111 protein-coding genes, 1 tRNA gene and 2 pseudogenes (2 of these 114 running past the window's edge) are annotated in these 110375 nt (G+C 63.4%); 43 read left to right on the forward strand and 71 right to left on the reverse strand.

Annotated elements, in window-relative coordinates; translation table 11 throughout:
• A protein-coding gene (locus NRG23_RS00710; RefSeq protein ID WP_028682451.1) for a fimbrial protein crosses the window boundary here: on the reverse strand, positions 1-550 show its 5' portion. The gene continues 380 nt to the left of window position 1, outside the view; the window shows 550 of its 930 coding nt (coding positions 1-550); it begins with the start codon at positions 548-550; its stop codon lies beyond the left edge, outside the window.
• Positions 551-752: 202 nt separating this feature from the next.
• The gene (locus NRG23_RS00715) at positions 753-1475 is read right to left on the reverse strand and encodes a molecular chaperone (protein WP_257373504.1); all 723 of its coding nucleotides are present in this window, start codon (positions 1473-1475) and stop codon (positions 753-755) included.
• A gap of 525 nt (positions 1476-2000) precedes the next feature.
• On the opposite strand from NRG23_RS00715, the gene NRG23_RS00720 reads away from it, so the two are divergent.
• Together NRG23_RS00720 and NRG23_RS00725 are read left to right on the forward strand one after the other, a co-directional pair.
• Positions 2001-2717, forward strand: coding sequence for a molecular chaperone (locus NRG23_RS00720; protein ID WP_009049418.1), 717 nt, complete (start codon positions 2001-2003; stop codon positions 2715-2717).
• Positions 2718-2728: 11 nt separating this feature from the next.
• A complete protein-coding gene (locus tag NRG23_RS00725; RefSeq protein WP_198286569.1) occupies positions 2729-3712 on the forward strand; it encodes a fimbrial protein in 984 nt (327 codons plus the stop codon).
• Positions 3713-4050: 338 nt separating this feature from the next.
• Here the strand turns inward: NRG23_RS00725 and NRG23_RS00730 are convergent.
• The 3 genes from NRG23_RS00730 to NRG23_RS00740 all read right to left on the reverse strand — a co-directional run bounded on the left by NRG23_RS00730 (position 4051) and on the right by NRG23_RS00740 (position 6775).
• Positions 4051-5273 (reverse strand): IS3 family transposase gene (locus NRG23_RS00730; RefSeq protein WP_257373505.1). Its coding sequence is split into 2 segments (ribosomal slippage): positions 4051-4928 and positions 4928-5273, totalling 1224 coding nucleotides; the frame shifts between segments, so codons are not numbered across the junction.
• Between the two features lie 470 nt (positions 5274-5743).
• Entirely contained in the window at positions 5744-6034 is a 291-nt protein-coding gene (locus NRG23_RS00735) for a hypothetical protein (protein WP_016703893.1), read from the reverse strand.
• A 591-nt stretch (positions 6035-6625) separates the two neighbouring features.
• Positions 6626-6775: a hypothetical protein gene (locus NRG23_RS00740; protein WP_164486763.1), complete on the reverse strand. Its 150-nt coding sequence runs from the start codon at positions 6773-6775 to the stop codon at positions 6626-6628.
• 775 nt (positions 6776-7550) lie between these two features.
• Between NRG23_RS00740 and NRG23_RS00745 the strand changes: the two genes are divergently transcribed.
• From NRG23_RS00745 to NRG23_RS00755, 3 genes are all read left to right on the forward strand, one after another.
• Positions 7551-7637, forward strand: a tRNA-Leu gene (locus NRG23_RS00745).
• Positions 7638-7846: 209 nt separating this feature from the next.
• Complete coding sequence (locus NRG23_RS00750; protein ID WP_009049373.1) at positions 7847-8083, forward strand: YceK/YidQ family lipoprotein; 237 nt, start codon at positions 7847-7849, stop codon at positions 8081-8083.
• A gap of 193 nt (positions 8084-8276) precedes the next feature.
• Positions 8277-8426, forward strand: coding sequence for a hypothetical protein (locus NRG23_RS00755; RefSeq protein ID WP_007921689.1), 150 nt, complete (start codon positions 8277-8279; stop codon positions 8424-8426).
• Between the two features lie 315 nt (positions 8427-8741).
• Here NRG23_RS00755 and NRG23_RS00760 read toward each other — a convergent pair whose 3' ends face one another.
• Positions 8742-9134, reverse strand: coding sequence for a hypothetical protein (locus NRG23_RS00760; protein ID WP_016703111.1), 393 nt, complete (start codon positions 9132-9134; stop codon positions 8742-8744).
• A gap of 348 nt (positions 9135-9482) precedes the next feature.
• Here NRG23_RS00760 and NRG23_RS00765 point away from each other — a divergent pair, with 348 nt between their 5' ends.
• Complete coding sequence (locus NRG23_RS00765; RefSeq protein ID WP_223815592.1) at positions 9483-9680, forward strand: hypothetical protein; 198 nt, start codon at positions 9483-9485, stop codon at positions 9678-9680.
• A 69-nt stretch (positions 9681-9749) separates the two neighbouring features.
• Positions 9750-10136, forward strand: a complete 387-nt coding sequence (locus NRG23_RS00770) for a DUF5329 domain-containing protein (RefSeq protein WP_038632885.1) — start codon at positions 9750-9752, stop codon at positions 10134-10136.
• A gap of 103 nt (positions 10137-10239) precedes the next feature.
• Here the strand turns inward: NRG23_RS00770 and NRG23_RS00775 are convergent, their stop codons facing one another.
• Together NRG23_RS00775 and NRG23_RS00780 are read right to left on the reverse strand one after the other, a co-directional pair.
• Complete coding sequence (locus NRG23_RS00775) at positions 10240-10668, reverse strand: N-acetyltransferase (RefSeq protein ID WP_135006673.1); 429 nt, start codon at positions 10666-10668, stop codon at positions 10240-10242.
• A 170-nt stretch (positions 10669-10838) separates the two neighbouring features.
• Complete coding sequence (locus tag NRG23_RS00780; protein WP_009049368.1) at positions 10839-11168, reverse strand: hypothetical protein; 330 nt, start codon at positions 11166-11168, stop codon at positions 10839-10841.
• Between the two features lie 586 nt (positions 11169-11754).
• Between NRG23_RS00780 and NRG23_RS32735 the strand changes: the two genes are divergently transcribed.
• Together NRG23_RS32735 and NRG23_RS00785 are read left to right on the forward strand one after the other, a co-directional pair.
• Positions 11755-11895, forward strand: a complete 141-nt coding sequence (locus NRG23_RS32735; RefSeq protein WP_371920950.1) for a hypothetical protein — start codon at positions 11755-11757, stop codon at positions 11893-11895.
• Positions 11896-12042: 147 nt separating this feature from the next.
• Positions 12043-12450 (forward strand): hypothetical protein, encoded by a 408-nt coding sequence (locus tag NRG23_RS00785; protein ID WP_103331775.1) that lies wholly within the window; start codon positions 12043-12045, stop codon positions 12448-12450.
• A 471-nt stretch (positions 12451-12921) separates the two neighbouring features.
• On the opposite strand, the gene NRG23_RS00790 is transcribed toward NRG23_RS00785, so the two are convergent.
• A complete protein-coding gene (locus NRG23_RS00790) occupies positions 12922-13395 on the reverse strand; it encodes a hypothetical protein (RefSeq protein ID WP_080577950.1) in 474 nt (157 codons plus the stop codon).
• Positions 13396-13510: 115 nt separating this feature from the next.
• Between NRG23_RS00790 and NRG23_RS00795 the strand changes: the two genes are divergently transcribed.
• Together NRG23_RS00795 and NRG23_RS00800 are read left to right on the forward strand one after the other, a co-directional pair.
• Positions 13511-13942 (forward strand): anti-virulence regulator CigR family protein, encoded by a 432-nt coding sequence (locus NRG23_RS00795; protein ID WP_009049364.1) that lies wholly within the window; start codon positions 13511-13513, stop codon positions 13940-13942.
• A gap of 424 nt (positions 13943-14366) precedes the next feature.
• Positions 14367-14879 (forward strand): fimbrial protein, encoded by a 513-nt coding sequence (locus tag NRG23_RS00800; protein ID WP_028682521.1) that lies wholly within the window; start codon positions 14367-14369, stop codon positions 14877-14879.
• Positions 14880-15203: 324 nt separating this feature from the next.
• Here the strand turns inward: NRG23_RS00800 and NRG23_RS00805 are convergent, their stop codons facing one another.
• Both NRG23_RS00805 and osmE read right to left on the reverse strand, forming a co-directional pair.
• Entirely contained in the window at positions 15204-16409 is a 1206-nt protein-coding gene (locus tag NRG23_RS00805) for an ISL3 family transposase (RefSeq protein ID WP_257371463.1), read from the reverse strand.
• Positions 16410-16643: 234 nt separating this feature from the next.
• Positions 16644-17003, reverse strand: coding sequence for an osmotically-inducible lipoprotein OsmE (gene osmE, locus NRG23_RS00810; protein WP_124355115.1), 360 nt, complete (start codon positions 17001-17003; stop codon positions 16644-16646).
• A gap of 406 nt (positions 17004-17409) precedes the next feature.
• On the opposite strand from osmE, the gene NRG23_RS00815 reads away from it, so the two are divergent.
• Positions 17410-17613 carry a DUF6021 family protein gene (locus NRG23_RS00815; protein ID WP_009049361.1) on the forward strand — a complete coding sequence of 68 codons (204 nt, stop codon included), beginning with the start codon at positions 17410-17412 and terminating at the stop codon, positions 17611-17613.
• A 114-nt stretch (positions 17614-17727) separates the two neighbouring features.
• The gene (locus NRG23_RS00820; RefSeq protein WP_016704205.1) at positions 17728-17928 is read left to right on the forward strand and encodes a hypothetical protein; all 201 of its coding nucleotides are present in this window, start codon (positions 17728-17730) and stop codon (positions 17926-17928) included.
• A gap of 63 nt (positions 17929-17991) precedes the next feature.
• Here the strand turns inward: NRG23_RS00820 and NRG23_RS00825 are convergent, their stop codons facing one another.
• Complete coding sequence (locus NRG23_RS00825; RefSeq protein WP_009049359.1) at positions 17992-18318, reverse strand: isochorismate lyase; 327 nt, start codon at positions 18316-18318, stop codon at positions 17992-17994.
• Positions 18319-18528: 210 nt separating this feature from the next.
• Here NRG23_RS00825 and NRG23_RS00830 point away from each other — a divergent pair, with 210 nt between their 5' ends.
• Positions 18529-18849, forward strand: coding sequence for a YbjQ family protein (locus tag NRG23_RS00830; protein WP_009049358.1), 321 nt, complete (start codon positions 18529-18531; stop codon positions 18847-18849).
• 244 nt (positions 18850-19093) lie between these two features.
• Here NRG23_RS00830 and NRG23_RS00835 read toward each other — a convergent pair whose 3' ends face one another.
• The 6 genes from NRG23_RS00835 to NRG23_RS00860 form a co-directional block, all read right to left on the reverse strand.
• Positions 19094-19303, reverse strand: a complete 210-nt coding sequence (locus NRG23_RS00835) for a hypothetical protein (RefSeq protein WP_009049357.1) — start codon at positions 19301-19303, stop codon at positions 19094-19096.
• A 70-nt stretch (positions 19304-19373) separates the two neighbouring features.
• Positions 19374-21014: an ABC-F family ATP-binding cassette domain-containing protein gene (locus NRG23_RS00840; RefSeq protein ID WP_257373506.1), complete on the reverse strand. Its 1641-nt coding sequence runs from the start codon at positions 21012-21014 to the stop codon at positions 19374-19376.
• A 255-nt stretch (positions 21015-21269) separates the two neighbouring features.
• Positions 21270-22358: a molybdenum ABC transporter ATP-binding protein gene (gene modC, locus NRG23_RS00845; RefSeq protein ID WP_257373507.1), complete on the reverse strand. Its 1089-nt coding sequence runs from the start codon at positions 22356-22358 to the stop codon at positions 21270-21272.
• A gap of 3 nt (positions 22359-22361) precedes the next feature.
• A complete protein-coding gene (gene modB, locus NRG23_RS00850) occupies positions 22362-23042 on the reverse strand; it encodes a molybdate ABC transporter permease subunit (protein WP_009049354.1) in 681 nt (226 codons plus the stop codon).
• Positions 23043-23810, reverse strand: coding sequence for a molybdate ABC transporter substrate-binding protein (gene modA, locus NRG23_RS00855; protein ID WP_028682525.1), 768 nt, complete (start codon positions 23808-23810; stop codon positions 23043-23045).
• A gap of 173 nt (positions 23811-23983) precedes the next feature.
• Positions 23984-25048 carry a nitronate monooxygenase family protein gene (locus NRG23_RS00860; RefSeq protein WP_257373508.1) on the reverse strand — a complete coding sequence of 355 codons (1065 nt, stop codon included), beginning with the start codon at positions 25046-25048 and terminating at the stop codon, positions 23984-23986.
• 319 nt (positions 25049-25367) lie between these two features.
• Between NRG23_RS00860 and NRG23_RS00865 the strand changes: the two genes are divergently transcribed.
• Complete coding sequence (locus NRG23_RS00865; RefSeq protein ID WP_257373509.1) at positions 25368-26351, forward strand: MDR family oxidoreductase; 984 nt, start codon at positions 25368-25370, stop codon at positions 26349-26351.
• A 49-nt stretch (positions 26352-26400) separates the two neighbouring features.
• Positions 26401-26889, forward strand: a complete 489-nt coding sequence (locus tag NRG23_RS00870) for a GyrI-like domain-containing protein (RefSeq protein WP_257373510.1) — start codon at positions 26401-26403, stop codon at positions 26887-26889.
• Here the strand turns inward: NRG23_RS00870 and ada are convergent.
• From ada to NRG23_RS00895, 5 genes are all read right to left on the reverse strand, one after another.
• On the reverse strand, positions 26853-27926 hold the full coding sequence (gene ada / locus NRG23_RS00875; RefSeq protein WP_028682528.1) for a bifunctional DNA-binding transcriptional regulator/O6-methylguanine-DNA methyltransferase Ada: 1074 nt from the start codon (positions 27924-27926) through the stop codon (positions 26853-26855). The genes NRG23_RS00870 and ada overlap by 37 nt on opposite strands.
• 87 nt (positions 27927-28013) lie before the next feature.
• Positions 28014-28688, reverse strand: coding sequence for a DNA oxidative demethylase AlkB (alkB, locus tag NRG23_RS00880; RefSeq protein ID WP_038632859.1), 675 nt, complete (start codon positions 28686-28688; stop codon positions 28014-28016).
• Positions 28678-29394: a 2OG-Fe(II) oxygenase gene (locus tag NRG23_RS00885; RefSeq protein ID WP_257373511.1), complete on the reverse strand. Its 717-nt coding sequence runs from the start codon at positions 29392-29394 to the stop codon at positions 28678-28680. The genes alkB and NRG23_RS00885 overlap by 11 nt, the downstream gene beginning before the upstream one ends.
• 102 nt (positions 29395-29496) lie before the next feature.
• Positions 29497-29667 (reverse strand): hypothetical protein, encoded by a 171-nt coding sequence (locus NRG23_RS00890; RefSeq protein WP_007921734.1) that lies wholly within the window; start codon positions 29665-29667, stop codon positions 29497-29499.
• A gap of 34 nt (positions 29668-29701) precedes the next feature.
• Positions 29702-30004, reverse strand: coding sequence for a DUF1883 domain-containing protein (locus NRG23_RS00895; protein WP_007921735.1), 303 nt, complete (start codon positions 30002-30004; stop codon positions 29702-29704).
• A 176-nt stretch (positions 30005-30180) separates the two neighbouring features.
• Here NRG23_RS00895 and NRG23_RS00900 point away from each other — a divergent pair, with 176 nt between their 5' ends.
• The 4 genes from NRG23_RS00900 to NRG23_RS00915 all read left to right on the forward strand — a co-directional run bounded on the left by NRG23_RS00900 (position 30181) and on the right by NRG23_RS00915 (position 32606).
• Complete coding sequence (locus NRG23_RS00900; RefSeq protein ID WP_009049346.1) at positions 30181-30531, forward strand: hypothetical protein; 351 nt, start codon at positions 30181-30183, stop codon at positions 30529-30531.
• A gap of 184 nt (positions 30532-30715) precedes the next feature.
• On the forward strand, positions 30716-31387 hold the full coding sequence (locus NRG23_RS00905; RefSeq protein WP_038636667.1) for a cytochrome c: 672 nt from the start codon (positions 30716-30718) through the stop codon (positions 31385-31387).
• Positions 31384-32307 (forward strand): c-type cytochrome, encoded by a 924-nt coding sequence (locus NRG23_RS00910; RefSeq protein ID WP_009049344.1) that lies wholly within the window; start codon positions 31384-31386, stop codon positions 32305-32307. Before NRG23_RS00905 ends, NRG23_RS00910 begins: the two co-directional genes overlap by 4 nt.
• 68 nt (positions 32308-32375) lie before the next feature.
• Positions 32376-32606, forward strand: a complete 231-nt coding sequence (locus NRG23_RS00915; protein WP_007921740.1) for a hypothetical protein — start codon at positions 32376-32378, stop codon at positions 32604-32606.
• Between the two features lie 12 nt (positions 32607-32618).
• Here NRG23_RS00915 and NRG23_RS00920 read toward each other — a convergent pair whose 3' ends face one another.
• Together NRG23_RS00920 and NRG23_RS00925 are read right to left on the reverse strand one after the other, a co-directional pair.
• A complete protein-coding gene (locus tag NRG23_RS00920; RefSeq protein ID WP_007921741.1) occupies positions 32619-32900 on the reverse strand; it encodes a hypothetical protein in 282 nt (93 codons plus the stop codon).
• A gap of 155 nt (positions 32901-33055) precedes the next feature.
• Positions 33056-33244 (reverse strand): hypothetical protein, encoded by a 189-nt coding sequence (locus tag NRG23_RS00925; RefSeq protein WP_007921742.1) that lies wholly within the window; start codon positions 33242-33244, stop codon positions 33056-33058.
• Positions 33245-33537: 293 nt separating this feature from the next.
• Between NRG23_RS00925 and galU the strand changes: the two genes are divergently transcribed.
• Both galU and gorA read left to right on the forward strand, forming a co-directional pair.
• On the forward strand, positions 33538-34377 hold the full coding sequence (gene galU, locus NRG23_RS00930) for a UTP--glucose-1-phosphate uridylyltransferase GalU (protein ID WP_009049342.1): 840 nt from the start codon (positions 33538-33540) through the stop codon (positions 34375-34377).
• Positions 34378-34508: 131 nt separating this feature from the next.
• Complete coding sequence (gene gorA / locus NRG23_RS00935) at positions 34509-35867, forward strand: glutathione-disulfide reductase (RefSeq protein ID WP_041983421.1); 1359 nt, start codon at positions 34509-34511, stop codon at positions 35865-35867.
• Here gorA and NRG23_RS00940 read toward each other — a convergent pair.
• The gene (locus tag NRG23_RS00940) at positions 35864-36898 is read right to left on the reverse strand and encodes a DNA-binding protein (protein ID WP_198918996.1); all 1035 of its coding nucleotides are present in this window, start codon (positions 36896-36898) and stop codon (positions 35864-35866) included. The genes gorA and NRG23_RS00940 overlap by 4 nt on opposite strands.
• Before the next feature lie 179 nt (positions 36899-37077).
• On the opposite strand from NRG23_RS00940, the gene NRG23_RS00945 reads away from it, so the two are divergent.
• The 3 genes from NRG23_RS00945 to ahpF all read left to right on the forward strand — a co-directional run bounded on the left by NRG23_RS00945 (position 37078) and on the right by ahpF (position 40420).
• On the forward strand, positions 37078-38016 hold the full coding sequence (locus NRG23_RS00945; RefSeq protein WP_053269223.1) for a site-specific integrase: 939 nt from the start codon (positions 37078-37080) through the stop codon (positions 38014-38016).
• 151 nt (positions 38017-38167) lie between these two features.
• Positions 38168-38731: an alkyl hydroperoxide reductase subunit C gene (gene ahpC, locus NRG23_RS00950; RefSeq protein ID WP_007921754.1), complete on the forward strand. Its 564-nt coding sequence runs from the start codon at positions 38168-38170 to the stop codon at positions 38729-38731.
• Positions 38732-38854: 123 nt separating this feature from the next.
• Entirely contained in the window at positions 38855-40420 is a 1566-nt protein-coding gene (gene ahpF, locus NRG23_RS00955) for an alkyl hydroperoxide reductase subunit F (RefSeq protein ID WP_009049338.1), read from the forward strand.
• 156 nt (positions 40421-40576) lie between these two features.
• On the opposite strand, the gene gloA is transcribed toward ahpF, so the two are convergent.
• The gene (gene gloA, locus NRG23_RS00960; protein ID WP_110176483.1) at positions 40577-41098 is read right to left on the reverse strand and encodes a lactoylglutathione lyase; all 522 of its coding nucleotides are present in this window, start codon (positions 41096-41098) and stop codon (positions 40577-40579) included.
• A 200-nt stretch (positions 41099-41298) separates the two neighbouring features.
• On the opposite strand from gloA, the gene NRG23_RS00965 reads away from it, so the two are divergent.
• On the forward strand, positions 41299-41826 hold the full coding sequence (locus NRG23_RS00965; protein ID WP_009049336.1) for a DUF4946 domain-containing protein: 528 nt from the start codon (positions 41299-41301) through the stop codon (positions 41824-41826).
• A 223-nt stretch (positions 41827-42049) separates the two neighbouring features.
• Here the strand turns inward: NRG23_RS00965 and NRG23_RS00970 are convergent, their stop codons facing one another.
• The 3 genes from NRG23_RS00970 to NRG23_RS00980 form a co-directional block, all read right to left on the reverse strand.
• The gene (locus NRG23_RS00970; RefSeq protein WP_009049335.1) at positions 42050-42415 is read right to left on the reverse strand and encodes a histone-like nucleoid-structuring protein, MvaT/MvaU family; all 366 of its coding nucleotides are present in this window, start codon (positions 42413-42415) and stop codon (positions 42050-42052) included.
• A gap of 245 nt (positions 42416-42660) precedes the next feature.
• Positions 42661-44199, reverse strand: coding sequence for an EAL domain-containing protein (locus tag NRG23_RS00975; protein ID WP_028682537.1), 1539 nt, complete (start codon positions 44197-44199; stop codon positions 42661-42663).
• 108 nt (positions 44200-44307) lie between these two features.
• Positions 44308-45183: a LysR family transcriptional regulator gene (locus tag NRG23_RS00980; RefSeq protein ID WP_038632838.1), complete on the reverse strand. Its 876-nt coding sequence runs from the start codon at positions 45181-45183 to the stop codon at positions 44308-44310.
• 79 nt (positions 45184-45262) lie between these two features.
• Here NRG23_RS00980 and NRG23_RS00985 point away from each other — a divergent pair, with 79 nt between their 5' ends.
• From NRG23_RS00985 to hpaR, 3 genes are all read left to right on the forward strand, one after another.
• The gene (locus NRG23_RS00985; protein ID WP_257373512.1) at positions 45263-46210 is read left to right on the forward strand and encodes a DMT family transporter; all 948 of its coding nucleotides are present in this window, start codon (positions 45263-45265) and stop codon (positions 46208-46210) included.
• 252 nt (positions 46211-46462) lie between these two features.
• Positions 46463-47539 (forward strand): 4-hydroxyphenylpyruvate dioxygenase, encoded by a 1077-nt coding sequence (gene hppD / locus NRG23_RS00990; protein ID WP_016702457.1) that lies wholly within the window; start codon positions 46463-46465, stop codon positions 47537-47539.
• Between the two features lie 144 nt (positions 47540-47683).
• The gene (hpaR, locus tag NRG23_RS00995; protein WP_007921772.1) at positions 47684-48106 is read left to right on the forward strand and encodes a homoprotocatechuate degradation operon regulator HpaR; all 423 of its coding nucleotides are present in this window, start codon (positions 47684-47686) and stop codon (positions 48104-48106) included.
• Positions 48107-48253: 147 nt separating this feature from the next.
• On the opposite strand, the gene rarD is transcribed toward hpaR, so the two are convergent.
• The 3 genes from rarD to NRG23_RS01010 all read right to left on the reverse strand — a co-directional run bounded on the left by rarD (position 48254) and on the right by NRG23_RS01010 (position 51331).
• On the reverse strand, positions 48254-49135 hold the full coding sequence (gene rarD / locus NRG23_RS01000; RefSeq protein ID WP_009049329.1) for an EamA family transporter RarD: 882 nt from the start codon (positions 49133-49135) through the stop codon (positions 48254-48256).
• 185 nt (positions 49136-49320) lie between these two features.
• Positions 49321-50328, reverse strand: coding sequence for an aldo/keto reductase (locus tag NRG23_RS01005; protein ID WP_009049328.1), 1008 nt, complete (start codon positions 50326-50328; stop codon positions 49321-49323).
• Between the two features lie 103 nt (positions 50329-50431).
• Positions 50432-51331, reverse strand: coding sequence for a LysR family transcriptional regulator (locus tag NRG23_RS01010; protein WP_257373513.1), 900 nt, complete (start codon positions 51329-51331; stop codon positions 50432-50434).
• 161 nt (positions 51332-51492) lie between these two features.
• On the opposite strand from NRG23_RS01010, the gene NRG23_RS01015 reads away from it, so the two are divergent.
• Positions 51493-51903 (forward strand): hypothetical protein, encoded by a 411-nt coding sequence (locus NRG23_RS01015; RefSeq protein ID WP_257373514.1) that lies wholly within the window; start codon positions 51493-51495, stop codon positions 51901-51903.
• Between the two features lie 258 nt (positions 51904-52161).
• Here NRG23_RS01015 and NRG23_RS01020 read toward each other — a convergent pair whose 3' ends face one another.
• Both NRG23_RS01020 and NRG23_RS01025 read right to left on the reverse strand, forming a co-directional pair.
• Complete coding sequence (locus tag NRG23_RS01020) at positions 52162-54063, reverse strand: acyl-CoA synthetase (protein ID WP_038632834.1); 1902 nt, start codon at positions 54061-54063, stop codon at positions 52162-52164.
• A gap of 202 nt (positions 54064-54265) precedes the next feature.
• On the reverse strand, positions 54266-55576 hold the full coding sequence (locus NRG23_RS01025; protein ID WP_009049324.1) for an MFS transporter: 1311 nt from the start codon (positions 55574-55576) through the stop codon (positions 54266-54268).
• 181 nt (positions 55577-55757) lie between these two features.
• Between NRG23_RS01025 and NRG23_RS01030 the strand changes: the two genes are divergently transcribed.
• Positions 55758-56903 carry a sugar diacid recognition domain-containing protein gene (locus NRG23_RS01030; RefSeq protein WP_257373515.1) on the forward strand — a complete coding sequence of 382 codons (1146 nt, stop codon included), beginning with the start codon at positions 55758-55760 and terminating at the stop codon, positions 56901-56903.
• Positions 56904-57156: 253 nt separating this feature from the next.
• A complete protein-coding gene (locus NRG23_RS01035) occupies positions 57157-58299 on the forward strand; it encodes a glycerate kinase (protein ID WP_257373516.1) in 1143 nt (380 codons plus the stop codon).
• Positions 58300-58451: 152 nt separating this feature from the next.
• Here the strand turns inward: NRG23_RS01035 and hpaI are convergent, their stop codons facing one another.
• From hpaI to NRG23_RS01075, 8 genes are all read right to left on the reverse strand, one after another.
• Positions 58452-59252, reverse strand: coding sequence for a 4-hydroxy-2-oxoheptanedioate aldolase (gene hpaI, locus NRG23_RS01040; protein WP_009049321.1), 801 nt, complete (start codon positions 59250-59252; stop codon positions 58452-58454).
• 11 nt (positions 59253-59263) lie between these two features.
• Positions 59264-60067 (reverse strand): 2-oxo-hept-4-ene-1,7-dioate hydratase, encoded by an 804-nt coding sequence (gene hpaH, locus NRG23_RS01045; RefSeq protein ID WP_257373517.1) that lies wholly within the window; start codon positions 60065-60067, stop codon positions 59264-59266.
• Positions 60068-60069: 2 nt separating this feature from the next.
• On the reverse strand, positions 60070-61377 hold the full coding sequence (locus NRG23_RS01050) for an MFS transporter (RefSeq protein WP_038632825.1): 1308 nt from the start codon (positions 61375-61377) through the stop codon (positions 60070-60072).
• Positions 61378-61545: 168 nt separating this feature from the next.
• On the reverse strand, positions 61546-61935 hold the full coding sequence (locus tag NRG23_RS01055; RefSeq protein WP_009049318.1) for a 5-carboxymethyl-2-hydroxymuconate Delta-isomerase: 390 nt from the start codon (positions 61933-61935) through the stop codon (positions 61546-61548).
• A 90-nt stretch (positions 61936-62025) separates the two neighbouring features.
• Positions 62026-62883, reverse strand: a complete 858-nt coding sequence (gene hpaD / locus NRG23_RS01060) for a 3,4-dihydroxyphenylacetate 2,3-dioxygenase (RefSeq protein WP_257373518.1) — start codon at positions 62881-62883, stop codon at positions 62026-62028.
• Positions 62884-63038: 155 nt separating this feature from the next.
• Positions 63039-64499, reverse strand: a complete 1461-nt coding sequence (gene hpaE / locus NRG23_RS01065) for a 5-carboxymethyl-2-hydroxymuconate semialdehyde dehydrogenase (protein ID WP_009049316.1) — start codon at positions 64497-64499, stop codon at positions 63039-63041.
• A complete protein-coding gene (locus NRG23_RS01070; RefSeq protein WP_016702470.1) occupies positions 64500-65300 on the reverse strand; it encodes a fumarylacetoacetate hydrolase family protein in 801 nt (266 codons plus the stop codon). It lies immediately after the preceding gene.
• Positions 65301-65309: 9 nt separating this feature from the next.
• Positions 65310-65993 (reverse strand): fumarylacetoacetate hydrolase family protein, encoded by a 684-nt coding sequence (locus tag NRG23_RS01075; RefSeq protein ID WP_257373519.1) that lies wholly within the window; start codon positions 65991-65993, stop codon positions 65310-65312.
• Positions 65994-66217: 224 nt separating this feature from the next.
• Between NRG23_RS01075 and hpaA the strand changes: the two genes are divergently transcribed.
• Both hpaA and NRG23_RS01085 read left to right on the forward strand, forming a co-directional pair.
• Positions 66218-67129, forward strand: coding sequence for a 4-hydroxyphenylacetate catabolism regulatory protein HpaA (hpaA, locus tag NRG23_RS01080; protein ID WP_038632821.1), 912 nt, complete (start codon positions 66218-66220; stop codon positions 67127-67129).
• Between the two features lie 71 nt (positions 67130-67200).
• A complete protein-coding gene (locus NRG23_RS01085; protein WP_257373520.1) occupies positions 67201-68295 on the forward strand; it encodes a DUF1176 domain-containing protein in 1095 nt (364 codons plus the stop codon).
• A gap of 6 nt (positions 68296-68301) precedes the next feature.
• Here NRG23_RS01085 and NRG23_RS01090 read toward each other — a convergent pair whose 3' ends face one another.
• From NRG23_RS01090 to NRG23_RS01115, 6 genes are all read right to left on the reverse strand, one after another.
• Complete coding sequence (locus NRG23_RS01090) at positions 68302-69276, reverse strand: bifunctional helix-turn-helix transcriptional regulator/GNAT family N-acetyltransferase (protein ID WP_103331546.1); 975 nt, start codon at positions 69274-69276, stop codon at positions 68302-68304.
• 239 nt (positions 69277-69515) lie between these two features.
• Positions 69516-71195, reverse strand: coding sequence for a GMC family oxidoreductase (locus NRG23_RS01095; protein WP_257373521.1), 1680 nt, complete (start codon positions 71193-71195; stop codon positions 69516-69518).
• 32 nt (positions 71196-71227) lie between these two features.
• The gene (locus NRG23_RS01100) at positions 71228-72529 is read right to left on the reverse strand and encodes a carbohydrate porin (RefSeq protein ID WP_028682550.1); all 1302 of its coding nucleotides are present in this window, start codon (positions 72527-72529) and stop codon (positions 71228-71230) included.
• A gap of 168 nt (positions 72530-72697) precedes the next feature.
• The gene (locus NRG23_RS01105) at positions 72698-73762 is read right to left on the reverse strand and encodes a 2,3-butanediol dehydrogenase (RefSeq protein WP_257373522.1); all 1065 of its coding nucleotides are present in this window, start codon (positions 73760-73762) and stop codon (positions 72698-72700) included.
• A complete protein-coding gene (locus NRG23_RS01110) occupies positions 73759-75024 on the reverse strand; it encodes an MFS transporter (RefSeq protein ID WP_257373523.1) in 1266 nt (421 codons plus the stop codon). The genes NRG23_RS01105 and NRG23_RS01110 overlap by 4 nt, the downstream gene beginning before the upstream one ends.
• A 39-nt stretch (positions 75025-75063) precedes the next feature.
• On the reverse strand, positions 75064-75597 hold the full coding sequence (locus NRG23_RS01115) for a 2,4'-dihydroxyacetophenone dioxygenase family protein (RefSeq protein WP_009049306.1): 534 nt from the start codon (positions 75595-75597) through the stop codon (positions 75064-75066).
• Between the two features lie 285 nt (positions 75598-75882).
• Between NRG23_RS01115 and NRG23_RS01120 the strand changes: the two genes are divergently transcribed.
• A complete protein-coding gene (locus NRG23_RS01120) occupies positions 75883-76860 on the forward strand; it encodes an AraC family transcriptional regulator (RefSeq protein ID WP_257373524.1) in 978 nt (325 codons plus the stop codon).
• A 113-nt stretch (positions 76861-76973) separates the two neighbouring features.
• Here the strand turns inward: NRG23_RS01120 and NRG23_RS01125 are convergent, their stop codons facing one another.
• The 6 genes from NRG23_RS01125 to hpaB all read right to left on the reverse strand — a co-directional run bounded on the left by NRG23_RS01125 (position 76974) and on the right by hpaB (position 83940).
• Positions 76974-78080: a class II histone deacetylase gene (locus tag NRG23_RS01125; RefSeq protein ID WP_257373525.1), complete on the reverse strand. Its 1107-nt coding sequence runs from the start codon at positions 78078-78080 to the stop codon at positions 76974-76976.
• Positions 78081-78219: 139 nt separating this feature from the next.
• The gene (locus tag NRG23_RS01130) at positions 78220-79380 is read right to left on the reverse strand and encodes an MFS transporter (protein WP_257375116.1); all 1161 of its coding nucleotides are present in this window, start codon (positions 79378-79380) and stop codon (positions 78220-78222) included.
• A gap of 39 nt (positions 79381-79419) precedes the next feature.
• Positions 79420-80295 (reverse strand): transporter, encoded by an 876-nt coding sequence (locus NRG23_RS01135; RefSeq protein ID WP_038632800.1) that lies wholly within the window; start codon positions 80293-80295, stop codon positions 79420-79422.
• 136 nt (positions 80296-80431) lie between these two features.
• The gene (locus NRG23_RS01140) at positions 80432-81409 is read right to left on the reverse strand and encodes a helix-turn-helix transcriptional regulator (protein ID WP_016704137.1); all 978 of its coding nucleotides are present in this window, start codon (positions 81407-81409) and stop codon (positions 80432-80434) included.
• A 289-nt stretch (positions 81410-81698) separates the two neighbouring features.
• The gene (hpaC, locus tag NRG23_RS01145) at positions 81699-82211 is read right to left on the reverse strand and encodes a 4-hydroxyphenylacetate 3-monooxygenase, reductase component (RefSeq protein ID WP_009049300.1); all 513 of its coding nucleotides are present in this window, start codon (positions 82209-82211) and stop codon (positions 81699-81701) included.
• Positions 82212-82377: 166 nt separating this feature from the next.
• Positions 82378-83940 (reverse strand): 4-hydroxyphenylacetate 3-monooxygenase, oxygenase component, encoded by a 1563-nt coding sequence (gene hpaB / locus NRG23_RS01150; RefSeq protein WP_009049299.1) that lies wholly within the window; start codon positions 83938-83940, stop codon positions 82378-82380.
• Between the two features lie 392 nt (positions 83941-84332).
• Between hpaB and NRG23_RS32740 the strand changes: the two are divergent.
• The 3 genes and pseudogenes from NRG23_RS32740 to NRG23_RS01160 all read left to right on the forward strand — a co-directional run.
• Positions 84333-85037: pseudogene (locus NRG23_RS32740) on the forward strand (MCP four helix bundle domain-containing protein); the annotation flags it as partial.
• Positions 85038-85343: 306 nt separating this feature from the next.
• Positions 85344-85943: pseudogene (locus NRG23_RS32745) on the forward strand (methyl-accepting chemotaxis protein); the annotation flags it as partial.
• A 37-nt stretch (positions 85944-85980) separates the two neighbouring features.
• Positions 85981-87177, forward strand: a complete 1197-nt coding sequence (locus NRG23_RS01160; protein ID WP_028682555.1) for a pyridoxal phosphate-dependent aminotransferase — start codon at positions 85981-85983, stop codon at positions 87175-87177.
• A gap of 153 nt (positions 87178-87330) precedes the next feature.
• On the opposite strand, the gene NRG23_RS01165 is transcribed toward NRG23_RS01160, so the two are convergent.
• The 12 genes from NRG23_RS01165 to NRG23_RS01220 form a co-directional block, all read right to left on the reverse strand.
• Positions 87331-88323 (reverse strand): D-glycerate dehydrogenase, encoded by a 993-nt coding sequence (locus NRG23_RS01165; protein ID WP_041983458.1) that lies wholly within the window; start codon positions 88321-88323, stop codon positions 87331-87333.
• 19 nt (positions 88324-88342) lie between these two features.
• On the reverse strand, positions 88343-89638 hold the full coding sequence (locus tag NRG23_RS01170) for an MFS transporter (protein ID WP_135006651.1): 1296 nt from the start codon (positions 89636-89638) through the stop codon (positions 88343-88345).
• 70 nt (positions 89639-89708) lie between these two features.
• Positions 89709-90725: a sugar kinase gene (locus NRG23_RS01175; protein ID WP_257373526.1), complete on the reverse strand. Its 1017-nt coding sequence runs from the start codon at positions 90723-90725 to the stop codon at positions 89709-89711.
• Positions 90718-91500 (reverse strand): sugar phosphate isomerase/epimerase, encoded by a 783-nt coding sequence (locus tag NRG23_RS01180; protein WP_029526986.1) that lies wholly within the window; start codon positions 91498-91500, stop codon positions 90718-90720. The genes NRG23_RS01175 and NRG23_RS01180 overlap by 8 nt, the downstream gene beginning before the upstream one ends.
• A gap of 290 nt (positions 91501-91790) precedes the next feature.
• Positions 91791-92819 (reverse strand): LacI family DNA-binding transcriptional regulator, encoded by a 1029-nt coding sequence (locus tag NRG23_RS01185; RefSeq protein ID WP_110176972.1) that lies wholly within the window; start codon positions 92817-92819, stop codon positions 91791-91793.
• Between the two features lie 319 nt (positions 92820-93138).
• Positions 93139-94065: an alpha/beta hydrolase gene (locus tag NRG23_RS01190; RefSeq protein WP_257373527.1), complete on the reverse strand. Its 927-nt coding sequence runs from the start codon at positions 94063-94065 to the stop codon at positions 93139-93141.
• 116 nt (positions 94066-94181) lie between these two features.
• Complete coding sequence (locus NRG23_RS01195; protein ID WP_257373528.1) at positions 94182-95126, reverse strand: choline ABC transporter substrate-binding protein; 945 nt, start codon at positions 95124-95126, stop codon at positions 94182-94184.
• 132 nt (positions 95127-95258) lie between these two features.
• Positions 95259-95873 carry a LysE family translocator gene (locus NRG23_RS01200; RefSeq protein WP_110176345.1) on the reverse strand — a complete coding sequence of 205 codons (615 nt, stop codon included), beginning with the start codon at positions 95871-95873 and terminating at the stop codon, positions 95259-95261.
• Positions 95874-95925: 52 nt separating this feature from the next.
• On the reverse strand, positions 95926-96765 hold the full coding sequence (locus NRG23_RS01205; RefSeq protein WP_009049288.1) for an AraC family transcriptional regulator: 840 nt from the start codon (positions 96763-96765) through the stop codon (positions 95926-95928).
• Between the two features lie 75 nt (positions 96766-96840).
• On the reverse strand, positions 96841-97482 hold the full coding sequence (locus tag NRG23_RS01210; RefSeq protein ID WP_101282619.1) for a DUF1345 domain-containing protein: 642 nt from the start codon (positions 97480-97482) through the stop codon (positions 96841-96843).
• Positions 97483-97645: 163 nt separating this feature from the next.
• Positions 97646-100774, reverse strand: coding sequence for an efflux RND transporter permease subunit (locus NRG23_RS01215; RefSeq protein ID WP_096374464.1), 3129 nt, complete (start codon positions 100772-100774; stop codon positions 97646-97648).
• A gap of 12 nt (positions 100775-100786) precedes the next feature.
• A complete protein-coding gene (locus NRG23_RS01220; protein ID WP_009049285.1) occupies positions 100787-101944 on the reverse strand; it encodes an efflux RND transporter periplasmic adaptor subunit in 1158 nt (385 codons plus the stop codon).
• Between the two features lie 216 nt (positions 101945-102160).
• Between NRG23_RS01220 and NRG23_RS01225 the strand changes: the two genes are divergently transcribed.
• Positions 102161-102862, forward strand: a complete 702-nt coding sequence (locus tag NRG23_RS01225) for a response regulator transcription factor (protein ID WP_007926528.1) — start codon at positions 102161-102163, stop codon at positions 102860-102862.
• Between the two features lie 4 nt (positions 102863-102866).
• Positions 102867-104168, forward strand: a complete 1302-nt coding sequence (locus tag NRG23_RS01230) for an ATP-binding protein (RefSeq protein WP_016704152.1) — start codon at positions 102867-102869, stop codon at positions 104166-104168.
• A gap of 62 nt (positions 104169-104230) precedes the next feature.
• Here the strand turns inward: NRG23_RS01230 and pncA are convergent, their stop codons facing one another.
• On the reverse strand, positions 104231-104893 hold the full coding sequence (gene pncA, locus NRG23_RS01235) for a bifunctional nicotinamidase/pyrazinamidase (protein WP_016704153.1): 663 nt from the start codon (positions 104891-104893) through the stop codon (positions 104231-104233).
• A gap of 103 nt (positions 104894-104996) precedes the next feature.
• Positions 104997-105233: a hypothetical protein gene (locus NRG23_RS01240; protein WP_009049282.1), complete on the reverse strand. Its 237-nt coding sequence runs from the start codon at positions 105231-105233 to the stop codon at positions 104997-104999.
• A 145-nt stretch (positions 105234-105378) separates the two neighbouring features.
• On the opposite strand from NRG23_RS01240, the gene NRG23_RS01245 reads away from it, so the two are divergent.
• The 3 genes from NRG23_RS01245 to nudC all read left to right on the forward strand — a co-directional run bounded on the left by NRG23_RS01245 (position 105379) and on the right by nudC (position 108080).
• On the forward strand, positions 105379-106161 hold the full coding sequence (locus NRG23_RS01245; protein WP_257373529.1) for a class I SAM-dependent methyltransferase: 783 nt from the start codon (positions 105379-105381) through the stop codon (positions 106159-106161).
• Positions 106162-106430: 269 nt separating this feature from the next.
• Positions 106431-107243 (forward strand): crotonase/enoyl-CoA hydratase family protein, encoded by an 813-nt coding sequence (locus NRG23_RS01250; RefSeq protein WP_016704155.1) that lies wholly within the window; start codon positions 106431-106433, stop codon positions 107241-107243.
• A 6-nt stretch (positions 107244-107249) separates the two neighbouring features.
• A complete protein-coding gene (gene nudC, locus NRG23_RS01255) occupies positions 107250-108080 on the forward strand; it encodes an NAD(+) diphosphatase (protein ID WP_009049279.1) in 831 nt (276 codons plus the stop codon).
• 75 nt (positions 108081-108155) lie between these two features.
• Here nudC and NRG23_RS01260 read toward each other — a convergent pair whose 3' ends face one another.
• Together NRG23_RS01260 and NRG23_RS01265 are read right to left on the reverse strand one after the other, a co-directional pair.
• Complete coding sequence (locus NRG23_RS01260) at positions 108156-108935, reverse strand: TSUP family transporter (protein ID WP_009044159.1); 780 nt, start codon at positions 108933-108935, stop codon at positions 108156-108158.
• A gap of 226 nt (positions 108936-109161) precedes the next feature.
• A protein-coding gene (locus NRG23_RS01265) for an acyl-CoA dehydrogenase family protein (RefSeq protein WP_257373530.1) crosses the window boundary here: on the reverse strand, positions 109162-110375 show its 3' portion. 25 nt of this gene lie beyond the right edge of the window; only the last 1214 of its 1239 coding nucleotides appear in the window; the start codon falls outside the window, past its right edge; its stop codon occupies positions 109162-109164.

Below are 110375 nucleotides of genomic sequence, written 5' to 3' on the forward strand. Positions count from 1 at the left end.
GCTTTACCGTCTGGCTCGGCACCGAGCAGGTACCGTCGATTGGGGTGATAGTGCCCTTCAGATAGATTCGAAGAGAGTAGCTGCTCTCTACTGTATCGAGCTCGTAGTAGTACGGTGAGACCTGGGCGCTTCCTGCAAGGGAACCGCCTAGATTTACTCGACCATCGCCGAGTAGCTGTACTTCGATTGGCCGGTTGGTCTCGAGCGATAACGCTTGAGTTCCGAAGGCTCTTCCATTGATCAACAAACGAGTCGATATGCCTGAGACGTTCGTGGTGATTACTGGTGAAGTTGAGGCTCCGCCCTCGCCATTTGGGTAGATGCGAAGATACTTGATTGTGCACTTCGATTGGCGGCATACCTGCATCGGATAGATGTAGTGCCGAGCCAGTATGGTTCCGCTGGCCGTGTTCTTCGGGATCGACAGTTCCATCCCAAATGCATCCTCAGCGCTCGCGGACGGTGACACGGCGAGGGCCATGAATGCTATTGCCCAGAGTTGCGGCGAGATGAATAGGGCGCTGATCTTTTTTTTTGCTGTGGTCTTCATTGCCTGTTTCTCTCTGATCGACCTTGAATATGGTTCGTGGGTGAGTCGCTCTCGAGCTCCCTTGGCTCCATTCGTTCGGAAATGATTCTTTTGTAGGCTGCAGATCGTTAGCGAAGTGTGTACGTCACTAATAAGTGATATTCAGCCGGTAACTAGATGTGGGGTTAAGCAACAAACAAAGCGTCCTGGTCTTTAACTAGGCTCAGCTGGAAATGTTGCTTGAGTGCTGTACCGCTAATCCATCGTCGTTGATGCTTTCGAACTCGATCTTTGTTGCTCCGGCTGGAGCCAGAGAAGAAGCTCCCTCGATCGCGAATGACTGGCTTGAATAGGGGGGCAGCATTGCCGCGGGAATCGGATAGTTGTTCGAACCGCTCTTGAGGTTCACCGTGCCGAAAGAGATGTGAAACGCTGAGTCATTCCTCACTTCCAGGCCCGGCTTGCCATCCTTGGGCACCATGCGCCACTTCAACCTGGATGGGGCCTGGCCAACGTCGCCTGGCAAGTCGGCGGGCCGGTAGAACAACTTGATGCGCTGGCGCACGGCAATCTGCAGGATGTTTTCATCCTGCGACTTCTGGGGGACTTCCTGCACGCTCAACCAGAACACCGACTCCCTGTCCGCCGGAAGCCCCGCGCCCTGATACAGAACACGCAACTGCTGGCGGGCGTTCCCGTTCAGGCGTTTCAGGGGAGGGGTAAGGGCAAAGGGGACGTCCTGATCGGTGCTAGCACTGAAGGGCTCGATCCAGGACTGGACCATGAAGGGGGTCGATTCATCGTTCAGCATTAGAACGGAAGCTTCCTTCTTCGGCGCAACCAGTACCACTCGGTTTATACCCAATGAGATGCCAGCATGGGAGGGCATGGCAAACAACGACAGAAATCCGGCAAGCGCCGCACTTACGGCAAGGTGCTTTTTCATGAAGTTTCTCGAGAAAACTGAAAGAGACATCAAGGCGCCTCTTCTTCGTGGAGTGTTCAGAAAACCGTGCGACTGCTTGTGGGGCTTTTGCCGCATGTCCTGACTAAGTGCCCGGGCATACTAGTGGCGTTGGATTTCTCCAGGTATCAGGCGATTCTTAAAGTGCTTCCGGCCCCACTCCAGGAAATGCAGGGATAGAAGTGCACAACCGGGGGCGAGTTTGCCGGAGCGTGCTACTGGCTAAGGCTGTCAACAGAGCATTATTGAAAGTATTCCTATCTCACGGTTTTTATCCTAAATACCACTCGCGAGTTTCTGCGGTCGCTTAGCTCTAGGATCGGGAAAGTATGCAGAGATCACTTGTGTATATCTATTTCGGAATCAGAATTGTCCTATAGAAATGACTCCAGGTTCAGGTAGGATGGGCTGCCTATTTTCAGATTGGTGCCTGAGGTATATGTGAGTGATGGAGTAAGCTCCAACTCCATTGGTCCAGTCTTCTGTTGGCAAGGAAGTTGAGTTTCAGTGATTAAAATCTCAGGTGTGATATTTATTATTGCTCTGCTAAACCCTGTTTTGGCAGTGGCCCAAATTTCCCTTGTTGGGAAAAATAGAATCATCTTTGAAAACGAGGGCAACGGTAATAGAACAAGACTGGATATCTCGAATCAACGCGTGCGATCTAGCCTGGCCAGTATCACCATTGATTGGGGAGGGGATCGAGACGAAGATGTCCCTCTAGCGATCTCCTCCCCGTTGGTGCGTATTCCCGCCGAGCAGCAGAAGTCGATAGAACTGTTCTACCAAGGCCAGGGGTTACCGAAAGACCGGGAGTCGTATTTTCTTCTGAGCATATTGGACGTACCGATTACGCCGCAGGAGGAAAGTGCACTGCAGATAGCAATGCGTCATAGGTACAAACTTTTCTTTCGTCCTAAGCTGGATATGACTCCTGATCAGGCAGCCGCCTTATTGACTTGGCAACGATTGCCAGTACAAGGCGAGATTGAGGCCAACAATCCCTCTCCTTATTACCTGACAATCACCCATCTGACACGGCAGGGTAAACAGGGCCGTAGCTGTGGAGAAGTCATTGCTCATACGATGCTTGAGCCTTTTTCGAAAAAAGTACTGGCGAGCAATAGCTGTTTCGATTCGGTGCAAGGGCTGCAATACAATATTGTTACCGACAGCGGCCGTGAAGTGAAACAGCAGATAAATCTTGAATTAAAAGGTGAATAATGAGGCTGGTTTTGTCGATTCTGCTATTGGGAGTCCTTTCATTCTCTCAAAATAGTTATGCGGTAAAATGTCTGAAAGATGGCAGTGTTGCCACTGACAGCATCAACATAAATACCTCCATTGCGGTTCCGAATGATGCCCCTAAAGGAAAGGTTCTGTGGCGGTCACCCAGTTTCTCCATGAACCTGATCTGCTATCAGGATTCGAACTGGGCATTGGCAGATGAAGAGATATATTTTTATTTGAGCCCTACCGATCAGAGCATGACCCAGCTAGGGCCGGATCTTGAATTCGGAGTAAGATTGAACGGTACGGATATGACCTGTAGCCAACTCGCAAAATGTCGTAAGTTGATAGGGAAAACTGCACCCTGCATCGGTCCAACCTGCACGTCATTTGAAAACAAGTTTGACCTTTCCTACGATTTTTTCATTATCAAGAAGTCAAGTGCTTCGGAAAGTGCGGGTAAAGATGGACCTCTCAGCGGGCTCTCCCAGTACGATGCATTCCAGATTGATGGCGAGAAAGGCATCAATGTTAACCCAAGCAGAAACTTTCGAATGAAAGTAATCGGCTTGGACCGAATCCGGTTTGTCGGTTGCCTCGCTCACCTGAACGTATCTCCCGAGACCGTGAGTTTCGGCAAGTTGAGTTCGGCTAACGCTCGCTCAGGTACGGTTGTCAGCGAAAAACCTTTCACCGTGCTCATCACCAAATCTTGCAATAGTGTCTATGGCGTATCCGCCATCCTGAAACCGGTGGGAGGCTCCGTGCAAAATGACACCCTGATTCCACCTCAGAATGCCTCGGTAGGCATCCGTTTACTGAGGCAGGACCGCACGGTTTTACCATTCAACGAGGACTTCGAACTGGCGGAATCGAGCGGTGACATGGTCATTTCCAAGCAGTTCACCGCCCAACTGAAATGGATGACCGACAAAGCTATCCTGGGGGCATTTAGGGCTGGCGCTACTCTGGATATTTACTATAAGTGATTGTTTTTCGTCTTAACAATTGATTGCAAATCCGCCTACGCTGATTTGATCCCGACCTCGGTCTCCAAACTGAGAAAACCGTAGATCAATGATCTACGGTTTTTATTGACTGGAAGAACGCATCCTCAAGCCGTTCAGCTTTCTTCAGAATTGTCTTCGAGACATGCGCGGCCGCTGTGGATAGAGTGGTGCCGCTTGCCCGGCCAGGTGTGTTTACGATGGATTGCTGAACGGCCAACAACTGGTCAGGGTGGGCACCCATTCAGATAGAAGTTGCCGCAGGTGTTGTGTTCTCGGTCTGTGGACTTGCCCCTATCAAACCGGACACCGGCACCCCGTTAAGTTGATGCCTCAGCCAGGCGCCTGAACTCCCGAGGTGAGCGGTAGTTCAGTGCGCTGTGCGGATGTTCCTCGTTGTAATGCTCGAAGGCGATGGCCAGGTTACGCAGGGCCGTCGCTCGATCGGGCTTGGGCATGTGACGGATGTAGTCACGCTTCATAGTCTTCACGAAGCTCTCCGCCATGCCGTTGCTCTGCGGGCTGCACACCGGAGTTGTCAGGGGCAGCAGGCCGATCTGCCGGGCAAAGCCCCGGGTCTGTCCAGCGGTATAGGCCGAGCCGTTATCGCTCAGCCATTGCACCGGCGATGTCGGTAGCTGGTCACCAAAGCGTTGCTCGATAGCTTCCAGCATCACATCTCGAACATCGTCGCCACTGTAGCCATTTGGGCTGGCCACCCAACTGATGGCCTCACGGTCGCAGCAATCCAGAGCGAAGGTTACACGCAGTTTTTCGCCGTCCTCGCAGCGAAACTCGAAGCCATCCGAACACCAGCGGGTGTTGCTCGTGTCCACCGCGACGCGACCTTCATGACGCCGCGCCACCCCCGGCTGCTTGCGCCGGCGCTCCAGCAACAGGTCGTGGTCTCGCATGACGCGGTATACCCGCTTCACGTTGATCGGTGGCTGGGCCTGCTGCTCATGCTGTCGACGCAAAAGGCCCCAGACCCGGCGATAGCCATAGCTGGGCAATGCGCCGACGGCCTGCTTGATCCGCTCGACCAGGGCCGCATCGTTGAGCGTCCGGCGACGACGCGGCTGCGCCCCCGGAGTGGGCTGTTTGAGCCGAGCCGTCAATTGCGAGCGCGCCACACCGAGACACTCACTGACCGCTTTCACTGGTCGTCCCCCGGCAACAAGGGTGAGTGCGCAATCCATTTTCGCGAGCGGGCGATCTCCACCGCTTCCTTGAGGATTTCAGCCTCCATGGTCTTCTTGCCCAGCATCCGTTGCAGTTCGCGGATCTGCTTGAGGGCATCGGCCAGCTCGGAAGCAGGCACCACCGCTTCACCGGCACTGACTGCCGAAAGGCTGCCGTCCTGGTAGAGCTTGCGCCAGTGGAACAGTTGGTTGGGATTGATGCCGTTGCGCCGGGCCACCACCGAGACGCTTTGCCCAGGCTCCAGGCTCTGGCGCACCATGGTTAATTTCTCCTCGACGCTCCAACGGCGACGCCGCTCCTGGCCGAGCACTTCGATGCTTTTGTCTTTGCTGGTAGTCATAAACACAGTCGTTTGCCTATCCCTTATGGTAAGGGGGAAACGGTGTCCTGTGTTTCAAGGGGCTCGTTCACCTGTTATCTCCAGCAAAATGCGCAATCCCTTATCCGTCTTCCCGTGATGAGTAGGTCCAACCCGTCGCACCAAGGTACCTACTGTCTCCGGCGTCAGTGGCGTGATTCATAGGGCTGCACGCACCTGGCGTGTCCGGCCGGATGTTCAACGAACTATCAGAATTACTGACGATGGTGATCAAGGACTGATTGCTTTGTTGCGTACCAGGCGTTATCGCAAAGAAGTTTCTAGAGGCAAGTAGTGAAGTGCTTTTGTCTAGGTGTATTGAGACATAAGAACTCAACTAAATATGAGGGCGTCTGGTGGTCGCTAGTCGGATGAGTGGTTTACTTTTTTACGGGAATGGCCAGCATCTTGTACGATACTGGCCATTTTATATATGCGCTTACTGCTAGGTATTACGCATTTGCCACTTTTTTCTTCCCGGCCGCAGCGACTGGGTTAAGAGTTCGGCCGTGATCCTTTACGAGGTTGTCTTCGATGACAATTGCACTGTTGCAGGAGACGTAGTATTCAGTTGTTTGGGATTTATCCTGTATGGCCATCAAGTAACCCCTTGGGTCACTACGTTTCCAGGTGTCACCGCTGCCTTGCTCTAATGGGTAGTAAGCGTCACTGCCGTCTTTCTCCCATGTGCTGATTGCCACGTTAACTACTGCGCTTGCTCCGTTTGTGACTGTGATGCTCATGTTCATATTCCTTTTTGATTGTGCATTCCATGAGTTGGCTCCCTATTCAAAATCAAATTGCAGACTTGCCACTGCTACGAGAAAACAGTAGTTAGGTTAACTCATTGAAGATGTCGTGGAGTATTGATGGCAAAGGCGATTGATATCGGTGTCAAGAGTTGTGTCAGTTTCTTGAGCTGATATGTTTCGTTTCCTCCTTCGATCATAGATAGGAATACAGTCAAGCCTGTAAACAGGTAAAAGCAAGGTACCTCCACCTTTATGAAGTGACGGTTCCGACGAGTGGTAGAGTTAGTGTCAGAGTCAATTGTTTTTGCTGTTTTATCAATGTTCGCTCATGTGGGTTCTGCATCGAGATTTTCAATCTGGGGTAAAGGTGCTCCAACGGCGCGAAGGTCTGGCTATCGAACCTGACAGATGACATGCGCTTGCTCGCCGAGGCGGCGGTCACTCGTTGCGCTTGGGCACATCTTCCAGCTGTGTTTTAAAGCGCTAAGGTCATGCGGCTGGTCCGTCTTGCCCTGGCCAACGGTTCCTGCCGCATGTGCGAGTCAATGGAGTCCCATCCACCGCCTCGCTATCGCTGCCTGTTCAAGAGACTGGCTTGGTGGTTAAGGAAAGTGCCGCTCTCTGTTCGCCGAGTTGGATAAGCAGCATCGCCAGCCCCGCCTCGAATGCTTCTGTCGATACGCTGGCCCGTCCGATCACCAGGCAGCCTTCCAGCACGACCAGGGTGCTCAAGGCACAACCGCTTCGTCATGGCCCCCTTGACCAAGTCGTTCTCGCCTGGTGGCGTCGCCACGGCACAGGTGGCGGCCTACTATCGTCCAGGCTTCTTCAAGCCGTTCAGGTTTCTTCAGAATTGTCTTCGAGACATGCGCGACCGCTCTGGATAGAGTGGTCGCGCTTGCCCGGCCAGGTGTGTTTACGATGGAATGCTGAACGGCCAACAGCTGGTCAGGGTGGGCGCCAATTTATCAGGCATTACGCCTGGTGATCTTGTGGCACCTTTGAATAATCTCTCGTTGAAAAGTCCGGAAGAGCGATGCGGCTCTGTCTCTTTATTGTCCTTGCGTTTAGCTGATCGCGCCTTCGCAGTTTGGCCTTTGGCCTGCCTCTTCGACTTCGCTGGCCCATGGGGTTAGTGGCGTCACGATCCCTACACTGGCTGGGCAAATCTGTCTTCGCCTGTTCGCCCAGCTACAAGCCTTTTAAAATCAGATGGTTACGCCGTTTTTGCTGTGGTAACCTATTGAAATATCTGGTTTTATCAGTGGAATGCGGCGCCATCTGCACCGGTTCGGTTCTGGCAGTTGCTCCCACTTATAAAAATAGCGCTGTAGATCGATGATTTACGGAGCCTTTTTGTTTTTGGCCGTACTCGACATCCAGTCTTGAATTTGACGCCAACGAACTTGCTTCAAGGGTAGGGGATGTATATATTTCACCCCCTTGCCGCAAGGCGCTGAAACGGCTCAAGCAATTCAAGCCTTTCAGATTGCAACACCGCGCTACCGCCCGAATGGCGAAACTGGTAGACGCATGGGACTTAAAATCCCCCGCTCGTAAGGGCGTGCCGGTTCGATTCCGGCTTCGGGCACCATCTATCTCAAGGGTTTGCTGGCGAAAGCTGATGCAAACCCTTGTTCGTTTCCGGTTCGCACATTCAAATCCGCTCTGCGATTTACGCGGTTGAGAGGCTGCCTTTCTGCTGGCGGAGGTATTTCTCTTTCATCACCACTGGGAAGTGGTGACGGGCGTATTGCAGAGACGTCTACGCCGCTCCGCAGATGGATGTAATAAGGACATTACGTGTTTCGGAAAGTGATTCTGTTACTGCTGATCAGTTGCTTGAGCGGCTGCGCCGCGGTGGCGATGCGCATGGACTACGACCACCCTTGCCCCTACAAGGGCGTGCGCCTGGACTGGTGGTTGGTAGGCACCTCCCATGGAAAGCTGATTCCCTTTTTACTGATCGACGCGCCGTTTTCCCTGGTGGTCGATACGGTGTTCTTCCCCTTCGAGTATCAATACAACTGCAACTTCTGATCTGGCTTGGCGTTCATTCGCAGAGGGGGGGGTAAGCCCTGTGCAACTCGCCCGCGGCCTTGGGTGATGCGTATTCGCCATTAGCACACCAGCCCTAATCGTCTGCTACCGAGGCCAGGCTTATAGTGCGCACGACCATCCTCGTCGGGGTGGCTCTTACAAGAAAGTGCCGATACGAAAAAGGAGATTCACCATGTCATTCAAGAAAATCGTCTACGCCTCCGCCGTGGTCCTGGCCCTCACCGCCTCGAACGCCCATGCATTCGCCAGAGACTGTAACGACTCGCTGTGGAAGTTCAGCGGTATCGAAGCACTGACCTGCATCTTCTCGGGCCAATGGTGATTTGCCGTTTCCTGGGTTGAAGCTGTCCCAACGACAAGGCTGACTGTGAATGGCTAATCCGGTCAGCCTTGTTGCTTTTCCATTCGGGCGCAAATCGCGCTGCTCTCAATCCCCCATCCAGGCTGCGTCGATAGTTGCCGGCTGCGGAGAAGGCTGAACGAGAGGGGGCTGCTGGCGGGTAAAACGCAGCAATCTGCAAGGCATTCTGGATGCTTGATCTTCGATATGACGGTCAATGAGTACCGGGTGAACAGGGGGACACCACAGTGCTACGTTCACCCCGTCACGGCCTGCAACATCCCGCGATGTCGGGCGTCAAGTCTCGGTTTTATCGCGTTTTTCAGGTGAGTTTTTTCTGTTGAAGCGCGCCGAGATGTCTTGGTAGGTCTCGTTATCGGTTGCAGCAAGCAGTGTCTGACCATCCTTCAAGGTGGCCAGAAATGTCACCTCGGTATTGTGGCCCGCCAGAAGATAGCCGGCGACGGCACCCACAGGCCCCAGAAACATCGCGCCAACCATTCCCAGGCCTATGGCGCTCTTAATGTTCTTGTTCGAGTCGGTATTTTCGACGATCAGGTCCTTGAACTCGGAGACGAGAAAACTTTTCCCTATCAGCGGTTTATTGGCGGTTTTGAGCGTGATGGTTCCGCGCAGATACTCCGCGTCACCCTGGGGGAAGTCACCGGCCAGCACTATGATCTTTGCCATCTGGAAAGGCCCCAGGCGATCATTTTTAGGGGGCCATTGCGCGCCTTAAGGGATAGGGCGTCAACGCTGCGACGACGACTGGCGGCACCATTGGTCTATGACGGGGCAGAAGCGCTGCCGGGCCTGGGCATGGGCAGGCATGCGTGGCAAAGAAGGGCTGAGGCGGCAACGCTCAAGGCTGCGCTCGACGCGGCATTCGAGGCCCGGAGGCGCCAGGTATCGACAAAGCGGGGAGTGGATGCATGTGTCCAAGTGCTGGCTGGGCGAGTTTGGATCAGTGCGCAACAGCGGATACACTTGCCGCCAAGCCTCTGGTGGGCTGGACGGATGAACCAAGGAAGCGTTTCAGTGATTATTATTCAAAACCCGGCACCCAAACTGTCTTATGCAGAACTTGCCAAGATGATTGAGCAGAAGAGGGCGGTAGAGCAGGTCAATCTGCTTGACGCCAAATTGAATCCAGCCTTCCTGGCCAGACTTGAGGCCGCTATAGAAAGCGCGGATGCGCAACAGGGCGTTCAGCCGGCTTTCCCTATCGAAGTCTGACCGACCTGGCGCCGGGTAATGCTCGGCCAGATCCGACAACAGTGCTCAGTTTCAAGACAAGGACGAATGATGCGAATTTTTACCGGTGAACGGGCTCGATGGTTGATGGCGGCGGGTATCGCCGTCTTGGCAATGGCGACTAACGCGCAGGCGCAAACGACGCCTCAGGCAGCCCAGGAGATAAAGGGCTTGTTGGACTTTGTCGAGCACAGCCAATGCCAGTTCGTGCGTAATGGCACCGAGTATCCAGCCCCCCAAGCACGGCAGCACCTGGAGAAAAAACTGAATTACCTCGAGGGCAAGAACATGGTGAGCAGCGCGGAGGACTTTATCGATCTCGCCGCCACTAAAAGCAGCATGAGTGGCAAGGTTTATGAAGTGCGTTGCGCTGCTGGATCGCAACCGGCAAGCAGCTGGTTAAAGGCAGAGTTGCAGAGGCAACGCCAGCCTCATTGATTCAGTTTTTGGCCAGGCAAAGCCCAGCTCGTACGCTGGGCTTTTTGGTTTTTGGAGGGCAGTAAAAGGCCAGGGCTGGATATACCGTGACGGGCTACATGGATCAGAGCGGGGCGCTGCTCATAAGGTATTCCTGCTGCCCCGTATGTTCATCCGTCTGCTCGTGGGTCACGACAAAGCCTTGTGCCAGGTAAAAGCCGCAGCTGGCCGTATTGTCCTTGTATACCGCCAGGCTCAACACGGGGCGCTGTGCCCTGGCATGGGCGAGCAGTTGCTTGCCAATCCCCTTGGCCTGGAATTCAGGTGCAACAAAGAGGGCGGCCAGCTGCTCGTCGTGCAGTGAATAGAAACCCCGCACTTTGGATTGTCGCTCGAAGACATAGGTCTCTGACGCCGGGAGGTACAGGTTGCGCATGTTGTCGACTTGCGACTGCCAGAATGAGGCATCGATAAAATCGTGGGCTTTCAGCGAAGCCTGCAGCCAGATGTCCAGCACGGCATCCATATCTTGCTGTTCAAATCTTCTGATCATTTCTCTTCCGCTTCTCCTGACAACGGGTTGCAGGCTAGAAGCAGACGCTGGCCAGTTCAAGAGCCAACCTATTGAACGAAGCAGGAGTGCGGCGGGGGAGGCGACCGACTGATCGAGGATCAGGCGGTCGCAGTCGGATTTCAAGGCTCCACTGATTCAGTACGGATCAGTCAGGAGATGTGTGGGATTTCGTCGATATACGCGATTCGCTCACCGTTGTGGAAGATTTCAACCGCGCTGTAGAGCACGGAGTTTGGCGGCAGCACCCGGGTGAACCTGACTTGCGTGCAGGTGATTACCTGAATCCATTGCCCTGGCCTTTGGTACAGGTGCAGATCCAGCATAAGTATTGCCGGGTTGATACCCTGCGGGACTCGTACCGTCAGATAGGCCTTGACCCCTGGGTTGGAGACTTCAACGTCTCCGACTACATGAAGTTCGTCCGGTTTGGGTGGCATGGTGTCCAGCCAGGCATGCCAGTTCGTGCAGTTCGTGATCATTTTTCCGTTCCTTGAGAAATGAAGCCCGAAGCTTGAGGTACTGCGGTTTCGCATGGCGCTTCGTGTGCCATCGAATCGAATGCCTGGCCCGATCCTCTCCATTCACCTGTGCGGACCCGTGCGACCAGATATCTCATGTCTAAGGTGTAGATGAGGAACGGGGGGCAGCTCTCAGGCCTGGACGAATGGCATTGGCAGACGTCGCTCGAGCATCGAAAAAGCCCAATCATCCTTTGGCCTTTGTCGTTTTACCCTCCTTGTAAAACAACCCTTTAGCCCGCACAGGTTGCTGGCTGCACGGCTAAGGGATGTGCCGGACGAACGGGCTGTAAGTCGGCGCGCCAGGCCGCAAGCTCTGGCCATCGATAAAGTCCTGCTCCTGGTTGAACGGGATCGACGGCCACTGTGCCCAGCGGGTGAGCCTGGCCTGGTAATCGAGGGTTCGCTGCTCCAGGTATTTTGCTGTTTCCGTTCTGCCTCAGGAGCCAGCCCGCCACGCACGCCGTGGATGAGGTAGGGCTCCAGCACATCGAAGCCGATCGAGCGACTGGACTTCGCCGAGAAGCCCGCCCATGTCGAGTATCGGCTGACGGCGGTAGCCTGCTCTTTGGTCGACACCCTGGCCGCGCTGGATCGTTGGGCCGAGCACAACTTCCCGCAACTGGTCGCTGCCCGGGCGCTTTACGATGCCCGGCTACTGAGGCAATCGGCAGGCAGCGGAGAGTAGAACGCGCAGTTGCAGCGTGATTCCCTCCTGGCTTTTGGCAGATATCGGGCCTGACCTTTATGGGGTTGCGTGTCCTTATATGCCGCTGAAGTGCTGGCCTCGTTCTTACCGAACGTTGCCGCGACCCTCACAACAAGGAGGCTCCAGGTGATTGCAAAGCTGCTCGTGACGATCGGGATAATCTTCTACGCCGTTGTGGTACCGGTGCTGGAGATCAATCAGACCCATGTTTTCAACCCGGCCTGGGAGCCGCACGCACGGTTGCATGAGGTCTGGCAGTTGTTCACCAATACGGCGATCGGTGCATTCAGCCTGTGGCTGGTGTGGTTGAAGAGCAACCTGCGCCTGTCCAGCCTCCTGACCCTGTTCGTCACGGGCGGCTTCTTGGCGGCTTACTGGCTTCGGCAGTCTTACGGTGGGTCGATGGTGCTCACCGATGGCTCTGAGAAGCTGATCCTGGGCGTTAACCTCGGACTGTTTGCCTACACCCTGGCGATCCTGTTGGCGGCGATCGCGGTTGCGATCGACCGGCGCCAACCCAGGGCGCGACTCTGAGCCAGAGCGGTTTTGTAGAAGCAAGAAAGCAGAAGCCCGGACATGCCCGGGCTTCGTTGGATGGGTGCCTGTTCAGCGTGAGTAGGGCTTGCCTTCACGCCGCGTATTTTCGACCGACAACCTGCGCCTACGCCTTTGCACCCAGCTACAGAGGGCGTGCACAGGATGAATGAACATCGCCAGCACACACAGCAGCAGGACAATGAAGATGGACATCAGACCGAGACCTTCATGGGAAAACATCGTGGGTTACTCCTGTAGTTCACTTTGTCGGTCCCAGAAGGGTAGGCACTCAGATGCTTTGCTTCATGAAGGTTACTTAAAGATAATTTCATCCATGCGCGAGTCGTGAGGGCAAAGAAGGGCGGGGCAGATACTAAAAAGCCCGGCGCTGGGCCGGGCTTTCATGCGGGCAATGCTGACCAACCGGCAGTGTTGAAACCGACTCAGCTGGAGAGCATGAGGCTGGGTCTATCGATCATTCTTGCTCGAGGAGACGCTGGCTTTGCCCAGGCCTTTCGAGTTGTGGTCACCGGGCGTGGTGTCCGAGATCGCGGTGGCTTTTGACAGCCCGCGGGTGTCTTTGGAGTGAGCCACGCCGGAAGTGGTCGAACCATGGCCGTTGCTGTCATTACGAATGCTGCCGTAATGATTGCCATTTTCTCCGAGATTGCGAACCGACTTGCCGGCCGGATCGCTTTTCAGGCCGCCGCTATGGCCCTTGCTGCTGACCCCTCCGGAGTGGCCGCCTGCCTGGCCACCGTGACCACCACCATTGCCGCCACTATTGCCACCGCCATGACCCCCGCCGTTACCACCGCCATTTCCGCCACCATGGCCACCACCGTCCTTTGCATAGGCGGACGTCACAGGGAGCAGAGGCGCCGCTGCCAGCATCAGTACGCAGGTCAGGGCCGTCACGAGATTTTTTTTCTTTAAAAGCATGATCGCTTCCATAGATAAGGAGAGGTTTGCATGAACTAAGACGCAATCGGCTGTCTATAGTTCGTGTGTCATGACGAATGGCACCACGGCTGGATTCATGCAGAGGACTGCAGAGATGACGACTCGTTCGGTTGTAGCTGTTTTAGCAAGCGCCGCGTTTTTATTCGGCTCGACTGCCTTGTATGCGGACCCAGGGAACGGCAAGGGCAATCCCCACGGCAATCAGGGTGGGCACGGTAATAAAGGCAACAAATCCCAGGACTACAGGTATGGCGGACCTCAAGTAGATGTCGGCGGTGTGCGCGTGATTATTGGCGACAGTCGCGACTACTGGTCACCCGGGCCGGCCCTGCCGCCAGGCATTCAAAAAAACCTGGCCCGAGGCAAACCCCTGCCGCCGGGTATCGCGAAAAAGCTGGATGGCCGGATGCTAAGCCGGCTGCCGCACTATGACGGTTATGAGTGGCAACAGGCTGGTACTGACTTGATCCTGGTCGCCATTGCGACAGGCATCATCTACGAAGTTCTGCACGACGCGCTGGACTGATTCAGTCCGGCCCGACCCGCAAGCAAAGCCCGGTGCAAGACCGGGCTTTTGCCTGACACACAGCATTCCATTCCCACCGATATTCCCTCTCCAACATCCTGTTTGACTCCGGCTTTCCTGTCTTTCGTTGGCTCAAATACAGGTAACCGCCTTGGCGGTGATTTTGCCGAGCGTCCTCTTCGGCAACATTCCAGCGCGATCTGATAGTTGAGTGGAGCGTTTCGGAAGTGTCCTAAGGACGTTGATTGGGCGCCGTTTTAAGGTTTCAGCGTTCGCCGTGTGCGCTTTTTGGATTGACACCGACTGTCGAGTCGGCGGCGTTTCGCCCATTGAAAAAGCGCAGGGCGACAGGCAGAAGAGTGGCCTGGGTGGTTGCTCCGGACTGAACCGATCGCATGTTTGCATTCAATTAAAGGAATAAATAATGCCCACTCAAAATGTTGGAAAGTTCTTTGATTTTCGCGCCAGGGTCACCGCTCCCACGTGGACGATCGATCCTGGTCATGGCCTGGATGCAGGTGTTGTTTCTGGAGTTGCACATCGGCGTTCCAGCGGCATGGAGCAGGTGGTCGAGCTGGGCACATCGAGCCTTGATGTGCTTCAGGCGGGTGGCAGTTTTCCGCAGCTGTTCAGCGTCGAGTTGAATGAAGACAGGCTCAAGGGGGCGAAAAAGGTCCAGATCTACTTTGACGGCATCACCAGTGATGGTGTGATCTTGATGAATGATTACGAAGAGGCCGGTTCTGCACGCAATGTTGGCGTTCAACTGCTGGATAGCGAGGGAAAAGTCGTGCTTCTGGGCCATGAAGGCCGTGCCGAGTACCCGGTGGCACCGGGTTTCAGGCTGTCCTTCGCAGCGAGGTTGGTCAGCTCCGGCGGGCCTGTGGAAGCCGGTGAGTTTTCCTCGTTTGCGGAGTGCGTGATCCTGTATGCCTGACGGCAGGCAAGCGGTTCACGCAGACGTTGAATCATGCGGAAAGCCAGACGGTGGTGCTTTTTTACTGACGTCAACAAGGTGACGAATCGGCCATGGCCTGAAAAAACATGTGGTTATTTAAGGGCTTAGAAAGCATTTAGGGTAAAAATAACCTCAAAATATATTGTTACATGTTCTCGGGGACGTTAAGATAGCCCCGCGTTCACCTACCACGGTTTATGCATTTTTAGCCCCAAGTGTCCATCAGCTACTTGGGCTTTTTTTTGCCTGAAATTTGCCTGCGGCGATCTTTCACGTCGCTCTGCAAGGCAAAAAAAAGGTTCTTCACGGATTACCGGGAAAGACGCTCTTGATCTTCATGAAAAAGAATTCGCTATCCCGGTAACCGTACGCCATTCGTTTGATGACCTTTATGCGATTGTTTATTCCTTCCAGCTGACCGGTGTGCATCGGCCAGCGAACGCGGCTGACGATGCCCCGCCAGTAACTCTTTAGCCGTTTGGCGAACTGGATCAGTGCCGGTATTTCGCTTTCATGAGCATGGCGCAACCATTGCTTCCAGGCCGATCTCCAGCTCCAAGCGGTATTCGGCGTCCAGAGCGTTTTGAGTTCAGCCTTCATCAAGTAGACCGTCATCAACGCTTGGTTGGCCGCCAGCAAATCCTGCAAGTGAACCTGTTGTTCCGGCGTTTTCAGATTCTGTGGATTGCGTAGCAGTAGCCATCGCGCTTGCTTGATGACCTTACGAGCAGGCTTGTCGTGGCGTAGCCGATTAGCCTCGTCAACGCGGACCCGATCAATCACCTCTCGGCCATATTTGGCCACCACATGGAAGAGGTCATAGACCACGCGCGCTTTGGGGCAGTGCCGGCGAACCTCCAGGTCAAAAGCGGTGTTCATGTCCATCGCCACCGCTTCGATTCGGGCGCAACCCTCTGTTCCCAACTCTTCGAAGAACGGCCTGACCGCCGCACGGCTGCGGCCTTCGCCGATCCACAGCACTCGTCGTGTATCTGCATCCAGCACCACACTGGCGTAACGATGGCCCTTGAACAGAGCGAACTCGTCCATCACCAGACGCCGTGGTTGCGCCTTCGGCAGATCGCTCAATGCCGTTTGCAAGGCGCGACGCTCTAGCAGCCGAACGGTGTCCCAATGCAACCCAAACAGTTGAGCCACGTGTAACGTGGGAAGGCGCTCGCAGGCTTGAATCACCGCATCGGCCAAGCGGCGCGTCATACGGGCATAGCGATCCAGCCAACTGACAGTCTCCATGCGTTTGCCGCAGTCACGACAGCCAACACGTCTGAGCAAAACGCTGAGGCGCACTGCACGGCCGAGAATGGGCAAATCACGAACGACTCGCTCGCAATACTCGTGAGTGGTTGAACAGGGCTTTTGGCATCCACCACAGGAAGGGAGTCGGGTGGTGTGGGGCGTCAGATCGATCTGTAGGGCATCGCCATCAGGCTTGATCGTGACGACAGAAAAGCCCTCCCAAAAAGGAAGGAAAGTATTAATATCGTGCATAAGAACGCCGGTTTTTTAGATGTGTTTGCTCGCACGAACATCATCAATCAAATCGGCGTTCTTGTTTCTGTGTTTCCCGGAATTCCGTGAAGAACCAAAAAAAAGCCCGCGGGGAGCGGGCCAATAGTTGAATGAGCAGGGTGAAATCTACCCGCCTGGCGCCCGGCTCACAGTGAAAGAAATTTCATCTGGCCGTACCCACCCGCAATCGCCGCCGACTCTGGCCAGCTCAGCTCAATAACCGCCACCCATATCACTCGTGCCACTGCCTGGAGCCCTGGCTTTCTGCTGGGCGTGGCTCCATTCGGCGCAGGTGAGGAAGCTGGTGTGGTCGACTTTGCCGTTGCCGTCGAAGCTGACATTGAACGGCTGTTTATGACCGGCCTGGGTCAACACATAGTCGAAGCAGGTCCCGAGTTCCACGGTGCGCGGGGTGACGGACAAGGGTTCGCCGCCGATCTGTCGGACCTGGTCCTGGGTCATGCCGGTCTCGACCTTCGCCACCAGCGGTTGATTGCGGTAGACGTGGGAATTGCTGGTGCAACCGGAGGCAGCTGATAACAGGATGATCATGACGATAAGTGTTTTGCTCATGGCAGGGCTCCCGATGGTAGGTGTCGTGAAGAGACGCCTGATGCATCAGTTGAAGTAAAGCCGAGCGACGAGGGCGGCGAGCAGTATTCGCGAAGGGCGGGACGAGGGGATGGCGGATAGACAAAAAGCCCGCATGGGCGGGCTTTTTGCAGAGGGGGAGCTGATCCGTCAGCTGCAGCCAGTGTGCGCTTGCGCTATGGCCCTAGCAACGACAGGGCGACGAAACGCAGGCCTTGGCGCGGACTGATAACGCAGCTCATGATTCGACTGCGGCAGACCTTCCAAAACGCCATAAGCACGGCGGAAAAAGGTCGTTTGCTCGAGTGCCATTCGTCAGCTGTTTTGCACCCCGCGCCGGAATGGCCCTCTTATTGAAAGAACATTCCATCCTGGTCGGGAGGTATCCATGAATACGAACAGGCCCACTGGCCCGCGTTCATCCGAGCACGCTTCCGGCAAGGACGAACTGGGCTTCGACCCTGACTCCCCGGACCTGGCTGATCCGCAGGTGGACCCCATAGGTCCGGCGAAAGCACCCAGGGACAACAAGCCGGAGAAAGAACCCAAGTCCCGGGCGTATGACCCGCTGGGGAACCTGAAGCCCAAGTGAAACACAGGCAGGGTACTCCGGCTTCGTAGCGATGGATGGAACCCACGCCCGCGCGGACCGGGTGTAAGGTGTTCGCGACAACCTCGGACGATCTCTACCGAAAGGGAGGCGATTATGAGCGTTCCAATGCTGAACAAGATGCACATGAACGGCTATGACGTGGTCAGCGTCAACAGCGGCCCCTGGCGGGTCTGCACCAAGGGCGACCGTCTTGGCTCCTTTGGCACCCGGGAAGAGGCCCTGGCCTACGCGGCAGCCTTGCCGGCCTACAAGGCGAAGGCCAAGAAGATTGCGCAAGGGGCCAACACCCGATAACCCCATCCACGACCCTGCCCGACAGCCTGGCGTGTTCCCGGGCTGTCGGGTGTTCTTTTACCCTCAGGCCGGCGACTGGGCCTGGGCGGACTTCCAGCCCTTGAGCTCCTCTGCGATGAAATGCTGCACCAGGTCGCTGTAGAGCTTTTCGATGGCATCGGCGTTCAGACCCTCGGCCTGGGCCCATTCCCGGCGTTGCAGGAGCATGGCGCGAAAACGCTCGGGCGCGCGCACGGCGGTTTCCGAGGTCTTGAATTTCGATGCGGCCATGACGTAGCGCAAACGTTCGCCCAGCAGCTGGATGACAACCTGGTCGAGGCGATCGATCTCGCGGCGGATATCCTCCATGCCTGCGCATTGTTCGGGGGCTAGCGACTGAATGACGTCCATGTGAATACTCCAGTGGGGAAAGGATCTGCGGTTATCCGCTGGCGGATTTAATCACGGACAGGCTCGCCCTTGGCAGCACCGTGCAGACCGCTGCGCCAGCCTCGCGCGGCATGCTCTGCATGGCTGCCTGCCGAGCGTCTGTTACCATCGCGTTTTTTTGCGACCCCGCCCGGGTTCAGGGCAGGGTCGCGCCGGTCAAAGGAGAATGCCGTGATTATCACTACCACCCACGCGATCGCGGGGCGAGAGATCGCCGAGTACCTGGATATCGTGAGCGCCGAGTCCGTGCAGGGGATCAACGTCGTGCGTGACGTCTTCGCCGGAATGCGCGACTTTTTCGGTGGGCGTTCCCAGACCCTGGAACGGGCGCTGAAAGAAGCCCGGGTGCAGGCGACCGACGAGATCAAGGAACGTGCCCGCGATATTCGCGCGGATGCGGTGATCGGCCTGGACTACGAGATCAGCATGCCCAGCGGCCGTGGCGGCATGGTGGTGGTTTTTGTCACCGGCACCGCCGTCAGGCTCAAGTAAAGCGGCGTCTCCCCGCATCACGCAGCCCCGCCCGTGTGCGGGGCTTTTTTATGCCTGGCATCCTCTGCCAGACCGCCGCCCGGCCCTTGGCGATCGCCCATAAAAAAGACCCACCGGGGGAGCGGTGGGCCAGTCGGGAGTCTTCAATAAGCGTGAGCCACTTTAGCGAAGCCTTGGCGGGTTCACAGTGAAAGAAATTTCATCATTGCCGGCGAGTGGCTGCACCACCCGGTTGTCCACGGTTTCAGGCGCGGCGGCTGGCGGCATTGAGCCGGCGGCACTCGCGCATGGCGTCCTCTTCCAGGTCGTAGCCATCGCCGATGAAGCCGTCGGTGCGGGTGTCGGCGATGCGGTACCAGTGGGCGGCGATCGGCGCGCCGTGGGCGGCTTCCCCGGCGCGTCGACCCTGAATGATGATCTTGTTGCAGCGCTTTACGACAAAAATGTCTTCCATGGCGCTTCCCTGGTTGATAGCTGCTCAGAGCAACTATAGAAGCAACTCTGAAATTCGCGCAAAAGCCTGTTCATTGGCCGGCCTCGTCCAGTCTCCAGCCCGCTGCCGTCCATTGCAGCCGGTGGCTGGGTGCCATGGCGGCGAGGAACTCGCGGTCGTGGGACACCACCAGCATCGCGCCCGGGAAATCGCGCAGGGCGCTTTCGAAGGCTTCCACCGATTCCAGGTCCAGGTGGTTGGTCGGTTCGTCCAGGAGCAGCAGCTTGGCCGGCGTCTCACGCCACAGGGCAATCGCCAGCGCGGCCTTGAGGCGTTCGCCGCCGCTGAGCCGGCCACAGGGCTGGGTCACGCGCTGGGCATCGAGTTGCAGCCAGGCCAGGCGGCTGCGCAGCAGGCCTTCCTGCAGTGGCCGGTCGAGCGCCCCCAGGTGGTCGAGGATCGAACGCTCGGGATCGAGCAGCGACAGGCGCTGGTCAAGGCAAGCACTGGCCAGCCGCACCTGGCACTGGCCGCTCAAGGGCTGGATCTCGCCGGCCAGCATCTTCAGCAGCGTGGATTTTCCGCAGCCATTGGGCCCGCTGACCGCGATGCGCATGGGCCCGGTGACGGTCAGGTCGAGGTAGCTGGAGGCGGCCTCGGGCGGCAGCCAAGGCAATTGCGCTCGGGTCAGGCAGAACACCTGTTGCCCCTGGGGCACCGCGGTGCCGGGCAGCGTCACCAGGGTTGGCGCCTCCGGCACCACCCGCGCATAGGCGTCGCGGACTTGCTGATCGAGGTTGTTCTTGTGGCCCTGCTGACGGTTGCGCACGTGGCCCATGATGTCCCGAGCGGCGCTTTTTATCTTCCTCCGTTCAAAGCTGGCGATGTTGGCGGTGTCGGCATAACGTCGGGCGCCGGCGGCGTGGCGCTGGATGGTGTCGTGTTCGCGTTGCAGGCGTTTTTGTTCGCGACTGCGTTCGGTTCGCGCGTGCTCCAGGGCGGCCCGCGCCGCGCCGTGCTCGGCTTCGCGCTGGGCGCGGAATGCCGCGTAGTTGCCGCCGTAGACTCGCGCGCCGTGAGGCGTGAGTTCGACGATGCGCTGCATCTGCGCGAGCAGCTGGCGGTCATGGCTGATCAGCAGCAGTCCGCCGCGCCACTGCTGGAGCTGCGTCAGCAGCCACTGGCGACCGGGCTCGTCGAGGTGGTTGCTGGGTTCGTCGAGTATCAGCAGCTGGGCATCGCTGAGCAGGGCGCCGATCACCGCGATACGCGCGCGTTGCCCGCCGCTGAGGCTGGCGGCCGGATCGTCGGGGCCGACCGTGTCGAGACCGGCCTCGTCCAGCAGGCGGCGCAGGCGTTCGCCAAGGTCCCAGCGCTCGTCGACCTGCGCCAGGTCGGCCATCGAGGCCTGGCCCGCGGCGAGGCGCTCGAGGGCGGCCAGGGCCTCAGCGATGCCGGTGACCTGGGCAACGCTCTGGCCCTCCTGCGCCAGGTGTTCCTGGGCCACATAAGCCAGGCGGGCGAAGCGCGTGACGCTGCCCGAGGACGGCGCAAGCTCGCCGGCGATCAGGCGCGCGAGCACGCTCTTGCCAGTGCCGTTACGCCCGACTATGCCGGTGGGCAAGGCATCGAATGTCAGGTCGAGTGAATCGAACAGGGTTTCGCCATGGGCGAACTGGAATGTCAGCTGGTTCAGGGAAACCAGCGCAGGCAGCCGTGTGACGTGAGTCATCAGCACCTCCGGAGAATGTCGAAAAAGGCCAACAAGCGCAGCAAGGCGGCTTGTCGCGAATACATTTCTGGAAGGCTTAGTTGTTCACGTCGGCAATCGTCCGGTGACGGGGAAGGGCGGCTAGCCTAACGCGCGGGTGGGCCGGATGACAACCCGCGGCGCGGCTATCGCGAGCAAGCTCGCTCCTACAGATCCAATACTCGCCCTGGTAGGCGCGAGCTTGCTCGCGAGAAACGCTTGCGCCCGGTGCGCGGCTCAGGCGAGCACGGCCACCGCCTTGATCTGCGCCCAGAGTTGCTGGCCCGGGTGCAGTTGCAGCTGGTCGCGGGAATAGCGGGTGATTCGCGCCAGCAGCGGGGTGCCGGCGACGTCCAGGCGCACCAGGACATGGGCGGTGTTGTCGGCGGGGATTTCGCCGCTGACCGTCACCGGCAGGCGGTTGAGGATGCTGCTGTGTTCGCCGGCCTGCAGGCTGAGGCTGACGTCCCGCGCCTGGACCTTGAAGCGCAGGTGCTTGCCGATGGCCATCGGCGCATGGGCGACCCGCACCCGCAACTGGCTGCCGGGCAGTTGCAGGGCGAGCAACTGGTAGCCGGCGTCGTAATGGGTGACCTGGCCTTCGATCACCACCCCGGCGTCGTCGCCCAGGGCCAGGGGCAGGTCGAGACGGGCCAGGGTTTCGCCGATCGGCCCGCTGGCCAGGGCGCGGCCGTTTTCCAGCAGCACGATATGGTCGGCCAGGCGCGCCACCTCATCCTGGGAATGGCTGACATACAGCACCGGGATCTCCAGCTCGTCATGCAGGCGTTCGAGGTACGGCAGGATCTCGCTTTTGCGTTTGCTGTCGAGGGCCGCCAAGGGCTCGTCCATCAGCAGCAGCCGCGGGCTGGTCAGCAGCGCGCGGGCAATGCCGATGCGCTGGCGCTCGCCGCCGGACAGGTTGTGCGGATGGCGCTGCAGCAGGTGGCCGATGCCCAGCAGCTCGGTGGCCTGGGCCATGTCCACACGGCGTTGTGCACGCGGGATGCGCTTGAGGCCGAACTCCAGGTTGGCCTGCACCGAGAGGTGGGCGAACAGGCTGGCTTCCTGGAACACGTAGCCCAGGGAACGTTTGTGCGGTGGCATAAACAGCTGGCGTTCACTGTCCTGCCAGACTTCGTCGTTGATCCGTACCTGGCCCTGTTCAGCCTGCTCCAGGCCGGCGATGCAGCGCAGGCAGGTGGTCTTGCCGGAGCCGGAATGCCCGTACAAGGCGGTGACGCCACGGCCCGGCAGCTCCAGGTCGAGATCCAGGTCGAAGGTTTTGTAACGGCGCTTGAGGCGCACATGGATCGATGCACTCACGACTCAACTCCAGCCAGCGCGGGTTTTGCGGCTGGAGTACAACGCCAGCAACACCAGGAACGAGAACACCAGCATGGCGGCGGCCAGCCAGTGGGCCTGGGCGTATTCCAGGGCTTCGACGTGGTCGTAGATCTGCACCGAGACCACCCGGGTTTTTTCGGGAATATTGCCGCCGATCATCAGCACCACGCCGAACTCGCCGACGGTGTGGGCAAAACCGAGAATGGCCGCGGTGATGAAGCCCGGCCTGGCCAGCGGCAGGATCACGCTGAAGAAGGTGTCCCAGGGATTGGCGCGCAGGGTCGCCGCCACTTCCAGCGGACGGGTGCCGATCGCGGTAAAGGCGTTCTGCAGCGGCTGCACGACAAAGGGCATGGAATAGATCACCGAGCCAATCACCAGGCCGCTGAAACTGAAGGTCAGGGTGCCCAGGCCGAGGGCCTGGGTGAGTTGGCCGATATAGCCGTTGGGGCCGAGGGCGAGCAGCAGGTAGAAGCCGATCACCGTCGGCGGCAGGACCAGGGGCAGGGCGACGATGGCGCCGATCGGCCCCCGCAGCCACGAGCGAGTGCGCGACAGCCACAAGGCAATCGGCGTACCGACGATCAGCAGGATCAGGGTCGTCAGCGACGCCAGTTGCAGGGTCAGCCAGATGGCGGAAAAGTCGGCACTCGATAGCGGCATTTAGAGTTGGTAACCGTAGGACTGGATGACGGCCGCGGCTTTCGCTCCCTTGAGGTAGTCAACCAGGGCCTTGGCCGCCGGGTTGTCCTTGCCCTTGTTGAGGATCACCGCGTCTTGTTTGATCGGGTCGTGCATCTGCGCCGGGACTATCCAGGCCGAGCCGCTGCTGACTTTGCCGTCTTTGTAGATCTGCGACAAGGCGACAAAGCCCAGTTCGGCATTGCCGGTGGAGACGAACTGATAGGCCTGGGTGATGTTCTGGCCTTCGACGATCTTGCCCTTGACCTGCTCGGTCAGCCCCAGCCTGGCCAATACCTGGGTGGCGGCCAGGCCGTAAGGCGCGGCTTTCGGGTTGGCGATGGACAGGTGCTGGTAGTGGTTGTCCTTGAGCACCTGGCCCTTGCTGTCGACGTAGGCATCCTTGGCCGACCACAGCGCCAGGGTACCGATGGCGTAGGTGAAGCGCGAGCCCTTGACGGTGGCGCCTTCGCTTTCGAGTTTTTCCGGAGTGCTGTCGTCGGCGGCGAGGAAGACTTCGAACGGCGCGCCGTTCTTGATCTGGGTATAGAACTGCCCGGTCGCGCCATAGGCGGCCACCAGCTTGTGCCCGGTGTCTTTCTCGAAGTCGGCGGCGATCGCCTGGATCGGCGCGGTGAAGTTGGCGGCGACCGCGACCTGGACTTCATCGGCCTGGGCCGAGCCGAAAGCGCAGGCGGCGAGCACAGCGGCAAGGCAGGTCGGGGCAAAACCTGAGAAACGACGGTTCATGAACAGCTCCAGTGGCAAAAGGACGTTGGGCAGTGGGGGATATGGAAAGGGACTGCACCGGGGGTGGGTGAAACGCTGTATACGGAAATATATAGCGAATCGCCAGCGAACGGAACTGGGGCAGGAGCTGGAGTGGGCAGCGGGCCGCGAGCGGACTCGCGGCCCTGGGGCTTTTAGCTTCTGTTGAGCTTGGCCAGGGCTTGCTCGGCCAGCGTGCGGGTCAACTCGTAGGCCGGCAGTTCCAGTCCCAGGCGCAGGGCCTGGCCGGCCCAGAGGTTGGCGAAGTCGGCCTCATCCTTGGCGCGCAATGGCATCAGCGCGCCACCGGCGAGGGGAAAGGCCGGGGCCAGCGGGCTGATCGGGCCGATCTCGCGCATCACCCGGTTGACGATGCCCCGCGCCGGGCGGCCGGTGAACAGGTTGGTCAGGGCGGTCTGGCTGTCCTTGGCGGTGCGCAGGGCCTGGTGATGGGCGGCGCTGACCTTGGCTTCCGGGGTGAACAGGTAGGCGGTGCCCAGTTGCGCCGCCGAGGCGCCGAGGGCGAAGGCGGCGACTATGCCGCGGGCGTCGCCGATCCCGCCGGCGGCGATCACCGGCACCTGCACCGCATCGACGATCTGCGGCACCAGAGCCATGGTGCCGACCTGGGTGTTGAGGTCTTCGCTGAGGAAGATCGCCCGATGGCCGCCGGCCTCGTAGCCCATGGCGATGATCGCGTCACAGCCGCGCCGTTCCAGCCAGATCGCCTCATCGACGGTGCTGGCCGACGACAGCACCTTCGCCCCGGTGGCCTTGACCCGCGCGAGCAGGGCCGGCTCCGGCAGGCCGAAGTGGAAGCTGACGATTTCCGGACGCAGCTCTTCCACCAGCTCGCAGCTGACGGCGTCGAAGGGCGCGCGGCTGCTGACCGGGGTCGGCGCCTCGAAGTCGGCGCCGAGTTCGCGGTAGTAGGGTTCCAGGGCGTTTTTCCAGCGGATTTCCTGTTCCGGGTCGGGGGTGGGGTTCTGGTGGCAGAAGAAATTCAGGTTCAGCGGCGCGCGGGTCGTCTGGCGAATGCTCTGCACTTCCTGGCGAATCTGCTCGGGGCTGAGCATGGCGCAGGGCAGGGAGCCCAGCGCGCCGGCCTGGGCGGCGGCGATCACCATGGCCGTAGTGGTGGCGCCGGCCATGGGCGCCTGGATGATCGGCAGCTCGATGCCCAGCAGGTCGAGAATACGGGTGTCAGGCCATTGGCTCATGTTGAATGATTCTCCGACGTCAAAAAGATAAGGACGGCAACCCGGGGGGTTGTATCAGGAGATGGACGACCAAGGCCAGTCGACTTTGGCCGGAGCCTGGCGATCCCCTGTAGGAGCGAGCTTGCTCGCGAGACGGGATCAGGGCCGCCACCTGGGCTGCCAGTGATAAGGCTATCGCGGGCAAGCCTCGCTCCTACGGGCAGGGTGTGGCCTACGACGAAAAGAGCGTGGATTTTTCCCGCACGGGCTGGGAAGGTGGGGGCTTTGCAAGCTGAAACTCAAGTTCACGGCCCGGCCATGGGCCCATCGGGAGGCAGTCATGTTCAAGGGTATTTTGATCGAGAAAGACGACGCCGGTTATCGCGCGGCGCTGCGCGAGATTGACGAAGCGCAGTTGCCCGAGGGCAATGTGACGGTGCGGGTGGCCTACAGCACCCTGAACTTCAAGGATGGCCTGGCCATCACCGGCAGCAGCCCGGTGGTGCGCAAGTTTCCCATGGTCCCGGGGATCGATCTGGCGGGCATCGTCGAAGACAGCAGCCACCCGGATTACCAGCCCGGCGACCAGGTGTTGCTCAACGGCTGGGGCGTGGGCGAAGGACACTGGGGCGGGCTGGCGCAGAAGGCGCGGCTGGACGGCGACTGGCTGATTCCCTTGCCCCAGGCGTTCAGCGCGGCCGAGGCCATGGCCATCGGCACGGCCGGGTACACGGCGATGCTCAGCATCCTGGCGCTGGAGCGCCACGGCCTGACTCCGAACCAGGGCGAGGTGCTGGTCACCGGGGCCAATGGTGGGGTCGGCAGCTTTGCCATAGCCCTGCTGGCCCGGCTCGGTTATCAGGTGGTGGCATCCACCGGGCGCACTGCCGAGCAGGACTACCTCAAGCGCCTGGGCGCCAGCGAGATCATCGACCGCGCCAGCCTGTCCGCGCCGGGCAAGCCTTTGGCCAAGGAGCGCTGGGCGGCGGTGATCGACTCGGTGGGCAGCCATACCCTGGCCAATGCCTGCGCCAGCACCCAGGCCAACGGCACCGTGGCCGCTTGCGGGCTGGCCCAGGGCATGGACTTCCCGGCGTCGGTAGCACCCTTCATTCTGCGGGGCGTGACCCTGGTCGGGATCAACAGCGTGACCCAGCCCAAGGCCCGGCGCATCGAGGCCTGGCAGCGCCTGACCCGCGACCTGGACCCGGCCCTGCTGCCGTTGATCAGCCATGAGATCGGCCTCAGCGAAGCCATCGCTGCCGCATCGCGCCTGCTGGCCGGCGAGTTGCGCGGGCGCGTGGTGGTGGATGTGAATCGCTGATACCGTGCGCGCCGGTCACCCAGATAAACGCCAGACAGGAGTACGAAGCATGGATGTCAAACTGCGAGAGATTCAGCCTTTCTGCGTTTCGGGCTTGCAGGTGCGTACCTGCAATGCCGATGAGCAACAAGCGGACAGCGCGCGGATCGGGCCGATGTGGGAGCGGTTTTTTGTCGAAGGCCTGTTCGACAGCATCGGCCACCGGCAGTCGGACTCGTTCATCTACGGCGTGTACTCCAACTACGAGTCCGATGCCTCGGGGCACTTCGATGTCACCGCCGGTGTGGCGGTGGGTGAGGGCAATGCCGACTATCCGCTGGTGCAGGTACAGGGCGGTGAGTACCTGGCGTTCTCCGCCAAGGGGCCGATGCCGCAGGTGGTGATCCAGACCTGGGGCCTGGTCTGGGCCTACTTCGAGGACAACCCGCAGGTCCGTCGGCGCTTCGCCACGGACTTCGAGGTGTACACCGGGCCGGAATCGGTGTCGGTGTACATCGGCATTCAAGCCTCGGACGAGCCCTCGCGCTCGAGCAACTGACGCTTGCGCTCCACGCCCCAGCGGTAGCCGGACAGGTGGCCGTCGCTGCGCACCACCCGGTGGCAAGGGATCGCCACCGCCAGGCTGTTGGCGCCACAGGCCTGGGCCACGGCGCGAAAGGATTTCGGCGCGCCGATCCGCTGGGCGATCTCGGCGTAGCTGGCGGTGCTGCCCGGCGGAATCTCCTTGAGGGCCAGCCACACCCGCTCCTGGAAGGCCGTACCTTGCAGGTCCAGCGGCAGGTCGAGGCCAATGGCCGGCGCTTCGATAAACCCCACCACCTTGGCCACCAGTTGCTCGAAGTCCTGGTCGGCGCCGATCAGGTTGGCCCGCGGGAATTTGTCCTGCAGGTCCTGCACCAGGGCATTGGGGTCGTCGCCCAGCAGGATCGCGCAGACCCCACGATTGCTCTGGGCGACCAGGATCGCCCCCAGGGAGCACTGGCCGACGGCGAAGCGGATATCGGCGTTCAGGCCGCCGGCGCGGTAGTCGCTGGGTTTCATCCCGAGCAACTGGTCGGCGGTTTCATAGAAGCGGCTATTGGAGTTGAAACCGGCGTCGTACAGCGCGTCGGTCACCGAATGGCCGTGCTCCAGCTGGCGCCGCACCCGCCGCGAACGGTGGGCGCTGGCGTAGCCTTTGGGGGTCAGCCCGGTGGCGGCCTTGAACACCCGGTGAAAGTGGAAACTGCTCATGCCGGCTTGCTCGGCCAGCTGTTTCAGGCTGGGCGGTGCTTCGGCCGACTCGATCTGCCGGCATGCGGCCGCTACCAGGCTGGCATGGTGCGCGGCTACCTGGGTCTGGTCGCTGGCGCTGCGTTTGCTCGGCCGGTAACCGGCGGCCTCGGCTTGTTCCGCGGTGTCGAAGAACTCGACGTTCTCCGGCCGGGGCAGGCGCGACAGGCTGCTGGGGCGGCAGTAGACCCCGGTGGTTTTCACCCCATAGACGAACTGGCCATCGGCGCGCGCATCACGGGCCAGGACGGCGAGCCAGCGGGGATCGCTTGCGGTGGTGGGCTTGGGCTGGACCATGGTCATGGACTCTACTCGGTGGCGGTTGTCGCTCAGATTAACCAAGGGCAGGGGGCCTGGCACTCCGAGTCTTGCGCTTGAATTCCCGCGGGATCAACCGGCCCGGCGAAAGGTCAGGTTGATGCGCCGTGGGCCCAGCAGCGGGTGCGTGCCGTCCTTGAGCGGCAGCACGCCGTGATAGCGCAGGCGGTCGACGCCGCCCCAGACCACCACATCGCCATGCAGCAGCGGCACCCGCAACGGGCGGTCGCTGCGCCGCTCGCCACCCAGCTGAAACACCGCCGGCAAGCCCAGGGAGACGGAGACGATCGGCGCGTCGTAGTCGCGCTCATCCTTGTCCTGGTGCAGGGACATGCGGGCGCCGGGTACATAGTGATTGATCAGGCAGGCGTCCGGATCGAACCCGGCAAAACCGGCCTGGGTCGCGGCGGCCTGTGCCAGTTCGCGCAACACTTCGGGCATCGCCGGCCAGGGCTGGCCGCTCTGCGGATCGAGGGCGGTGTAACGGTAGCCGCTGCGGTCGGTGGTCCAGCCCAGCTCGCCGCAACTGCTCAGGCCGACCGACATGGTGAAGCCGCCCGGCGTGACCATCTGCCGGAACGGCGCGGCCCGCAGTACGTCACGCAGGGCTGGCAGCAGGCGCTCGACCCAGGGCAGGGCGAAGCCACGGAACACGAAGGACTGCGGGCCGACCTGTTCGGTGCGGGGCGCCTGTTGCAGTTCGGGTTCGCCGAACAGCTCGGCGGTGAAGTTAGCGTTACTGGGCATCGTGGAAGATCACTCCTAGCGTATGGCGGCGGCCGCTGTGCAGGCGGCTGACGCCATGGCGCAACGTCACCCGGTAATGGCCGCGCACGCCGGGTACCGGACGATGATGCACGGCGAAGATCAGCGCATCACCCTGCTTCAGATCGATGACCTGCGGCCGCGACTGCATGCGCGGGCGCTGTTCGGTGATGACGAATTCGCCGCCGCTGAAGTCGGCGCCGGGGCGTGACAGCAGGATCGCCACCTGCAAGGGGAATACGTTGTCGCCATACAAGTCCTGGTGCAGGCAGTTGTAATCCTGCGGGCCATATTGCAGCAACAAGGGCGTCGGCCGCTGCTGACCGGCGGCGTGGCAGCGCTGGAGAAAGTCTTCGTGCCGGGGCGGATATTGCACGGGGATATTCATCAGCTGGTTCCAGCGGTTGGCCAGCGGCACCAGGTGCGGATAGAACTGGCCGCGCAGTTCGGCGACCAGCTTCGGCAAGGGGTAGGCGAAATACTGGTATTCGCCGCGGCCGAAACCGTGCCTGGCCATGACCACTCGCGAACGAAACAATTCGCTGCGCGGATACAAACTGCTGAGCTCATGACATTCATCGGCGCTGAGCAGGTTGCCGATCACTGTGCTGCCGTCCTGATCGAGCTGCCGCTCGATCGAGGGCCAGTCCAGGCAGGCAAGACGCTGTGCGAGGGAGGGGGCGGACATCCTGGCGTTCCTGAGGCAGAGGCTGATATCCGCCAGTCTAGGAAGCGCGCGGGCCGCTCACACTCCGCTGCTTGCGCTCGAATTCGTCACAGAAGCAGGGGCTTACAGCGCCTTGCTCACGCTGACGTCGCTGATGACGTCGTCGGTCTGGCCGTGCAGGGCTTCCAGTGCGGCCTTGGCTTCTTCCTGGGTGCCGCTTTCCAACTGGGCGAACTCGAAACGGCGTTCGCCGTTGAGTTTGTATTTGATGACGTACTTGGTCGTTTGGGCCACGGTGATACCTGTTTGTCGCGGACTGGGGCGGGGTTCAGCGCAGTTTCGAGCTGGACCGGCGGATGATCTTGATCGAATGGGTCAGGTTCGGCTTGCGGGTGACGCTGATGGGCCGGCGGTTGACGGTGTCGATGGTGATGTTCCAGAAGCCGGTGCTCGGTGCGGTGATCTTGGCCGGGAACTTGTCGAACGCGCCGCCATGATAAGTGTGACGTCCGCCGTTCTTGAAGCTTCGGAAGTTGGCGTCGTTCATCAGGCGGATGTTGCAGACCTGGGAGCATTCGATGACGACGATATCGTCTTCGTTGAGGTGCTCGCGCTGGTGGATAAATTTCATGGGCGCCTCCAGAAGGGCTTTTGCTACAAAATCAAAACGATGGCGCAGTTTATCAGGCCGCGGCCGGCGGCTTTGACAATTTAAAACAGTTATTTGCCGATTATTTAGGATAAATCTGACTGATCCGGAGAAAAATGCCATTTCTGCGGTCGGACGGTCTTTATCGGAGGAAATGTATGAAGTGGGGTGTGTTGATTCTGGCCTTGGCGATCAGTGGTTGTGCGACAGTCTCGGACATTAACCAGACACTGCCCACCCTGAACGTGATTTCAGGGAAAAAACCGCAGGAGTACGCCAAGTGCGTCAGCGACAAACTGGCTGACAGCCGTGGCCAGTTGCAGGTCGAACCGCATAAGGACGGTATGCGCGTTATCGTTCCGCAGAAACTGTCGGCAGGGCCGACCGCGGTGTTCGATATCGAGGAGCGTTCCGGCGGCAGCAGCATCAAGCTGCATGAAAGCATGTCCAATGTGCCCATGCGTCCGGGCGATATCCGCAAGGCGGCGGAGGACTGCATTTCCGGCTGATCGCCGAGGGATTTTTCAAGAGCCCGCCCTGGCCCGGATTTCCGTGGCGAGGGCGGGCTTTTTTGTGCCCGGTGACAAGGCAGGCTCGGTGGGTTTCGCGTTGTAGCCAAAGGTCTATTGGCCTACTCTTTGTAGGCTTATATAAAATAAGCCTAAGGATATAACTAGAAAAATGGAGTTCGCCATGATCCCCATGGATCGAATACTGCTGAGCAGCCTGATGCTGTTTTTTGTCGCCAGTGCCCAGGCCGTGGATGGGCAGAAAGTGTTTACCCAGGGTGGAGCGCAGCCCGGCGCCACGGCCTGCCTGGCCTGTCACGGTGGTGATGGCCTGGGTTTGGCAGCCGCCGGATTTCCACGTCTGGCGGGATTGTCGGCGGGTTACCTGCGCAAGCAGCTGGAAGATTTTCGCAGCGGTGCGCGCAGCAATCCGGTCATGCAGCCACTGGCCAAGGCCCTGAGCGATGACGAGATAGACGCGGTCAGCCAGACCCTGGCGGCCATGCCGGCTGTGACGCCAGCGCCGATCAACCGCAGCGCCATGGCCGAGGGGGTCGGTGCAAGGCTGGCCCTGCGTGGCGCCTGGGAGCGGCAGGTTCCGGAGTGCGTGATTTGCCATGGACCGGGTGGCGTGGGTGTCGGAGACGCCTTTCCGCCGTTGGCCGGGCAGCCCGCGGCTTATCTGATCGGGCAGTTGAATGCCTGGCGCGACGGCACGCGCCGCAACGACCCGAACGATCTGATGGGACACATCGCCAAGGCCCTGAGCCCCGAGGAAATCACGGCGGTGGCCGACTACTTTGCCAAGGTCGGCAGCCTGTCCGCCAAGGCCGATAACCAGGAGCCCAAGCCATGAGCCGTGATCTTCTATTGGGCTTTTCCCTCGTCTTGCTGGCGACCCAGGTTCATGGCGCCGCGGTCACCATGGAAGACCAATCACAGTTGCGGGAGCCGGCAGCGAGTGCTGTCCATCCCCAGTATTTCCAGCCACCAGCAGAGAGCGAACTGCCAGACAATGCCTACGGCAAGATGGTCCGCGACGGTTATGCGCTGTTCGTCGATACCAAACGCCTGGCGCCGAAGTTCGTCGGCAATGGGCTCAATTGCAGCAATTGCCACCTGGATCAGGGGCGGCTGGCCAACTCCGCGCCGCTGTGGGGCGCCTATCCGATGTACCCGGCGTATCGCAAGAAGAACAACAAGGTGAACACCTACGCCGAGCGCTTGCAGGGCTGCTTCCAGTTCAGCATGAACGGCACGCCGCCGGCTGCCGACAGCTACGAGATCACCGCGTTGTCGGTGTACTCCTATTGGCTGGCGAGCAAGGCACCGATCGGTGTCGAGTTGCCCGGGCGTGGTTATCCCGAGGTGCCGCAACCGGCCCAGGGCTACGACCTGGCCCGTGGCGAGCAGGTGTACCGGGCGCAATGCGCGGTCTGCCATGGCGATAACGGCCAGGGCCAGAAGGTCGGCGCCGACTATGTCATGCCGCCGCTCTGGGGCAAGGACTCGTACAACTGGGGCGCCGGCATGCACCGGATCAACACCGCCGCGTCCTTTATCAAATACAACATGCCCCTGGGCAAGGCCGGCAGCCTGAGCGACCAGCAGGCCTGGGACGTGGCGGCGTTCGTCAATCGCCATGAGCGGCCGCAGGATCCGCGGCTGGTGGAGGGCTCGATCGAGAAGACCCGGCTCAAGTTCCACGCCAACGACGGGGTCAATCTGTATGGCCAGACGGTAGATGGCGTGCTGATTGGCCAGGGCATCCGATAAACTGTCGGCCATTGTCAAAGATGCCGTCGAAACCCAGGTTTCGGCGGCATCGTTTTTTGGGAGAAAGCATGAAGCGCGAAACAGTCCGGGAGAGGCATGCAGAGGGGCATATCTCTGCGACCCATGTGATTCAGAATCCGGCGAATTCCGGGGAATGGATCGTGTTCTTCAAGAAAAGCGCGGGGCGCAGCTATTTTCTTGTGGATGATAACGATGAAGTCGAGTCATTCGACCGGCTGGACGACCTGATCGAAACCATTCGTAACCTGGGCATCAAGTTTGCCGAGATTCATATGTAGGCCGGGTGTCTGTTACTTGCAGACCACTACGACACTGCGGCTTTTGTAGTTGCCGACATCCGCCCCCAGGGTCTTGTCGCTTTCCTTGAGTGACGGCGTGCCGTCGGTGCCGATGATCCGATAGCCGGTGCCGGCACAGGAGGCGTCGGCCTTTTCATAGCAGCTGGCCCAGGAGCTGGCCTCGCCGGAGCAATCGATGCTCAGGCCTTGTTCGCCGTTTTCCAGGTAGGTATCGGAAACGGTGGCGCATCCGCTCAGGGCCAGTACCGCAGTCAGTGCCAGAAGTTTGTGCATGGGTGTGGTCGTCGTCGAGAAGTTTGAGCCCCGGGGGAGGGCTGGACACCCTTGGCGAGCGTCTGGGACGAGATGCTATAGCGAACCGCCACTGCGGTACAGATCGGCATGAAAAAGCCCTGCGCGGGGCAGGGCTCTTCGGTGCGGGGACAGTCTCAGGACTTGGGGCTGCGACGCGCCGAGGCGTGGCCGGCCGAATCCTCGAACACCGATGCCACTTCGACTGCCATCGCCTCGCTGGCGAAAGGCCCGGCGACGTTCTCGCCCTGGGCACTGACCAGCCACCACTGGCCATCTTTCAACTGTTTGATCTGGTAACCGTTTACGCTTTTTGTTGCCGACATCTATCTGCCTCGTTGGCGGGGTTCAAGGGCGCCATGATAGCGGGAAACGAGCCGCTGCAAGAGTGCGGACGAGGGTTCAAACGCAGAAAATCAAGGCTTTGCGGCCAGATGGCGGTTTACGGCGCGGGCTATCTGTACGATGCTGCGCAGCTATGTTCGCAGCCAGTGCGGAACTATCCGCGGCAATATTTCTCTTAGATGGCAGCGGTTAGCCAGCGCGGCCCATTGTAAGGTGCACGCGGCCTGATTAGACTGCGCCGAAATTCGTACGTACAGCCCTTTTAAGGACTCATATGATCAAGAAATGCTTGTTCCCAGCAGCCGGTTACGGTACTCGCTTCCTGCCAGCGACTAAAGCCATGCCCAAAGAAATGCTGCCGGTGGTGAACAAGCCACTGATCCAGTACGGCGTTGAAGAAGCACTGGACGCTGGCCTGAACGAAATCTCCATCGTCACCGGTCGCGGCAAGCGCGCCCTGGAAGACCACTTCGACATCAGCTACGAGCTGGAAAACCAGATCAAGGGCACCGACAAGGAAAAATACCTGGTCGGCATCCGCAAGCTGCTGGACGAGTGCTCGTTCTCCTACACCCGCCAGACCGAGATGAAAGGCCTGGGTCACGCGATCCTGACCGGCCGTCCACTGATCGGCGACGAGCCGTTCGCCGTGGTCCTGGCGGACGACCTGTGCGTGAACCTGGAAGGCGACGGCGTCCTGACCCAGATGGTCAAGCTGTACAAGCAGTATCGCTGCACCATCGTCGCGATCCAGGAAGTCGACCCGCAGGAAACCAACAAGTACGGGGTGATCGCCGGTGACCTGATCGGTGACGACCTCTACCGCGTGCGCAACATGGTCGAGAAGCCGAAGCCGGAAGACGCTCCGTCGAACCTGGCGATCATCGGTCGTTACATCCTGACCCCGGACATCTTCAGCCTGATCGAACAGACCGAGCCAGGCAAAGGCGGCGAGATCCAGATCACTGACGCCCTGATGAAGCAGGCGCAGGACGGTTGTGTGATTGCCTACAAGTTCAAGGGCAAGCGTTTCGACTGCGGTGGCGCCGAAGGCTACATCGAAGCGACCAACTTCTGCTTCGAACACTTCTACAAGACCGGCAAGGCTTACTGATAGCCCGCTTGGTCCTTGTACTGAAAAGCCACCTTCGGGTGGCTTTTTCGTTTTATGCCCCTATGTAAATCCTCTAGCGCTGACCGCATGCGCATCTGCGGTTATGCTGTCAGCCTGCCTGGGAGAGTGAAATGGCCTACGATTTTGATCTTTATGTAATTGGCGCCGGTTCCGGCGGTGTGCGTTCGGCGCGGTTCGCCGCGGGCTTTGGCGCGAAAGTCGCGGTCGCCGAAAGCCGCTATCTGGGCGGTACCTGTGTCAACGTCGGCTGCGTGCCGAAAAAACTGCTGGTGTACGGCGCCCACTTCGCCGAGGACTTCGAACAGTCCGCAGGCTTCGGCTGGAGCCTGGGCGAGGCCGATTTCGACTGGGCCACGCTGATCGCCAACAAGGATCGTGAGATCAATCGCCTGAACGGCATCTATCGCAATCTGCTGGTCAACAGCGGCGTGACTCTGCACGAAGGCCACGCCAGGCTGATCGACCCGCACCAGGTGGAGGTCAATGGCCAGCGCTACAGCGCCAAGCACATCCTGATCGCCACCGGCGGCTGGCCGCAGATCCCGGACATTCCGGGGCGCGAACACGCCATCAGCTCCAACGAGGCGTTTTTCCTCAAGGAACTGCCCAAGCGCATCCTGGTGGTGGGCGGCGGTTATATCGCGGTGGAATTCGCCGGGATCTTCCACGGCCTGGGCGCGGACACCAAGCTGCTGTATCGCGGTGAGTTGTTCCTGCGTGGCTTCGACGGCGCGGTGCGCAAGCACTTGCAGGAAGAGCTGACCAAGCGTGGGCTCGACCTGCAGTTCAACGCCGATATCGAACGTATCGAAAAGCAGGCCGATGGCAGCCTGAAGGTCACCCTCAAGGATGGCCGCGAGTTGGCCACCGATTGCGTGTTCTACGCCACCGGCCGGCGGCCGATGCTCGACAACCTGGGGCTGGAAAATACCGGGGTGAAGCTCGACAAGCGTGGCTTCATCGAGGTCGATGAGCAGTACCAGAGTGCCGAGCCGTCGATCCTGGCGATTGGCGACGTGATCGGGCGTGTGCAGTTGACGCCGGTGGCCCTGGCCGAAGGCATGGCCGTGGCGCGGCGTCTGTTCAAGCCGGAGCAGTATCGTCCGGTGGACTACAACATGATCCCGACCGCGGTGTTCAGCCTGCCGAATATCGGCACCGTCGGCCTGACCGAAGAGCAGGCGCGTGAAGCCGGGCACAAGGTGCAGATTTTCGAAAGCCGCTTCCGGCCGATGAAGCTGACCCTGACCGAGTGCCAGGAGCGCACGCTGATGAAGCTGGTGGTGGATGCCGACACCGACAAGGTACTGGGCTGCCATATGGTCGGCCCGGACGCTGGCGAGATCGTCCAGGGCCTGGCGATTGCCTTGAAGGCCGGCGCCACCAAGCGTGACTTCGACGAAACCATCGGGGTCCACCCGACGGCCGCCGAAGAGTTCGTCACCATGCGCACGCCGGTCGCCGGTTAAGCCTGTTTTGGCGGCTCCGGCCGCTGTTCTTCTGTTGCTGGCTGCGCCTCGGCCTTTGCGGCGGTAGCCAGTTGCAGGGCCTCCAGGCTGGCCTCGGCCTTGGCGGCGCGCAGTTCCAGTTGTCGATTATCCTGTAGCTGCCGCTCCAGGTTCTGCTTGAACTCATGACTCTCCAACAAGGCGACGCGCAGGCGTTCCTGGAGGAGGGTGTGTTCGCTGTTCAGGCGGCTGGATTGCTCCATCAACTGGCCAAGCTTGCTGTCGGTCTTCTGTGCCTGCTCCTGCGCCTGGCGCAGCTCCTTCTGGGTGGCGCGCTGCTCGCTGGTCAGGCGTTCGTTGTCGCGGTGCAACTGGGTGATCTCGTCCTGGCGCACCAGCGCACTTTGCTGGGCCTGGCGCAGTTCCTGTTGCACCTGTTGTAGCTGGCCTTCATGACGGCGCTGATCCTGTTCGCGCTGTTCCTTGACCGCGCTGCGGTAGTGCTCGAGGGCGTCCCGGGCGTGCAGGTGCTTTTCTTCCAGCGAGCGAATCTGCTCGTCCTTGTCTTTCAGGCGCAACTCGAAGTCCGCCAGGGCCTGGTTCAGCCCGGCATTGCGCGTCTGTTCGCTCTGCAGCATGGAGCGGGTCTCCTGCAGCAGCGCGCTTTCGCTGGCCAGGGCTGACGCCTGGGTCTGCAGTTGTTGCCGCAGTTGGGCCTGTGCCTGCTCGGCTGTGGCCTGCTGCGCCACCAGCTCCCGATTCATTTCCTCCACCTGTGCCTGTGCCTGCTCCACAGGCTCCTGGGCTTGTTCGCGCAGGCGTTGGGCCATGCGCTGGACCAGTTCCGTCAGCTCTTCTTCCAGGGCTTCCTGGGGCGCGGCGCGGCGGGCTTCGCTCTGCTCCAGCTCCTTCAGGTAGCGATGGATGGTGGTCTTCGAGCCGGTATTGCCCATTTCGATGCGCACCGCATCGATGCTGGGGTGTTCGCCGCGGGCGAGGATTGCCGAACGGGCGATTTGCACCACCGCCTTGTTAACGCCGCCACGAGCCATGGGATCTCCTACGATTACGTACTTTTTTATGTGGTATGTATAAAGTGTAATTGTACAATAAAAACAAAGATAAATATTCGAATTATTGACATTGGATATACTGGTATTACCCCGTGTCATAGCTAGATCGCCCTGTTTCAGCCCGCCATTTCCGTACCGCAACACGAGTCGAGCAAGCCATGAGTGAACTGGATCGTTACCTGCACGCCGCGACCCGCGACAACACCCGGCGCAGTTACCGGGCAGCCATCGAGCATTTCGAGGTGACCTGGGGCGGGTTTCTGCCGGCGACCAGCGACAGCGTGGCGCGTTATCTGGTGGCGTATGCGGGGGAGCTGTCGATCAACACCCTGAAGCTGCGGCTCTCGGCCCTGGCGCAGTGGCACAACAGCCAGGGTTTCGCCGACCCGACCAAGGCGCCAGTGGTGCGCCAGGTGTTCAAGGGCATTCGCGCGCTGCACCCGGCCCAGGAGAAACAGGCCGAGCCCTTGCAGTTGCAGCATCTGGAGCAAGTAATCGCCTGGCTGGAGCAGGAGGCCAGCCAGGCCCGGCTCGATGACAATCAACCGGTCCTGCTGCGCGCGCGGCGTGACAGCGCGCTGATTCTCCTGGGATTCTGGCGCGGCTTTCGCAGCGACGAATTGTGCCGGCTACGGATCGAGCATGTGCAGGCAGTGGCGGGCTCCGGCATCAGCCTGTACCTGCCCCGCAGCAAGAGCGACCGCGACAACCTCGGCAAGACCTGGCACACCCCAGCGCTGCGTCGGCTGTGCCCGGTCCAGGCCTATATCGAATGGATCAACGCCGCCGCCCTGGTGCGCGGGCCGGTGTTTCGTGGCATCGACCGCTGGGGCCATCTGAGCGAGGAGGGCCTGCACGCCAACAGTGTGATTCCGTTATTGCGCCAGGCCCTGGAGCGCGCCGGGGTCGCCGCCGAGCAATACACCAGCCACTCCTTGCGCCGCGGCTTTGCCACCTGGGCCCATCGCAGTGGCTGGGACCTCAAGTCGCTGATGAGCTATGTCGGCTGGAAGGACATCAAGTCGGCGATGCGCTACGTCGAAGCCAGTCCGTTTCTCGGCATGGCCCTGACCCAGGAAAAGCCGGTCGCCGAGTAAATACGCATTTCTTCTATTAATACTGCACGCTAATAGCCAAACCTAATCAGCAGCATCAGCTTTGCCAATGAGCCTCGGCTGGGATCATTGGTTAGGATTCTCCCCATCAAGTTTTCAACCCAAGTTTTTACCCACTGATGGAGAATCACCGATGCCTATCATCAACAGCCAAGTCAAACCGTTCAAAGCAACCGCTTTCAAAAATGGCGAGTTCATCGAAGTGTCGGACGCCACTCTGAAAGGCAAATGGTCCGTCGTGTTCTTCTACCCGGCCGACTTCACCTTCGTTTGCCCAACCGAGCTGGAAGACCTGGCAGACAACTACGCCGAATTCCAGAAACTGGGCGTGGAAATCTACAGCGTTTCGACCGACACCCACTTTGCCCATGCCGCCTGGCACAACACTTCGCCAGCCATCGGCAAGATCCGCTACACCATGATCGGCGACCCGACCCTGGCCATCTCCCGCAACTTCGACGTGCTGATCGAAGAAGCCGGTCTGGCTGACCGTGGCACCTTCGTGATCAACCCGGAAGGCCAGATCAAGATCGTTGAAATCAACGACGGCGGTGTCGGACGTGACGCTTCCGAGCTGCTGCGCAAGATCAAGGCCGCTCAATACGTCGCTGCCCATCCAGGCGAAGTCTGCCCAGCCAAGTGGAAAGAAGGCGAGGCTACCCTGGCTCCTTCCCTGGACCTGGTCGGCAAGATCTAAGCCTGTGACTCGCTACAGCAGGGCGGACCGCCGCACCTAAGTCAGCTGCACCGCCCTCAAGAACGCCCGGGCGAGATTCGCTCGGGCGTTTTTTTTCGATCTGAATAAAAGGAAATCGCCCGTATGTTGGACGCCAATCTTAAAGCCCAGTTGAAGTCATACCTGGAACGGGTCACCCAGCCGATCGAGATCGTTGCCTCTCTCGACGACGGTGCGAAATCCCAGGAAATGCTCGAATTGCTGAAAGACGTTGCCAGTCTTTCCAGCCAGATTACCTTGCTCGACAACGGTAACGATGCACGTAAACCATCGTTCTCGATCAATCGCCCGGGTGCCGACATCAGCCTGCGTTTCGCCGGCATCCCCATGGGCCACGAATTCACTTCCCTGGTGCTGGCCTTGCTGCAAGTCGGCGGCCACCCCTCGAAAGCCAGTGTCGAAGTGATCGAACAGATCCGCGCCCTCAAAGGCGAGTTCAACTTCGAGACTTACTTCTCGCTGTCCTGCCAGAACTGCCCGGACGTGGTCCAGGCGCTGAACCTGATGGCGGTGCTGAACCCGAACATCCGCCACGTCGCCATCGACGGCGCGTTGTTCCAGGACGAAGTCAACGATCGCAAGATCATGGCGGTCCCCAGTGTCTACCTCAATGGCGTGAACTTCGGCCAGGGCCGCATGGGCCTGGAAGAAATCCTCGGCAAGCTCGACACCGGCGCCATCGAGAAGCAGGCGGAAAAAATCAGCGCCAAGGACGCCTTCGATGTCCTGGTGGTCGGCGGTGGCCCGGCCGGTGCGTCGGCGGCGATCTACGCGGCCCGCAAAGGCATCCGCACCGGTGTCGCGGCCGAGCGTTTCGGCGGCCAGGTGCTGGACACCATGGCGATCGAGAACTTCGTCTCGGTCCAGGAAACCGAAGGGCCGAAACTGGCCAGCGCCCTGGAAGAGCACGTTCGTCAATACGACGTCGACATCATGAACCTGCAGCGCGCCAGCGCGCTGGTGCCGGCCAAGGAAGTCGGCGGCCTGCACGAAGTGCGTTTCGAAAGCGGCGCGAGCCTCAAGGCCAAGTCGCTGATCCTGGCCACCGGTGCCCGCTGGCGCGAGATGGGGGTGCCCGGCGAGCAGGAATACAAGGCCAAGGGCGTGTGCTTCTGCCCGCACTGCGACGGTCCGCTGTTCAAGGGCAAGCGTGTGGCGGTGATCGGTGGTGGTAACTCCGGCGTCGAAGCGGCCATCGACCTGGCGGGTATCGTCAGCCACGTGACCCTGCTGGAGTTCGACAGCAAGCTGCGCGCCGACGCCGTGTTGCAACGCAAGCTGTACAGCCTGGCGAACGTCAAGGTGATCACCAGCGCGCTGACCAGCGAAGTCAAGGGTGACGGCCAGAAAGTCACCGGCCTGGTGTACAAGGACCGCGATTCGGGCGAGTTCAACACCGTCGACCTGGAAGGGATCTTCGTGCAGATCGGTCTGCTGCCGAACACCGACTGGCTCAAGGGCACTGTCGAGCTGTCGCCCCGTGGCGAGATCATTGTCGATGCCCGTGGCGAGACTTCGCTGCCCGGCGTGTTTGCCGCCGGTGACGTGACCACCGTGCCGTACAAGCAGATCGTGATCGCGGTAGGCGAGGGCGCCAAGGCCTCGCTGAGTGCCTTCGACCACCTGATCCGCACCTCCGCGCCGGCCTGAGTCGACAGCGGAAAAAACAAAACCCCATGAGCCTTGGCTCATGGGGTTTTTTGTTGGTACCCGTCGCTTCTGTAGGAGCGAAGCTTGCTCGCGATCAACGATAACGCAGTGAGTCAGGCAAACCGCGTTGTGCCTATCGCGGGCAATACAGGTGGGTTACAGCGGCGCTGGCTGGATGATCTCCACCCAGTAGCCGTCCGGGTCCTTGATAAAGGCCAGGCTCTTCATGCGGCCGTCGTTCAGGCGCTTCTGGAAATCGCAGCCCAGGGCTTCGAAGCGTTCGCAGGCGGCGACGATATCCGGCACCGAAATGCAGATATGGCCAAAGCCGCGCGGGTCGGTGTTGCCGTTGTGATAGGCGAAATCCGCGTCGTTCTCGGTGCCGTGGTTGTGGGTCAGTTCGAGGATGCCGGGGATCGACTTCATCCATTCGGTACGGGCCGCGGCGTCGGCCGGGATCTGCGCCTTGTCCACCAGGGCGAGGAAGTACAGGCTGAATTCGGCTTCGGGGAAGTCGCGTTTTTCCACCAGCGAGAAGCCCAGGACGCGGGTGTAGAAATCCAGGGACTGGGTGATGTCCTTGACCCGCAACATGGTGTGGTTGAACACGAAGTTGGTAGTGGCGGTGTCAGGCTGGGCAGTCACGCCGGGGAAAGTATTGAGTTCGTGCAGGCTCATGGGCCCTCCGGAAAAGAAGTGGGGCAAACGGCGCTCGCGCTGACGAGCAGTCCCTTGGCTTGCAGGGCTTCGGGCGTCCTTGCGGTCGGGCAATGATACGCAAGAGCGGCAGGGCGCACCAAACACAAAGCTACGAACCTGTTGCTCGATACTCCTGCCAGCCTCAGACTTCAGGGCCCGCCCCCTACGTGTTCATGACCATGCGCTTATCGTTCAAAACCCTGTGCCTGCTTGCGTCCTGGCTTCTGCTTCCGGCCCTGGCCGAGGCGGCGGACCCGGTGATCACCTGGCCCAGCGGCTGGCAGATCGAAGAGTTGCCACAGGCGCAAGAACAACCGGCCAAGGTATTCCGCCAGCGCGCGGTGAAGAACGATGCCGGCGGTACGCCGTTGATGGTCATGGAGTTGACCATGACTCAAGTTGAAAGCGGGCATCAGGTCAATTTGCAGGCGGTCTTGCTGGAGATGCGCAAGTCGGTGCAGAAGGACTTTGGGCGCGGCGGTTATCAAAGTGTGTGCACGCGCATTCATGACACGACATTGAGTCGCCTGGCGGCGCTGGAAACCACTTGCACCATTACCGAAAACGGCCGCCATGTGTTGTCGCAAACACTGGTGGCGGCTGTCGATGGCGATAAGGCCTATGTATTGTCTTATGCCGGACAGGCTGCGGTTTATGCCGAAAGCCAGGAGGAAATCCGCGGGGTGCGAAGTAGCCTGAAACTTTAACAGGACGATTGTGCTACGTCGGCCAGCGCGGTTCGCGCCTTTGAACTAAATACAAAGTTGTAGGATCGGGCAGGGGGATTGGGGGTGCAGCTGCAGTTTCGGCTGGGTGTTTATTGCCGCTCAGGCAATCTATGGGCTGCAACTTATTCGATTTCGAAACAAACAGCCTTCGTTTAAAGGTAAAGACCCTGCATAGGCAGGGTCTTTTATATACATCGGTTACTTAACTGCGCAGCCAGGAATCTACAGTGGCAGCGCCGTACTGTTCTTTCCAGGCTTTAAGGCCGCGATGATTGCCGCCCTTGGTTTCGATCAACTCGCCGGTGTGCGGGTTCTGATAAACCTTGACCACGCGTGCACGACGGGTTTTCGGCGCGCCCGAGAGCGGCAGAGCGGATTTGCCCGGATGAGGATCGAGAATGGCGATAATGTCGCGCAGGCTTTTGCCGTAGGTCTTCATCAGGCCCTGGAGCTTTTCCTCGAACTCGATTTCTTTCTTGAGTCCGGCGTCGTTCTTCAGGGATTCCAGCTGGGCGAGCTGTTCTTGAAGGGCCTTTTCTGCTGCACGAAATTCAGCGAGTCTGGACAATATCTTTACTCCAATAGTGTATTTGGCTGATACCAACCGCAAACAAAGCTATAAGCCAAGAGCCTTAGAACGACTCGATTATAATGGCCCACCTGCGAATCTTGTACAGGCTGGAAAAATTGTAGTAGTTAATCTGGCGCAAGTAAATCATGGCGTTGTTGGTGCACACAATTTGTCATCTTCTGATTCAAATTGGTGCGTGAAACAATTGCCGAGTTCAATAAATTTTCATCAGAAATGGCTATTTAATGGCGCGCCAGCGCTTGTAGGAAATCTTCCCCGGGCATCGGTCTGCCGAATAAGTAGCCTTGTAGGAAATCGACTCCATGGGCGGCCAGATAGTCCTGTTGTTCCGCTGTTTCCACACCCTCGGCGACTATCCCCAGTTCGAGTTTGCCCGAGAGTTCGATGATGCTGTCGAGTATGTGGCGGGACAGGGCGTCAACCCCAATCATGGCCACGAAGCTCTGGTCGATCTTCAGATAGTCGACATTGAACTTGCGTAAGTAACCCAGGCTTGAATGGCCGGTGCCGAAGTCGTCGATGGCGATCATCACCCCCAACTTGTGCAGTTCCTCGAACAGGCTGTGGGTGATTGCGGTCGGTTCCACCAGTTCGCGTTCGGTCAACTCCAGGACCAGTCGCACCTTGCCCGGCGGGAACAGGTCGAGAAACTCCCGGCAATCCTCGAGCAACTCCAGGTCCTGGCAATGGCTGGCGGTGATATTGATGCCGATATGAAAGTCGTCGATGAAGGTATGGGCATGAGGCGCCAGCAGCAGGGCGGTCTGCTGCATCAGCGAACGGGTCATGGGCACGATCAGGCCGGAATGCTCGGCGAAGGGAATGAACAGGTCCGGACGCACCAGGCCTTCACGAGGGTGTTTCCAGCGCATCAGCACTTCGATGCCGGCCCACTGCTTGGTGTCGCCACGCACCACGGGCTGGAAGTACGGGATGAACTCGGCCGCTTCCAGGGCGCGTTGCAGTTCATGACTGGGGGACGACGAGCGCTTTTGCAGCCAGTGGCCAAGGACCGCCGCCAGCACCCCGAAGAAGATCAGCAGGCTGAACAGGGCAGGGTACTGGGACTTCATGTAGAGCCAGATATCGCCCTCGGGGAACCCCGCGTTGACGCTGTAGGGAAAGCGCGAAGAGGCCATCCGATAAGGGGCTACCGGGGGCGGCGGGGCGACGGATTCGTGGACCTGGCCATCGTCGGCCAGCCAGTAGGGGCCCACTTGCAGTTGCAGCTCGGCAAAGCGGCTGATCAGGCGCAAGGCGTTGCTCAGGTGATAACCGTCGATGCTGGCCAGGACCGCGCGTTCGCCCTCTTGCAGGCGATAGACCAGCAGCGCGGTGTTGGGCGTGACCGGGTTGCCGTCCATCAACCACAGCTTGCCGTCGACATAGTTGGCCGGGTCCAGCTCGAACGAGGACGGGCCGAGCAGCGAGCTGCAGTAATTGTCATTGCGCCACACCAGATTGGTCGAGCGCACGAACGGGCGGCGAGTCACCTGTTCGCGCAGGGCCAGTTGCCGGAAATCGTCGCAGGGCTGGCCGACTTGCGCCATCAGCGACCGGGCGGCGATGTCGGTGTTGTCGAGCATCAAGTCGAACTGGCGGATCGCTTCCTCGGCGGTCTGCTGGCTGCTGTGGATCAGCGCGCGCTCGGCCTGCATATAGAGGATGACCACGCCCAGCGCTACCGGCAGCAAACCGATCAGCAGGGTCCACAGATTGCGGGTAGAGCGTTTCAGCGGGCCTTTGGCGGTCAATGGCATGGAGGAAAAACCTGTGGCGAAATGGAGGCCAGAAAACACTCAAAAGCCGCTGGACGGTACGGCGGCATCCGGTCCATGGGCATGATAGACGGTGGCCCCGGGTTGCGCTCAGTCACGGCGATACAGACTCCGCGCCTGCTCGATAAAGGCCAGGGTCGCCGGCGACGCCTGCCGCCGGTCCAGCACCGCCAGCCCTACCTGGCGCCGGGCGGGGGGTGACAGCGCCTTGATCAGGTAACGCGGGTCGTTGGCCTCGGGCAGCGACAATTGGGCGACCAGGGTCAGGGCATCGCCGCGGGCCACGGTCTCCAGGGTGCTGAGCAGTTGCGAGCTGCGATAGCGGATGTTGGGGCTGAGCCTGGCCGTGAGGAACAGCCGGGAAACCAGCTCGGCGGAACCGGCCTCGGTGAGGATGAACGGGTCGTCGCACAGCTCGGCAAGGCTCACCGAGTCCTTGGCGGCCAGCCCATGTTGGCTGGGGATCAGCGCCACCATCTGGTCTTCCACCAGGGCGAAGCAGTCGAAGCGCTCCTGGGGCAGCACCACGAAGCCGACATCGATGCGCCGTTCCTCCAGCCATTGCAGCACCTGGCGGTCGGGCCCCTCGTCGATGTGCACCTCGATACCGGGATGGGCCTCGCGGTAACTCCGGAGGATCGCCGGAAGCAGCTTCATCGACGAGGTCGGGCCGAACGAGCCGATGCGCAAGGTGCCGCGTTTCATGCCGCGGGCATCGGCGGCTTCCTGTTCCATGGTGGCGGCCAGGCCGAGGATGGCGCGGGCTCGCAGTAATAGTTGCTGGCCGATATCGGTGAGTTCCACCAGCGACTGATGCCGGCGGATCAGTTCGACCCCGAGTTCCTGCTCCAGGGACTTGAGCGCGTGGGACACCGCCGACTGGCTGATGCCCAGGCGGCTGGCGGCGCTGGTGAAACCGCGCAGCTCGGCCACCAGGGAGAAGATCTGCAGTTGGCTCAGGGTCATGAGTAAAAGCTCATTTTACGATGATCAGGCATTAGTCGAAGAATACCCGAACTTTCCTTGATCCGCGCCTCGGGGCCTTATGAAAACTGTCGATCAAACCTGTGCCAGGCCTTCCGATCTGCCGGTGTATTGCAAGCTGGCGGCGGTCACCATGATCTGGGGCGGCACCTTTGTTGCCGGGCGGCTATTGGCGGGTACCTTGGAGCCTTTGCTGGCCGCCAGCCTGCGTTTTCTCCTGGCCAGCCTGGCCTTGCTGCTGTTCCTGGCGATCGCCCGGATTGCCCTGGTGCGCCCGAGCCTGGCGCAGTTCGCCCAGCTGGCGGTGCTGGGGTTTTTCGGGATCTTTTTCTACAACCTGTGTTTCTTCGAGGGCCTGCAGTCGATCAATGCCTCGCGCGCCTCGTTGATCGTCGCGCTCAATCCGGCGGTGATTGCCCTGGCGTCCTGGGCGCTGTTCAAGGAGCGCTTGAGCGGCGCCAAGCTGTTCGGCATTGCCTTGTGCCTGGGGGGCGCGGGGGTGGTAATCCTCAGTCGCGACCCGGGGGCCTTGTCCAGTGGAGCGGGCAGTGGGCGCGGGGACCTGCTGATTTTCGGCTGTGTGCTGGGCTGGGGCGTCTATTCGTTGTTTTCGCGCAACCTGAACCAGACCCTGGGCCCGTTGCAGACCGTGACCTATTCGATCCTGCTGGGCACGGCAATGCTCTGGAGCACCACCGCCCTGCGCGGCGAGGTGCGCCTCGAGGCGCTGGCGAGCCTGACCCTGGAGCAGGGCCTGAGCCTGCTGTACCTCGGCGTGCTGGGCTCGGCCCTGGCGTATATCTGGTATTACGACGGCCTGCGCAAGATCGGCGCGACCCGTTCGGGAGTGTTTATCGCGCTCAATCCGCTGACCGCGGTGATCCTTGGCGCGCTGTTATTGGACGAACGCCTGAGTCTGGCCATGTGCCTGGGCGGCGTGCTGATCCTGTGGGGCATTTACCAGTGCAACAAACCCCTTGCGAGCCTGGAAAAAAAGCGGATTTTATAGAGAGTGCGGACAAACAGTTTTACGCTGTGTAGAATCTGGTTACGCATACAATAATAAAGTCTTCTGGCAGCAGAAGCCTCGCCCCCCAGCCGGTAAGACAGGGTCGACATGAAGATTCTCGGGTTTCAACTGATTTACGGTGATTTCCTCGCGCGCAGCGTGCGGGGCATCTCTTGCGCGCCACCTGCCTGCCTCAGCATTGCTAGCAACTAACGATCCGTTAATTTCTAAAAGCATGATGAGGCGCCAACCATGGCAGATATCTTCGAAAACCCGATGGGCCTGATGGGCTTTGAATTCATCGAATTCGCATCACCTACCCCCAACACCCTCGAGCCGATCTTCGAGATCATGGGTTTCACCAAGGTCGCGACCCACAGGTCTAAAGACGTGCACCTGTATCGCCAGGGTGCGATCAACCTGATCCTCAACAACGAGCCCCACAGCGTCGCTTCGTACTTCGCCGCCGAGCACGGCCCGTCCGTGTGTGGCATGGCGTTCCGCGTCAAGGATTCGCAAAAGGCCTACAAGCGCGCCCTGGAACTGGGTGCCCAGCCAATCCACATCGAAACCGGCCCGATGGAGCTGCACCTGCCGGCGATCAAAGGCATCGGCGGCGCGCCGCTGTACCTGATCGACCGTTTCGGCGAAGGCAGCTCGATCTATGACATCGACTTCGTCTACCTCGAAGGCGTGGACCGCCATCCGCAAGGTGCGGGCCTGAAGATCATCGACCACCTGACCCACAACGTGTACCGCGGGCGCATGGCCTACTGGGCCGGCTTCTACGAGAAGCTGTTCAACTTCCGCGAGATCCGTTACTTCGACATCAAGGGCGAATACACCGGCCTGACCTCCAAGGCCATGACCGCGCCCGATGGCATGATCCGCATCCCGCTGAACGAAGAGTCGTCCAAGGGCGCCGGGCAGATCGAAGAGTTCCTGATGCAGTTCAACGGCGAGGGCATCCAGCACGTGGCCTTCCTCACCGACGACCTGGTCAAGACCTGGGATCAGCTGAAGAAGATCGGCATGCGCTTCATGACCGCGCCGCCGGACACCTACTACGAAATGCTCGAAGGCCGCCTGCCGAACCACGGCGAGCCGGTGAACGAGCTGCAGTCGCGGGGCATCCTGCTGGACGGTTCCTCGGAAGAGGGCGACAAGCGCCTGCTGCTGCAGATCTTCTCGGAAACCCTGATGGGCCCGGTGTTCTTCGAATTCATCCAGCGTAAAGGCGACGATGGTTTCGGCGAGGGCAACTTCAAGGCACTGTTCGAATCGATCGAACGCGACCAGGTCCGCCGTGGCGTGCTGTCCACCGACTAAGCCGCCACCTGCCTGACGATGAAGCCCGGTCGGGGAATCCTCGACCGGGCTTTGTTTTGCCTGTCGGTTGGCAATTGTGAATGTGTTAATGTTCGGCCTTTGTGACGCCGAGCGTCGCCATCCAGCCCTGTGAACGACCCGCACATGACCAACCCAAGACCTTCCCTGACATTGACCCTGCTTCAGGCCCGCGAAGCGGCCATGGCATTCTTTCGCCCGTCCCTCAACCAGCACGACCTGACCGAGCAGCAGTGGCGGGTGATCCGCATCCTGCGCCAGAACGGCGAGCTGGAAAGCCATCAGCTGGCGAAAATGGCCTGCATCCTGCCGCCGAGCATGACCGGCGTGCTGACCCGTCTGGAGCGCGACGAATACGTCAGCCGGCGCAAATCCCCCGAGGACCAGCGCCGCTTGTTCATCACCCTGACGGAAAAGGGCGAGGCCTGTTTCGAGTCCATGAGCGGCGACATGGAAATCAACTACCAACGCATCCAGCAGCAGTTCGGCGAAGAGAAGATGCAGGCCCTGCTGGCCCTGCTCAACGAGCTGAAGCAAATCAAACCCTGACCCGATCTTCTTCTGTAGGAGCGAGGCTTGCCCGCGATGCCGGCAACGCGGTGCAACAGGTGATCCGCGTCGCATTCATCGCGAGCAAGCTTCGCTCCTACAACAGCAACAGCAACAGCAACAGCAACAGCAACAGCAACAGCTGGTTCAGCTTCTGCGCTGGCGCATCAGATGCTTGAACCCCTCGTACACCAGCACCAGTACCGCCAGCCAGATCGGCAGGTAAGTCAGCCATTCCCCGGCCTGGATGCTTTCTCCCAGCAGCAGGGCCACGCCCAGCAGCAACACCGGTTCGACATAGCTCAACAAGCCGAACAGGCTGAAGGGCAGCAGGCGGCTGGCGATGATATAGGCCACCAGCGCCGAGGCACTGATCAACCCCAGCAACGGAATCAGCAGGTACAGCCAGGGGTGTTGATCGACCACGGCAAAACCCTGCTCGCCGCCTTGCACGAACCACAGCGCGATTGGCAGCAGCAGGGCCATGTCCAGCCACAGGCCGCCCAGGTTGTCGGAGGCCAGGCGTTTGCGCAGCACGAAATAGACCGGATAACCGATGGCCACCAACAAGGTCGCCCAGGAAAAACTGCCCACCTGATACAGCTCGTTGAGCACCCCCAGGGTCGCCAGGCCGGCGGCGATCTTTTGCAGCCGCGACAGCTGTTCGCCGTAGACGATGCGTCCGGTCAGGACCATGGTCAGTGGCAGCAGAAAATACCCCAGCGACACATCCAGGCTGTAGCCATTCAACGGCGCCCACATGAACAGCCACAGCTGCACCCCGAGCAGCGCCGCGGACAGCGGCAGCGCCAGCAGCAGAAGCGGTTGGCCCAGCAGTCTCTTGAGGATCGCCCCGACATGCCGCCATTCGCCGCTCAGCAGCATGAACACGGTCATGCACGGCGCGGTGAGCAGCATGCGCCAGCCGAAAATCTCCACCCCGGTCAGGGGCGCCAGCAAGGAGGTGTAGAAATACATGACGGCAAACAGCACCGACGCCAAGACCGATAGAGCAATACCTTTAGACAAGCTGTCCTCGTGTGACCTGAACCAGGCAAATGGGATGGAGGGAAAAACTGCGGGGAATATAGAGGGTTTGGCGCGAGACGTTTACTCGGATTTATCGCAAGTTGCGGGAAAATATCCCGTTTGCCGCCACTCACCGGCAGTGGGGCAGCGGGTGGCCCGCGGAAGGGGCCACCGCTGTGGGGAGATCAGCGTGGCGTGCGTCCGGAGACGAAGTGGCTGACGTCGTTGAAGCCCGGGGTCGAAGCATGCCCCGGGGTGACCAGCGAATCGATGAAGGCTTCATCCTCGGCGCTGATCTTCACGTCCAGCGCCTTGGTGTAGGCGTCCCACTGTGCCTCGGTGCGCGGGCCGACGATCGCCGAGCTGACCGCAGCATTGTTCAGCACCCAGGCGATGGCGAACTCGACCATGCCGACCCCGCGGCCCTGGGTGTACTGCTGGATCTGCTGGGCGATGCGCAGCGACTCGACGCGCCATTCGGTTTCCAGGATGCGTTTGTCCTGGCGCCCGGCGCGGCTGTTGCTGTCGGGGGCGACATCCGGCGCGTACTTGCCGCTGAGCACGCCGCGGGCCAGCGGGCTGTAGGGCACCACGCCGAGCCCGTAGGCCTGGGCCGCGGTGATCTGCTCGGTCTCGGCCTGGCGGTTGACGATGTTGTACAGCGGCTGGCTGATCACCGGCCGGTCGACGCCGAGCCGGTCGGCGATGCGGATCACCTCGGCGATGCGCCAGCCGCGGTAGTTGGACAGGCCCCAGTAGCGGATCTTGCCCTGGCGCAGCAGGTCGCCGATGGCCGACACCGTGACTTCCAGCGGCGTGTTGTGGTCTTCGCGGTGCAGGTAGTAGATGTCGATGTAATCGGTGCCCAGGCGGGTCAGGCTGGCGTCGATGCCGTTGAAGATGTGCTTGCGGCTCAGGCCGCTGCGGTTGGGCACGCCATCGGCGGGGCCGAAGCCGACCTTGGTCGCCAGCACCCAGTGGTCACGCTGGCTGGCGATGGCTTCACCGACGATCTCTTCGGAACGGCCGCCGGTGTAGACGTCGGCGGTGTCGATGAAGTTGATGCCCTGGTCCCATGCCTTGTCGATGATGCGCAGGGAGTCCTCGGTGCTGGTCTGTTCGCCGAACATCATGGTGCCGAGGGTCAGGGGGGACACGTGCAGCCCGGAATGGCCGAGGATGCGATAGCTCATGTACGAAATCCTTGTGCGTGAGGTAAGGCCGGCGCGACAGCGGCCAGCGACCGGTCATGGGACGCCCATCAAATACCAGAACGGGCGTAGGGAGCAATCTGAATTATCCCGCCAGCAGTTGGCAGCGGGCCTGTAAAAAACCTTGTAGCACCTTCACCCGTTCCGAGACCTGCAAACGGTGCGGGCACAACAGGTTGAGCGGCACGCTTTCGCCTTGCCAGTCGCCGAGCAGGGGCACCAGGCGCCCGGCGCGAATGTCGCTGGCCACGTCGAGCCAGGCCTTGTAGGCAATGCCGTGGCCGGCCAGGGCCCAGCGCCGCGCCACTTCGCCGTCGTCGCTGAGGTAGTCGCCGCGCACCTGGACTTCCTGCACCTCGCCGTCCCGGCTGAAATGCCAGCTGTTGTAGGGGCGGCCGTTGCGCAGATAGATCAGGGCGCTGTGCTCGCTCAACTCGGCGGGTGTCTGCGGGGTGCCGTGGCGCGCCAGGTAGTCGGGGCTGGCGCAGGCCAGCCGGTGATGCCGGGGCAGGATCGGCAGGGCCACCAGGCTGGAGTCGCTGGGCACGCCGAAGCGCAGGGCGACGTCGACGGTCTCGCGGAACAGGTCGCTGTGGCGGTCGTTGAGCAACAATTGCAGGCGGATATGCGGGTATTCGCGCTTGAAGTCGTCCAGCCAGGGCAGCAGCAGGTTGCGCCCGAAGTCCGATGGCGCCGCCAGTTGCAGCACACCGCTGAGGCCCTGGCTCTGCTGCTTCAGGGCCTGCTCGCCTTCCGCCAGGGCCGCCAGCGCCACGCGCACGCTGTCCAGGTAGCGTCGGCCTTCTTCGGTGAGGCGCATGCTGCGGGTCGAGCGCGCCAGCAGGCGCATGCCCAGGCGGGTTTCCAGGCGCTTGAGGGCGATGCTGGCGGCGGCGGGGGTCAACTCCAGGCTGCGGGCGGCGGCGGAAATGCTGCCGGAGTCGGCGGTACGGACGAAGACTTCAAGGTCGAGAATCGAGCTCATTGCTAAAAATCCTTTAAAGATCCTTGCGTTTTACCGGGATTTTTCCTCGCTTATCAAGCTGTGAATATGCAGTCACTTCCATCGCACAGGGGTGACTCTATGAAACTGCTCAGTACTTTCTTGCCGGATCGCACCGTCGTTATCGGCGGTGGAGGTGCGTCATGACCTGGCACTTCGATCATCTGGCCTTCAACACCGCCGAGGGCGACGCCTTGCAGCAGGCCTTCCAGACCTTGCTCGGGCTGCAGGCCGGACGGCGCCCGCCGTTTCCCTTTCCCGGGCGCTGGCTGTACCAGGACGGGCAGGCGCTGGTGCATGTGATCGAGCAGCCGACCTTCGCCGAGACGGCGCTTAGCCATATCGCCTTCAGGACCGAGGAGGATGCCGCAGTGGTGTTGCAGCGGGTTCAGGCCAGCGGCCTGCCGCATCAGGTGGCGCAGGTGCCGCAGGACGGCACCTGGCAGATTTTCGTGCAGATGCCGGGTGGCCTGGTGCTGGAACTGGATGCGCCGGCGGGCGCCGACCTGCATCCGGGGTATCGCTATGAAGCGGATGGCGGCGCGCCTGAATGAAACATGGCCGCACCAATACGGGGGGCGCAAGCATCTGGTCCGTCAGCGCAGAAGCCGAAACTGTAGCCGCTGCCGCAGGCTGCGATCGAGGCCGCAGGACTCGCCATCAGCCATGACGCGGTCTGTCAGTAAAACGGCTTCTCTCCGGTCACGGCCGCTTCGCACGGAGTGCCGCCCAAACCGATCGCAGCCCGCGGCAGCGGCTACAGGTGAATGCCTTGCAGCGCGGCGACCCCGATGGCCGGGGCCGCCGGCGACTCAGGCCGAATGCAACTGGTAGCGCACCGCGTAACCGCTCAGGCGCTGGTCCAGGGCGGCGCGGCGGGTCGCATCCAGGTCGGGCACATGGATATCCACCCGCTGCCCGTGGCGCTCGTCGCTGACGGCCTCGACGCGGATACCGTCGGCAACCTGGCGCACCTCGTCTTCGAATACCCGGCGAATGGCGTCCAGGCGCAGGGCCGGCTTGAAGGTCTTGCCCACGGCCGTCAGGGGGATCTGCTCGAGCAGCCAGACGTCCTTGGGCAGCGCGGCCCGTTCATGGATATGCCGCGCGGCGTGCTCCAGCAGCTCGGCCGGATCGGCGCTGGCGCCGGCCTTGAGCTGGACGTACACCACCGGCAGCTCGCCAGCCTTGATGTCCGGCTTGCCCACCGCCGCGGCCATGGCCACGGCCGGGTGGCGGTGCAGGGCTTCTTCGATCATCTGCGGGTCGATGTTGTGGCCGCCGCGGATGATCAGGTCCTTGCTGCGCCCGGTCAGCCAGATGTAGCCGTCGCGGTCGATGCGCCCCAGGTCGCCGGTGTTGAACCAGCCGCCGTCGAGCCACAGGCCCTGGTTCTTGTCGGCCTGCAGATAACCCTTGAACACCGTCGGCCCGCGCAGGCAGACATTGCCGGGCTCGTCGGTGGCGGCGTCGCGCAGGTAATGGCCGTCGCTGTCGAGCACGGCGATCTTGACCTCGCAATACGGCAGGCGCAGGCCGATGGAGCCGATCCGGCGCTCGCCGTCCCGAGGGTTGCAGCTGGTGGCGCAGGTGCTTTCGGTGAGGCCGTAACCTTCGATGATCTTCAGCCCCGAGCGCGCCTCGAACTGACGGATCAGTTCCACCGGCATGGGCGCGGCGCCGCACACCGCAAAGCGCAGGCTGGAGACATCGATGCCGTCGTTGGGTACCTGCAGCAAGGCGGCAAAGATGGTCGGCACACCGCTGAAACAACTGATCCGGTAACGCTCCACCAGGTGCCAGAAATCCTTGATCAGCGTCGGGTTGCGGTAGCCCTGGGGCCCGGCCAGCAGTACCCGGGCGCCGCGGTGGAAGGCGGCGAGGCCAGTGAGTATCACCCCGTTGACGTGGAACAGCGGCAGCCCGCAGAGCAGCACGTCGTGGCTGCTGTAATCGCCGTGCAGGCCGATGATCTCGGCCATCGCCACTTCATTGAGGTGGCTGTGGGGTGCCAGTTTCGGCGTGCCGGTGGTGCCGCCGGTGTGGAAGTACGAGGCGATGTCGTCCGGCTGGATCACCCGGCCGCTTTCCAGGTGGTCGGCGGGGCAGGCGGCGAGCAGGGTGTCGAAGTCCAGCACGCCCTCCGGCATCGCCGGGCGCTGGCTCTTGATCGCACTGCGTTGCGGCTCGGGCAGCAGGTTGGCCAGGTCAATGGTGACGATGGCTTCCAGCTCCGGCAGGCGCTCGCGCAGGTTGGCGACCTTTTGCCAGAGGTCGGTGCCGGGGAAGGGCGCCAGGGTCACCAGCACCGTGGTGCCGGATGCGCGGACCAGTTCGGCGATGTGTTCCGGCTCCAGCAGCGGGTTGATGGCGTTGACGATCCCGGCGGCCTCGCCGCCCCAGATCACGTAATGGGTCTGCGGCAGGTTGGGCAGCAGGAAGGACACCGCCTTGCCCGGGCGGATGCCCAGCCGGTGCAGGGCGTTGGCGGTGCGGGTGACCTGGGCGAACAACTCGGCGTAGCTGATGTTCCAGGGCTGGTCCTGGATGCTGCCCTGGGGCAGGAAGGTCAGGGCGGTGCGCTCGCCGAAACGGCTGGCCGAGCGTTGCAACAGTTCATAGGTGCTGGCGGGAAGATTGCGCTGGGCCAGGGGCTGCTGTTGTTCGAGGGCTTGGATGTCGCTCAGGCGGGCGAGGGAGATGGGCGCGGTCATGATCGTGTGGGTCTTCCTTCGGTAAGGTCTGCGAGGGAGTCATCAATCGATCCAGCCAATGGAAAACTGCCGCGGCCGGACGTCTGTCCGATATACCACGGGTGTGCTCGGGCGGGCTGTTGCTTTTTGTAGCGAGGCGGTGACAAACCCCGGTTTGTCCCGGGAAGCCGGGCCCACCAGAAGGTGAGCCCGGTAAAGCCGGTCAGCGTTTCAACGTGCGGGTCATGCGCAGGGCCAGCAGGCTACCCGCGACGATCACCCCGGCCAGCAGGTACAGCGCGGCATCGGTGGAGCCGGTGCTGTCCTTGACCCAGCCGACGATGTAGGGGCTGAGGAAACCGGCCATCTGGCCCATGGAGTTGATCAGCGCCAGGCCACCCGCGGCGGCGCCGGCGCTCAGCAGCGCCGTCGGTACCGGCCAGAACATCGGCAGGCCGGTGAGGGCGCCCATGGTGGCGAGGGTCAGGCCGAGGATGGCGATGGTCGGGTTGGCAGCGAAGTTGACCGCGATCACCAGGCCGATGGCGCCCATCAGCATCGGTACCACCAGGTGCCAGCGGCGCTCCTGGCGCAGGTCGGCCGAGCGCCCGACCATCAGCATGAACAGCGCCGCCAGCAGATAGGGAATGGCGCTGAGCCAGCCGATCACCAGGTTGTCGCTGAACCCCAGGTTCTTGATGATCGACGGCAGCCAGAAGTTGATGGCGTACACGCCGCTCTGGATACAGAAGTAGATCAGGCCGAAGGCCCAGATGGCCGGGTTCTTGAACACCGCCGCCAGGGAGTCGCCGGTGGTCCGCGGCTTGCGCGCGGCGTCTTCGGCCTGGTCGGCTTCCAGCAGCGCGCGTTCCTGCGGGCTCAGCCACTTGGCGTGGGCGAAATTGTCATTGAGCAGGAAGTACGCCAGGGCGCCGAGGATCACGGTGGGGATGCCCTGCAACAGGAACATCCACTGCCAGCCGGCCATACCGCCCTGGCCCGCGGCGAAGTGGTTGAGGATCCAGCCGGAGAACGGGCTGCCGAGCAGGCCGGACACCGGGATCGCCGACATGAACAGGGCCATGATGCGGCCGCGACGAAAGCTCGGGAACCACTGCGAGAGGTACAGCACCACGCCGGGGAAGAAGCCGGCCTCGGCGGCGCCGGTGAACAGGCGCAGGGTGTAGAACTGGGTCGGGGTGGTGACGAACAGCAGGCAAGTCGACAGCGTGCCCCAGGTGATCATCATCAGCGCGATCCAGCGCCGCGGGCCGAACTTGTTCAGCGCCAGGTTGCTCGGCACGCCGCACAGCACGTAGCCGATGAAGAAGATCCCGGCACCGAGGCCGTAGACGGTTTCGCTGAATTTCAGGGCATCGAGCATCTGCAGCTTGGCAAAGCCGACGTTCACCCGGTCGAGGTAGTTGAACAGGTAGCAGATGAAGATGAAGGGGATCAGGCGCAGGGTGATGCGCTTGTAGACGGCGTTTTTATCGTCATCGGTGGCCAGGGTGGCAGCGGCGCTCTGTGACATGGCGTGTCTCTCTTTATTATGATTTTTTGCGATGCGAGGTTAACGTTGATCGCCCCGAGAGTCTCGGTCACCCCATGGGCCGCTGTCTTTGTGCCGGCGCACAGGGTTTGCCGGCATCCCCTGTGCCGGTGAACAAGCCTTTGTCATCGCCCCGAGCCCGCTTTCCTAGGATCACGCCGCTATGTTCGAACTGGATCACGACCTGGCGCAGGATATCGTCGACCGGACGATGGCCATCCTGCCCTACAACGTCAACGTCATGGACAGCCAGGGCCTGATCCTTGGCAGCGGCGAGCCCGAACGCATCAACACCCGTCACGAAGGCGCGCAGCTGGTGCTGGCCAACGGCCGGGTGGTGGAGATCGACGCGCAGACCGCCAAGCACCTCAAGGGCGTGCAGCCGGGGATCAACCTGCCGTTGCTGCATGACCAGCGGCTGATCGGCGTGCTGGGCATCACCGGCGAGCCGGAACGGCTGCGCACCTATGCCGAGCTGGTGCGCATGACCGCCGAGATGCTGGTGGGCCAGCGCCACCAGCAGGCCGAACAGCAATGGCGCCGCCAGCGTTGCGACGACCTGCTGGCGCTGCTGCTCAGCGACAGCGGGGATTCGCCGCGGCTGGTGGACGAGGCGCAGCAGATGGGGCTCAAGCCGCAGCTGCCGCGCACGCCTTATCTGTTCGAGCTGGGCCTGGACCAGGAAGGAGCGGCGCAGGGCACGGGGCAGACAGTCGAAGCCCTGAGCGCCTGGCTGATGTCGCGTTATCCGGACAGCTGGTGCGTCAGCTCGGCCAAGTCCTCGTTGCTGTGGTGCCGGCCGGCGACCCTGAGCGTCGACAACCCGCGGCTGCTGGAAAAACTCGACAGCCTGGGCTGGAACATTCTGCGCATCGCCGTGGGCGGCCAGGCCGATGGGCTGGCAGGGCTGCGCCGCTGCTACCGGCGGGTTGGCGACTTGCTTGCTTATGGTCGTGACGTGCTGCCCCAGTCGCGCTTGCTGACCCTCAACCGTTTCCGCCTGCCGGTGATGCTCTGGCGCCATCGCAATGACGATGCCCTGGACGAGTTGCTCAGCCCCTTGCGCAAGGTCATCGCCAAGGACAGCAATGGCCAGCTGCTGGCGACCCTGCGCAGCTGGTGCGACCACGACGGCCAGAGCCAGGCCTGCGCCGACGCCCTGGGCATCCACCGCAACAGCCTGCGCTACCGCATGGAGCGCATCGCCGAACTCAGCGGCGTCGACCCGCTCAAGCTCGACGGCATGCTGGCGCTGTACCTGGGGGTGCAGCTGTTGCCGCAGACCGATGCGCCCGCCACCACACCTTAAAACCTTGCGCCCACCCCTGTAGGAGCGAGGCTTGCCCGCGATGGCCACGCCGCGGTGAGTCTGATGCACCGCGGTACCTTGATCGCGGGCAAGCCTCGCTCCTACAGAAGATTGTGTTGGGCGCCGGTTTTCGCGGCTTCGCTCCTATGATTGTGACAATGAACAATAAAGCCGCCCCACACTTGTGCAGCCGACCGGGGTCAAGGTCGCGGCCAACTGGCAGCATGGGCGCCATAAGAACCGGAGATAGCCCATGAAAATCATCATCGCCCCCGACTCCTTCAAGGACAGCCTGAGTGCCTCTGGCGTGGCCAGCGCCATCGCCGACGGGCTGGCGCGGGTGTGGCCGCACGCGCAGCTGATCCAGCGTCCGATGGCGGACGGCGGCGAGGGCACCGTGGAGTCGATCCTCGATGCCTGCGAGGGCCAGTTGCGCACCACCCGGGTCCAGGGGCCGCTGGGGGCACCGGTGGACGCGCGCTGGGGCTGGCTGCCGCAGAGCCAGACCGCGATCATCGAAATGGCCGAGGCCAGTGGTCTGCAACTGGTGCCGCCGGGCCAGCGCGATGCCTGCACCAGCAGCACCATCGGCACCGGCGAGTTGATCCGCGCGGCCCTGGATGCCGGCGCGCGGCGGGTGATCCTGGCCATCGGCGGCAGCGCCACCAACGACGCCGGCAGCGGTGCCTTGCAGGCGCTGGGCGTGCGCCTGCTGGATGGCGATGGCCAGGCCTTGCCGCTGGGAGGCCTGGCCCTGGCGCGGGTGGCGCGGGTCGATCTGAGCAACCTCGACCCACGGCTGGCCGAGGTGCGTTTCGAGATCGCCGCCGACGTCAACAATCCTCTCTGTGGCCCTCACGGCGCCTCGGCGATTTTCGGCCCGCAAAAGGGCGCGTCGCCGCAGCAGGTCGAACAGCTGGACCGCGCCCTCGGCCAGTTCGCCGACCAGGCCGCGCGGGTGCTGGACAAGGACGTGCGCGACGAGCCGGGCAGCGGTGCCGCCGGTGGCCTGGGGTTCGCCGCCAAGGCCTTCCTCGGCGCGCGGTTTCGTCCGGGGGTGGAAGTGGTGGCGGAGCTGGTGGGGCTGGCCGAGGCCGTGCAGGGCGCGGACCTGGTGATTACCGGCGAAGGTCGCTTCGACGCCCAGACCCTGCGCGGCAAGACCCCCTTTGGCGTGGCGCGCATCGCCAAGCAGCACAATGTGCCGGTGATCGTGATCGCCGGGACCCTGGGCGAAGGCTACGAGCAGATGTATGAACACGGCGTGGATGCGGCCTTTGCCCTGGCCGCCGGTCCCATGACCCTGGAGCAGGCCTGCGCCGAAGCGCCGCGCTTGCTGCGGGACAGGGCCGCGGACATCGCCCGGGTCTGGCGCCTGGCGGCGCGCCAGGGCTGACGTCATCGCGGGCAATCGAGCGTCGACCGGCCGCTCCTACAGGATTGTGTCCTCCCCATTTCGCGGATCGACACAGGCTTCTGTAGGAGCGAGGCTTGCCCGCGATCAGCTCTACCTGACACCCCGCGCCGTCAGGGATCGCCCACAGAACTTCAGTAAACCCCACCACCCGAGGTAGGCGCCGCCACTTCCTTGTACTGCCCCAGCAATCCCTGCAGCCCCTTCATCAGCACTGTGGTGTCCACCCCCACCGCGACGAAGTTCGCCCCCAGTTCGATATAGCGCTGCGCCAATGTCCGGTCGGCACTGAGGATTCCGGCCGCTTTGCCGGCCTTGCGGATCCGCGCGATGGCGTCCTCGATCGCCGCGACCACCTCGGGATGCCCCGGGTTGCCGCGATGGCCCATAGACGCCGAGAGGTCGGCCGGGCCGATAAACACACCATCGACCCCGTCCAGGGCGGTGATGGCATCCAGGTTGGCCAGGCCTTCGAGGTTCTCGATCTGCAGCAGCAGGCACATCTGCTCATCGGCCTGGTCGAGGTAGCCGGGGATGCTGTTCCAGCGCGAGGCCCGGGCCAGGGCGCTGCCGACGCCACGGATGCCCGCCGGCGGATAACGCATGGCGCGCACCAGCTGTCGGGCCTGCTCGACGCTTTCGACCATGGGGATCAGCAGGGTCTGGGCGCCGATATCCAGCAGTTGCTTGATCAGCGCGGTGTCGCCCACCGGCGGGCGAATGATGCCTTGCACCGGGTAGGGGGCGATGGCCTGCAACTGGCCGAGCAGGCTGTTGAGGTCGTTGGGCGCGTGTTCGCCGTCCAGCAGCAGCCAGTCGAAACCGGCGTTGGCCGCCAGCTCCGCGCAATAGGCATTGGCCAGGCCCAGCCACAGGCCGATCTGCGGCGCGTCTTGCCGCAGGCGTTGCTTGAAATGATTGATCGGCAGTTGCATGAGCGTGCTCCTCAGACAAAACGGCAGGCAATGCTGCCGAGCTGGTCATAGTCGACGTGGAAGGTATCGCCGGGGCGCGCCGCCACCGGGCGGGTGAAGGAGCCGCCGAGGATGATCTGCCCGGCTTCCAGGCCGACGTCGTAGGCCGCCAGCTTGTTGGCCAGCCAGGCCACGCCCTTGGCCGGGTGGTTGAGCACCGCCGCGGACACCCCGGACTCCTCGATCACCCCGTTGCGATACAGCACCGCCGGCACCTTGCGCAGGTCGATATCGCCAGGGCGCACCGCGCGGCCGCCCATGACCACCCCGGCGTTGGCGGCGTTATCGGAGATGGTGTCGAACACCTTGCGCGTGGCCTGGGTCCGCGGGTCGACCTGCTGGATGCGCGCGTCGATGATCTCCAGGGCCGGGATCACCCATTCGGTGGCGTCGAGCACATCGAACAGCGTGCAGTTCGGGCCCTTGAGCGGCTTGCCGAGGATGAACGCCAGTTCCACCTCGACCCGCGGCACGATAAAGCGCTGGAAGGGAATGTCGCTGCCTTCCTCGAACAGCATGTCGTCCAGCAGGGCACCGAAGTCCGGCTCGGTGATGTTCGACGACACCTGCATGGCCCGCGAGGTCAGGCCGATCTTGTGCCCGACCAGCTTGCGCCCGGCGCGGATCTTGTGTTCCACCCAACTGCGCTGGATGGCGTAGGCGTCCTCGATGGTTATCTCGGGAAACTCCAGCGACAGCTGGGGGATCTGTTCCCGGTTGCGTTCGGCGGCGTCGAGGCGGGCGGCGGTCTGCTGGATATCCGAAGTGCTGAGCATGGTTACTTCTCCTGGGGATTGACGATAAGGGCCGGCACCCGCAGCACCAGCCAGGCGCCGCCGGCGATCAGCAGGGCCAGGGCATACAGGGCGAGGCTGGCGCTCTGGGTGGCGTCGCGGACCACGCCGATCAGGTAGGGCGCGAGGAAGGCGGCGATGCTGCCGAAGGAACTGATCAGGGCGATCCCCGCGGCCTGGGTGTTGCTGGCGAGAAAGGCCGGCGGCAGTTGCCAGAACATTGGCAGCGCGGCGCTGGCGCCCATGCCGGCCACCAGCAGCCCGGCCATCACCAGCCAGGCATTGTCCGGGGCCAGGCCGGCGACGATCAGGCCGACGCTGGACATCAGCAGCGGCACGCTCAGGTGCCAGCGCCGTTCGCGCAGGCGGTCGGAAGAACGGCCGACGCCGATCATGAACAGGCAGCCGGCCAGGTACGGCAGGGCGCTGAGCAGGCCGACGCGGCTGTCGCGGGCGATGCCGGCGTGGTGGATCAGGGTGGGCATCCAGAAGGCGATGGTGTTGACCGCCAGCATCACCGCGAAATAGATGCACACCAGCAGCCAGATGTGCCTGTCCTGGAGGATGCCGGCGAAGCGGGTGATCGGCTTGTGCTGTTCTTCCTGGCTCAGGGCCGCGTGCAGTTGCTGCTTTTGTTGGTCGCTCAGCCAGCCGACGCTGTCGATGCTTTCCGGCAGCGCCTTGAGCACCACCAGGCCAAGCAGGACCACCGGCAGGCCTTCGATCAGGAACATCCATTGCCAGCCACGCATCCCGCCCAGGTCGTGGAAACTTTCGAGAATCCAGCCCGACAGCGGCCCGCCGATCACCCCGGCCATGGGCACGGCGATGGCGAACAGCGCGGTCACCTGACCCCGGCGGCTGGCCGGGAACCAGCGATTGAGCAGCACCAGGATGCCGGGGAAAAAACCGGCCTCGGCCACCCCCAGCAGAAAGCGCAACAGGTAGAAGCCGGCGGCGCTGTCCACCAGCAGCATGGCGCTGGACAGCAGGCCCCAGACCACCATCAGGCTGGCGATCCAGCGGCGCGGCCCGACCCGGTCCAGGGCCAGGTTGCTGGGCACGCCGAACAGCGCGTAGGCGATGAAGAACAGGCCGGCGCCAAAACCGTAGACGCTGTCGCTGAAGCCCAGGTCCTGGGTCATCTGCAGCTTGGCGAAGCCGATATTGATGCGGTCCAGGTGGGCGAAGATGTAGCAGGTGAACAGCAGGGGCATCAGCCGCCAGGTGATCCGCCGATAGGTGTCGGACGTCTCCGCGGCGCTGGGCAGGGCAAGGGTCGAGCTGGACATGGGTGGGTCTCTTTTATTGTTCTTGTCGATAGGGCTCGGACCTTTAGCCGCTGCCGCAGGCTGCGATAAGCCCCGAAGGGGCTTCCAGCAATCTCAAGAGCACGACTGCTTCGTCGGAAGTGCCGCCCAAGCCGATCGCAGCCTGCGGCAGCGGCTACAGGTCACAGGTCACGCTTGGCGCTTGAGAAACTCATGCACGTTGTTGTGCTTGAAGTTCAGCTCGGCATCCAATTCGCTCATCTCGAACGACAGCGCCAGCAGGCGCTGGGCCTGGAGCTCGGCGAAGTGCGCCTTGATGATCTCGAACAAACCCTCGGCGACCTTGCGTCTGGTCGCCAGGTCGCGCCCGGCTCCGACCTGCAGGCGCATATGGACGAAGGCGTAGTCGTGCTTGCCGTCGGCCATGCGCCAGGTGTCCAGGCGCACGCCGCGGCTGCGGATGCCGCCGAGCGGGAACACGCCGCTGGCCCCGAGGTAGTCGTGGACCTTCTCGAACAGGCCCGGCAGGTCGGCGGCCTGCTCGATGTTGTCGGTGTATTCGGCGATGAAGTGCGGCATGGGGGCCTCCTTTGGAGGCAGCTACAAGCCGCAAGCTGCAAGCGGCAAGAGGGTTCTCTTGTGGCTTGTAGCTTGCTGCTTGCCGCTGCTTCATATCTCAAAAATAGCGTTGATCTGGCCGGTGCCGGAGCTGCCGAAAGGCGCGGTGACAATCTCCGCCGGCCGGTTGTATTCGGGGCCGCCGAGCAGGCCCAGGAGCATGGCGGTGTCGTGCATCCGGCCTTCGCCGAAGCAGTGTTCGGCGTAGTCCGGGAGCATCGAGCAGAACTCGCGGAAGCGCCCCTGTTGCCACAGTTCGACCACTCGCAGGTCCACCTGCTTGTCGAATTCGCGGGTCCAGTTATGGATGTTGGCTTCGGCCTCGCGGTCGTCGGAGAAGCGGTGCGATAGCGAGCCGGAGGCCAGCACCAGGACCTTGCGGTCGCTCTTTTCGATGGCCCGGCGCACCGCGGCGCCGAAGGTGAAGCTGTCTTCGAGCTTGTGCCAGGCACACCAGGCGGCGATGGAAATCACTTGGAAATGCTGCTCCGGCGGTACGTCCATGTGCATGTAGCGCATCGGCACCAGGGTGCCGTATTCCAGCTCCAGGCTGGGGATGTTGTGGGCGAGGGTGCGCACATCGGCGGCATTGGCTTCGGCGGCAATCAGCTCGCCCAGTTCCGGGCAGCCGTTGTAGTCGTAGTCCATGTTCTTGATGAAGTGCGGCAGTTCGTTGCTGGTGTAGGTGCCCTCGAAGTGCTCGCCGCAGTTGATGTGGTAACCGCTGTTGACCAGCCAGTGCACGTCGAACACCACCGCGGTGTCGGCCCCCAGTTCGCGGGCGCGGCGGGCGATTTCCTTGTGCCCGGCGATCGCCGCTTCGCGACAGCCGTGGTGCTTGCCCGGCAGTTCGGACAGGTACATCGATGGAACGTGGCAGACCTTGGCGGCCATGACGACTTCGCCCATGGTGCTTCTCCTGAAACATCTTATTGTTCGATCTTGTAGCCGCTGCCGAAGGCTGCGATCGACTGCGTAGCAGTCGTAACCGGGACACCTCGATCGACTGTGAACAAGGCGCCGGATCGCGGCCCGCGGCCACGGCTACAGCGGATTTTTCAACCTTACACGCCCCAGCGCGGGATGTGGTGGCTGCCCATGGAGATACAGATGTTCTTGATCTCGGCAAACACCTCGAAGCTGTACTCGCCGCCTTCGCGGCCGGTGCCGGAGCCCTTGACCCCGCCGAACGGCTGGCGCAGGTCGCGCACGTTCTGGCTGTTGATGAACACCATGCCGGCCTCGATGCCACGGGCCAGGCGATGGGCCTTGCCGATGTCCTGGGTCCAGATGTAAGAGGCCAGTCCGTACTCGGTGTCGTTGGCCAGTTGCAGGGCCTCGGCCTCGTCCTTGAACGGGATCAGGCAGACCACCGGGCCGAAGATCTCTTCCTGGGCGATGCGCATCTTGTTGTTCACATCGGCGAACACGGTCGGCTGGATGAACTGGCCACGGGCGAGGTGTGCCGGCAGGTTGGCCGGACGCTCCAGGCCACCGGCGAGCAGGGTGGCGCCTTCCTCGATGCCGATGCGGATATAGCCAGTGACCTTGTCGTAGTGGGCCTGGGTGATCATCGAGCCGACCTGGGTCTTGGGATCGGTCGGATCGCCGACGATCAGCCGCTTGGCGCGGGCGGCGAACTCGGCGACGAACTGCGGGTAGACGCTTTCCTGGATGAAGATCCGGCTGCCGGCGGTGCAGCGTTCGCCGTTGAGCGAGAAGATGGTGAACAGCGCGGCGTCCAGGGCGCGCTGCAGGTCGGCGTCTTCGAAGATCAGCACCGGCGACTTGCCGCCCAGCTCCATGGAGTACTTTTTCAACCCGGCGGTCTGCATGATCTTCTTGCCGGTGGCGGTGCCGCCGGTGAAGGAAATCGCGCGCACGTCCGGGTGGCGTACCAAGGCATCGCCGGCGGTGGCGCCGTAGCCCTGGACGATGTTCAGCACACCATTGGGAATGCCGGCTTCGACCGCCAGGCGCCCCAGTTCGTTGGCGGTCAGCGGCGACAGCTCGGACATCTTCAGCACCGCTGTGTTGCCCAGCGCCAGGCACGGCGCGGTCTTCCAGGTGGCGGTCATGAACGGCACGTTCCACGGCGACACCAGGGCGCAGACGCCGACCGGCTGGTACAGGGTGTAGTTGAGCATCTGGTCGTCCACCGGATAGCTGTGGCCATCCATGCGGGTGCAGACCTCGGCGAAGAAGTCGAAGTTGTGCGAGGCGCGGGGGATCAGGACATTTTTGGTCTGGTGGATCGGCAGACCGGTGTCGAGGGTTTCCAGCTCCGCCAGGTGCGGCACGTTCTGGTCGATCAGCTCGCCCAGCTTGCGCATCAGCCGTGCCCGTTCTTTCGCCGGAGTATTGGCCCATTTCGGAAAGGCATCCTTGGCCGCCGCGACCGCCTGGGCGATTTCCCCGGCACCGCCGCTGGCCACTTCACCGATGGCTTCGCCGGTGGCCGGGTTGTAGTTGACGAAAGTGTCTTGGCTTTCGACCTCGCGGCCGTTGATCCAGTGTTTGATCATTTATGCGTGCTCCTTGGCCGCCAGTTGCGTGTCGTGTTGTGCCTTGATCCTGAAGAACTCCGCCTCGCTGACGATGCGGTTGACCAGCCGGCCGACGCCTTCGACTTCCACCACCACTTCATCGCCGGGCACCACGTCGGACAGGCCTTCGGGGGTGCCGGTGGCGATCATGTCGCCGGGTTGCAGGGTCATGAAGCTGGAGAGGTATTCGATCAGGTAGGGGATGTCGAAGATCATGTCGGCGGTAGTGCCTTCCTGGCGCAGCTCGCCGTTGACCCAGGTGCGCAGCTTCAGCCGGTTCGGCTCGGGCACGTCGGCGACGTCGACTATCCATGGCCCGACCGGGGTGGTGGCGTCGCGGTTTTTCACCCGCAGGTTGGGCCGGTAGTAGTTTTCCAGGTAGTCGCGGATCGCGTAGTCGTTGCAAACCGTGTAGCCGGCCAGGTAGTCCAGGGCATCCTCGCGCTTGACGTTGCGCGCGGTCTTGCCGATCACCGCCACCAGTTCGCACTCGTAGTGCATGTAGGCGACGTTGTCCGGGCGCCAGGTGACCTGGTTGTGGCCGGTGTAGGTGCCGGGGGACTTGATGAACACCAGCGGCTCGGTCGGCGGCTTGAAGGCCAGTTCGGCGGCGTGGTCGGCGTAGTTCAGGCCCAGGGCGAACATGCTGCCGGTGGCCGGGGGCAGCCACTCGACCTGATCCTCGGCGAGCACACGGCCATCGGCCAGTTTCACGCTGTTGGGCGCGTTGACCAGCACGTCGTGGACCTGGCCTTGATAACGGATGCGGGCGTGTTTCATGGCGGCTCCTTATTCGGCGGCTGCTTCGGCGGTTTTTTCGGCAACAACGTGATTGGCGAGACGGCCCAGGCCGCTGATCTCCACTTCGATACGGTCGCCGGGCTTGACGTCGATCCGGCCTTCGGGGGTGCCGGTGATCAGCACGTCGCCCTCGTGCAGGGTCATGAACTCGCTGATTTCGGCGATCAGCTGGGGAATGCCGCGCACCAGGTTGGCGGTGCTGTTGCGTTGCAGCAGTTCGCCGTTGACCCACAGCTTCAGTTCCAGCTCATGGGGATCGCGCACCTGGGCCGCCGGCACCAGTTCCGGGCCGAAGGCGCAGAAACCGTCACGACACTTGGCCTTGACGGCGGGGCGGTAGTAGCTGTCTTCCGGCAGGCTGAATTCATTGACGATGGTGTAGCCGGCCACATGCTGCAGGGCGTTTTCCACGCTGACCCGGCTTGTGCGCTTGCCGATCACCACGCCCAGCGCCGGGCCCGGTTGCAGGCGCTCGACACCCTGCGGATAGATCACGGCGCCGCCGTGGACGTTGCGGGTGTTGGGGGTCTTGATGAACAGCACCGGCTTGACCGGTGGCTTCTGGTAGGGCGGCTGGGTGAAGGATTCCAGGTGGCTGCGCAACAGGCCCTGATAGTTCAGCGCGACGCCGAACAGGGTGCCGGTGGCGACTTCATGCAGTGCACGGCTCATTGTGGTTTTCTCCTGAGCATCGCGGAAGACGAGGTGATTTCGTTAATGTGTTAACGTTATATTTAATATGTTAACGATCGTCAAGCGCCGACCCTGACCCGTTTGCCGAGTACTGGTGAACAGGCCGCGAATCACGCAGGATGTGGGCGCTTGCCGCGGGTAAAAATAAAAAAGTGCTGCGGCGAAATAAAAAGCGCCGCGAGCAAAAAAAGAGACACGCCACCATGAGCGATCGCCAGCCGATCCCCAACATCAACATCGGGCAGGTCTACGACCAGCGTTACGCCGATTCGCAGGTGCATTACGACAAGCTGAGCAACCTGGCCGGGTTCTTCGGCCGCAACATGCCGGTGCACCGTCACGACCGGTTTTTCCAGGTGCACTACGTGAAAAGCGGCGCGGTGCGGGTCTACCTCGACGACCAGCAGTACCTGGAATCGGGGCCGATGTTTTTCCTCACGCCACCAACCATTGCCCATTCCTTCGTCACCGAGGCCGACAGCGAAGGCCACGTGCTGACCGTGCGCCAGCAACTGGTGTGGGAACTGATCGAAGCCGACAGCCGTCTGGCCAGCGGCCCCCAGGTGGCACCGGCCTGCGTGGCCCTGGCGCGCCTGGACCCGGGATTCGCCGGCGAGGCGCGGCGCCTGGCGTTGCTGTTCGATGAGTTGCAGGAGGAAGTCACCGGGCAGGGCGCCGGGCATGCGCCGGCGCTGGAAGCCCTGACCCGCTTGATCCTGATCAGCCTGCTCAGGCTCTCGGCCAATTCCCTCAAGGCGCGCCCGGCGCGGCACGAAGACCTGCAGATCTTCCATCGCTTCAACGAACTGATCGAAGCCCAGTACCTGGAGCATTGGCCGCTGTCGCGCTATGCCGGGCAGATCGGCGTCACCGAGGCGCGCCTCAACGATGTCTGCCGGCGCATCGCCGACCTGCCGTCGAAACGCCTGGTGTACGAGCGCCTGATGCAGGAGTCCAAGCGCCTGCTGCTGTTCACCGCCAGTTCGGTGAATGAAATCTGCTACCAGCTGGGGTTCAAGGACCCGGCGTATTTCAGCCGGTTCTTCCAGCGCTACGCGAAGATGACGCCGGGGGAATACCGGGCGCGCCAGGGCGCGGCGAAACCCTGGTCCTGAAGGCAAAAAAACTGGGAGGGCAGGGGCGCTGCGTGGGACAATCGGCGCCTTTACCCGACAAGGAAAGTCCCATGTTGCAGCGCACCCTGATGGTCCTTTTGCTGACGGCCAGCGCCGCCCAGGCGCTGGCGCAGAACGCCGCGGAAAAGGTGCCCTTGCTGCGCCAGACCAAGGAATGGATCACCGGCTGCGATAACCTGCGCGGCTGCCACGCCCTGAGCGCGCCCAACGGCGAACACGGCGTGCAGTACAGCAGCCTGACCCTGCATATCCAGCGTCGCGCCGGCCCCGACGGTCCGCTGGAAATACGCCTGGACCAGCGCGGGGAGCCCGCTGAGCTGTCGGCCTTGCGCCTCGACGGCCAGGCGCTGGAGCCGCAACTGCTGGACGCCCTGGTGCTGTTGCCGGAGAAGAAGGGTGCGCAGACCCAGGTCACCCGCTATGAAATCGCCGACCCGATCCGGGCCCGCCAGTGGCTGGAACGCCTGCGCAATGCCGAAGAACTGAAGCTGGCGGGAGACGACGAGGCCCGGGTGCCGTTGTCCGGTCTGTCGGCGGCGCTGCTGCTGATGGACTCGGTGCAGGGCCGGGTCGATGGCGTGACGGCGCTGTGGCGGCCAGGCCAGCGTCCGGCCAGCGAGGTGCCGGCGCGGCCGCTGCCGGCCCAGCTGCGGGCTTATCCGGGGGCTCCGGAACTGACGGAGGCGGAACGCACGCGGATCTCGGCGGCCGCCGTGAAGCTCGCCACGCCGGGTACGCCCAACGACGATGAAGACTATGTGGCCGAGCCCCAGGTCGAGGTCTATCCGCTGACCGCGCAACGGGCGTTGACGGTGGTGCTGAGCGAGTGCGCGGCCTACAACTGCGACTACCTGATCAGCAGCTGGTCGCGCAGCAATCCGCCGAAGCTCGAGGCGCTGCGCCGGCAAGCCGTGCCCATGAACAACGCGGACGGTTCGGGCGGCGCCCACTACGACCCCAAGACCGGGGTGCTGAGCACCTTCTATCTGGCCCGCGGCATTGGCGACTGCGGTGAAAGCGGGCGCTGGCTGTTCGACGGCGAAAGCTTCCAGCTCAGCGATTACCGGCAGATGCCGACTTGCAACGGCCTGTCCTCGGAAGACTGGCCGCGGCTGTGGAACATCGCACCGCCGGCCAACCGCTGAGGCGTTTCAGGCCAGGCCTGGATGGCGGCGCTCGAACTTCTGTTCCAGCACGGTCTTGCCCCATTGCGCCGCCGGCTGTTCCTCCACCAGCTGGAAGCCGAAGGCTTCATACAGATGCCGGGCGGCGTCCAGGCCGCTGAAGGTCCACAGGTAGCAGGAGGTTGCCCCCACCCGGTCGCAATGCTCCAGCGCCGTCTTGAGCAGCAGGCGACCGGTGCCGGTGCCACGGGCCGCCTCGTCGAGGATAAACCAGCGCAGATGGGCACTCTTGTCGGCCTGCTTGTGGTCCGGGGCGCCGCCGAGATCGATGGCGATCGAACCGACGATCTGCTCGTCCAGCACCGCCAGCCAGATGCCGTTATCCGGGTGGTCCAGGCGCTCGCTGAATTCCGCCAGACCCGCCGCGACGCGCTGTTCAAAGAACTGCCCGAAACCCACCAGGCGTGAGTAGTAGTGTGCATGCAGCTCGGTGATGCGGCCGATCATGCCCGGCCGATAGCCACGCTGCACGCTAGGGATTGCCGCGGCGATCTGCGCCTGGCCCAGGCGGCAAGCCTGCAGCGCCTGGCCATAACTGCGCAGTCCGGCGACCACCTGGCTTTGCTCGCGCGGCGCAAGCAGGCGCAGCGCCTGTTGCACCTGGGCGCTGCCAAAGGCATGGATAGCGGCGACCTGTTTGCGTCCGCTGGCGGTCAGGCCCAGGAGTTTTTCCCGGGCATCGCTGGGGCTGGGGCTTTCCTGGATATCGCCGCGCTCGATGAGCTTGGCCAGCAGGCGGCTGACCGAGGACTTCTCCAGGTTCAGGCTCTTGCCCAGCTGGGCGGCGGTGAGCGGGGCGTACAGATCGAGTTCGATCAGCGCATGCACCGCCGAAGGCGCAAGGTCGGAGCCGGCCAGGGTGGCGCCCATGAAGCCCAGCTCGCGCACCAGTTTGCGCGATTCGTTACGGACCTGATCCACCAGCGGCGACGGGGAGGACATGGCGAGGCTCCATATATGGTTGTTCGATACAACTATATGTTCAGGCTGCGGCAAAATCCATAGGGACGCGGGCTTCTGGGTCAACACCGATCAGTCGAGTGCAGGTGATCCCCTGTAGGAGCAGCCGGTCGACGCTCGATTGCTCGCGATGATCGTTAACGATAACGCGTACCGACTGGCTAAACGCGGCGCTCTCAAGTCCATCGCGAGCAAGCTTCGCTCCTACAAGTGGCCGTCTTTCAGCCAATGGCCAGCGTGGATGCCTGTTCCTCCAGGCGAGCGGGAACCTGAATGCTCAGCGGCGCCTTACCCAGCAGCAGGTCGGCGGCCTTTTCGCCGATCATGATCGCCGCCGCGTTGGTATTGCCGGTGGTCAGGCTCGGCATGATCGATGCGTCGGCCACCCGCAGGCCCTGTACGCCGTGGACCCGCAGCTGGTCGTCGACCACCGCCTGTTCGTCGTGGCCCATCTTGCAGGTGCCGACCGGGTGGAACACGGTACCCAGGCTGTCGCGGATCCACTGCTCGATCTGCGCCTGGCTCTCGACGTGCGGGCCGGGCACCAGCTCGCCCTTGAGGCGCCGGGCGAAGGCCTGGCTCGCCGCCAGCTGGCGCACCAGGCGCACGCCCGCCACCAGCTTGCGCAGGTCCTCCGGGTGGCTGAGGAAGTTGCTGTCGATGATGGGCTTGTCATGGGGATCGGCGGAATTGAGCCGGACCTGGCCACGGCTTTGCGGGTGCATCACGGCGATGTGCAGGCTGACGCCATGGCCCAGCGGCACCAGGCGCTGGGGCTGGTTCTTCAGCGCCGGGGCGACGATCAGGCCCAGTTCCGGCGCGGCGTCCTCGGCCTGCAGGCGCAGGAAACCGCCGGACTCCACGGTATTGGAAGTCAGCGGACCGCTGCGCCGGCTCAGGTACTGCCAGGGCGAGCGCGCCAGGGGCAGCAGGCCCTTGGCCGACACGCCGTAGGTCAGCTCGCTGTCGCAGCGGTACATCAGCACCACGTCCTGATGGTCCTGCAGGTTGTGGCCAACCCCCGGCAGTTCATGGCGCTGGGCGATGCCATGGCGCTCCAGCTCGGCGGCCGGGCCGATGCCGGAGAGCAACAGCAGCTGCGGCGAGTTGATCGCCCCGGCGCTGAGGATCACTTCGCGCCGGGCCTGGAGCTGGAACACCGCGCCGTCCTGGCTGACCTCGACGCCGCAGGCGCGGTTGCCGTCCAGCAGCACGCGGTGGGTCAGGGTCGAGCTCAATACGCTGAGGTTGGGCCGCGGCAGCGCCGGGTGCAGGAAGGCCCGCGCGGCGCTGCAACGTTCGCCGTTGATCTGGGTGACATGGAAGGGGCCGTAGCCTTCCTGCTCCTCGCCGTTGAAGTCCGGGTTGTAGCGCCAGCCCAGTTCCTGGGCGGCCTGGTAGAACACCTCATTGATCGGGCTCGGGCTGCGTTGCGCGGCGACGTTGAGTTCGCCGCCTTGCCCATGCCAGGGCGAGGCGCCGGGCTCGAAGTGCTCCGAGCGCAGGAAGTACGGCAGCAGTTCGTCGTAGCTCCAGCCCTGGTTGCCGGCCGCGGCCCAGCGGTCGTAGTCGCTGCGGTGGCCGCGGATGTAGATCATGCCGTTGATCGCGCTGGAGCCGCCCCAGAGCCGGCCGCGGGGGCAGGGGATCGGACGGTCGCCGCTGGCGGCCTGGGCGCTGAACTGGTGCATCCAGTTCCACTTCGGGTTGGCGATCAGCCGGATGATGCCTGCCGGGGTGCGCACATAGGCGCCGGGGAACAGGCTGCGGTCGCTGGGGCCGGCTTCGATCAGGCAGACGCTGAGCTGCGGATCGGCGGACAGCCGGTTGGCCAGCACGCAACCGGCCGAGCCGGCCCCGACCACGATGTAGTCGAACGAACGCGGGGCAGAGTCAGTCATGGGAGATACCTCGTTGGCAGTGAGAAGCAGGTTCACAACCCCAGCGCCGCGCCGACGTCGTACATGACTTGCAGGCCGACGACAAAACCGTTGCCGCTGAGCTCGCGGGCCTCGGGGTTGTAGAAATTGTCCGGGTTGATCAGGTACTGCACGCTGGGTTCGAGCGCCAGGTGCCGGGTCAGGGCGAAGTGGCCGTTGGCCTCGATGGCGTAGACATTGCGTTCGCCCAGGCTGGGGTCGCCGCCGTTGGCGATCCGCGCCTGTTGCTGGAAGCGCAACTGGTGGTCGTTGAGGCGCAGGTAGCTGGCCTTGAGGTTGAGCTTGTCCTGGGGCCGGTCGAAGGGCGCCAGGTAAGTCAGGCCGATTTCGGCGAAGTGGCTGAAGGGCTGCTTGTCGTCGGCGGCCAGGGACAGCGAACCGAACGCCAGCAGGGCCTGGGGCGCGGTGCCCTGGCCGCCGTCGGCCCGCCAGAAACCTTGCTGGAACTTGAAGAAGGCGCCGCCGGTGCCGTGCTCGCTGGCGCCGGTCAGCGGGTCGTACTGCCTGGAGGTGTTGTAGTAGCCGTTGAGTTCGTAGTGGGCGCTATAGGCGCCGTCGTGCTTGCTGCCGATGCCCAGCAGCAGGCTGGTGCCGCTGGCGTCGTCGGTGCTGAAGTCCAGGCCCTTGCGTTTTTTCAGGTAGTCCACCGGGTTCGATTCGAAGGCGCCGGCATGCACATACAAGCCCGGCGTCGGCTGGTACTTCAGGTAGCCGCCCCAGCTGCCGTAGGGCGGCGGCAGGATGCCGGTGGACGAATCGATGATCGGGTCGTTGCAGGTGACCACGGTTTCGCAGTTGTAGATATAGAAGTAGCGCCGGGCGTTGGTGCGCCCCAGGCTCATGTCGACTTGGCCGTCGAGCCAGGTCTGCTGGTAGGTCAGCAGGCTCAGCTGGTTGCTGGTGATGTCGTTGTGGATCGGCGCGCCGGCGAAATAGCTGCCGGCGGCGCCTTGCCAGTTGCGCGAGGTCGGCTGGCCGGTGGCGGTGTCGAGGATGAAGAAGGTTTCCTCGAAATGAACGGCCGCGCCTTCGAGGCCGGCAAGGGTATCGAGGTCGAAGTCGGCGCCGACGAACAGGTCGCCGCTGTTGCCGAAGCTGTGTTCGCGCGGACCGGTGTCGAGGTTGTTCATCGACAGGCTCCAGAACTGCACATGGGGGCGGATACCGTAGCCGGCCAGTTGCTCGCCGAGCCCGGCCAGCGGGCCTTCGCGGCTGGGTGCCGGAGTCCCGGCCTGGCACAAAGGGGTGAACAGGACAGCCGCCAGCAGCGGGCACAGCAGGGGAGTGCTTTTCATGGTCGGTACTCGTTTCTTGTTGTTTTTGTAATGAGTTGTTCAGGTCTGTAGCCGCTGCCGCAGGCTGCGATCGGACGCGCAGCGTTCGCCAACGGGTTACCAGGAGGCTGCCGATGGTGCTGGCGAGGACTGCGTCCTCGATCGCAGCCTGCGGCAGCGGCTACAGGGTCACGCCTTGGCCAGTTCGGGGGTGGGGTTGACCAGCACCTTGATCTGGCTCTTGTCCCGCAGCAGGGCTTCGAAGCCATGCTCCACGGCCTGGTCCAGGGTCACGCAGCGGGTCACGGCGCGGGTCAGGTCCAGGCGGCCGCTGGCCAGCAGTTCGATCAGCGGCGGGTAGGCGTTGCGATAACCCACGCTGCCGAGCAGGCGCAGTTCGTTATTGACCAGGTGGAAGGCATCGACGCTGACCTCGCCCATCAGCCCCACCAGCACCACCTCGCCGCCCTTGCGCAGGGCATGCAGGGCCAGGCTCAGGGTCTGCTGGCTGCCGGCGGCCTCGAAGGCCGTGTCGACGCCACCGCCGCTCAGTTCGTGCAGGCGTTGCGACAGGTCGGCGGCGTGGCCATCGAGCACTTCCTGGGCGCCGAAGTCGCGGGCCAGCCGCCGGCGTTCCGGGCTGATGTCCACGGCGAAGATCCGCTCCACGCCGCGCAGCCGCGCCAACAGGATCAGCAGCAGGCCGATGGGGCCGAGGCCGAACACCACGCAGCTGTCGCCGGCCAGCAGGCTGCTCTGGTTCAGCGCGTGAAAGGCCACCGCCGCCGGCTCCAGCACCGCGGCCTGCTTGAAGCTCACCGAATCCGGCAGCGGGTGCAGCATGTACGCCGGCACCAGCACCTGTTCGGCGAAACCGCCGTCGCCCATCAGGCCAATGAAACCCATGGACTGGCAGAGGTTGTACTGGCCGGCGCGGCAGTACTGGCAATCGCCGCAGCGATACTCCGGTTCCACCGCCACCCGGCTGCCGATCCGCACCCGGTCGACGCCTTCGCCCACCGCCAGGACCTGGCCGCAGAATTCGTGGCCGAGGGTCAGCGGCGCGCGGCAACCGGACAGCGGGTGGGGCTCTTGCTGGGGAATCGAGTGCGGGCCGTCGGCGTATTCGTGCAGGTCGCTGCCGCAGATACCGCAGTAGGCCACCTGGACCAGCACCTCGCCCGGGCCGGGCTGTGGCAGTTGCAGATCGCTCAGGCGCAAGTCGCGGGCGGCATGCCAACGCAATGCTTTCATGGCTGGTTTCCTTGCAGGGCGGAAGACAGGGAAGGTTCGGCGCGGCGCCCGCGCGCGAGGACCGCCGGCGCGGTTTCCTTGAGGAACAGCGCCAGCAGCGCGGCCAGCAGGGCGCCACCACAGGAGATCCACATGACGATGGACAGGCCGAAACGGTCGGCGGCGAAGCCGGCGATGGTCGGCGAGACGAAGCCGCCCACCAGCTCGCCGATGCCCATGATCATGCCCAGGGCGGTGGCCATGACTTCCCGGGGCACGGTTTCCGCCGGGATGGTCGCCATGAACAGGGTGAAGCAGCCAAGGCCGGTGTAGGTCAGCAGCATCAGCACGCCCATCAGCAGCGGGCTGTTGGCGTAGAGCAGGGCGATCGGGCAGCAGGCGGCGATCAGCGAGAACAGCACCAGGGTCGGGCGCCGGCCGAAGCGGTCGGAAATCGCCGCCACGCCGAAGCCCCACAGCACCCAGGCGCCGCCCAGGCAACTCATCACCGTGCCCATGCTCGCCGGGCTGTAGCCGCGGACCTTGACCAGGAAGGTCGGGGTGAAGGAGATGAGGATCACGAACCAGGTGAGGAACACGCAACTGATCAGGGTGCAGAGCACGATGTTGCGGCTTTTCAGCAGGGCCAGGCGATTGACCTGTGCTTTATCGCTGTCGCTGGTGGTTGCTGGCGCCGGCGCGTCGTTGCGCACGTAGCGCCAGATCAGCAGGGCGATCAGCAATCCGGGGATCAGCGAGACGATAAAGGCATGGCGCCAGCCGTAGGCCTCGGCCAGGCCGATCAGCACCGGCGGGCCGATCACCGCGCCCAGCAGCCCGGCCGCCGAGCCTTGCAGCAGGCCCATGTTCAGGCCCCGGCGATGGGGCGAGGAGGCCTCCACCATCAGCGATTGCGAGAGCGGCAGGATCGGCCCTTCGGCCAGGCCCATGATGCCGCGGAACAGCAGCAGGCTGAGAAAGCCGGTGACCAGCCCCGACAGCGCCGAGCACAGGGAAAACAGGATTACCGCGACGATCAGCAGCGGCTTGCGCTTGCCACGCCGGTCCGACCAGGCCCCGACCAGCGCGCCGGACACCGCCCAGGCCAGGGCCAGGACCGACGACAGCATGCCCAGGTGGCTGTTGCTCAGTTGCAGCTCGTCGGCCATGAACGGAAACAGGAAGGACAGGGCCAGGCGATCGAAAAAGACGAAACCGAACGTCAGGAACAGCACGCCCAGCAGGATGTTCTCGTAACCGGCTTTATTGTTGTTGTAAGCCATGGTCGTTCTCCGCGGGAGGGACAGGTGAAAGTCGCGAGTTCAGCGAAACAGCGTGTCGATATAGGCCGCGCCGAGGCCGATCTTTTCGTAGTGCGCGCGGCACATGGCGATATAGGAGTGCACGTCGAAATAACCCTCCGGCTCGCCCTGTTCGTCGAGCCAGATCAGCGGGCCCTTGACGATGAAAAACGCGCGCATCGGTTGCTCGTGCTCGTAGGCCACCAGGGTGTGGCCTTCGCCCGGGGTCTCGTAGACGAAGTCGCCGGCGGTGGCGGTCCAGTCGTGCTCCAGGTAGCCCCACTTGCCGGACAGGGTGTAGGCGAACACTTCGTGGGGGTGGTAATGCCGGTTCACCAGCCCGGCGCTGCTGGCCATGAGGATGTCGCACCAGCGGTTCTCGCTCGGCGAGATCCACAGCGGCCGCGAGGACACGGTTTCGGTGAAGGGCACATAGAGCTTCAGGTCGTCGCTGGCGGCATTGGCCAGGTAGACCTCGGGCTTGGCGTCCGGCTTGAAGCAATTGGCGATCGGTTGCAGGTCTTTCCAGAATTCACGGCTGGCGGCTTCGGGCATGGTCGGCCTCTATTCGTTGTGGGAGTCGAGGCGACTTTAGGCGCGGCGCGCAGGCGGGGTTTTATCGAATCGGACAGGATTGTTGACTGGATCGGACGAGCGTTTTCCTACAGGTTTCAGGGACGCCGTTTACCCTGGCAATCGACTTGTGCCCACTGCGTTTCACATTGACAGGGCATAAGCTTCATATATTAATGAACGGCCGCGACCGGTGTGTTCCACGGCCTCGGGATCCGGTCACTGCCTTGCCGACCGGCGAATTTTCTGCCCATGAGAAGAATAAAAATGTCTCCATGCGCCTTGCTCGAAACCCGGCATGCCTGCACCCAGGACATCGCCCTGGATCAGCGGCTGGCCTTCTGGGAGGACTACAACGCCTCCACCCTGGTCGGCCTCAAATGCAGCTCTTTTTGTGAAAGCGGTTTTGCCGCCAGCCAGGACAACCTGCAACTGGAGGGCATGCGCCTGGCGCAGATCGAGGGCAACGAGCACGTGGTCGAGCGTGACAACTCGATGATCCGCTCGGTGCCCAAGGAATCGGTGTTCGTGTCCTTCGTCACCGGCAGCGGCTCGTTTTTCTATCAGGACGGTGCCTGTCAGTTGCTCGAACCGGGCGAGCTGATCGTCTACCGCACCGACAAACCCTATCTGTTCGGGTTCTCCGGGCCGATGCGCCAGTTCATTTTCGACATTCCCCAGGAACTGTTCGCCGAGCGCTGCCTGAAGCGTTTCGACCGTCCGCTGAAGATTGGCGGGCAAAGCGGCGTGCAGCGCCTGTTGCTGCGCACCCTGGGCGAACGCACCCGCGGCTTTTTCCAGCAGCCCCTGAGCCAGGACGCCGGCGGTTATCAGGACCAGGCGCTGGAGCTGCTGGGCAGCCTGATCGCCGGGCAGGTGGGCGAGCGGCGGATCAATGCGCTGAGCGCCTCCTACCTGCTGGCGGCCAAGCAGTGCATCAACGAACAGTTGGCCGACCCGGAGCTGAGCTGCGAGCGGGTGGCCGCGCAAACCGGCATTTCACCGCGGCACCTGAGCCGGCTGTTCGCCCTGGAAGGCACCCAGCCCAGCCGCTTTATCCTGGAAAAACGCCTGCAGCAGGCCCATGACCTGCTGAGCAGCTCGCGGGGAACAGGCCTGGATATCGGCGAAATCGCCTACCGCCACGGCTTCACCAGCCAGGCCCACTTCGCCCGGGCGTTCAAGGCCCATTACGGCCAGACCCCAAGCGAAGTGCGCGCGTCCCAGGCATCCCCCACCTCGTAGGAGCAGCCGGTCGACGCTCGATTGCTCGCGATAGCCGCGCAGCGGCGATGTACCTGCCACTGCGCGTTATCGTTGTAAATCCATCGCGAGCAAGCTTCGCTCCTACAAGGTCGCTACAGCGCCTCGGCCTGACGGTCGATCAACTGGCGCTGAAAGGCCTGGAACCCAGGATTGGGCTGCTGCATCTGCACGAATTCCAGCATCGGGTCGGTCACCGCGGTCCTGACGCCGGCCAGTTCCTCGACCGTCGCCAGCCCGCAGAAGGGCACATAGGCCTCGGAATAACCACCTTCATGCACCAGCACCAGGCGCCCCTGGCACAGACGCTCGGCGGCTTCGCGCACCTGGCGGGTCATGGCGCGGAACGAGTCGCTGTGCAGCAGCATCCGCGCCAGCGGGTCGACCGCGTTGGCGTCATAGCCGCAGGCAACGATGATCAGCTCCGGCTCGAAGCGCTCCAGGGCTGGAATCACGATGCGTTGCAAGGCATGCAGGTAGGCATCGTGGCCGCTGCCGGGCAGCAGCGGGATATTGAGATTGGCCCCCAGCCCGGCACCGCGACCGCGGTCCTGCTCGCCGCTGTAGCCGGGCGGGAAGCAGCCGTCCTGGTGCAGGGAAACGGTCAGCACGTCGCCGCGTTCCTCGAAGATCGACTGGGTGCCATTGCCGTGGTGCACGTCCCAGTCGATCACCGCGACCTTGCCCAGGCCGCGCCTGGCCTTGGCCGCCTCGATGGCGATGGCGATATTGGCCAGGAAGCAGAAGCCCATGGCGCCGTCGGCCAGGCAATGGTGTCCCGGCGGGCGGGACAGGGAATAGGCGTTGTCGGCTTCGCCGCCGAGCACCGCATCCACCGCGGCCATGGCCAGGCCGGCGGAGAGCCGGGCGATCTCGTAGCTGCCCGGGCCGATCGGCGCTTGCGGGCCGAGTTCGCCGCCACCGGCCTCGCTCAGGGCCCTGAAGCGTTGCAGGTACTCGGCGCTGTGCACCCGCAGCAGGTCCTCTTCGCTGGCGGCCGTGGCGCTGCGCACCTGCAACTGACGGGTCAGGCCGGAGACGTCCAGCAGGCTTTTCAGGCGGCGCTTGGTTTCCGGCGATTCGGCGTGCCCGGCCGCGGCGGGCGGTTGCACCCAGCCGCCCACCGGCAGCGTCAGCGCATGTGGCCCGGCGCTGTGCCAGAGGCTGAGTTCATCGAAGAAAAACGCGGTTTTACGGGTCATGGGCATCTCCATCTATGGGGGAATCTGTAGCCGCTGCCGAAGGCTGCGATCGACCGGAACGGTCGCTGCGATCTCCCGGGCGCCAGAGGTCCTTCGGACCTATCGCAGCCTTCGGCAGCGGCTACAGGGGTTCAGGGGTTCAGGGGTTGCGCCGGCAGGCGAGGATCAGCGCCAGCGACAGCAGGGTCAGGCTGGCGCCGCCGATCAGCAGGGGCTGGAAGCCGCCGCTGCCTTCGATCAGCCGGCCGGCCAGCGCGGGGCCGATGGCCAGGCCGCCGCCGATTACCAGATTGGAAGCGTTCATCAGCTTGCCGGACCGGTCGAGGTCGGCCAGGCAGGCGAGGATCAGCGGCAGGATGAAGGTCCAGGTGAACTTGAAGACCAGGGCGGCGAGGGCGAAGCGCGCCAGGGTCGGCGCCCCCAGCAGCAACAGCACCGAGCCGGCCATCAGGCCGTAGCCGAGCAGCAGCAACGGCAGGCGCGGCAGGCGATTGCCGATCAGCGAGGCGCAGCCGGCGCCGACGATGCCCATGACCGTGGCGACGGCCAGCAGCTCGCCGCTGGCTTGCGCGGAGATGCCGGCCTTGGCGCTGATCGAACCGATAAAGGTCCAGACCCCGCTGAGGCTGATATAGAAACCGAGGATGCCGAGAATGCCGCACAGCACCTTCCACTGCGCCACGGCGGCGGCCTGCTGCGCGGTTTTTTTGACCGGCGCGCCCTGGGGAAAGTAGCGCGCCAAGGGCAGGCACAGGCTCATCAGCAGCGCCAGCAGCAGGTAGCAGGCTGCCAGGCCGTAGTGCTCGAACAACCGCGGCAGAATGCCCAGGCCCAGCACCCCGACCACCAGCTGGCCCATGACCCACAGGCCATAGGTCCGGCTGGGGTTGGCGGTGGAGGCGGCGCTGGACAGGCAGATGATCATCAGCGAACCGCCGGCCAGAGCACTGCAGAAACGCAGGGCCAGCAGCGCGCCATAGCCCTGGGCCCAGATCGACAGCAGGTTGGCGACGATGAACAACGCCCCGGCCAGCAGCGCCGCGCGGCGCCAGTCGACGCGCTTGAGCCACCAGAAGGCGGGCAGGGTGGCCAGGCTCATGGCCCCCAGCTCGGTGGAGAACAGGTCGCCGATCTGCGACGGGCTCAGTTGCCATTGGCTGGCCAGTTGCGCGGCCACCGCCGGGGCGGTCATGAGGATGGTCGGGGTGATGGCGGCGAACAGCACGATGGCCGCCAGCAAGGCCAGGGGGGACGCGGTGTTCGGCTGGTCGCCGGTGAGCGCCTGGCTCTTGTCGATCATGGGGGTGGTCATGGTGGGATAGCTCCGGGAAAAAGCGCTTCAGAACACGTGGACCAGACGCAGCAAGGCGTCGGTGCCGTGGTAGCCATTGCGGGTGGCGACGTTTTGCGAGAGGCCGAACATCAGCTGGTTCTGCTTATCCAGCCAATGACCGACCTCGAAGCCGACCTGGGTGTAGCGCTTGTGGGTGTCGTCGATGCGCTGGTCGTTGATCCGCAGCTCGCCGCCGTCGGCGTGGATCAGGCGCAGGGCGCCGTAGGTGCTGGTGGTGAAGTCGTAGGAGGCGAAGGCTTGCAGGCGGTACAGCGGGTCCTGTTTCAGGTCGCTGCCGAAATAGTCGTCGTTCTTGGCATAGAGCTGGGCTTCGAGGTTGGCTTCCAGCACCCACTTCTCGCCGACGCCCTGGGTGTAGTTGTAAACGAAGGTCGCGCCCCAGCGGTTGGCGCCCGGCGAGACATCCGGATTGTCGCTGTGGTATTCGCCCACCGGCAGGGTGATCAGGGTCAGCAGGCCGCTGTAGGTACGGCTGGCCGGGTCGTTGATAAAGAACAGGGTGCCGCCGACCTGCGGGTCGCCGAAGCCGCTTTCGCCGGTGCGACGGGCGGCGCCGGGCAGGCGCGCGTCGATATCGGCGAAGGGCACGATGAATTGCGGGGTGCACAGGGTGCCGCAGATATCGCTGAAGAACACCTGGCGATAGGCCAGGGCGTTGACCTTCAGCTCGGCCTTGCCGGTGCTGTCGGCGGGGCCGTGGAAGTCGTCGGCGCGGGTCGCCGGCAGGTACAGCACGCCGAGACTGGTGCCCGGGGGCGCGCCGAAGAAGTCGCGGGCGTTGAGGTCGGCGGCGCTGGCGTTCAGGCTCAGCAGGGCGCCGGTGAAGGCCAGGGCGGTGCGGCGCGCAAGCGTTGTGGTCATGGGCGTAACCTCTCTTTTTTGAGTTGTTGTGCGGCGAAGCGCTCGCCGGTACGCGGCAGTGGCTGAAAAAAGGGCAAAAGCGTCCCGTGGCCGTCAAAACGACAGCGCGAAAGTCAGTCAGGAAAGGGGTTAAGCGTCAGTCGGGTGGGGCGTGCAGCAGATGGGCGATGCGGGTCTTGTCCTTGACGCCGAGCTTGTTGTAGATGGCGCGGATGTGATGGCGCACGGTGTTTGGCGACAGGCCCAGCTCGCGGGCGATTTCCTTGTAGGTCTTGCCTTCGCCGAAGCCCAGGGCCACGTCGTTTTCCCGTGGGCTCAGTTGGGTCAGCAGCGTGCGGCCGCGGGCGGCGAGCAGGAACAGGTCGCCCACCGGCGAGGCCTCGACTTGCAGGTGCCGGCCTTCATACCCGCCGTCGACCACGGGCCCGGGCAGGCAGGGGCCGCTCCAGTCCGGCCACTCGCCGAGCAGCAGGTCGACGAAGCCGCGTTCGGCGCAATGCAGGGTGCCGCGTTGGTCGCACACCGCCAGCGCCAGGTTGCGCGGGCTGGTGAGGGTTTCGCGCATGGCCACCAGGGTGCGGATCTGGTTGGCCGACACCGCCGCCACCAGGTGCAGCATCAGGTTGTTCAGCAGCAGGCAGTCGTCGGCGTCGAAGCGCTTGGCGCCGGGGGCGCGGTACAGCGCCAGGTGGTCGCTGAGGTGGGTCTGCGGATCGATGTACACCACGCACAGCAGCTCGCCGATGTTGTAGGTCGTGCCCAGCCAGTTCAGGCCGGGACCGTTGGCCGGGTCGCCCATGTCGACGATCACCGCCTGGCCCGGGTGGGCATGGACCCGGCCGACGGTGACGTCGACGTGCTTGATCGACTGCCAGTCCGGCAGGTAGCTCGGGGGCAGGCGGTGGAGGTAGGAGCTGTGTTCTTCCGGCAGGCCGTCGATCAACGCGGCGCGGCCCCACCAGGCGCTGTCGAAGGGCAGCAACTGGCCGATGCGGTTCAGCGCATGGCCATGGAAATGTTCGATGTCCTTGTGCTGCGCCAGGCGCTGCAACTCCAGGGTCAGCGAGCTGAAGGCTTGCAGCAGGTTGGCGTGACCATGTTCATGACGGCTCATGGGGGTGTTCCTCTGTGCGACTTTCTTATTGTTTTCGTCACGGAGTCAGTAAGGACCGGAACGTCCAGGGACGTGGGCAGGGCCTGGGCACGAGTATCGTCGGGTTGGTGGGGGATCGCTATCCTACAGATGCAGGATGAAGAGGCGCTGGCGGGGGAAATTGGCTTCTGTAGGAGCGAAGCTTGCTCGCGATAAATCTGCAACGATAACGCGCGTTGGCGGGTGTATCGCCGCTGCGCGGCTATCGCGGGCAAGCCTCGCTCCTACAGAAAAGCAGCTGATCAACAGGTCAGGCCGCCTGGACGGCCCGCTGCAAACGGTGGAAACCACGGCTGAAATACACCAGCGAGTCGCCGTGTTCGCCTACGCAGATCTCATCCAGTTGCACCAGCATCACCGAGTGGGTGCCGATTTCCTGCACCTCGGTGATCCGTCCCTGCAGGCTGGCCAGGGCACCGTCGAGCACCGGCAGGGCGTCCTGGCCGTCGCGCCAGGGGTGCAGGCTGAAGCGCTGTTCCATCTCCACTCCGGTCATGCCGGCGAAGTGCCGGGCGACTTCTTCGTGTTCGCCGCAGAGCACGTTGATGCAGAGCTGGCCGTTGCGCTTGAACACCGGGTTCAGGGCGCTGTTGCGGTTGACGCAGACCATCAGGCTGGGCGGGCTGTCGGTGACCGAGCAGACCGCGGTGGCGGTGATGCCGCAGCGTCCGGCCGGGCCGTTGCTGGTGATGACGTTGACCGCCGCGGTCATGTGCGCCATGGCGTTGCGAAAGGCTTGTTGCTTGGGATCAAGTTGAGTCATGAGAGATTCCTTTCCTCGGGATTGAACCACGGTATTTGCAGGAGCCGTCGCTCGACGCTCGGTTGCTCGCGAAAAACCTCAAGCCAACGTGGAGTCGCAGATGCCGCGCGTCATCGTTCACGTCTTATCGCGAGCAAGCTTCGCTCCTACAGAAGCGAGGCAGTGGTTACTGGCGGATGCGGTCGAGCATGTTGATGTCGTCCGGATTGGTCAGGTGTGGCACCGTCCAGCCGTCGAGATTGTAGTCGCCCAGGCATTTGTCCACCAATTCGGTCATGGTTTTCATCGAGCCGCTGGCCTGGGCATGGCGCAGGCACTGCATGCGGATTTCGTCCTGGCTGCCGGCGTAGTTGATTTCGTACAGCTCGTGGCGGCCGCCGAACTCGGTGCCGATCGCATCCCACAGCAGCTTGAGGATCTTGATCCGCTCCTCGTGGCCCATGCCCGCCGAGCCCCGGCAATAGGTGCTCAGGTACTGGTTGAGCATCGGGTCCTTGAGGTCGCGGGAGCCGGACGGCAGGTAGATCAGGCCGCTGGCCACCACCTGCTCGATGATCTTCTTGATGTCGGTGTAGGCCTGGGGCGCCAGTACCCGGTAGGCCTGCAAGGCCTGGGCGCTGGGCAGGAAGGCGCCGTTGAGCCATTCGCTGGCGTTGCCGTGCATGGCGTCGGTCAGCGACCAGAACAGGTTGCGCCAGGCCACCACTTCGCCGACCTGCGCCTGCACCCCGCGAAACTCCAGCGAGCCGGTGCACTGCAAGGCCTTGACCAGCAGTCCAGTGATGAAGTCGAGCTTGACCGCCAGCCGTGTACAGCCCTGCATCGGGAACAGCCGGCCGAAGCCGCCTTGCGGGAACCACTGCCGGCAGCGCTCGAAGTCGCGGTAGATCAGCACGTTTTCCCAGGGGATGAACACCTTGTCCATGATCAGGATCGCGTCGTTCTCGTCGAAGCGGCTGGACAGCGGGTAGTCGAACGGCGAACCGGTCATGCCCGCCTGCAGTTCATAGGACGGGCGACAGATCAGCTTCATGCCGCGGGTGTTCATCGGCGCGATGAACATCAGGGCGAAGTCGGTGTTGTCGCCCAAAAGCTGCGCCGAGCCCTGGCCTACGAAGTTGTAGTGGGTCAGGGCCGAGTTGGTGGCCACCACCTTGGCGCCGCTGACGATGATCCCGCCCTCGACTTCCTCGTCCACCGAGATGAACACGTCCTTGACCTGGTCCACCGGTTTGTCGCGGTCGATCGGCGGGTTGACGATGGCGTGGTTGAGGTACAGGCAGGCTTCCTGGATGCGCTTGTACCAGGTACGGGCGTTGCCTTCGAACTGGCCATAGAACTCCGGGTTGGCGCCCAGGGCGCTGCCGAAAGCGGCCTTGTAGTCCGGGCTGCGGCCCATCCAGCCGTAGGTCAGGCGCGACCACTCGGCGATGGCATCGCGCTGCTGGCGCAGGTCGTCGGCGCTTTTCGCCGAACGGAAAAACTTGTGGGTGTAGCCGCCGTTGCCGGTGTCGGTGTCCCAGCACAGCTTGTCCTTGGTTTCGGGGTCGTGCAGGGCGTCATAGAGGCGCGCCATGGAGGCGGCGGAGTTGCGGAACGCCGGGTGGCTGGTCACGTCCTTGACCCGGTCGCCATAAATGTAGATTTCGCGATCATCGCGCAGGCTGGCCAGGTATTCGGCGCCGGTCAGCGGGCGGTTGGTCTCGGCACGGAAGTCTTCGGGTTTCATCATCCACTCCAGTCTTTGTTGTTATGCGTTGTCTTTACGAGCTGGGGCCCATGATGGGCAGGACGGGGCGGCGACTGAATGGCTTTTCCGGCGAATGAATTGCACTTTTCATGGGGGGTGGTCATGAGGGGCATGGAGGCCGGTCATGGAGGCTGGCAGCGAGCTTGCCAGGCGATCTGTCTCAGCGGTGAAACACTCCCGGGCGACGAAAAATATTTTCACCGGGGCCTGCAAAAAACCTAAAGCGCTGCCGATATCGCTATTAGGCCCACAGACCAACTACAACAGTGGCGCCCACCTGTCAGGCCGCCAGCCGCCGCTGGTGACGGGGTTCAGTGCATGGATGCTCGCAGTCCTCAATTCCCGAGAGTCATCCTATGTCCCTACGTAATATGAATATCGCGCCTCGAGCTTTCCTCGGTTTTGCGTTCATCGCGTTGCTGGTCATCGCGCTGGGTGTGTTCGCCGTCAACCGCATGTCGATCATCCGACAGGCTTCCCTGGAAATGGAAAGCAACCAACTGCCCAGCGTAGGGTTCCTCGGCAACGTCACCGAAAACGTCCTGCGCCTGCGGATTCTCTCGTTCCGGGTACTGGTCAACCGCGAGCCGGCCGGCCTGCAGGAAGCGCAGACGCGCATCGGCGTGCTGGTGGACAAGCTCAAGCAGGCCCAGGCCAGCTACGCCGCCTTGCCGGCGGGGGACGAGGAAGTGGCCCTGTACAAGACCTTCGCCGCCACCCTGGACAAGTACCTGCAGGCGCAGAACGACATGCTGGAGCTGTCGCGACAGAACAAGCTCGAGGAGCTGCGCAGCCTGATCAATACGCGGATCAAGGACGGCACCGACCAGATGGGCGAACAGCTGAACAAACTGGTAGCGATCAACAAGGCCGGGGCCACCCATGCCTCGGATATGGCCGGTGAGCATTACCGCAGCGCCATCACCGGCATCATCGCCGTGGCGGTGATCGCGGCCCTGCTCACAGTGGTACTGGCCTGGCTGCTGACCCGCAGCATCGTCACGCCGTTGAACCGCGCGGTGCTGGCCGCGCAGACCATCGCCGCGGGCAACCTGACCCAGGCCATCGAGGTCGACGGCAAGGACGAGCCGGCCCGCCTGCTCGCGGCGCTGAGCGACATGCAGGGCAACCTGCGCAAGACCATCGAGCAGATCTCCGGTTCGGCCACCCAGCTGGCCTCGGCCTCGGAAGAACTCAGCGCGGTCACCGAGGAAGCCTCCCGTGGCTTGCAACAGCAGAACAACGAAATCGAACAGGCGGCCACCGCCGTCAACGAGATGACCGCTGCCGTGGAAGAGGTGGCGCGCAACGCCGTGTCGACCTCCGAAGCCTCGCACCAGTCGACCCAGGCCGCCCGCGAAGGCCGCGACCGGGTGGTGGAAACCGTCGACGCGATCCAGACCATGACCCACGACGTGCAAAGCACTTCGGTGATGATCGAAGGCCTGGCCACCCAGGGCCGCGACATCGGCAAGGTGCTGGATGTGATCCGCGCCATCGCCGAGCAGACCAACCTGCTGGCCCTCAACGCAGCGATCGAGGCGGCCCGCGCCGGTGAGGCCGGGCGTGGTTTCGCGGTAGTGGCCGACGAAGTGCGGGCGCTGGCCCATCGCACCGCGCAATCGACCCAGGAAATCGAAAAGATGGTCGCCGGCATCCAGAACGGCACCGGCGAGGCGGTGCAGTCGATGCAGCAGAGCAACCAGCGCACCCAGAGCACCCTGGAAATGGCCCGCGCCGCCGGCGTGGCGCTGGAGCAGATCGCCGAATCGATCAACCTGATCAACGAGCGCAACCTGGTGATCGCCAGTGCTTCGGAAGAGCAGGCGCAGGTGTCCCGCGAGGTCGATCGCAACCTGGTGAACATCCGCGACCTGGCCACCCAGTCGGCCGCCGGGGCCAACCAGACCAGCGCCGCCAGCCACGAGCTGTCGCGCCTGGCGGTGGATTTGAATGCGATGGTGGCGCGCTTTGTGATTTGAGTTAGGGTTGTTGGAATGCGTGCCCAAGGAGAGCGAGATGCGCTATTCAGCCCTGACCCAACGGATCGCCGGCGAAGGTGCCGCGGCCTGGCAGATTCACTACCGCGCCCTGGAGCTGCGCGAGGAGGGCGTCGATGTGCTGCTGCTGACCATCGGCGACCCGGATTTCGACACCCCGCGGCCGATCGTCCAGGCCGCCATCGATAGCCTGCTGGCGGGCGACACCCACTATTCGGAGGTGCGCGGCAACCGCTCGCTGCGCACCCGCATCGCCCACCGGCATGCCACCCGCAGCGGCCAGGCGGTGGACGCCGAGCACGTGGTGGTGCTGCCGGGGGCGCAATGCGCGGTGTTTTCCGTGGCCCAGTGCCTGCTCGACCCCGGCGACGAGGTGCTGGTCGCCGAACCCATGTATGTGACCTACGAAGGGGTGTTCGGTGCCTGCGGGGCCAAGGTGCTGCCGATTCCGGTGCGCCCGGAGAACGGCTTTCGCGTCGAGCCGGCGGCGGTCGCCGCGCGCATCACGCCCAAGACCCGCGCGCTGATGCTCAACAGCCCGAACAACCCCTCCGGCGCCAGCCTGTCCCGGGAAACCTGGCAGGCCCTGGCGCGACTGTGCATCGAGCACGACCTGTGGCTGATCTCCGACGAGGTCTACAGCGACCTGCTGTTCGACGGCGAACACATCAGCCCCGGCAGCCTGCCGGGCATGGCCGAACGCACGGCGACCATCAACAGCCTGTCCAAGTCCCATGCCATGACCGGCTGGCGGGTCGGCTGGGTGGTGGCGCCCCAGGCCCTGGCCGGGCATTTGAGCCATCTGGCGCTGTGCATGCTGTACGGGCTGCCGGATTTCGTGCAGAACGCCGCGGTGGTGGCGCTGGATGCCGACTTGCCGGAGCTGGAGCAGATGCGCGAGGAATATCGCCAGCGTCGCGACCTGGTGTGTGCGCAGCTGAGCCAATGCCCGGGGCTGAAACCGGTCAAGCCCGATGGCGGCATGTTCGTCATGGTCGATGTGCGGGAAACCGGCCTGGGCGCCCAGCAGTTCGCCGAGCTGCTGCTGGAAGGGCACGGCGTCTCGGTGCTCGCCGGCGAGGCCTTCGGCCCCAGCGCGGCGGGGCATATCCGTATCGGTCTGGTGGTGGATCAACAGCGCCTGGCGGACGCCTGCCAACGGATTGTGCGTTGTACCCAGGATCTGCTCGAAGGCCGATCTTCAAAACGCCGCTGACGGTGTGGCCGCCAAGGAAGCCTGTAGGAGCGAGGCTTGCCCGCGATGGTCGTTAACGATTACGCGGACTCACTGGATAAACGCGGCGCTCTCACGTTCATCGCGGGCAAGCCTCGCTCCTACAGGGGGGGGCAGGCCCGGCGAATGCAGGGCTCAGACCGCAGCCTTGCGCCGTTCCCAGGCCTGGGGGTTCACCAGGTTGGCCGGGCGCTGGCCGGCCAGGGCCGCCAGCAGGTTGTCGACGGCGCAGCGAGCCATGGCCTCGCGGGTCTCGAAGGTCGCCGAGCCGATATGCGGGGTGGCCACCACATTGTTCAGCTGCAACAGCGGCGAGTCGTGGCCCAGGGGTTCACGCTCGAACACATCCAGCCCGGCCGCGCGAATCCGCCGTTGTTGCAAGGCCTCGATCAGCGCCTGTTCGTCCACCACCTTGCCCCGGGAAATATTGATGAAGATGCTTTCCGGGCGCATCAGGGCGAACTCTTCGCGGCCGATCAGGCCCTGGGTCTGGTCCGTCAGCGGCAGGGTCAGGCAGATGAAGTCGGCCTGTTGCAGCAGCTCCGGCAGGCTGCAGTAGCGGGCGCCGAAACGCTGCTCCACCGCCGGCTTCGGGCTGTTGCTGTGGTAGATCACCGGCATGCCGAAGCCGAAATGGCCGCGCTGGGCCAGGGCTTCGCCGATCCGCCCCATGCCGATGATGCCCAGGGTCTTGCCGTGCACGTCGCTGCCGAAATGCAGCGGGCCGATATTGCGGTTCCACTGGCCGGCGCGCACCAGGTTGGCCAGCTCCACCACGCGCCGGGCGCTGGCCAGGATCAGGGCGAAACCGGTGTCGGCGGTGGTTTCGGTGAGCACGTCCGGGGTGTTGCTGAGCAGGATGTGGCGTTGGGTCAGGTAGTCGATGTCGTAGTTGTCGACACCCACCGACACGCTGGCCACGGCTTCCAGGTACGGCGCCAGGTCCAGCAGTTCGGCATCCAGGCGCAGGCTGGCGCCGAGCAGGCCCTGGGCCGAGGGCAGGGCGCTGCGCAGCTTGGCCAGGCCCTGGGCGCCGAGGTCTTCGATCAGGGTCACCTGGGCCTGCTCATGCAGGCGGGCCATCAGCGGCGGCGAGAGTTTCTTGTACAGCACGACCTGTTTTTTCATGGGGTTCACCTTGTTCTATTCAGGAATGCGCCAGGCGGCGACGTACTGGCAGCGCGGTGCGCTTACGGTCGCTGGCGCCCGGGTTGAGGAAGATGGTCAGCAGCACCGACAGCAGCAGCGCGCCGCTCATCAGCAGGTAGGAGGCGCCCGGCGAGCCCGTGGCGCTGTTCAGGTAGCCCACCAGGTAGGAGCCGCCGAACGAGCCCAGGGCGCCCATGCTGTTGATCAGCGCCATGGCGCCGCCGGCGACATTGGCCGGGAGGATCTCCGGGACGATGGCGAAGAACGGCCCGTAAGGCGCGTACATGCAGGCACCGGCGATCACCAGCAGGGTGTAGGACCACCAGAAGTGCTCGGCGCCCAGCAGGTAGGAGCCGTAGAAGGCGAAGGAGGCGATCAGCAGCGGCGGCCAGACGAAACGCTTGCGCTTCTGGATCCGGTCCGAGCCCCAGGACACCCCGAGCATGGCGATCACTGCGGCCAGGTAAGGCAGCGCCGACAGCCAGCCGGCCTCGACCATGTCCATCTGCGCGCCGTGCTTGAGGATCGACGGCAGCCACAGCACGAAGCCGTAGACGCCGATGCTCCAGCAGAAGAACTGCAGGGCGAGGATGATCACCTTGGGCGAGCGGAAGGCTTCGGCGTAGTTCTTCACCGCCTTGATGCCCACCTGTTCGGCGGCCAGGGCGCTTTCCAGGTCGAGTTTTTCCTGGTCGCTGAGCCATTTCGCCGCGCTCGGGCGGTCATCGGCCAGGCGCCACCAGATAAAGGCCCAGAGCACCGCCGGCAGGCCTTCGATGATGAACATCCAGCGCCAGCTGAAATGCTCCACCAGGTAGCCCGAGACCACCGACATCCAGAGCATGGTCACCGGGTTGCCGAGGATCAGGAAGGTGTTGGCCCGCGAGCGTTCGGCCCGGGTGAACCAGTGGCACAGGTAGACCAGCATCGCCGGCATTACCGCGGCCTCGACCACCCCGAGCATGAAGCGGATGGCGATCAGCATGTAGGCGTTGGACACCACGCCGGTGAGGGTGGCCAGGCCGCCCCAGAGGATCAGGCTGACGAAGATCAGCTTCTTCACGCTGTGTTTCTGCGCGTAGATCGCCCCCGGTACCTGGAAGAAAAAGTAACCGAGGAAGAACAAGGCGCCCAGCAGGGACGACAGCCCCGGGGTGATCATCAGGTCGGCGGCCATCCCGGAGGCGGCGGCGAACCCGTAGTTGGCGCGGTCCAGGTACGCCAGGCTGTAGGTGATGAACACGATGGGCATGATGTACCACCAGCGGCGGGTGGCGAGTTTCAGCGTTTGCATAAGGGTGCTCCTGAGCTTGTTGTTTTTGTCGCAACAGGTAACGCGTTGGTTCAGTGGTTGTATGGGGTGTTCAAGGGCCGATCGCGAGCAAGCTCGCTCCTACACAAGCATCAACATCTCCTGTAGGAGCGAGCTTGCTCGCGATCGGCCGCGCAGCGGCCACGGGTAATTCATCGCGAGTCGGCAGGCCTTCCATGTCGCCCCGGCTCTGCACCGCGCGGCTGCCGATCCAGTTGGCGCGCTGCACGGCCTCGGCGACGCTGTGGTTCTCCAGCAGGGCGCTGATCAGGCCGACGGCGAAACCGTCGCCGGCGCCCACGGTGTCGACCACCTGGGTCACCGGCACGGCTTCGACGAAACCTTCGTGCAACGGGGTGCGGTAATAGGCGCCATGGGCACCGAGCTTGATCGCCACCGCCTCGACGCCCTGGTCCAGGTAAAACGCGGCGATGTCGGCCGGGTCTTCATAGCCGGTCAGCAGGCGGCCTTCGCTCAGGCCCGGCAGCACCCAATGGGCGAGCACGGCCAGGCGGTTGATTTCGTGGATCATCAGTTTTTCGCTGCCCCACAGGCTGGGCCGCAGGTTCGGGTCGAAGGACACGCTGCGGCCGGCCGCGCGCATTCTGCTCATCAGGCTGTGGGACAGGTCGCGGGCCGAGGCCGAGAGCGCCGGGGGAATGCCGGTGGCGTGCAGGTGACGGGCGCGCAGCAGTTCGGGGGCGATGTCGGCGATGCTCAGGTGGCTGGCCGCCGAACCGCGGCGGAAGTATTCCACCCGCGGATCGTCGCCGTGCTCTTCCAGGGACTTGAGCTGGAAACCGGTGGGGTGTTGCCGGTCGGTGGCGACGAAGCGGCAGTCCACGCCTTCGGCCTGCAGGCTGTCGATGACGAAACGCCCCAGGGAGTCGGCGCCGACCCGGCTCAGCCAGCCGACCTTGAAACCCAGGCGCGACAGGCCGATGGCGACGTTGCTGTCGGCGCCGGCGATGCGTTTGTGGAAGTGGCCGACCCGGGCCAGGTCGCCGCTCTGTTCGGCGACGAACATCGCCATGGTTTCACCGAACGACAGGATATCGAGCTCAGACATGGGCGTGCTCCAGGCGGGACTGGCCAAGGCGGGCGAGGGTGGCGACGTGTTCGCGGGTCAGCTGCACCAGGTCTTCGCCTTGCAGCGGGTATTCCACGGCCCGGGTCACCCCTTGAGTCATGTGCCGCAGCAATTGTTCCCACAGATGCAGGTCGGCCATGCCCGGCGGTATCGCCACCAGCTTGCCGTCGGCACGCCGGGCCACGGCCTTGCAGTGCACGTAGCCGACATAGCGGCCCAGCAGGCGCGCGGCGGCGGAGGCGGACTGGTCCTGCCACTGCCAGTTGCCGATGTCGAAGGTCATCTGCACCGGCAGGCGGTGGCGCTCGACCTCGGCGAAGAAGCGCTGGAAGGGTTCGATGCGCCCGCCGTGCAGGGTCTGGTCGTTTTCCACCAGCAGTTGCACCGGGGACTGCGCCAGCAGCAGGGCCAGCTGGGGCAGGTCGTTGTGCTCGGTGAAATACCCCAGGGATACCTTGAGGCTTTTCGCGCCGAAGGCCTCGGCCCGTTGCAGCGCCTGTTCCAGCAGCGGGTTGGCCCGGGAACGCCCGGCCACCCAGAGTTCCAGCGGCGAAGAAAACACGCTTTCCAGTTGCTGCTCGCGGGTGGCCTGGGCCAGTTGGGACGGGTCTTCGACGGTCAGCAGCTCTTCGCGCCATTCGATGCGCGACGCGCCGGCGGCGGCCAGCACCTCGATGAAACTGCCCTGGCCCTGCTCACGGACGCGGTCGGCGCCGTAGCTGGAAAGGCTGATGGAGACAGGCGATTTATTCATGGTCATGGCCTCTGAAACCGGTTTCATTTGTTCTCAAAAAAAAGCCCCACAAAAGAAGCTCATTTCCCTATCTTCATGCCTGCGCGATCCCTTGTAGCCGCTGCCGAGCGCAGCGAGGCTGCGATCGAGGCCGAAGGACTCGCCAGGCAGGCACCGTGTTTCCCCTGTTCCTGCGAGGTGTCAGGTTTTGCGGCAACTGCGTTGCCGATCGCAGCCTCGCAGGCTCGGCAGCGGCTACACCGGCACCGCGATCCCTGCGCTGCCGAAGGGCAACAACCTTGCCCCGAGTGTTATAGGGTTCCTCGCTGTCGGGTGGAGCCGCGGACGATCAGCTCGGCCGGGAAGTCCAGCACCCGCAGCGGCTCGACATCGCCGCGCAAGCGCTTGAGCAGGCACTCGAAGGCGCTGGCGCCGATGCGTTCGGTGGGCTGGGCGAGGGCGGTGATGCCGGTGCCCACCAGCGGATACCAGTCGAGGTCGTCGAGGGCGATCAGGCCGATCTCGTCGAACAGCGCGCAGCCCAGCTCGCGCAAGGCCCGGGTCGCGGCCAGGGCGGCGACGCCGTTGGCGCAGAACAGGGCTTTCGGCCCGGGGCCGGGGGCGGCGAGGAACGCTTGCAGTTGCTGGTTCAGCGCGGCACCGGTTTCCACCGCCGCGCCTTGCAACGCTGGATGCTGCTGGATCTGCGCCTTGAAGCTGTTGCTGCGCTCGATCCGCGAACTGGTGCCGTCATGGGGTTCGCTGACCAGCAGCAGGTCGCGATAGCCGCGCTCTTGCAGGTGTTCGATGGCGCTGCGCACGGCTTGCGGGTTGTCCAGGCCGACCAGGTCGCTGTGCAGCTGCTCGACCTTGCGGTCCACCAGGACCATGGGCATTTCCCGATGCAGTTCGCGCAGTTCGTCCAGATGATGGCCGAGGGTGTTCACGATCAGCCCTTCGATGTTGTACGAGCGCAGGTTGGCCAGGTGCTGGCGTTCCTGCTCGTCGTCGCGGTCGGTGTTGCACACCACCAGGCTGTAGCCGTGCTGGCGGCAGGCGGTTTCCACGCCATGCATCACGGCAATCGAATAGGGGTTGCGGATATCGGCCACCAGCATGCCGATCAGGCGCGTGCGCCCGCGTTTCAGGCCGCGGGCCATCTGGTTCGGGCGGTAGCCCAGTTCGGCTATCGCCTGTTCGATGCGCAGGGCGATGGCATCGGAGAGCAGGGCGCGGTCTTCGCCGATAAAGCGCGACACGCTGGCCTTGGAGACCCCGGCGCGTTCGGCGACATCGAGCATGGTGACGCGGCTGCGCTGGGCGGCGGAAAAACTGTTCACGGGCGGCGACCTGTCTTTGGCGTTCTTGTTATGGGCGTATCCGTTCCAGGTGCGACGTTCTGCCGCATCGCTGAAACCGGTTTCAGGAAACAGCAAAGCGCTTTCGCCGTCAAGCGCGATCAGCGCCAGCGGGATGAAAAAAATGTCATGCGGCCGAGCGCGGGTGGTCCTCTTTGGCAGAGGAAAGCGTCTGGCACCTGCGTTGCAGGTGATCGCGGGCAAGCCTCGCTCCTACAGAGAACTCACAAGTCTGTAGGAGCGAGCGGGCGGCGATCCGACTTGCCCGCGATAAGGACTACGCGGTGTCGTTGAAAAAAAGCTATTCGAGGCAGCCCCGCAGGTAGTCGAGCAGGACGCCATACAGCGCATCCACCTCCGGCGCCAGGCCCCGGGCCCGCAGGCAGCCATGCACCAGGCCGAGGCCCGGGTACAGCTGGCTGTGGCCGCCGGCGGCGAGCAACCGTTGGTGATACAGCGCGCCGTCGTCGCGCAGCGGGTCGAACTGCGCCAGGGCGATAAAGGCGGCGGGCAGGCCACTGAAATCCGTGGCCAGCAAGGGCCGGGCATAGGGCGAACGCTGGCTCGGGCCGGGCAAATACAGGGCCTGGTAGGCGTCCAGGTCGTTGCTGCCGAGCAGGGGCGCGTCGGCGCACTGGCTGCGCGAGGGCAGGTCGGCGGCGCTACCGAGGCCGGGGTACAGCAGCACCTGGGCGGCGGGCAAGGGGTCGCCGGCATCGCGCAGGGCCAGGCACAAGGCCGCGGCGAGGTTGCCGCCGGCGCTGTCGCCGATCACCAGCTGTCGCCGGGCGTCCAGGGCAAAGGGGCTGGCGCCGGCCTGCAAGGCGCGCCAGGCCGCCAGGCAATCGTCGAAGGCGGCGGGAAACGGATGCTCGGGCGCCAGGCGGTAATCCACGGCAACCACCAGCACCTGCAGCTGCGCCGCCAGGTAGGCGGTGATGAAATCGTGGGAATCCAGGTCGCCCACCACCCAGCCGCCCCCGTGCAGGTACAGCAGGCAGGGCCAGCCATCCGCGGGTGTCGGGCTGGTGGGGCAATAGGCGCGAGCCGGGACCCCGGCCAGTCGCAATCCGCTGACCCGCAGGCCGTCGGGACGGGGCGGGGTGAACGCCTGGCACATGCGGCTGTAGCTGTCGCGCCAGCCCTTGAAGCTGTTGTCGGGGCTGGTGAAACTCTGCGTCCTGGCGACGAAGGCGGCGAGTTCGGGGGAGAGCGGGTAGTGGCGCATGGGCGGGGGATGTCCGTTGTCGGGGCGGGCGTCATCGCGGGCAAGCCTCGCTCCTACGGGATCACATTGCTTCTGTAGGAGCGAGCGGGCGGCGATCCGGCTTGCCCGCGATCAGGCTATTTCAGGCTGGCCTGCACAGCCGCCACGCCATCCTTGCCGTCGAAGCTGCTGACCCCGGCCAGCCAGCGTTGCAGGTCCTCGGGGTGCTCGCGCAGCCATTGCCGCGCCACGTCCTGGGGCGTCTTGCGTTCCATGATTGGCACCATCAACTGGCTTTCCTGGGCCGCGCTGAAGGTCAGGTTTTCCAGCAGGCGCTGGACGTTGGGGCAGCGCTCGGCGAAGTCCGGCGCGGTGACGGTGGACACGCTGGCCGCGCCTTCGTTGGGGCCGTAGACGTCTTCGCTGCCGGTCAGGTATTCGATCCGCATATTGATGTTCATCGGGTGCGGGGTCCAGCCGACGAAGACCACGAACTCCTTGCGGTTGATCGCCCGTTGCACTGCCGCGAGCATACCGGCCTCGCCGGACTCCACCAGCTTGAAGCCCTTGAGGCCGAAGCGGTCACTGTCGATCATCGTCTTGATCGTGGTGTTGGCGCCGCTGCCGGGCTCGATGCCATAGATCTTGCCGCCCAGTTGCTCCTTGAAGCGGGCGATGTCGGCAAAGGTCTTCAGGCCCGCGGCGGCAACATAGTCCGGCACGGCGAGGGTGGCCTGGGCGTCGGCCAGGCTCGGCTTATCCAGGACCTTGACCTGCCCGGCCTCGAGGAACGGCGCGATGTTCTTGTCCATCGCCGGTTTCCAGTAGCCGAGGAAGATGTCCAGGCGCTTGTCGCGGATGCCGGCAAAGATGATCTGCTGCACCGCGCTGGTCTGTTTGCTGTCGTAGCCCAGGCCGGTCAGCAGCACATCGGCCATGCCGCTGGTGGCGATGACGTCGGTCCAGTTGACCACGCCCATGCGTACGGTCTTGCAGGAAGCGGGCTCGCTGGCCCAGGCATTGGCGCCGAGCAGCAGGGCGCCGCAGAGAAGCGGGAGACAAGGCTTGAACAGGGTTTTCATCACAGGGTCTCGTCCGGCAGGTCGTTATTGTCAAAGGCGGCGTCTTGTTGCGCCGTGCCCACCACTTTAGGTAACGCAGACCGTTATGAAAGCGCCCTGAGGCGACCGGCTCTTGCACTGGGGCGACTCAGTTCAGGCCCACAGGCTGGCCCAGGCCGAGGCCAGCAGCAATAGCGCCATGCCCTGGTTGAAACGCTGCATGGCCCGCGGCGAGCGCAGCAGCTGGGCGGAGCCGGCGCCGAGCAGCGCCCAGGTGCCGAGGCAGGGCAGGGACACCAGGAAAAACACCAGCGACAGGTACAGCACCCGGCCCTGGTGTTCGCTGCCGTTGCCGGCGAACACGCTGGCCACGACCAGGGCCATCATCCAGGTTTTCGGGTTGACCAGTTGCAGGCTGGCGGCGCCGAGCAGGCCCAGGCGTCGGTGTGGGGTATCGGCCTGTGGGTCGAGGGACGGGGCCGGGGCGCGGAAGATCTGCCAGGCCAGGTAGCTCAGCCAGATCACCCCGGCCCAGCGCATGGCACTCGGCAGCCCGGGCACTTCCATCAGCGTGCGGCCGAGGCCGCTGCCCACCAGCATGACGATGCCGGCGGCGGCCACGCAGGCGCCGAGCACGATCGGCAGCGCGGCCTTGAAGCCGTAGCGGGCGCTGTTGCTCAGCACCAGGATATTGGTCGGCCCCGGGGTGATCGAGGCGACGAAGGTGAACAGCAGGAAGGGCAGCAGGGTGGATAGGGAAGACAACATCGCAGGCAGGCTCCAGTGAAGATCGATGAAGGCGATCTTCGCCGGCGCGGGTTCAGGCGTCTGGAAGGTTTGAGCAGCGCTTGCGGTAGGCCGCCGGGGTCAGGCCGTAGGCGCGGACGAACCAGCGACCCATATGGCTCTGGTCGGCGAACCCCAGGGCCATGGCCACCTCGGCCGGTTGTGCGCCTCGGGCCAGCAGGCGCCGGGCCTTGGCCAGGCGCAATTGCACCAGGTAGGCGTGGGGCGGCAGGCCATAGGCGGCCTTGAAGGCGCGGGTCAGGCGGAAGCGGTCGACGCCACAGACCGCGCCCAATTCGTCCAGGCTGATGTCCTGCTGGGCATGGGCATGCAGGTAGTCGCGGGCCTTGTGCGCCACCAGCGGCAGGCGCGGGTCCTGGTGGTAGCGCTTGCGCCAGTGCAGGTGCCCGGTGAGCTGGTCGAGCAGTTGGTCCATGGCACTCTGGCGGACGATGCGCAGCTCGCCGTGGTGCAGGCTGTGGAAGGCCGTGCTGGTGGCCTGGGCCAGGCGCTGGTCGCTGGCCAGGGTGCTGGCGAAACTCAGCTGGCTGTCGGCCGGCGCCTCTTCGAACAACGCGCTCAGCTCACGCTCCAGCCACTGCGGGTCGAGGTACAGCATGCGGTAGGTGAAGCCGCCTTCGGTGGGCGCGTCGCCGTCGTGGATTTCCCCGGGTTCGAGCAAAAACACCTTGCCCGGGGTGCTGTGAAAACGCTCGCGCCGACAGTGGAATTGCTGCACGCCTTCCTCGGTCACACCCACCAGGTAGCTGTCATGCCAGTGGGGGTCGTAGGCATGGCCGGTGAAATGGGCGCGCAGGGTCTCGATGCCGGTGTCGGCGTCCTGGGCCAGATCGATCCAGTTGTGCGCGTTCATGGAATATCCGTGACGAGGGCGGGAACGCCAGTTAGCGCCCGCCGGCCGGGGCAGATCTAGAACATTTGTGCGGCATCAGCCGAACAGCCCGGCGGCGATGTTGATGGAAAACCCGAGGATCGCGGTGTTGAACAGAAAACCGATCAGCGACTGGGCCAGGACGATCTTGCGCAACTCGCGGGTGGCGACGCCGACGTCGGAGGTCTGCACCGCCACGCCGATGGTGAAGGAGAAGTACAGGAAGTCCCAGTAGTTGGGGGTGGTCAGGCCTTCGGCGAAACGCAGGGCCGGGCCCTTGCCGCCCCAGGTGTAGTAGAGGCGGGCGTAGTGCACGCTGAAGATCACCCCGATCAGCAACCAGGAACCCAGCACCGTGAGGCCGGTAAAGGCGTAATGCAGCAGGCGTCGGCCGGTTTCCAGGTCCTTGCTGCCGGCCAGCGAGAAGGTGATGGCGGCGAGGCTGGCGATGGCCGCGATGCACACCATGAACAGCACCAGCCCGGCGTTTTCGTCCTCGACCTCGGCGATGCGTTTCACGTCGTCGGCCCTGGACCGTGCGGTGAGCCAGCACATCAGCGCCAGGTAGCTCCAGACCCCGGCGTTCCAGCCGATGAGAATCTTGCTGATCAAGGTGTCGGCCGGCACCAGGATGCCCGCGGCCAGGCCGATAAAGGCGCCGATAGTCAGGCGAGGGTGGGTACGTACAAGAAGGGACATGACGGCTCGCTGTGGCGGATTTGCCGCAAACCTTAGCATGCCGGCCCTGTAGCCGCAGGGCCGGCGGCACCCTGCGGTCACATAGGTCTTCTTCTGTAGGAGCGAAGCTTGCTCGCGATAAGTCCTCAACAATAACGCGGTGCGTTGAAGACCCGCCGCATGACTATTCGGCTGCTCCTGGCGCCGTGACGCCCGCTTGTTTGTCACTGCGGCGCCTGACCAGCTTCATCACCACCACGAAGAACACCGGCACGAACACCACTGCGAGGGTCGCGGTGATCATGCCGCCGATCACCCCGGTACCGATGGCCTGCTGGCTGGCCGAGCTGGCGCCGCTGGCGATGGCCAGGGGCACCACGCCGAGGATGAACGCCAGCGAGGTCATGACGATCGGCCGCAGGCGCAGGCGCGCGGCCTGCACCGTGGCGTCCACCAGGTCGTGGCCTTCGTCGTACAGGCTCTTGGCGAACTCGATGATCAGGATCGCGTTTTTCGCCGACAGGCCGATGATGGTGATCAGCCCGACCTTGAAGAACACGTCGTTGGGCATGCCGCGCAGGGTCACCGCCAGTACCGCGCCGAGTACGCCCAGGGGCACCACCAGCAGCACCGAGGTGGGAATCGACCAGCTTTCGTACAGCGCCGCCAGGCACAGGAACACGATCAGCAGCGACAGCCCCAGGAGCAGCGGCGCCTGGCTGCCGGACAGGCGTTCCTGCAGCGACAGGCCGGTCCATTCCTGGCCCAGGCCGGCCGGCAGCTGGCTGACCAGGCGCTCGATTTCCGCCATGGCCTCGCCGGTGCTGTGGCCCGCGCTCGGCTCGCCGGAAATGCTGATGGCCGGGTAGCCGTTGTAGCGGGTCAGCTGGGTCGGGCCCTGGGTCCAGCGCGCCTGGGCAAAGGCCGACAGCGGCACCATCTTGCCGAGGTTGTTGCGCACATGGATCTTCAGCAGGTCTTCCACCTGGCTGCGTCGATCGCCCTCGGCCTGGACCACCACCCGCTGCATCCGCCCCTGGTTGGGGAAGTCGTTGATGTAGCTGGAACCGACCGCGGTGGACAGCACATTGCCGATGTCGGCAAAGGACACGCCCAGGGCATTGGCCTGCTTGCGGTCGACTTCCAGGTGCACCTGCGGCGCCTCGGCCAGGGCGCTTTCGCGCACGTTGGTAAGGATCGGGCTCTTTTCCGCAGCGGCCAGCAGCTCGGTGCGGGCTTGCATCAACGCGGCATGGCCGATGCCGCCGCGGTCCTGCAGGCGGAACTCGAAGCCGCTGGAGGTGCCCAGGCCGTCCACCGGCGGTGGCAGCACGGCGTAGGAAACCGCGTCCTTGATTTCACTGAAGGCGGCGTTGGCCCGGTCGGCGATGGATTGCGCCGAATCGTCGCTGCCGCGCTGTGACCAGTCCTTGAGGGTGGTGAAGGTCAATGCGGCGTTCTGCCCGCTGCCGGAGAAGCTGAAGCCGAGAATCACCGTACTGTCGCCGACCCCCGGTTCGCTGGCGTTGTGCGCCTCGATCTGCTCCACCACCTGGATCGTGCGGTTCTTGCTAGCGCCCGGTGGCAGCTGGATGTCGGTGATGGTGTAGCCCTGGTCTTCCACCGGCAGGAACGAAGAGGGCAGGCGGCTGAACAGCAGCCCCAGGCCCACCAGCAGCACCCCATACACCAGCAGGTAGCGGCCGCAGCGTTTCAGCGCATAGGCGACCCAGCGCTGGTAGCCGTCGCTGAGGTGTTCGAAGCGCCGGTTGAACCAGCCGAAGAAGCCGCCTTTTTCATGGTGCTCGCCCTTGGCGATCGGCTTGAGCAGGGTGGCGCACAGGGCCGGGGTCAGGGTCAGGGCGAGGAAGGCCGAGAACAGGATCGAGGTGGCCATCGACAGCGAGAACTGCTGGTAGATGACGCCCACCGAACCTGGCATGAAGGCCATCGGCAGGAACACCGCCACCAGCACCAGGGTGATGCCGATGATGGCGCCGGTGATCTGCTGCATCGCCTTGCGCGTCGCCTCCCGGGGCGACAGGCCCTCGCTGACCATGATCCGCTCGACGTTCTCCACCACCACGATGGCGTCGTCCACCAGGATGCCGATGGCCAGGACCATGCCGAACATGGTCAGCACGTTGATCGAGAAACCCAGCGCCAGCATGGTGGCGAAGGTGCCCATCAGCGCCACCGGTACCACCAGAGTCGGGATCAGCGTGTAGCGGATGTTCTGCAGGAACAGGAACATCACCGCGAACACCAGCAGCATGGCTTCGCCCAGGGTGTAGATCACCTTGGTGATCGAGACCTTGACGAAGGGCGAGGTGTCGTAGGGGATCTTGTATTCCACGCCGGCCGGGAAGTAGCGCGACAGCTCGTCCATCTTCGCCCGGATCAGGGTCGCGGTGTTCAGGGCATTGGCCCCCGGCGACAGCTGCACGCCGACCGCGGTGGAAGGCTTGCCGTTGAGGCGGGTGGAGAACTGGTATTCCTGGCTGCCGACTTCCACCCGGGCGACATCGCCGACGCGCACGGTGGAGCCGTCCGGATTGGCTCGCAGGACGATGTCGGCGAACTCTTCCGGGGTCGACAGCTGGCCCTTGACCAGCACCGTGGCGGTGATTTCCTGGCTCGAACTGCCCGGCAGGTCGCCGATGCTGCCGGCCGAGACCTGGGCGTTCTGCGCGACGATCGCCGCGTTGACGTCGGCCGGGGTCAGGTTGAAGCCGATCAGCTTCTGCGGGTCGATCCACACCCGCATGGCGCGCTCGGCGCCGTACAGCTGGGCCTTGCCGACCCCGTCCAGGCGGCGGATCTCGTTCATCACGTTACGCGCCAGGTAGTCGCTGAGCGCGGTGTCGTCGAGCTTGCCATCGTTGGAGGTGAGGGTGATCAGCAGCAGGAAGCCGGCCGAGACCTTTTCCACCTGCAAGCCTTGCTGGGTCACCGCTTGCGGCAGGCGCGGCTCCACCACCTTGAGGCGGTTCTGCACGTCGACCTGGGCCATTTCCGGGTTGGTGCCCGGCTGGAAGGTGGCAGTGATGGTGGCACTGCCCAGGCTGCTCTGGGACGAGAAATACAGCAGGTGATCGGCGCCGTTGAGCTCTTCCTCGATCAGGCTGACCACGCTTTCGTCCACGGTCTGCGCCGAGGCGCCCGGGTACACGGCGTAGATCTCGATGCTCGGCGGGGCGACGTCGGGGTACTGCGCCACCGGCAACTGCGGGATGGAGAGGGCGCCGGCCAGCAGGATAAACAGGGCGACCACCCAGGCGAACACCGGACGGTCGATAAAGAATTGCGGCATGAGGGTTCCTACCTACTGTCCAGTGGTCTGGGCAAGGGGAAGAGGGCTGTCGTCGATCTGCACCTTTTCGCCCGGACGGGCGTGCTGCAGGCCCTCGACGACGATACGGTCGCCGGCCTGGAGGCCGTCGCTGACGATCCAGCGGTCCTTTTGCGCGGCGCCCAGTTGCACCGGGCGCTGCACCACCCGCTGCTCGGCATCCACCAGCAGCACCTGGGCGATGCCGGCGCTGTCGCGCTGGATGGCGCGCTGCGGCACGCTGATGCCCTGGCGGTTCACCGCCTGCTCCAGGCGCACGCGAATGAAGCTGCCGGGCAGCAGGTCGAGGTCCGGGTTGGGGAACTCGCTGCGCAGGATGATCTGGCCGGTGCTCGGGTCGACGCTGATGTCGGCGAACAGCAGCTTGCCCGGCAGCGGGTAGAGGCTGCCGTCGTCCTGGATCAGCGTGGCCTTGGCCTGGTCCTGGCCGACCTGCTGCAACTGGCCGGCGCGGAAGGCCCGGCGCAGGTCGTTGAGCTCGCGGGTCGACTGGGTGAGGTCGGCGTGGATCGGGTCCAGTTGCTGGATCAGCGCCAGCGGCGTGGTTTCGTTCTGGCCCACCAGCGCGCCCTCGGTGACCAGGGCGCGGCCGACGCGCCCGGAGATCGGTGCGGTGACGGTGGCGTAGCCCAGGTTCAGCCGGGCGCGCTGCACGGCGGCCTGGTTGGCCGCCACCTCGGCGGCGGTCTGGCGCGCGTTGGCCCGGGCGTTGTCGTATTCCTGGGCGCTGATGGCCTTGTCTTCGATCAACTGGGCGTAGCGCTGCTCCTGCAGCCGCGCCTGGAAGGCATTGGCCTCGGCCTTGCGCAGGCTGGCCAGGGCGCTGTCGAGGTCGGCCTTGAACGGTGCCGGGTCAATGCGAAACAGTACGTCGCCCTGCTTGACGTCGGTGCCTTCGCGGAAGGTCCGTTGCAGCACCACGCCGGCCACCCGCGCACGGACCTCGGCGATGCGCGGCGCGGCGATGCGCCCGCTCAGTTCGCTGCTGATCGACAGCGGGCGAGTTTCGATGGTTTCGATCCGGACCTTGGCCAACGGCGCCTGTTCCTCGGCGGTGGAGGCCTTGTCACAAGCGCTCAGCGCGGCTGCCAGCAACAACAGGCAGAACGGCGCAAACAGGTTTTTCGACATGCTGATACCCCAATGATGACTGCGGCATGCTAAGGGCAAGCCGCAAGAACCGCTGTGAAGCTGTGTAGGTGCTGTGTGAAAAAGTGTGAAGCGAATGCTCGGGCGCGCGCGAGGTTGTATATCCTTTGTGCCTCGCTGATCGGGCGACGGCTTTCCAGGGAACACTCCAAGGAACGTTGTCGCTGTGTTTTTCTTCACTCAAAGACGCTCATTCCCATGCCCAACATTCTTCTGGTCGAAGACGACCCCGCGCTCTCTGAACTGATCGCCAGTTACCTGGAGCGCAACGGCTATCAGGTCAATGTCATCAGCCGCGGCGACCAGGTGCGTGAACGGGCGCGGGTCAATCCGCCGGACCTGGTGATTCTCGACCTGATGCTGCCGGGCCTGGACGGCCTGCAGGTCTGCCGCCTGCTGCGGGCCGACTCGGCGTCGCTGCCGATCCTGATGCTGACCGCCCGTGATGATAGCCACGATCAGGTGCTGGGTCTGGAAATGGGCGCCGACGATTATGTGACAAAACCGTGCGAGCCGCGCGTGCTGCTGGCGCGGGTGCGTACCCTGTTGCGCCGCAGCAGCCTCGGCGAGCCGCAGACCGCCAGCGACCGGATCCTCATGGGTAACCTGTGCATCGACCTGTCGGAGCGCACCGTGAGCTGGCGCGATCAATTGGTGGAACTGTCCAGCGGCGAGTACAACCTGCTGGTGGTGCTGGCCCGGCATGCCGGCGAGGTGCTGAGCCGCGACCAGATCCTGCAACGCCTGCGGGGCATCGAGTTCAACGGCACCGACCGCTCGGTGGACGTGGCGATTTCCAAGCTGCGGCGCAAGTTCGACGACCACGCCGGCGAGGCGCGCAAGATCAAGACCGTATGGGGCAAGGGCTACCTGTTCAGCCGTTCCGAATGGGAATGCTGAGTCGATGCTGAGAATCCTGATTCGGCTGTACCTGGTGACCATCGTCTCGTTCAGCGCGGCGATCTACCTGGTCCCGGAGCTGGTGGTGAAGGTCTTCCACGAGCGTTTCATCACCTACAACCTGGACTATTCCCGGGGCCTGCAAAGCCTGATCGTCAAACAGTTTCGCGGCGTACCCGCAGAGCAGTGGCCGGCCCTGGCCGCGGAAATGGACCAGGAGTTCCAGCCGCTGCACATCGTCCTGACCCGCAACGACGATGCCGATTTCACCCTGTACGAGCGCGAACGCCTGCAACGCGGCGAGAACGTGGTGCGGGTCGGCGACTGGGGCTGGCGCACCCTCGCGGTGGCGCCGCTGGACGAGCAGATGGCGGTGCAGATGGTGGTGCCGCCGGACCCGATCGACGTCAGCCTGCTGTACTGGAGCATCAACGTGCTGATCGGCGCGACCATGCTTGCCTGCCTGTTGCTCTGGCTGCGGCCGCACTGGCGCGACCTGGAACGCCTGAAACACGCCGCCGAGCGCTTCGGCAAGGGCCACTTGAGCGAGCGCACGCAGATCCCCTCGAGCTCCAACATCGGCAGCCTGGCCAATGTCTTCGACACCATGGCCGGCGACATCGAAAACCTGCTCAACCAGCAACGCGACCTGCTCAACGCGGTGTCCCACGAGCTGCGCACGCCCTTGACCCGGCTCGACTTCGGCCTGGCCCTGGCGCTGTCCGACGACCTGCCGGCGACCAGCCGCGAGCGCCTGCAAGGGCTGGTGGCGCATATCCGCGAGCTCGACGAACTGGTGCTCGAGCTGCTGTCCTACAGCCGGTTGCAGATCCCGGCGCAGTTGCCGGAGCAGGTCGAGGTGTCGCTGGACGAGTTCATCGACAGCATCCTCGGCAGCGTCGACGACGAGCTGGAATCCCCGGACATCGTCATCGATGTGTTGCTGCTCGGCAGCCTGGAGCGTTTCACCCTCGATCCGCGGCTGACCGCCCGGGCGATCCAGAACCTGCTGCGCAACGCCATGCGTTATTGCGAAAAGCGCATCAAGGTCGGGGTGCAGGTCAGCGACAGCGGCTGTGAAATCTGGGTCGACGACGATGGCATCGGCATTCCCGACGATGAGCGCGAGCGGGTGTTCGAGCCTTTCTACCGCCTGGACCGCAGCCGCGATCGCGCCACCGGCGGCTTCGGCCTCGGCCTGGCGATCAGCCGCCGGGCCCTGGAAGCCCAGGGCGGGACCCTGACCGTCGAGGCCTCGCCGCTGGGCGGTGCGCGTTTCCGCCTGTGGCTGCCGACGCCGGCCTGAGCCATGCCGGGCATTCCCAGCGACGGGAAGGCCCGGCAGTCGGCGTTATGGAAGAGGCTGCATCAGCACAGCGCGGTCGGCTGTAGCTCGCTGGCCTTGATCAGGTTCACGCCTGCCGCGCGCATCTGCCGGGTGGCCTTGTCCAGCGAGCCGTCCATGTCGATGGCCCGGCAGGCATCGACGATCACGAAGGTATTGAAGCCCGCCGCCCGCGCATCCAGCGCCGACCAGGCCACGCAGTAGTCCAGGGCCAGCCCCACCAGATACACCGTGTCGATGCCGCGCTGGCTCAGGTAGCCGGCCAGGCCGGTCGTGGTGCTGCGGTCCGCCTCGACGAAGGCCGAGTAACTGTCGATATCCGGATTGCAACCCTTGCGCAGGATCAGCTGGGCATGGGGCAGGTTGAGTTTCGGGTGCAGTTCGGCGCCACGGCTGGCCTGCACGCAATGGTCCGGCCAGAGCACCTGCGGGCCATAGGGCAGCTGGATGATGTCGTTCGGCGCGTGGCCTTCGTGGCTGGAGGCGAACGAGATATGCCCGGCCGGGTGCCAGTCCTGGGCGATCACCACCTGCTTGAAGTGGCCGCCCAGACGATTGATCAAGGGCACGATCTGGTCGCCCCCCGGCACCGCCAGCGCGCCGCCGGGGATGAAGTCGTTCTGTACGTCGATGACCAGCAGCGCCTTGCGTGAGCGACGGCTGCTGGAGGTTTTGGTCGTAGGCATGTGCAAGCTCCCTGAGGTTGAACGATCAGTCCATTCTCCGAGAGCATAGCGCGCCCGGTCCATGGCACCGCTCCGCCGGTCAGGGCGTGGGCGCTGCCTGACGTCAGGCCTGGTTGCCAGCCACAATGGCCGCTTCGTCGCGGCCCTGTTGGGCCAGGCGATTGGTGTAGTCGCCGCGCTCGGCGTCCGGCAATCGGGTGGTGCGCTGGCTGACGCAGCGCTGGTTCCTGCTGTCCCAGACCTGGCCGTCCGGGCAATTGGGGGCGGCCGCCAGCACGCTCGCCAGCAGGCTGCCGGCGAGCAGCAGCGGGGCGCCGAAGACGAGGGGAGGGAGGTTCATCGCGCAGTCTCCATTCGGATAGCGGTCCCCCCATTAAAGGTCCATCGTCCTGGCCGCGCCGCCCAAACTGACAGATTTTTCATGCCGTCAGTCGCCTGGGCGGGGCTATGCTGGGCAGCATTGGCCAATGACCTGGAGGCGACCGATGAAAGACCCGCAACCTTCGATCCATCACGCTGCCGCCGACGGCTACAAGGGCGCGGCCGACACCTATGTGCGTGGCCGCCCGGATTACCCGCCGGCGCTGGACCAGTGGCTGCGCGCCCGCCTGGGCTTGCAGGCCGGCCAGGTGGTGGTCGATCTCGGCGCCGGCACCGGCAAGTTCACCGGGCGTCTATTAGCCACCGGGGCGCGGGTGATTGCCGTGGAGCCAGTGGCGCAAATGCTCACCAAACTCGCCGCCAGCCATCCCCGGGCCGAAGCCCTGAGCGGCTCCGCCACTTCTATTCCGCTGGCCGACGAGTCGGTGGACGCGGTGGTCTGCGCCCAGGCCTTCCACTGGTTCGCCAGCCATGAGGCGTTGAACGAAATCGCCCGGGTGCTCAAGCCGGGCGGCCGCCTGGGCCTGGTGTGGAACCTGCGCGATGCGCGGGTGCCGTGGGTGCAACGCCTGGACCGGATCGTCAACGCCCTGCAAGGCGATACGCCGCGCTATTACACCGGAGCCTGGCGCCAGGCCTTTCCCCATCCACGGTTCACGCCCTTGCAGGAGCAGCATTTCAGCAACAGCCACAGCGGCGCGCCGGAGAATGTGATTTTCGATCGGGTGCGCTCCACCAGTTTCATTGCCGCCTTGCCGGATGCGGAGCGGGCGCAGGTCGACCGGCAGATCGCCGCCCTGATCGCCGAAGAGCCCGAGCTGCGGGGCAAATGCGTGGTCAGCGTGCCTTACGAAACCGCGGCGTTCTGGGCCCACAAAATCCCGTGATCGCGCAATCCCATTGCCCGCAACCTTCCTGTAGGAGCGAGCTTGCTCGCGATGAGCGCAAAGCGCTCGCCTTGAAGATCACCCGTTTAACCTGTGAGTACGCGCGGGTCAGGAATTGAGCGCTACGCGCTCTATCGCGAGCAAGCTCGCTCCTACAGGGGCCGCAGTGTTGCCAGTCCCGGTTTTGGCCGATGCGCTGCCTTACTGCGCGGCACGGGCCCTTGCTATAGTTCGGGCCTCATTTTTTTGCCCGGTAAGGAATGCTGCCCATGTCCGAATATCAAGCCTTTCGCGTCGAACTTGCTGACAACATCGCCCATGTGCAGATCAATCGTCCGGAAAAGATCAACTCGATGAACGCCGCGTTCTGGAGCGAGATCGTCGAGATCTTCCGCTGGATCGACGACACCGACGCGGTCCGCGTGGTGGTGTTGAGCGGCGCCGGCAAGCACTTTTCCTCCGGCATCGACCTGATGATGCTGGCCGGGGTGGCCAACGAACTGGGCAAGGACGTCGGGCGCAACGCGCGCCTGCTGCGGCGCAAGATCCTGCAGCTGCAGGCGTCTTTCAATGCCGTCGACAACTGCCGCAAGCCGGTGCTGGCGGCGATCCAGGGTTACTGCCTGGGCGGCGCCATCGACCTGATCGCCGCTTGCGACATGCGCTACGCCGCCGCGGACGCGCAATTCTCGATCAAGGAAATCGATATCGGCATGGCCGCCGATGTCGGCACTTTGCAACGTTTGCCGCGTATCATCGGTGACGGCATGCTGCGCGAACTGGCTTACACTGGACGCACCTTCGGCGCCGAGGAAGCGCGCAGCATCGGCCTGGTCAATCGCACCTACGCCGACAGCGAAAGCCTGCTCGACGGCGTGATGAGCATTGCCTGGGAAATCGCCAGCAAGTCGCCGATCGCCGTCAGCGGCACCAAGGAAATGATCAGCTACATGCGCGACCATCGCATCGACGACGGCCTGGAATACATCGCTACCTGGAACGCCGCCATGCTGCAATCCACCGACCTGCGCGTGGCCATGGCCGCCCATATGAGCAAACAGAAACCTGAATTTCTGGATTGATTGAACATGACTTCACGCTGGACCACCGCAGTACTGGATATCGACCTTCCCGGCGGCTGGGCCGTGGCCCGCGGCCCGCAGGGCTTTCTGTTCGACGACAACGGCGCGCTGTTCCCTCGCGAATGGCTCAAGCGCCAGGACCTGCCGATCCTCGCCGAGCACGGCATCGGCCACCTGGATGGCGAGCCGGTCTACCTGCTGGAACTCAAGAGCGTTTCCGAGGTGCCGGGATGCAACTGGAAAGGCCTGCGGGCGTTCATGCTCGACGGCGACCACACCCTGTACAAAGTCCTGGGCTATGCCGCGCAGATCGGCACCTGGGCCCGCGAGCACCGCTTCTGCGGCAACTGCGGCCAGCCCATGACCCAGGTGATGCGCGAGCGGGCGATGTACTGCGAGCCATGCGACCTGCGCAGCTACCCACGGATCTCGCCGAGCATGATCGTGCTGATCACCCGTGGCGACGAGGTGCTGCTGGCCCGTTCGCCGCGCTTTGTCCCCGGGGTCTACAGCACCCTGGCCGGGTTCGCCGAGCCGGGCGAGTCGGCCGAGGACTGCCTGGTGCGCGAGGTGCGCGAGGAGGTGCAGATCGAGGTCAAGAATATCCAGTACATCGGCAGCCAGTGCTGGCCGTTCCCGCATTCGATGATGCTGGGGTTTCATGCCGAGTACGCCGGCGGCGAGATTGTGCCGCAGGAAGACGAGATCGAGGATGCGCAGTGGTTCAACGTGCATGCGCTGCCGCCGCTGCCGGCGTCGCGCTCGATTGCCCGCTACCTGATCGATCTGTATGTGGCCCGGCGCCTGGGGTTGGCGGAGCCTGTACTGCCGGGTTGAGCGCCGGCTGGAAGGAAGCTGGAAGAAAACGGGGCGGGCGAATCCATTGGGTTCGCCCGCTGTCGTTTCAGGAGGTCAGACGGCGCTGAACCAGTGCTGCCAGGCCAGGCGCACGGTCAGGCCCAGGACCACGGTGATGAACACCGGGCGAATGAATTTAGCGCCGCCGCTGATGGCGGTGCGGGCGCCGAAGAAGGCGCCGACCATCAACGACAGGCCCATGCTCAGGCCGATGGCCCAATCCACCTGGCCCGAGAAAATGAAGATCGACAGCGCCGCGGCGTTGCTGACGAAGTTCATGCTGCGCGCCACGCCGCTGGCCTTGACCAGGTCGATGGGGTAGAGCAGCAGGCTGCTGACGGTCCAGAAGGCGCCCGTGCCGGGGCCGGCCACGCCGTCGTAGAAACCGAGGCTGAAGCCCTGGGTCGATTGCCACTTTTTCTTGATCGGCGCCTCGCTGTCCAGCGGCGCTTTTGGCGTGCCGCCGAACAGCAGGTACACGCCACAGGCGAAGACGATCACCGGCAGCATCTTGTTCAGCCATTCGGCCGGCAGGTAATGGGCCACCACCGCGCCGGTCAGCGCGCCCACCAGGGTGCCGACGATGGCGTGGGTCCATTGCCGCGGGTGGAACAGCTTGCGCCGGTAGAAGGTGAAGCTGGCGGTGGCCGAGCCAAAGGTCGAACTCAGTTTGTTGGTGCCCAGCACCAGGTGCGGCGGCAGGCCGGCGGTAAGCAGCGCCGGTGTGGTGAGCAGACCGCCACCGCCGGCGATGGCATCGATAAAGCCGGCAATGAAGGCAACGAGGGCAAGAATGGCGAGGGTGGTCAAATCTACGCTGAGTTCGAAAGGCATGGGATCGACTTATTTCGGCGGGGCGCAGAAAAGCTGCGCGAAGGGTCGGTATCTTACCCATAACCTCGGATGCCTGCGACCGCCCCATACTTGTAGGAGCGAGGCTTGCCCGCGATGAGGCCCTTATAAACGCCACAATTCTTTAAGGATAGCGGCGCGGCCACTGACGCCATCGCGGGCAATCGAGCGTCGACCGGCCGCTCCTACAGGAGAGCCTGAGAGGCTGTTATTGGCGTTCGGGGCCGTTGCCGATCTGCCACACGAACGGTGGTTCGCTGCCATTGATCGCCCAGTCGCCGACGATGCGCGCCTTGTAGATCACCGGGTTGTGCGACGACACGGTGCGGGCGTTGCGCCAGTGGCGGTCGAGGGCCTTGCCTTGACGGATGTCCGAAGCGCCGAGGGCATTGAACAGTTCGCTGGTGGCGCGCTGGATCAGCTCGGTGACCACCACCTGGGCCGTGGCCGACTGGATTTCCGCCGCGACATTGGCCGCCCGTTCCGCCTCGTCATTACCGGCAAAACGCGCCAGGTAGGCCTGCTGCGCCGGCTCCGCCGCGCGCACCGCGCTGGCCTCGGCGGCGTACACCAGGGCCGAGATCTCGCCGACCACCTGCTGCACCTGGGCATCCTCGCTGACCCGTGGCGCGTTGCCGTGGCTGTAGATGCGCTTGCGGGTGCGCACCTCGTGGGCCACATCGCGCAGGGCGGCGCGGCCGATGCCCGCCAGCGTCGCCAGCAGCACCAACTGGTAGAAGGCCGTCTGGTATTTGAAGCGGGTGGCGAAGTCGATAAGGTTCTCGGCTTCCACTTCGGCATCGACAAAATGCGCGGTGCCGCTGCCGGTGGTGCGCTGGCCGAAGCCGTCCCAGTCGTCGCTCTGCACGATGCCCGGCTGGCGGGTGCGCACGGCGGCGATCACGTCGCCACCGGTGTCGCTGCGGCGGGCGTAGACATCGATCCAGTCGGAGAAAATGCTCCCGGTGCTGTAGAACTTCTCGCCGTTGAGCCGCCATTTGTCGCCATCCGGCGAGACCCGGGTGATCACGTCGCCGATGGCCACGTTGCCGATCTCGGTCCAGGCGCAGCCGACGATGTCGCCGTCGACGAAACGCTTGAACCACAGGTCCCGCGCCGGCCCCGGGGCGGCGTTGAGCCGGTCCTCGGCAAAGGCGAAGTGCCCGCGCAAGGCTTGCGGCACGTTGGAGTCGGCCTCGGCCAACTCGATCAGCAGTTGGAACAACTGCGGTAGGGAGGCGCCGCCGCCACCGTATTCCACGGGCACCCGCACTGCGCCAAAGCCGGCTTCCTTGAGCCACAGGATCGCCTCGTACGGCAGGCTGCGCGATTGCTCGCGGGCCACCGCGCCGGCGGCGATCCGGCTGAAGATCGGCCGGAAGCGCCCGGCCAGGGCTTCGTAGTCGACGCCTACGGACAATG

The sequence above is a fragment of the Pseudomonas sp. T8 genome (assembly GCF_024610635.1).
Classification (GTDB): Bacteria; Pseudomonadota; Gammaproteobacteria; order Pseudomonadales; family Pseudomonadaceae; genus Aquipseudomonas; species Aquipseudomonas chlororaphis_I.

What these genes read in the sequence shown, in the direction of transcription:
- hpaB (WP_009049299.1), bottom strand. Translation starts at nt 83,940, where the DNA reads ATGAAACCCGAAGACTTCCGTGCCGAGACCAACCGCCCGCTGACCGGC.
- galU (WP_009049342.1), top strand. Translation starts at nt 33,538, where the DNA reads ATGATCAAGAAATGCTTGTTCCCAGCAGCCGGTTACGGTACTCGCTTC.
- hpaA (WP_038632821.1), top strand. Translation starts at nt 66,218, where the DNA reads ATGAGCGATCGCCAGCCGATCCCCAACATCAACATCGGGCAGGTCTAC.
- NRG23_RS00755 (WP_007921689.1), top strand. Translation starts at nt 8,277, where the DNA reads ATGTCATTCAAGAAAATCGTCTACGCCTCCGCCGTGGTCCTGGCCCTC.
- NRG23_RS01125 (WP_257373525.1), bottom strand. Translation starts at nt 78,080, where the DNA reads ATGACCCGTAAAACCGCGTTTTTCTTCGATGAACTCAGCCTCTGGCAC.
- NRG23_RS01195 (WP_257373528.1), bottom strand. Translation starts at nt 95,126, where the DNA reads ATGAAAACCCTGTTCAAGCCTTGTCTCCCGCTTCTCTGCGGCGCCCTG.
- NRG23_RS00795 (WP_009049364.1), top strand. Translation starts at nt 13,511, where the DNA reads ATGACGACTCGTTCGGTTGTAGCTGTTTTAGCAAGCGCCGCGTTTTTA.
- nudC (WP_009049279.1), top strand. Translation starts at nt 107,250, where the DNA reads ATGACTTCACGCTGGACCACCGCAGTACTGGATATCGACCTTCCCGGC.
- NRG23_RS01260 (WP_009044159.1), bottom strand. Translation starts at nt 108,935, where the DNA reads ATGCCTTTCGAACTCAGCGTAGATTTGACCACCCTCGCCATTCTTGCC.
- NRG23_RS00835 (WP_009049357.1), bottom strand. Translation starts at nt 19,303, where the DNA reads ATGGAAGACATTTTTGTCGTAAAGCGCTGCAACAAGATCATCATTCAG.
- NRG23_RS00885 (WP_257373511.1), bottom strand. Translation starts at nt 29,394, where the DNA reads ATGTCCGCCCCCTCCCTCGCACAGCGTCTTGCCTGCCTGGACTGGCCC.
- gorA (WP_041983421.1), top strand. Translation starts at nt 34,509, where the DNA reads ATGGCCTACGATTTTGATCTTTATGTAATTGGCGCCGGTTCCGGCGGT.
- NRG23_RS01220 (WP_009049285.1), bottom strand. Translation starts at nt 101,944, where the DNA reads ATGTCGAAAAACCTGTTTGCGCCGTTCTGCCTGTTGTTGCTGGCAGCC.
- NRG23_RS00760 (WP_016703111.1), bottom strand. Translation starts at nt 9,134, where the DNA reads ATGGCAAAGATCATAGTGCTGGCCGGTGACTTCCCCCAGGGTGACGCG.
- NRG23_RS01210 (WP_101282619.1), bottom strand. Translation starts at nt 97,482, where the DNA reads ATGTCCCTTCTTGTACGTACCCACCCTCGCCTGACTATCGGCGCCTTT.
- NRG23_RS00790 (WP_080577950.1), bottom strand. Translation starts at nt 13,395, where the DNA reads ATGCTTTTAAAGAAAAAAAATCTCGTGACGGCCCTGACCTGCGTACTG.
- ahpC (WP_007921754.1), top strand. Translation starts at nt 38,168, where the DNA reads ATGCCTATCATCAACAGCCAAGTCAAACCGTTCAAAGCAACCGCTTTC.
- hpaR (WP_007921772.1), top strand. Translation starts at nt 47,684, where the DNA reads ATGACCAACCCAAGACCTTCCCTGACATTGACCCTGCTTCAGGCCCGC.
- NRG23_RS00870 (WP_257373510.1), top strand. Translation starts at nt 26,401, where the DNA reads ATGGATGTCAAACTGCGAGAGATTCAGCCTTTCTGCGTTTCGGGCTTG.
- NRG23_RS01090 (WP_103331546.1), bottom strand. Translation starts at nt 69,276, where the DNA reads ATGTCCTCCCCGTCGCCGCTGGTGGATCAGGTCCGTAACGAATCGCGC.
- NRG23_RS01050 (WP_038632825.1), bottom strand. Translation starts at nt 61,377, where the DNA reads ATGTCCAGCTCGACCCTTGCCCTGCCCAGCGCCGCGGAGACGTCCGAC.
- NRG23_RS00895 (WP_007921735.1), bottom strand. Translation starts at nt 30,004, where the DNA reads ATGAAATTTATCCACCAGCGCGAGCACCTCAACGAAGACGATATCGTC.
- NRG23_RS01115 (WP_009049306.1), bottom strand. Translation starts at nt 75,597, where the DNA reads ATGCCCGAAGCCGCCAGCCGTGAATTCTGGAAAGACCTGCAACCGATC.
- NRG23_RS00840 (WP_257373506.1), bottom strand. Translation starts at nt 21,014, where the DNA reads ATGACTCACGTCACACGGCTGCCTGCGCTGGTTTCCCTGAACCAGCTG.
- NRG23_RS01190 (WP_257373527.1), bottom strand. Translation starts at nt 94,065, where the DNA reads ATGCGCCACTACCCGCTCTCCCCCGAACTCGCCGCCTTCGTCGCCAGG.
- NRG23_RS00975 (WP_028682537.1), bottom strand. Translation starts at nt 44,199, where the DNA reads ATGCCATTGACCGCCAAAGGCCCGCTGAAACGCTCTACCCGCAATCTG.
- NRG23_RS00925 (WP_007921742.1), bottom strand. Translation starts at nt 33,244, where the DNA reads ATGTCGGCAACAAAAAGCGTAAACGGTTACCAGATCAAACAGTTGAAA.
- NRG23_RS01030 (WP_257373515.1), top strand. Translation starts at nt 55,758, where the DNA reads ATGTTCGAACTGGATCACGACCTGGCGCAGGATATCGTCGACCGGACG.
- NRG23_RS01015 (WP_257373514.1), top strand. Translation starts at nt 51,493, where the DNA reads ATGACCTGGCACTTCGATCATCTGGCCTTCAACACCGCCGAGGGCGAC.
- alkB (WP_038632859.1), bottom strand. Translation starts at nt 28,688, where the DNA reads ATGCCCAGTAACGCTAACTTCACCGCCGAGCTGTTCGGCGAACCCGAA.
- NRG23_RS01160 (WP_028682555.1), top strand. Translation starts at nt 85,981, where the DNA reads ATGCGCTATTCAGCCCTGACCCAACGGATCGCCGGCGAAGGTGCCGCG.
- osmE (WP_124355115.1), bottom strand. Translation starts at nt 17,003, where the DNA reads ATGAGCAAAACACTTATCGTCATGATCATCCTGTTATCAGCTGCCTCC.
- NRG23_RS01120 (WP_257373524.1), top strand. Translation starts at nt 75,883, where the DNA reads ATGTCTCCATGCGCCTTGCTCGAAACCCGGCATGCCTGCACCCAGGAC.
- NRG23_RS01085 (WP_257373520.1), top strand. Translation starts at nt 67,201, where the DNA reads ATGTTGCAGCGCACCCTGATGGTCCTTTTGCTGACGGCCAGCGCCGCC.
- NRG23_RS00820 (WP_016704205.1), top strand. Translation starts at nt 17,728, where the DNA reads ATGAGCGTTCCAATGCTGAACAAGATGCACATGAACGGCTATGACGTG.
- NRG23_RS01020 (WP_038632834.1), bottom strand. Translation starts at nt 54,063, where the DNA reads ATGACCGCGCCCATCTCCCTCGCCCGCCTGAGCGACATCCAAGCCCTC.
- NRG23_RS01180 (WP_029526986.1), bottom strand. Translation starts at nt 91,500, where the DNA reads ATGAATAAATCGCCTGTCTCCATCAGCCTTTCCAGCTACGGCGCCGAC.
- NRG23_RS00980 (WP_038632838.1), bottom strand. Translation starts at nt 45,183, where the DNA reads ATGACCCTGAGCCAACTGCAGATCTTCTCCCTGGTGGCCGAGCTGCGC.
- NRG23_RS00815 (WP_009049361.1), top strand. Translation starts at nt 17,410, where the DNA reads ATGAATACGAACAGGCCCACTGGCCCGCGTTCATCCGAGCACGCTTCC.
- NRG23_RS00780 (WP_009049368.1), bottom strand. Translation starts at nt 11,168, where the DNA reads ATGATCACGAACTGCACGAACTGGCATGCCTGGCTGGACACCATGCCA.
- ahpF (WP_009049338.1), top strand. Translation starts at nt 38,855, where the DNA reads ATGTTGGACGCCAATCTTAAAGCCCAGTTGAAGTCATACCTGGAACGG.
- hpaH (WP_257373517.1), bottom strand. Translation starts at nt 60,067, where the DNA reads ATGCTCAGCACTTCGGATATCCAGCAGACCGCCGCCCGCCTCGACGCC.
- NRG23_RS00910 (WP_009049344.1), top strand. Translation starts at nt 31,384, where the DNA reads ATGAGCCGTGATCTTCTATTGGGCTTTTCCCTCGTCTTGCTGGCGACC.
- NRG23_RS01110 (WP_257373523.1), bottom strand. Translation starts at nt 75,024, where the DNA reads ATGGCTTACAACAACAATAAAGCCGGTTACGAGAACATCCTGCTGGGC.
- NRG23_RS00800 (WP_028682521.1), top strand. Translation starts at nt 14,367, where the DNA reads ATGCCCACTCAAAATGTTGGAAAGTTCTTTGATTTTCGCGCCAGGGTC.
- NRG23_RS01165 (WP_041983458.1), bottom strand. Translation starts at nt 88,323, where the DNA reads ATGAAAAAACAGGTCGTGCTGTACAAGAAACTCTCGCCGCCGCTGATG.
- NRG23_RS00915 (WP_007921740.1), top strand. Translation starts at nt 32,376, where the DNA reads ATGAAGCGCGAAACAGTCCGGGAGAGGCATGCAGAGGGGCATATCTCT.
- NRG23_RS01250 (WP_016704155.1), top strand. Translation starts at nt 106,431, where the DNA reads ATGTCCGAATATCAAGCCTTTCGCGTCGAACTTGCTGACAACATCGCC.
- NRG23_RS00905 (WP_038636667.1), top strand. Translation starts at nt 30,716, where the DNA reads ATGATCCCCATGGATCGAATACTGCTGAGCAGCCTGATGCTGTTTTTT.
- NRG23_RS01200 (WP_110176345.1), bottom strand. Translation starts at nt 95,873, where the DNA reads ATGTTGTCTTCCCTATCCACCCTGCTGCCCTTCCTGCTGTTCACCTTC.
- NRG23_RS00940 (WP_198918996.1), bottom strand. Translation starts at nt 36,898, where the DNA reads ATGGCTCGTGGCGGCGTTAACAAGGCGGTGGTGCAAATCGCCCGTTCG.
- NRG23_RS01215 (WP_096374464.1), bottom strand. Translation starts at nt 100,774, where the DNA reads ATGCCGCAATTCTTTATCGACCGTCCGGTGTTCGCCTGGGTGGTCGCC.
- NRG23_RS01245 (WP_257373529.1), top strand. Translation starts at nt 105,379, where the DNA reads ATGAAAGACCCGCAACCTTCGATCCATCACGCTGCCGCCGACGGCTAC.
- NRG23_RS00920 (WP_007921741.1), bottom strand. Translation starts at nt 32,900, where the DNA reads ATGCACAAACTTCTGGCACTGACTGCGGTACTGGCCCTGAGCGGATGC.
- NRG23_RS00945 (WP_053269223.1), top strand. Translation starts at nt 37,078, where the DNA reads ATGAGTGAACTGGATCGTTACCTGCACGCCGCGACCCGCGACAACACC.
- NRG23_RS00715 (WP_257373504.1), bottom strand. Translation starts at nt 1,475, where the DNA reads ATGAAAAAGCACCTTGCCGTAAGTGCGGCGCTTGCCGGATTTCTGTCG.
- NRG23_RS00985 (WP_257373512.1), top strand. Translation starts at nt 45,263, where the DNA reads ATGAAAACTGTCGATCAAACCTGTGCCAGGCCTTCCGATCTGCCGGTG.
- NRG23_RS01100 (WP_028682550.1), bottom strand. Translation starts at nt 72,529, where the DNA reads ATGAAAAGCACTCCCCTGCTGTGCCCGCTGCTGGCGGCTGTCCTGTTC.
- hpaI (WP_009049321.1), bottom strand. Translation starts at nt 59,252, where the DNA reads ATGCAACTGCCGATCAATCATTTCAAGCAACGCCTGCGGCAAGACGCG.
- NRG23_RS00805 (WP_257371463.1), bottom strand. Translation starts at nt 16,409, where the DNA reads ATGCACGATATTAATACTTTCCTTCCTTTTTGGGAGGGCTTTTCTGTC.
- NRG23_RS01095 (WP_257373521.1), bottom strand. Translation starts at nt 71,195, where the DNA reads ATGACTGACTCTGCCCCGCGTTCGTTCGACTACATCGTGGTCGGGGCC.
- NRG23_RS00865 (WP_257373509.1), top strand. Translation starts at nt 25,368, where the DNA reads ATGTTCAAGGGTATTTTGATCGAGAAAGACGACGCCGGTTATCGCGCG.
- NRG23_RS01005 (WP_009049328.1), bottom strand. Translation starts at nt 50,328, where the DNA reads ATGAGCTATCGCATCCTCGGCCATTCCGGGCTGCACGTGTCCCCCCTG.
- NRG23_RS01105 (WP_257373522.1), bottom strand. Translation starts at nt 73,762, where the DNA reads ATGAAAGCATTGCGTTGGCATGCCGCCCGCGACTTGCGCCTGAGCGAT.
- NRG23_RS00860 (WP_257373508.1), bottom strand. Translation starts at nt 25,048, where the DNA reads ATGAGCCAATGGCCTGACACCCGTATTCTCGACCTGCTGGGCATCGAG.
- pncA (WP_016704153.1), bottom strand. Translation starts at nt 104,893, where the DNA reads ATGCCTACGACCAAAACCTCCAGCAGCCGTCGCTCACGCAAGGCGCTG.
- NRG23_RS00825 (WP_009049359.1), bottom strand. Translation starts at nt 18,318, where the DNA reads ATGGACGTCATTCAGTCGCTAGCCCCCGAACAATGCGCAGGCATGGAG.
- hpaC (WP_009049300.1), bottom strand. Translation starts at nt 82,211, where the DNA reads ATGACTCAACTTGATCCCAAGCAACAAGCCTTTCGCAACGCCATGGCG.
- NRG23_RS01205 (WP_009049288.1), bottom strand. Translation starts at nt 96,765, where the DNA reads ATGAACGCGCACAACTGGATCGATCTGGCCCAGGACGCCGACACCGGC.
- NRG23_RS00770 (WP_038632885.1), top strand. Translation starts at nt 9,750, where the DNA reads ATGCGAATTTTTACCGGTGAACGGGCTCGATGGTTGATGGCGGCGGGT.
- NRG23_RS01175 (WP_257373526.1), bottom strand. Translation starts at nt 90,725, where the DNA reads ATGTCTGAGCTCGATATCCTGTCGTTCGGTGAAACCATGGCGATGTTC.
- NRG23_RS01025 (WP_009049324.1), bottom strand. Translation starts at nt 55,576, where the DNA reads ATGTCACAGAGCGCCGCTGCCACCCTGGCCACCGATGACGATAAAAAC.
- NRG23_RS01225 (WP_007926528.1), top strand. Translation starts at nt 102,161, where the DNA reads ATGCCCAACATTCTTCTGGTCGAAGACGACCCCGCGCTCTCTGAACTG.
- NRG23_RS01070 (WP_016702470.1), bottom strand. Translation starts at nt 65,300, where the DNA reads ATGAAACACGCCCGCATCCGTTATCAAGGCCAGGTCCACGACGTGCTG.
- ada (WP_028682528.1), bottom strand. Translation starts at nt 27,926, where the DNA reads ATGACCATGGTCCAGCCCAAGCCCACCACCGCAAGCGATCCCCGCTGG.
- NRG23_RS00775 (WP_135006673.1), bottom strand. Translation starts at nt 10,668, where the DNA reads ATGATCAGAAGATTTGAACAGCAAGATATGGATGCCGTGCTGGACATC.
- NRG23_RS01240 (WP_009049282.1), bottom strand. Translation starts at nt 105,233, where the DNA reads ATGAACCTCCCTCCCCTCGTCTTCGGCGCCCCGCTGCTGCTCGCCGGC.
- NRG23_RS01130 (WP_257375116.1), bottom strand. Translation starts at nt 79,380, where the DNA reads ATGATCGACAAGAGCCAGGCGCTCACCGGCGACCAGCCGAACACCGCG.
- NRG23_RS01230 (WP_016704152.1), top strand. Translation starts at nt 102,867, where the DNA reads ATGCTGAGAATCCTGATTCGGCTGTACCTGGTGACCATCGTCTCGTTC.
- hpaD (WP_257373518.1), bottom strand. Translation starts at nt 62,883, where the DNA reads ATGGGCGAAGTCGTCATGGCCGCCAAGGTCTGCCACGTTCCATCGATG.
- NRG23_RS00965 (WP_009049336.1), top strand. Translation starts at nt 41,299, where the DNA reads ATGCGCTTATCGTTCAAAACCCTGTGCCTGCTTGCGTCCTGGCTTCTG.
- NRG23_RS01035 (WP_257373516.1), top strand. Translation starts at nt 57,157, where the DNA reads ATGAAAATCATCATCGCCCCCGACTCCTTCAAGGACAGCCTGAGTGCC.
- hppD (WP_016702457.1), top strand. Translation starts at nt 46,463, where the DNA reads ATGGCAGATATCTTCGAAAACCCGATGGGCCTGATGGGCTTTGAATTC.
- modA (WP_028682525.1), bottom strand. Translation starts at nt 23,810, where the DNA reads ATGAACCGTCGTTTCTCAGGTTTTGCCCCGACCTGCCTTGCCGCTGTG.
- NRG23_RS01055 (WP_009049318.1), bottom strand. Translation starts at nt 61,935, where the DNA reads ATGCCGCACTTCATCGCCGAATACACCGACAACATCGAGCAGGCCGCC.
- gloA (WP_110176483.1), bottom strand. Translation starts at nt 41,098, where the DNA reads ATGAGCCTGCACGAACTCAATACTTTCCCCGGCGTGACTGCCCAGCCT.
- NRG23_RS01135 (WP_038632800.1), bottom strand. Translation starts at nt 80,295, where the DNA reads ATGACCACAACGCTTGCGCGCCGCACCGCCCTGGCCTTCACCGGCGCC.
- NRG23_RS01170 (WP_135006651.1), bottom strand. Translation starts at nt 89,638, where the DNA reads ATGCAAACGCTGAAACTCGCCACCCGCCGCTGGTGGTACATCATGCCC.
- NRG23_RS00735 (WP_016703893.1), bottom strand. Translation starts at nt 6,034, where the DNA reads ATGAGCATCACAGTCACAAACGGAGCAAGCGCAGTAGTTAACGTGGCA.
- NRG23_RS00900 (WP_009049346.1), top strand. Translation starts at nt 30,181, where the DNA reads ATGAAGTGGGGTGTGTTGATTCTGGCCTTGGCGATCAGTGGTTGTGCG.
- hpaE (WP_009049316.1), bottom strand. Translation starts at nt 64,499, where the DNA reads ATGATCAAACACTGGATCAACGGCCGCGAGGTCGAAAGCCAAGACACT.
- NRG23_RS01010 (WP_257373513.1), bottom strand. Translation starts at nt 51,331, where the DNA reads ATGAGCTCGATTCTCGACCTTGAAGTCTTCGTCCGTACCGCCGACTCC.
- NRG23_RS01075 (WP_257373519.1), bottom strand. Translation starts at nt 65,993, where the DNA reads ATGAGCCGTGCACTGCATGAAGTCGCCACCGGCACCCTGTTCGGCGTC.
- modB (WP_009049354.1), bottom strand. Translation starts at nt 23,042, where the DNA reads ATGCCGCTATCGAGTGCCGACTTTTCCGCCATCTGGCTGACCCTGCAA.
- NRG23_RS01140 (WP_016704137.1), bottom strand. Translation starts at nt 81,409, where the DNA reads ATGAGCCGTCATGAACATGGTCACGCCAACCTGCTGCAAGCCTTCAGC.